At 36.5% G+C, this 115,343-nt stretch carries 91 protein-coding genes and 4 tRNA genes (1 of these 95 running past the window's edge); 20 read left to right on the top strand and 75 right to left on the bottom strand.

Features of this window, described 5'->3' with window-relative positions:
- The 9 genes from lpxD to K3248_RS06595 all read right to left on the bottom strand — a co-directional run.
- Window positions 1–964 carry the 5' portion of a UDP-3-O-(3-hydroxymyristoyl)glucosamine N-acyltransferase gene (lpxD, locus tag K3248_RS06635; RefSeq protein ID WP_220717603.1) on the bottom strand. 83 nt of this gene lie to the left of the window's left edge, so 964 of the gene's 1,047 nt are visible here — the first part of the coding sequence; it begins with the start codon at window positions 962–964; the stop codon falls past the left edge of the window.
- 68 nt (window positions 965–1,032) lie between these two features.
- The gene (gene bamA / locus K3248_RS06630) at window positions 1,033–3,429 is read right to left on the bottom strand and encodes an outer membrane protein assembly factor BamA (RefSeq protein WP_220717602.1); all 2,397 of its coding nucleotides are present in this window, start codon (window positions 3,427–3,429) and stop codon (window positions 1,033–1,035) included.
- A 174-nt stretch (window positions 3,430–3,603) separates the two neighbouring features.
- Window positions 3,604–4,773: an RIP metalloprotease RseP gene (gene rseP, locus K3248_RS06625; RefSeq protein ID WP_220717601.1), complete on the bottom strand. Its 1,170-nt coding sequence runs from the start codon at window positions 4,771–4,773 to the stop codon at window positions 3,604–3,606.
- A 15-nt stretch (window positions 4,774–4,788) separates the two neighbouring features.
- Window positions 4,789–5,604, bottom strand: a complete 816-nt coding sequence (locus K3248_RS06620; protein WP_220717600.1) for a phosphatidate cytidylyltransferase — start codon at window positions 5,602–5,604, stop codon at window positions 4,789–4,791.
- 622 nt (window positions 5,605–6,226) lie between these two features.
- Window positions 6,227–6,787 (bottom strand): ribosome recycling factor, encoded by a 561-nt coding sequence (gene frr / locus K3248_RS06615; RefSeq protein WP_220717599.1) that lies wholly within the window; start codon window positions 6,785–6,787, stop codon window positions 6,227–6,229.
- Between the two features lie 36 nt (window positions 6,788–6,823).
- Window positions 6,824–7,543, bottom strand: coding sequence for a UMP kinase (gene pyrH, locus K3248_RS06610; RefSeq protein ID WP_220717598.1), 720 nt, complete (start codon window positions 7,541–7,543; stop codon window positions 6,824–6,826).
- Between the two features lie 157 nt (window positions 7,544–7,700).
- Window positions 7,701–8,624: a translation elongation factor Ts gene (tsf, locus tag K3248_RS06605; protein ID WP_220717597.1), complete on the bottom strand. Its 924-nt coding sequence runs from the start codon at window positions 8,622–8,624 to the stop codon at window positions 7,701–7,703.
- Between the two features lie 100 nt (window positions 8,625–8,724).
- Window positions 8,725–9,498, bottom strand: a complete 774-nt coding sequence (rpsB, locus tag K3248_RS06600) for a 30S ribosomal protein S2 (RefSeq protein ID WP_220717596.1) — start codon at window positions 9,496–9,498, stop codon at window positions 8,725–8,727.
- A gap of 168 nt (window positions 9,499–9,666) precedes the next feature.
- Window positions 9,667–10,491 carry an EipB family protein gene (locus tag K3248_RS06595; protein ID WP_220717595.1) on the bottom strand — a complete coding sequence of 275 codons (825 nt, stop codon included), beginning with the start codon at window positions 10,489–10,491 and terminating at the stop codon, window positions 9,667–9,669.
- Between the two features lie 142 nt (window positions 10,492–10,633).
- Between K3248_RS06595 and K3248_RS06590 the strand changes: the two genes are divergently transcribed.
- Window positions 10,634–11,095 carry a RidA family protein gene (locus tag K3248_RS06590; RefSeq protein ID WP_220717594.1) on the top strand — a complete coding sequence of 154 codons (462 nt, stop codon included), beginning with the start codon at window positions 10,634–10,636 and terminating at the stop codon, window positions 11,093–11,095.
- A 140-nt stretch (window positions 11,096–11,235) separates the two neighbouring features.
- A complete protein-coding gene (locus K3248_RS06585) occupies window positions 11,236–11,658 on the top strand; it encodes an HIT family protein (RefSeq protein WP_220717593.1) in 423 nt (140 codons plus the stop codon).
- Window positions 11,659–11,665: 7 nt separating this feature from the next.
- Here K3248_RS06585 and clpA read toward each other — a convergent pair whose 3' ends face one another.
- Window positions 11,666–14,017, bottom strand: a complete 2,352-nt coding sequence (gene clpA, locus K3248_RS06580) for an ATP-dependent Clp protease ATP-binding subunit ClpA (RefSeq protein ID WP_220717592.1) — start codon at window positions 14,015–14,017, stop codon at window positions 11,666–11,668.
- Between the two features lie 6 nt (window positions 14,018–14,023).
- Window positions 14,024–14,395 carry an ATP-dependent Clp protease adapter ClpS gene (gene clpS / locus K3248_RS06575; protein WP_220717591.1) on the bottom strand — a complete coding sequence of 124 codons (372 nt, stop codon included), beginning with the start codon at window positions 14,393–14,395 and terminating at the stop codon, window positions 14,024–14,026.
- A 243-nt stretch (window positions 14,396–14,638) separates the two neighbouring features.
- On the opposite strand from clpS, the gene K3248_RS06570 reads away from it, so the two are divergent.
- Together K3248_RS06570 and K3248_RS06565 are read left to right on the top strand one after the other, a co-directional pair.
- Window positions 14,639–15,994 carry an SPOR domain-containing protein gene (locus K3248_RS06570; RefSeq protein WP_220717590.1) on the top strand — a complete coding sequence of 452 codons (1,356 nt, stop codon included), beginning with the start codon at window positions 14,639–14,641 and terminating at the stop codon, window positions 15,992–15,994.
- A 31-nt stretch (window positions 15,995–16,025) separates the two neighbouring features.
- The gene (locus K3248_RS06565; RefSeq protein WP_220717589.1) at window positions 16,026–16,304 is read left to right on the top strand and encodes a hypothetical protein; all 279 of its coding nucleotides are present in this window, start codon (window positions 16,026–16,028) and stop codon (window positions 16,302–16,304) included.
- A gap of 463 nt (window positions 16,305–16,767) precedes the next feature.
- Here K3248_RS06565 and K3248_RS06560 read toward each other — a convergent pair whose 3' ends face one another.
- The 15 genes from K3248_RS06560 to K3248_RS06490 form a co-directional block, all read right to left on the bottom strand.
- Window positions 16,768–18,165 (bottom strand): L-serine ammonia-lyase, encoded by a 1,398-nt coding sequence (locus tag K3248_RS06560; protein ID WP_220717588.1) that lies wholly within the window; start codon window positions 18,163–18,165, stop codon window positions 16,768–16,770.
- A 309-nt stretch (window positions 18,166–18,474) separates the two neighbouring features.
- Window positions 18,475–19,164, bottom strand: a complete 690-nt coding sequence (locus K3248_RS06555; RefSeq protein ID WP_220717587.1) for a nitroreductase — start codon at window positions 19,162–19,164, stop codon at window positions 18,475–18,477.
- Between the two features lie 825 nt (window positions 19,165–19,989).
- Window positions 19,990–24,201: a DNA-directed RNA polymerase subunit beta' gene (gene rpoC, locus K3248_RS06550; protein WP_220717586.1), complete on the bottom strand. Its 4,212-nt coding sequence runs from the start codon at window positions 24,199–24,201 to the stop codon at window positions 19,990–19,992.
- A gap of 171 nt (window positions 24,202–24,372) precedes the next feature.
- Window positions 24,373–28,524, bottom strand: a complete 4,152-nt coding sequence (gene rpoB, locus K3248_RS06545; RefSeq protein WP_220717585.1) for a DNA-directed RNA polymerase subunit beta — start codon at window positions 28,522–28,524, stop codon at window positions 24,373–24,375.
- 286 nt (window positions 28,525–28,810) lie between these two features.
- Complete coding sequence (gene rplL, locus K3248_RS06540) at window positions 28,811–29,182, bottom strand: 50S ribosomal protein L7/L12 (RefSeq protein WP_220717584.1); 372 nt, start codon at window positions 29,180–29,182, stop codon at window positions 28,811–28,813.
- Between the two features lie 100 nt (window positions 29,183–29,282).
- Complete coding sequence (gene rplJ, locus K3248_RS06535; protein WP_220717583.1) at window positions 29,283–29,801, bottom strand: 50S ribosomal protein L10; 519 nt, start codon at window positions 29,799–29,801, stop codon at window positions 29,283–29,285.
- A gap of 349 nt (window positions 29,802–30,150) precedes the next feature.
- Window positions 30,151–30,849 (bottom strand): 50S ribosomal protein L1, encoded by a 699-nt coding sequence (gene rplA, locus K3248_RS06530; RefSeq protein ID WP_220717582.1) that lies wholly within the window; start codon window positions 30,847–30,849, stop codon window positions 30,151–30,153.
- Window positions 30,850–30,853: 4 nt separating this feature from the next.
- Window positions 30,854–31,282, bottom strand: a complete 429-nt coding sequence (rplK, locus tag K3248_RS06525; RefSeq protein WP_220717581.1) for a 50S ribosomal protein L11 — start codon at window positions 31,280–31,282, stop codon at window positions 30,854–30,856.
- Between the two features lie 161 nt (window positions 31,283–31,443).
- Complete coding sequence (gene nusG, locus K3248_RS06520) at window positions 31,444–31,974, bottom strand: transcription termination/antitermination protein NusG (protein ID WP_220717580.1); 531 nt, start codon at window positions 31,972–31,974, stop codon at window positions 31,444–31,446.
- A gap of 20 nt (window positions 31,975–31,994) precedes the next feature.
- Window positions 31,995–32,207: a preprotein translocase subunit SecE gene (secE, locus tag K3248_RS06515; RefSeq protein ID WP_220717579.1), complete on the bottom strand. Its 213-nt coding sequence runs from the start codon at window positions 32,205–32,207 to the stop codon at window positions 31,995–31,997.
- A gap of 200 nt (window positions 32,208–32,407) precedes the next feature.
- Window positions 32,408–32,483 (bottom strand) — tRNA-Trp (locus tag K3248_RS06510).
- 40 nt (window positions 32,484–32,523) lie between these two features.
- Window positions 32,524–33,699 (bottom strand): elongation factor Tu, encoded by a 1,176-nt coding sequence (tuf, locus tag K3248_RS06505; protein WP_220717578.1) that lies wholly within the window; start codon window positions 33,697–33,699, stop codon window positions 32,524–32,526.
- Window positions 33,680–33,817, bottom strand: a complete 138-nt coding sequence (locus K3248_RS06500; RefSeq protein ID WP_220717577.1) for a hypothetical protein — start codon at window positions 33,815–33,817, stop codon at window positions 33,680–33,682. The genes tuf and K3248_RS06500 overlap by 20 nt, the downstream gene beginning before the upstream one ends.
- Before the next feature lie 87 nt (window positions 33,818–33,904).
- A tRNA-Gly gene (locus K3248_RS06495) sits at window positions 33,905–33,978 on the bottom strand.
- 32 nt (window positions 33,979–34,010) lie between these two features.
- Window positions 34,011–34,094, bottom strand: a tRNA-Tyr gene (locus K3248_RS06490).
- Between the two features lie 202 nt (window positions 34,095–34,296).
- On the opposite strand from K3248_RS06490, the gene K3248_RS06485 reads away from it, so the two are divergent.
- Window positions 34,297–35,127: a TrmH family RNA methyltransferase gene (locus tag K3248_RS06485; RefSeq protein WP_220717576.1), complete on the top strand. Its 831-nt coding sequence runs from the start codon at window positions 34,297–34,299 to the stop codon at window positions 35,125–35,127.
- Here the strand turns inward: K3248_RS06485 and K3248_RS06480 are convergent.
- The 6 genes from K3248_RS06480 to K3248_RS06455 form a co-directional block, all read right to left on the bottom strand.
- Window positions 35,117–35,857, bottom strand: coding sequence for a rhomboid family intramembrane serine protease (locus K3248_RS06480; RefSeq protein ID WP_220717575.1), 741 nt, complete (start codon window positions 35,855–35,857; stop codon window positions 35,117–35,119). The two genes, K3248_RS06485 and K3248_RS06480, sit on opposite strands and share 11 nt — an antisense overlap.
- Before the next feature lie 346 nt (window positions 35,858–36,203).
- Window positions 36,204–36,629: a DUF2155 domain-containing protein gene (locus tag K3248_RS06475; protein WP_220717574.1), complete on the bottom strand. Its 426-nt coding sequence runs from the start codon at window positions 36,627–36,629 to the stop codon at window positions 36,204–36,206.
- Window positions 36,630–36,701: 72 nt separating this feature from the next.
- Window positions 36,702–37,100, bottom strand: a complete 399-nt coding sequence (locus K3248_RS06470; protein ID WP_220717573.1) for an NADH:ubiquinone oxidoreductase subunit NDUFA12 — start codon at window positions 37,098–37,100, stop codon at window positions 36,702–36,704.
- 175 nt (window positions 37,101–37,275) lie between these two features.
- A complete protein-coding gene (gene gatB, locus K3248_RS06465) occupies window positions 37,276–38,775 on the bottom strand; it encodes an Asp-tRNA(Asn)/Glu-tRNA(Gln) amidotransferase subunit GatB (protein WP_220717572.1) in 1,500 nt (499 codons plus the stop codon).
- Window positions 38,776–38,903: 128 nt separating this feature from the next.
- A complete protein-coding gene (gene tig, locus K3248_RS06460; protein ID WP_220717571.1) occupies window positions 38,904–40,331 on the bottom strand; it encodes a trigger factor in 1,428 nt (475 codons plus the stop codon).
- Between the two features lie 135 nt (window positions 40,332–40,466).
- Window positions 40,467–40,549, bottom strand: a tRNA-Leu gene (locus tag K3248_RS06455).
- A 166-nt stretch (window positions 40,550–40,715) separates the two neighbouring features.
- Between K3248_RS06455 and trmFO the strand changes: the two genes are divergently transcribed.
- Window positions 40,716–42,110 (top strand): methylenetetrahydrofolate--tRNA-(uracil(54)-C(5))-methyltransferase (FADH(2)-oxidizing) TrmFO, encoded by a 1,395-nt coding sequence (gene trmFO, locus K3248_RS06450; RefSeq protein WP_220717570.1) that lies wholly within the window; start codon window positions 40,716–40,718, stop codon window positions 42,108–42,110.
- 497 nt (window positions 42,111–42,607) lie between these two features.
- Here the strand turns inward: trmFO and K3248_RS06445 are convergent, their stop codons facing one another.
- From K3248_RS06445 to K3248_RS06415, 7 genes are all read right to left on the bottom strand, one after another.
- Window positions 42,608–42,886, bottom strand: coding sequence for an HU family DNA-binding protein (locus K3248_RS06445; RefSeq protein ID WP_220717569.1), 279 nt, complete (start codon window positions 42,884–42,886; stop codon window positions 42,608–42,610).
- 233 nt (window positions 42,887–43,119) lie between these two features.
- A complete protein-coding gene (lon, locus tag K3248_RS06440; protein ID WP_220717568.1) occupies window positions 43,120–45,546 on the bottom strand; it encodes an endopeptidase La in 2,427 nt (808 codons plus the stop codon).
- 184 nt (window positions 45,547–45,730) lie between these two features.
- Window positions 45,731–47,005: an ATP-dependent Clp protease ATP-binding subunit ClpX gene (gene clpX, locus K3248_RS06435; protein ID WP_220717567.1), complete on the bottom strand. Its 1,275-nt coding sequence runs from the start codon at window positions 47,003–47,005 to the stop codon at window positions 45,731–45,733.
- 183 nt (window positions 47,006–47,188) lie between these two features.
- The gene (gene clpP / locus K3248_RS06430; protein ID WP_220717566.1) at window positions 47,189–47,821 is read right to left on the bottom strand and encodes an ATP-dependent Clp endopeptidase proteolytic subunit ClpP; all 633 of its coding nucleotides are present in this window, start codon (window positions 47,819–47,821) and stop codon (window positions 47,189–47,191) included.
- Between the two features lie 823 nt (window positions 47,822–48,644).
- A complete protein-coding gene (trkA, locus tag K3248_RS06425; protein ID WP_220717565.1) occupies window positions 48,645–50,021 on the bottom strand; it encodes a Trk system potassium transporter TrkA in 1,377 nt (458 codons plus the stop codon).
- 5 nt (window positions 50,022–50,026) lie between these two features.
- Entirely contained in the window at window positions 50,027–51,385 is a 1,359-nt protein-coding gene (gene ntrX / locus K3248_RS06420; RefSeq protein ID WP_220717564.1) for a nitrogen assimilation response regulator NtrX, read from the bottom strand.
- 6 nt (window positions 51,386–51,391) lie between these two features.
- Window positions 51,392–53,656, bottom strand: a complete 2,265-nt coding sequence (locus K3248_RS06415) for a sensor histidine kinase NtrY-like (RefSeq protein ID WP_220717563.1) — start codon at window positions 53,654–53,656, stop codon at window positions 51,392–51,394.
- Between the two features lie 178 nt (window positions 53,657–53,834).
- On the opposite strand from K3248_RS06415, the gene rirA reads away from it, so the two are divergent.
- From rirA to K3248_RS06400, 3 genes are read left to right on the top strand one after another with little or no spacing between them, the layout of a single operon-like run.
- On the top strand, window positions 53,835–54,281 hold the full coding sequence (gene rirA / locus K3248_RS06410) for an iron-responsive transcriptional regulator RirA (RefSeq protein ID WP_220717562.1): 447 nt from the start codon (window positions 53,835–53,837) through the stop codon (window positions 54,279–54,281).
- A gap of 25 nt (window positions 54,282–54,306) precedes the next feature.
- A complete protein-coding gene (locus K3248_RS06405; RefSeq protein ID WP_371875518.1) occupies window positions 54,307–55,500 on the top strand; it encodes a bifunctional 2-C-methyl-D-erythritol 4-phosphate cytidylyltransferase/2-C-methyl-D-erythritol 2,4-cyclodiphosphate synthase in 1,194 nt (397 codons plus the stop codon).
- A complete protein-coding gene (locus tag K3248_RS06400; protein WP_220717561.1) occupies window positions 55,497–55,985 on the top strand; it encodes a CinA family protein in 489 nt (162 codons plus the stop codon). Before K3248_RS06405 ends, K3248_RS06400 begins: the two co-directional genes overlap by 4 nt.
- An 84-nt stretch (window positions 55,986–56,069) precedes the next feature.
- Here the strand turns inward: K3248_RS06400 and K3248_RS06395 are convergent, their stop codons facing one another.
- The 15 genes from K3248_RS06395 to tpiA all read right to left on the bottom strand — a co-directional run bounded on the left by K3248_RS06395 (window position 56,070) and on the right by tpiA (window position 71,280).
- Window positions 56,070–56,531, bottom strand: coding sequence for a type II toxin-antitoxin system RatA family toxin (locus K3248_RS06395; protein ID WP_220717560.1), 462 nt, complete (start codon window positions 56,529–56,531; stop codon window positions 56,070–56,072).
- Between the two features lie 2 nt (window positions 56,532–56,533).
- Window positions 56,534–57,496, bottom strand: a complete 963-nt coding sequence (gene lipA / locus K3248_RS06390) for a lipoyl synthase (RefSeq protein WP_220717559.1) — start codon at window positions 57,494–57,496, stop codon at window positions 56,534–56,536.
- Window positions 57,497–57,570: 74 nt separating this feature from the next.
- The gene (gene lpdA, locus K3248_RS06385) at window positions 57,571–59,031 is read right to left on the bottom strand and encodes a dihydrolipoyl dehydrogenase (RefSeq protein WP_220717558.1); all 1,461 of its coding nucleotides are present in this window, start codon (window positions 59,029–59,031) and stop codon (window positions 57,571–57,573) included.
- 224 nt (window positions 59,032–59,255) lie between these two features.
- The gene (locus K3248_RS06380; protein WP_220717557.1) at window positions 59,256–60,602 is read right to left on the bottom strand and encodes a pyruvate dehydrogenase complex dihydrolipoamide acetyltransferase; all 1,347 of its coding nucleotides are present in this window, start codon (window positions 60,600–60,602) and stop codon (window positions 59,256–59,258) included.
- Between the two features lie 14 nt (window positions 60,603–60,616).
- A complete protein-coding gene (locus tag K3248_RS06375; RefSeq protein ID WP_220717556.1) occupies window positions 60,617–61,981 on the bottom strand; it encodes a pyruvate dehydrogenase complex E1 component subunit beta in 1,365 nt (454 codons plus the stop codon).
- Window positions 61,982–61,997: 16 nt separating this feature from the next.
- A complete protein-coding gene (gene pdhA / locus K3248_RS06370; RefSeq protein WP_220717555.1) occupies window positions 61,998–63,038 on the bottom strand; it encodes a pyruvate dehydrogenase (acetyl-transferring) E1 component subunit alpha in 1,041 nt (346 codons plus the stop codon).
- Between the two features lie 141 nt (window positions 63,039–63,179).
- Window positions 63,180–63,497: an FtsB family cell division protein gene (locus tag K3248_RS06365; RefSeq protein WP_220717554.1), complete on the bottom strand. Its 318-nt coding sequence runs from the start codon at window positions 63,495–63,497 to the stop codon at window positions 63,180–63,182.
- 175 nt (window positions 63,498–63,672) lie between these two features.
- The gene (locus K3248_RS06360; RefSeq protein ID WP_220717637.1) at window positions 63,673–64,020 is read right to left on the bottom strand and encodes a TM2 domain-containing protein; all 348 of its coding nucleotides are present in this window, start codon (window positions 64,018–64,020) and stop codon (window positions 63,673–63,675) included.
- 762 nt (window positions 64,021–64,782) lie between these two features.
- Entirely contained in the window at window positions 64,783–65,190 is a 408-nt protein-coding gene (locus K3248_RS06355) for an NINE protein (RefSeq protein WP_220717553.1), read from the bottom strand.
- Between the two features lie 334 nt (window positions 65,191–65,524).
- Entirely contained in the window at window positions 65,525–65,932 is a 408-nt protein-coding gene (locus K3248_RS06350) for an NINE protein (RefSeq protein WP_220717552.1), read from the bottom strand.
- A gap of 103 nt (window positions 65,933–66,035) precedes the next feature.
- Window positions 66,036–67,304, bottom strand: a complete 1,269-nt coding sequence (gene eno / locus K3248_RS06345; RefSeq protein ID WP_220717551.1) for a phosphopyruvate hydratase — start codon at window positions 67,302–67,304, stop codon at window positions 66,036–66,038.
- A 76-nt stretch (window positions 67,305–67,380) separates the two neighbouring features.
- Window positions 67,381–68,217 carry a 3-deoxy-8-phosphooctulonate synthase gene (kdsA, locus tag K3248_RS06340; protein WP_220717550.1) on the bottom strand — a complete coding sequence of 279 codons (837 nt, stop codon included), beginning with the start codon at window positions 68,215–68,217 and terminating at the stop codon, window positions 67,381–67,383.
- 33 nt (window positions 68,218–68,250) lie between these two features.
- The gene (gene pyrG / locus K3248_RS06335; protein WP_220717549.1) at window positions 68,251–69,879 is read right to left on the bottom strand and encodes a CTP synthase; all 1,629 of its coding nucleotides are present in this window, start codon (window positions 69,877–69,879) and stop codon (window positions 68,251–68,253) included.
- Between the two features lie 129 nt (window positions 69,880–70,008).
- Window positions 70,009–70,434 carry a preprotein translocase subunit SecG gene (gene secG / locus K3248_RS06330; protein WP_220717548.1) on the bottom strand — a complete coding sequence of 142 codons (426 nt, stop codon included), beginning with the start codon at window positions 70,432–70,434 and terminating at the stop codon, window positions 70,009–70,011.
- Between the two features lie 81 nt (window positions 70,435–70,515).
- Complete coding sequence (gene tpiA / locus K3248_RS06325; protein ID WP_220717547.1) at window positions 70,516–71,280, bottom strand: triose-phosphate isomerase; 765 nt, start codon at window positions 71,278–71,280, stop codon at window positions 70,516–70,518.
- Between the two features lie 153 nt (window positions 71,281–71,433).
- On the opposite strand from tpiA, the gene K3248_RS06320 reads away from it, so the two are divergent.
- Entirely contained in the window at window positions 71,434–73,320 is a 1,887-nt protein-coding gene (locus K3248_RS06320) for a peptidyl-prolyl cis-trans isomerase (RefSeq protein ID WP_220717546.1), read from the top strand.
- 258 nt (window positions 73,321–73,578) lie between these two features.
- Here K3248_RS06320 and K3248_RS06315 read toward each other — a convergent pair whose 3' ends face one another.
- The 9 genes from K3248_RS06315 to tatA all read right to left on the bottom strand — a co-directional run bounded on the left by K3248_RS06315 (window position 73,579) and on the right by tatA (window position 81,887).
- A complete protein-coding gene (locus K3248_RS06315) occupies window positions 73,579–74,439 on the bottom strand; it encodes a phytoene/squalene synthase family protein (protein ID WP_220717545.1) in 861 nt (286 codons plus the stop codon).
- 801 nt (window positions 74,440–75,240) lie between these two features.
- The gene (locus tag K3248_RS06310; RefSeq protein WP_220717544.1) at window positions 75,241–75,627 is read right to left on the bottom strand and encodes an Mth938-like domain-containing protein; all 387 of its coding nucleotides are present in this window, start codon (window positions 75,625–75,627) and stop codon (window positions 75,241–75,243) included.
- Between the two features lie 506 nt (window positions 75,628–76,133).
- On the bottom strand, window positions 76,134–76,586 hold the full coding sequence (gene yajC / locus K3248_RS06305; protein WP_220717543.1) for a preprotein translocase subunit YajC: 453 nt from the start codon (window positions 76,584–76,586) through the stop codon (window positions 76,134–76,136).
- Between the two features lie 409 nt (window positions 76,587–76,995).
- A complete protein-coding gene (locus K3248_RS06300) occupies window positions 76,996–78,138 on the bottom strand; it encodes a M23 family metallopeptidase (protein WP_220717542.1) in 1,143 nt (380 codons plus the stop codon).
- A gap of 129 nt (window positions 78,139–78,267) precedes the next feature.
- The gene (locus K3248_RS06295) at window positions 78,268–78,927 is read right to left on the bottom strand and encodes a protein-L-isoaspartate(D-aspartate) O-methyltransferase (RefSeq protein WP_220717541.1); all 660 of its coding nucleotides are present in this window, start codon (window positions 78,925–78,927) and stop codon (window positions 78,268–78,270) included.
- A 132-nt stretch (window positions 78,928–79,059) separates the two neighbouring features.
- Window positions 79,060–80,337 carry a serine--tRNA ligase gene (serS, locus tag K3248_RS06290; RefSeq protein WP_220717540.1) on the bottom strand — a complete coding sequence of 426 codons (1,278 nt, stop codon included), beginning with the start codon at window positions 80,335–80,337 and terminating at the stop codon, window positions 79,060–79,062.
- Between the two features lie 59 nt (window positions 80,338–80,396).
- Entirely contained in the window at window positions 80,397–81,179 is a 783-nt protein-coding gene (tatC, locus tag K3248_RS06285; RefSeq protein WP_220717539.1) for a twin-arginine translocase subunit TatC, read from the bottom strand.
- Window positions 81,176–81,517, bottom strand: coding sequence for a Sec-independent protein translocase protein TatB (gene tatB, locus K3248_RS06280; protein WP_220717538.1), 342 nt, complete (start codon window positions 81,515–81,517; stop codon window positions 81,176–81,178). The genes tatC and tatB overlap by 4 nt, the downstream gene beginning before the upstream one ends.
- A 55-nt stretch (window positions 81,518–81,572) precedes the next feature.
- Entirely contained in the window at window positions 81,573–81,887 is a 315-nt protein-coding gene (gene tatA, locus K3248_RS06275) for a twin-arginine translocase TatA/TatE family subunit (protein WP_220717537.1), read from the bottom strand.
- 1,134 nt (window positions 81,888–83,021) lie between these two features.
- Here tatA and K3248_RS06270 point away from each other — a divergent pair.
- The 3 genes from K3248_RS06270 to pgsA all read left to right on the top strand — a co-directional run bounded on the left by K3248_RS06270 (window position 83,022) and on the right by pgsA (window position 86,747).
- Window positions 83,022–83,879, top strand: coding sequence for a 23S rRNA (adenine(2030)-N(6))-methyltransferase RlmJ (locus K3248_RS06270; protein WP_220717536.1), 858 nt, complete (start codon window positions 83,022–83,024; stop codon window positions 83,877–83,879).
- A 228-nt stretch (window positions 83,880–84,107) separates the two neighbouring features.
- Window positions 84,108–86,093, top strand: a complete 1,986-nt coding sequence (gene uvrC, locus K3248_RS06265) for an excinuclease ABC subunit UvrC (protein WP_220717535.1) — start codon at window positions 84,108–84,110, stop codon at window positions 86,091–86,093.
- A gap of 72 nt (window positions 86,094–86,165) precedes the next feature.
- Complete coding sequence (gene pgsA / locus K3248_RS06260) at window positions 86,166–86,747, top strand: CDP-diacylglycerol--glycerol-3-phosphate 3-phosphatidyltransferase (protein ID WP_220717534.1); 582 nt, start codon at window positions 86,166–86,168, stop codon at window positions 86,745–86,747.
- A 106-nt stretch (window positions 86,748–86,853) separates the two neighbouring features.
- Here pgsA and ndk read toward each other — a convergent pair whose 3' ends face one another.
- The 4 genes from ndk to bafA (K3248_RS06240) all read right to left on the bottom strand — a co-directional run bounded on the left by ndk (window position 86,854) and on the right by bafA (K3248_RS06240) (window position 98,897).
- Entirely contained in the window at window positions 86,854–87,276 is a 423-nt protein-coding gene (gene ndk / locus K3248_RS06255) for a nucleoside-diphosphate kinase (RefSeq protein ID WP_220717533.1), read from the bottom strand.
- A 362-nt stretch (window positions 87,277–87,638) separates the two neighbouring features.
- Window positions 87,639–90,215 (bottom strand): BafA family autotransporter, encoded by a 2,577-nt coding sequence (gene bafA, locus K3248_RS06250; RefSeq protein ID WP_220717532.1) that lies wholly within the window; start codon window positions 90,213–90,215, stop codon window positions 87,639–87,641.
- 333 nt (window positions 90,216–90,548) lie between these two features.
- Window positions 90,549–92,903: a BafA family autotransporter gene (gene bafA / locus K3248_RS06245; protein WP_371875516.1), complete on the bottom strand. Its 2,355-nt coding sequence runs from the start codon at window positions 92,901–92,903 to the stop codon at window positions 90,549–90,551.
- A 486-nt stretch (window positions 92,904–93,389) separates the two neighbouring features.
- Complete coding sequence (gene bafA / locus K3248_RS06240; RefSeq protein WP_220717531.1) at window positions 93,390–98,897, bottom strand: BafA family autotransporter; 5,508 nt, start codon at window positions 98,895–98,897, stop codon at window positions 93,390–93,392.
- Window positions 98,898–99,458: 561 nt separating this feature from the next.
- Here bafA (K3248_RS06240) and K3248_RS06235 point away from each other — a divergent pair.
- Entirely contained in the window at window positions 99,459–100,748 is a 1,290-nt protein-coding gene (locus K3248_RS06235) for an MFS transporter (RefSeq protein ID WP_220717530.1), read from the top strand.
- Here the strand turns inward: K3248_RS06235 and K3248_RS08800 are convergent.
- Both K3248_RS08800 and K3248_RS06230 read right to left on the bottom strand, forming a co-directional pair.
- On the bottom strand, window positions 100,745–101,008 hold the full coding sequence (locus tag K3248_RS08800) for a hypothetical protein (RefSeq protein ID WP_246588311.1): 264 nt from the start codon (window positions 101,006–101,008) through the stop codon (window positions 100,745–100,747). The two genes, K3248_RS06235 and K3248_RS08800, sit on opposite strands and share 4 nt — an antisense overlap.
- 166 nt (window positions 101,009–101,174) lie before the next feature.
- Window positions 101,175–101,621 (bottom strand): DNA polymerase III subunit chi, encoded by a 447-nt coding sequence (locus tag K3248_RS06230; protein ID WP_220717529.1) that lies wholly within the window; start codon window positions 101,619–101,621, stop codon window positions 101,175–101,177.
- Between the two features lie 354 nt (window positions 101,622–101,975).
- Between K3248_RS06230 and lptF the strand changes: the two genes are divergently transcribed.
- The 6 genes from lptF to rsmA all read left to right on the top strand — a co-directional run bounded on the left by lptF (window position 101,976) and on the right by rsmA (window position 109,484).
- Complete coding sequence (lptF, locus tag K3248_RS06225) at window positions 101,976–103,166, top strand: LPS export ABC transporter permease LptF (RefSeq protein WP_220717528.1); 1,191 nt, start codon at window positions 101,976–101,978, stop codon at window positions 103,164–103,166.
- Complete coding sequence (lptG, locus tag K3248_RS06220) at window positions 103,163–104,254, top strand: LPS export ABC transporter permease LptG (RefSeq protein WP_220717527.1); 1,092 nt, start codon at window positions 103,163–103,165, stop codon at window positions 104,252–104,254. The genes lptF and lptG overlap by 4 nt, the downstream gene beginning before the upstream one ends.
- Window positions 104,255–106,591 (top strand): LPS-assembly protein LptD, encoded by a 2,337-nt coding sequence (locus K3248_RS06215; protein WP_220717526.1) that lies wholly within the window; start codon window positions 104,255–104,257, stop codon window positions 106,589–106,591.
- 102 nt (window positions 106,592–106,693) lie between these two features.
- Window positions 106,694–107,650: a SurA N-terminal domain-containing protein gene (locus tag K3248_RS06210; protein WP_220717525.1), complete on the top strand. Its 957-nt coding sequence runs from the start codon at window positions 106,694–106,696 to the stop codon at window positions 107,648–107,650.
- Window positions 107,650–108,657 (top strand): 4-hydroxythreonine-4-phosphate dehydrogenase PdxA, encoded by a 1,008-nt coding sequence (gene pdxA / locus K3248_RS06205; protein ID WP_220717524.1) that lies wholly within the window; start codon window positions 107,650–107,652, stop codon window positions 108,655–108,657. The genes K3248_RS06210 and pdxA overlap by 1 nt, the downstream gene beginning before the upstream one ends.
- Window positions 108,654–109,484 (top strand): 16S rRNA (adenine(1518)-N(6)/adenine(1519)-N(6))-dimethyltransferase RsmA, encoded by an 831-nt coding sequence (gene rsmA / locus K3248_RS06200; RefSeq protein WP_220717523.1) that lies wholly within the window; start codon window positions 108,654–108,656, stop codon window positions 109,482–109,484. The genes pdxA and rsmA overlap by 4 nt, the downstream gene beginning before the upstream one ends.
- A gap of 40 nt (window positions 109,485–109,524) precedes the next feature.
- On the opposite strand, the gene gmk is transcribed toward rsmA, so the two are convergent.
- The 6 genes from gmk to fabD all read right to left on the bottom strand — a co-directional run bounded on the left by gmk (window position 109,525) and on the right by fabD (window position 115,019).
- Window positions 109,525–110,193, bottom strand: a complete 669-nt coding sequence (gene gmk / locus K3248_RS06195; protein WP_220717522.1) for a guanylate kinase — start codon at window positions 110,191–110,193, stop codon at window positions 109,525–109,527.
- A gap of 52 nt (window positions 110,194–110,245) precedes the next feature.
- On the bottom strand, window positions 110,246–111,352 hold the full coding sequence (gene mltG / locus K3248_RS06190; RefSeq protein WP_220717521.1) for an endolytic transglycosylase MltG: 1,107 nt from the start codon (window positions 111,350–111,352) through the stop codon (window positions 110,246–110,248).
- Between the two features lie 101 nt (window positions 111,353–111,453).
- Window positions 111,454–112,719, bottom strand: a complete 1,266-nt coding sequence (gene fabF / locus K3248_RS06185; RefSeq protein ID WP_220717520.1) for a beta-ketoacyl-ACP synthase II — start codon at window positions 112,717–112,719, stop codon at window positions 111,454–111,456.
- Window positions 112,720–112,817: 98 nt separating this feature from the next.
- Window positions 112,818–113,054, bottom strand: coding sequence for an acyl carrier protein (locus tag K3248_RS06180; protein ID WP_220717519.1), 237 nt, complete (start codon window positions 113,052–113,054; stop codon window positions 112,818–112,820).
- Window positions 113,055–113,317: 263 nt separating this feature from the next.
- Window positions 113,318–114,055 carry a 3-oxoacyl-[acyl-carrier-protein] reductase gene (gene fabG, locus K3248_RS06175; RefSeq protein ID WP_220717518.1) on the bottom strand — a complete coding sequence of 246 codons (738 nt, stop codon included), beginning with the start codon at window positions 114,053–114,055 and terminating at the stop codon, window positions 113,318–113,320.
- 19 nt (window positions 114,056–114,074) lie between these two features.
- Window positions 114,075–115,019 carry an ACP S-malonyltransferase gene (fabD, locus tag K3248_RS06170; protein WP_220717517.1) on the bottom strand — a complete coding sequence of 315 codons (945 nt, stop codon included), beginning with the start codon at window positions 115,017–115,019 and terminating at the stop codon, window positions 114,075–114,077.
- Window positions 115,020–115,343: the final 324 nt, after the last annotated feature.

Below are 115,343 nucleotides of genomic sequence, written 5' to 3'. Positions count from 1 at the left end.
TTCCTCCCCATTTTTCACCATCCGGAATATTGTTCATAACACCACTACCAGCAGCAATCTGAACACATTTACCTATGACAATATGATCCGATATCCCAACGCTTCCGCCAAGCTGAGACATATCACCTATGGATACACTTCCAGCAATTCCACATTGAGCGGCAATAAGGCAATAGCGACCAATCTTCACATTATGGGCAATCTGTACTAGATTATCAATTTTGCTCCCTTCACCAATAATAGTGTCCTCCAGTGTTCCACGATCAATTGTTGTATTTGCACCGATCTCTACATCATCTTCTATAATAACACGGCCAAGTTGAGGTATTTTTTCAATTCCAGACATACTAGCAACATAACCAAAACCATCTTGCCCAATGCAAACACCAGGATAAAGTTGTACTCTATCACCTATTAAAGAACACTGAATTGTTGCCTTTGGAGCAATATAGCAATCACGTCCAATACAACAATTTTCACCGATCACAGCAGTGGATGAAATAAGAGTCCCTGCACCAATTTCAACATTTTTACCAACAACAGCTCCTGCTTCAATACACACATCATGTGCAAATTTAGCACTTGGATGAATATGCGCATGTGGTGAAATTTCTTTCTTTCCCAACCAAGGCATTGGCTTAACGGAATCAGGAAATAAAATACGACCAATCTGAGCAAAAGCACGCTGCGGTGTAGATGTTACCAAAATTGCCATGGATTCAGGAACTTTAAAAACTATTTCATTCGTACAAAAAACGGCAACAGCAGAACTCCCTAACAGAGCATCAGAAAACTTTTTATGCTCCACAAAAACAAGAGATCCTTCCTTGGCATTCTTAAGTGAAGAAAGAGCATTTATCTCTGTATTAGATAATTCTGGATTAAGAAGTTTTGCACCTGTTAACTCTGCAACATTTGCAACTGTCAATCGCCGAGACGGCGTAAAAAAAAATGTACCCGCCATCAAAACACTTTCTCTTCTATCCTACCTCATTCTCTCCAACAATTTTTTCCTTTTCAAGAAAATTTAAATCAGAATTTTGTAGAAATTCCAAAATTCAATTGCTGTAAGCGATCACCTTCCTGCTTTTTAATTGGCCAAGCATAATCAAAACGCAATGGACCAAATGGTGAATCCCACATTAAACTCACACCTGCAGCAGAGCGCCAAGCGATTTTGGTGTTTGTAACAGCTGCTTCATCCTGAAATGTAGGTTTATAATTATTGCCATAAAGCGTTGCAATATCTGCAAATACAGCACCACGAAATCCTAATCCTTCAGGAACAACAGGTATAGGAAATTGAACTTCAGCAGTCGCATTCATATATGTTGTTCCCCCTAAGAAATAAACCTCACCTTTATTGGAAACCTGACGTGGACCAATTCCATTATATTTAAATCCTCGAATCATATCAGAATTCGCTTTAAACATATCGAAAATGCGAACACCATCTCGACCTATTTCATGAATATAACCACCACCAAAAGAAACTAAACCGACAAGGTCCATCCGTTCAGAAAGAGTCTTGTACATCATCGCTTTACCTGTCGTCTTCAAGAACTTCGCACTCCCGCCAAGCCCTGCATACTCCTGAAGTATATGCGCGTACCACCCATCATGTGGACTTCTCATATCGTCAATCGTATTATAGGTCAAACCATAACTAAGTGATGAACGTTTCCAAGGGCTTTGTTGTGCTGCTTGAACAATTGCACCAGAATATTTTCCATAAACTTCCCTTATGTCATCTTCTTTGCTTAAGTCATACTCTCCACCAAAATCATATTCTTCTTGCACATAAGAATAAGCTAAATTAGCAGATAATCGGTCATTAATAGGCATTCCGAATCGGAGTGATCCACCTGTCTGACGTACATCATATGCCTTATCAGCACGGTAAGTACTACGAAAAATATCTATCCCCGCAGATAAACGATAACCCAAAAAATAAGGATCAACAAAAGATAAATTGTAATTACGCGATTTTTCTTGCCCAGCCCCTAAGCCCAAACGAACATACTGACCACGCCCTCCAAGGTTACGCTCAGTAACAGACATTTCAAGTGACATACCAGGACTTGTACCACCAGTTGTATATCCTCCAGATAAAGAAAGATCGCCTGTTGGGGCTTCAACCACATCGATGATTAATGTTACCTGATCAGGCTGATCCGTCGGAACCATTGAGATATTAACAGCTTTGAAAAAACCTAAGCTTTCTAAACGACGTTTTGCCCGCTGTACTAAGGTTTGATTATAAGCATCCCCTTCATTTAAATCAATCTCACGACGAATAACATAATCACGGGTCTTTTCATTTCCTCGTATTTCAATACGTTGAACATAAGCCCGCGGACCTTGTTCAATGTTATATAAAATTGAAATGGTATGATTTGCTAAATTACGATTTCCTCGAGGCTCAACTTTAGCAAAAGCGTATCCTAAATCAGCTACTTTATTATTAATAATTAAAACAGATTCTTCAATATCCTCTGCACTATAAATATCACCTGATTGGGTTTTAAGCAGCTTTTTCATAGATTGAGCATTGACCCCATCGACATCGCTTTCAACCTGCACATCACTAATTTTATAACGCACCCCCTCATCAAGAATGAAAGAAATTTTATATGTATTACTTGCTACATCAAACACCGCTTTAGAGGAAAGAACACGAAAATCTGCATAACCATGATTATAATAAAAGCGACGAAGAGCTTCTTCATCTGCTGCTAAACGTTCCTCACTATAAACATCACCTCCTAATAATAACGAAAATATTCCTGAAGGTTTTGTTGAAATGACATCACGCAGACGACGGCTCCCAAAAGCATTATTCCCCTTAAAAGTAACGCTGCTAATCTTTGTTTTGCGGCCTTCAGCAATATTAAAGACCACATTTACACGCCCTTTACCAAGATTAATAGTTTGGACCGTAACAGTAACATTATTACGACCAAGCGTCTTATAAGCTTCACGAATCATCTTAATATCTGCGGAAAGTTTAGAAGAATTAAAAGGCTCGTTCGGTTTTAAAGAAATAACTCTTTTAAAATCAGGATCTTTAATAGACTTATTGCCTTGAAACAAAACTTGATTGACAACTTCATATTCTTTCACAAGTACAATCAACCTATCACCGACTTGATTTATTTTCACATCATAAAATAAACCTAATCCGAAAAGCCGCTTCACCGCAACATCTATATCACCACTGGAAAAACTTTTTCCTGTTTTAATGCCCATATTGTCTCTAATTGCCTCAGCACTTACAAACTTATTGCCACGAACCTCGATAGAACGGACAACAGATGCCTGAACTTCTCCAGCCATCATAACTGATACCAAGGCTGTTGTTGGAGCTATCATCCCCATACCCAACACCAACGCAGATGCTGCATTTAAAAATTTCGAATTTGTAGTCATTGGCTTTTTTTACCTTACTCTTATTCCCTGGACACAATGTCTCAAAAAACTAAATGCCATAACACTTATCCACAGCGAGACTTTACACCCCTTAATTACTCATTATAACGTACAATGCCACAACATTTTGTGGACATGGTAAACGACCTCCAATGTTATATTTTCCACTATTACCTAATTTATAAAATGTTTTCCATAATTTAATTGGCTAAACCAACAGAAATAATCATTAAAGAACACAAAAACCATAAATAGCAGAACAAAAAACAAACCTAAGCGAAAAATAATTACCTGAATTTTAGATGATATAGGCTTCCTTGCAAAGACCTCAATGACATGAAATAATAAATGCCCGCCATCAAGTGGTGGAATCGGAAAAAGATTAATTAATCCAACATTAATCGAAAGAAAAGCTATAAGATTTAATAAAGAGACAAAGCCTGTTTCACTCACTTTCCAAGCAATTTGAACAGTTTTAGAAGGGCCACTTATTTGACAATGATCTTCTTTTCCCGCTATTAAACGACCAATAAAAAAAACTGTTTGAGTAACAATAAATGTAATGCGCCTTGATGCTTCCTCTATAGCTTTTACAAAACCATAACGCATATGTTTTACATAGGATGGGTCTAAACGCATAGAATTCTCTGGATCAATAGGAACACCTACACCTATCATTCCACTACGAACACGATTACCAAATCCATCATCTCGCTCAATCACTTGCGGTATAATCACTGTCGTAAATTCTTGTCCTCTGCGTTCCATTTTAAACTCTATAGGATCTCCCCCATGTAAAGTTACATATTCCATTAAATCTTCAAAACTTACAACACGACGACCATCCATTTCAATAAAACGATCCCCTAATTCTAAACCTGATTGAATAGCAGGAGCATCTTTTACCAAAGAGCCAATAACCGGATCAATGACTACACGGCCATAAGTAAAGAAAAAAAATGTTAAAATAATAAAGGTAAAAAGAATATTGAATAAAGGACCCGAAAAAACAGTTGCTGCTCTTTTCCACGCATGTGCACTAGCGTATGAACCATCACCTGTTGAAGATGATTGGAATGACGATATATCCTCTCCATCCCCTCTAAACTTTACATATCCCCCTAAGGGAATAAGTGCTAAACGCCACTGCGTACCATGCTTATCTGTATATCCCACTATTTGTGGTCCAAATCCAAGTGAAAAAACAGATGCCTTAATACCACACCACCGCCCAATGAGATAATGCCCTATTTCATGTACAAAAATAATAACCAGAACGGCAAAAAAAATACCGAAAACTCTTAAAAGTAAGTTGCCAGCAATTATATGGTTTAAAAGCTCCAAAATATCTTCTCCCCATTAAACCATGTAAAAAAGATTAAAAGGTGTATCCATATCAAACATAAACGAACCAATTAAATAAAGAACAAAACCAGCCCCTACTAACCCATCCATACGATCCATAAAACCACCATGTCCAGGCAATAAAGAGCTAGAATCTTTAACAGAGAATTTCCTCTTAAACCATGATTGTCCCAAATCGCTTATTTGTGAAACAATTGATAAAGTAAGAGCAAGTAATGGTATGAAAAAAGTTACTGAATTTATGCCAAAAAAACAAAAAGCAATCAATACACCACCAGCAACTCCAGTAAATGTACCACCAAGCGCCCCAGACCATGTCTTATTAGGAGAAAACTGTGGTGCTAATTTAGGACCGCCAAATGCACGCCCGGTGAAATAGCCAGCGATATCTGTTCCCCATACTATTATAAATAAGAAAATAATAACTCTAAATCCTAATGCATCATGACCTCTTAAAAAGGATAAAGCTACAACTGGAAAAGATGCATATAAAAAACCAAAAAAAACCCACACAGTTTTTTTCAGAGGCCCAATAGCCAAAAATGCTGCCAAAACTATCAAAATATAAAAAATCAACGAAGCAGAAATATTCAATACCAAAAAAGCACTCAAAACTAAATAAAAAATACTCGCTAATATTTTCTGTGAAATATGCCACTTCTCTTTTGTGATAGTAATCCACTCATAAAGAACGAAACCACCAATACTCCATACAAATAAAGAAAAGTAAATTCCTCCACACCATGTCAAGTACAAAGCAATACTGCCCAAAACAAAAGCTGTTAAGATACGATAAACAAGATTAGACAAAATAACATCCAAACAATAAAATTGAAAGCACAGACATAAAAAATACTGCTCGCAAAATACTCTGCTATATAGTATTTATTATATTCATATTTTTACAAACCTTCCTTATAATTTATCATAAATTCTCCAACATACAAAATTTATGTTTATTTGGTAAAAACGATTTTAAAAGCTTATATATCAAACTCAAATCCACAACATGTTGACCACTATTGTATTAATTGTAAAAATAAAAAAGCTGTTATTTACTTCATCAAAATTATACAATCTTAATCTACTATTCTTTCATATGAAAACATTACTTACAAAACTATACTATTAGCCATTTTCTTAAAAGGTGAAAGATAACCACATATACAAAATAATGCGTGGTTTTCTTTATTTTACTAAATCTATTTAATACATAGTATGAATAAGATTAAGGAGCATTGTTCTTTACTTTAAATTCCCCTTTAAATATATTTTGTAAAATATTTCTACCTTTTATTCTATAATAAAGATATATCACGATTTAATGCGATAAATATATCGTTTTGTATTTTATACATTATACACCACTTCTTCTTACCCATAAAGAAGATATGCAGAACACAGGATAATACTTATCGAGTAAAAAATTGTCTTAAACATGCATAATTTCAGATTCTTTCACAGCTAAAATCCTATCAATATCAGCAATCGTTTCATTTGTAAGTTTTTGAACTTTTTCAGATAAGCTATGTGCTTCATCCTGTCCAATTTCACCCTCTTTTTCTAACTTTTTCAAATTATCCATGCCATCTCGACGAACATGACGTGTTGCAACTCGCGCTTGCTCTGCATATTGATGTGCAATTTTTACAAGTTCTTTACGACGTTCTTCATTCAATTCAGGTAAGGGAATACGTAAATTAACACCATCTGTGATAGGATTTAAACCAAGACTAGAATCACGAATAGCACGCTCTACAGCTCCTACCATCGCCTTATCCCATACAGAAACTGAAAGCATTCGTGATTCCGGTACAGAAATATTAGCAACCTGATTGATAGGTACTACAGAACCATAAGCTTCAACTGTCAGCGGTTCTAATAAACTGGCTGAAGCGCGTCCCGTTCGCAAACCACCCAATTCATGTTTAAAAGCTGAGACAGCACCATCCATACGACGCTTTAAATCATCCATAACTGATGTAATATTCATATTTTGTCTCCTTCAATTACATCTTGAAGATTACCTTTATTCTGATACAATTGTAAATCGTCCAGTTCCATTCAAAACCTTAGCTAAACCACCTTTTTCATGAATAGAATATACAATAATAGGTACATTATTTTCGCGAGCTAAAGTGACTGCTGTTGTGTCCATAACAGATAACCCCCATTGCAAAATTTCAATATGTGTCAATTGATCAAAACGCTTCGCTTTAGGATCTATCTTTGGATCTGCAGAATAAATACCATCTACCTGCGTTCCTTTTACAAGAACATCTGCACCAATTTCCGCTGCACGTAGAGTAGCAGCAGAATCCGTCGTAAAAAATGGATTTCCCGTACCACCAGCAAAAATAACTACTTTTCCTTGATTCATATAACTTATCGCTTTACGTTGCGAAAAACTCTCACAAATTTGAGGCATAGCAATCGCAGACAAGACAACTGTTTCAACCCCTAATTTTGTCAAGGATGTTCGTAAAGCCAAAGAATTAATAGCCGTTGCAAGCATTCCCATATGATCACCTGTTACACGATCTCCACCATGTGAAGCAACAGCAACACCACGAAAAATATTGCCACCACCTATAACTATAGCAACTTCTACTCCTATTGCCCGCACTTCAGCAATATCAGCAGCGATACGATCTGCAACAGAAACATCTATTCCAAAGCTTTGCCCTCCCATAAGAGCTTCGCCAGAAACTTTTAAAAGAATACGTTTATACTGAAGTGCTAATGCCATTGATAATCTCCCCAAAAGCACATTTATTTTTTGCTTTTGACATCACTAAGGGCACCACCTTATTATGTGACGCCCTCTCAATAATTACATTTCCCTGTACCATTGATTATGAAATCGATTATATGATTCCAAATTTCTCAACAACAAGCAAAAATAGCTATCCTTTAGCAGCCGCAGCAACCTCTGCTGCAAAATCAGACTCTTCTTTTTCCACACCTTCACCAAGTGCAAAACGAATAAAACCTGTAATTTTTGCTGGTGCACCAATAGATTTTTCAGCATCCTTTAAAGCTGCTTCAACAGTAATATCAGGATTCATAACAAAAGCTTGAGAAAGCAAAACAACCTCCTCAAAAAACTTACGCATACGTCCTTCTACCATTTTCTCAATAATATTCTCAGGCTTGCCCGATTGACGAGCTTGATCCGAAAAAATTGCCTTTTCACGCTCTACAGCACCAGCATCAACATCTTCTGCTGTAAGTGCTAATGGGTTGGTTGCAGCAACATGCATTGCAACTTGCCGACCAAAAGCCGCAGCAGCCTCTTTATTTCCAGTTGTTTCAATAGCAATCAAAACACCAAGTTTTCCAAGCCCTTCTGCCACACTGTTGTGTATATAAGTCGCCACAACACCATCTTTAACAGATAATTTAGCAGAACGACGAAATGTCATATTTTCCCCAATCGTCCCAATAGCATCTTTAATGATTGCCTCAACGGTCTTTTCAGAATCAGGGTAAAAAGAAGCAGCAACGGAATGTACATCACCATTCGTATTCAAAGCTGCTCTTGCTACATTCCGCACAATGTCTTGGAATACTTCATTACGTGCGACAAAATCTGTTTCAGAATTCACCTCAACCAAAACTGCGCTTGTATCTTTTGATGTAACGCCTATTAAGCCCTCAGCAGCCATACGACCAGCCTTTTTATCTGCTTTAGCTATCCCTTTTTTACGAAGCCAATCAACAGCAGCCTCCATATTACCATTGGTATCTGCCAGAGCTGCTTTACAATCCATCATACCAGCGCCTGACAATTCTCGAAGTTCTTTTACTTGTGCAGCAGTAATGCTCATATTTTCCTCTTTGTTTTACAACGGTGAAGGCGTACAAAAAAACATGCACGCTTATAACCTCTTCTTTAGAAAATAAGTACCCTTATAGGCATTTAAAATATTACTCAGAAACAGAAGCCACATTTTCTAAAACGGGCTCTACAGGTGTATCAGCTTGTGCTCCTAAATCAACACCCATTGCACCTTGTTGACGTGCAATACCATCAAGCGCTGCACGAGCAAAAAGATCACAATAAAGAGAAATTGCACGTGAAGCATCATCATTACCAGGAATCGGATACGTGACGTTATCAGGATCACAATTGGTATCAATAATAGCAATAACTGGAATACCTAAACGCTTTGCTTCTTGGAGTGCAATATTTTCTTTATTTGTATCAATGATAAATATAAGATCTGGTATAGATCCCATATCTTTAATACCACCAAGCGCTCGATTAAGCTTTTCACGATCACGCTCAAGATTTAAACGTTCTTTTTTAGTAAAACCTTGCGCTTCAGCTGCAAGAGTTTTATCAAGCTTACGCAAACGATGTATCGAATTAGAAATCGTTTTCCAATTTGTTAGCATACCTCCAAGCCAACGTGCATTCACATAATATTGCGCTGAACGATTCGCAGCATCAGCAATAATGTCAGACGCCTGCCGTTTAGTACCCACAAAGAGAATACGTCCACCACGCGCAACAGTATCTGAAACAAGTTTAAGCGCTTGGTGTAAAAGAGGAACAGTCTGAGCAAGATCAATAATATGAATATTATTACGTTGCCCATAAATGTAGGGAGTCATCTTTGGATTCCAACGGTGTGTCTGGTGACCAAAGTGTACACCCGCTTCTAAAAGCTGCTGCATAGTAAAATCTGGTAGTGACATAATTTATCCTTTCCGGTTTAACCTCCGCGGAATAAGCAGGTAAACCTACTACCGGCGGATGCTCACTCATTGTTGTCGCAAACACCCAAAATCCGCGTGTGGAATAGCGTAAACATACTAATATTTGATTCTTTTTCAAGTTATTTTCTGCTTATTTTCTGCAATCATTTAATGTTTGCATTGTTCAAAACTCTTTCCAACGTTGAGAAATTCAAGAGTGTTCAATTTTGCACGTACTGAAAAAGTACCATAATCTATATGAATATCGCGCATAACACCATTCTCATATAAAAGAAAACTGATACTATAAACTGGTAAACCATCTTTCTTTTCTGCATCATCAAAGTAAGAAATTGTAATGGGCCAATATTCTTCTTCATTCAATTTTCCGATTTTTTCTGTTTCAGCATCAGAAAGATTTATTCTTTTTTCCCCAATGACGACACTTTCTTTTATGACTTTATCTGCTTTATCTGTCCCATCAAATACAGTAACATGGTAAAAATGATCTCCTATTTTTGCACGCCGAATAATATTTTTCAGTTGCATTATTGGAAACTCAGCCATTGCAAGCTTATACTCTTTTTCTTTTGGTTTTTTTAGTTTTACTATAATACCGTCTTGCACACGTTCAGCTACCCCTTCAGCACGATGTGCTATCTCTTGTCCAATTTGATCTGTAACATTAAAATGAAATGTACGGCTATCACCCGTTTCATAACTGGTTGTCTGTTGATCAGTTAACCGCATGGGCATATCTTCAGTTTGAATACGGCTGATAAAACGAAAACGTGTCGTATATCCCTGACATACCGAACCGGTGAGCTCATAAACCATCCGCCCAGACATCCCAGAAATTGTCATATCATGAGAAACACTATCAAGCTGAAAGTCATAAATCGCCCGATGAGGAGCAATAAAAATAGACTCCTCAGCTCTTGCAGCACATAAAAGACCAACATATAAAATTATTATAAATAATAATCTGATCATTCCCAATTTCCAATTCTACCCCCGTTGCATAGCACCATACAACAAAGCAAAAAAGGCTAATTTCTCAATTAACCACACATTTCCTTATGTTTAAAAATAGTTTATGCAATAGAATTATATAGAAAGCTATGGAGTTTAAATTATGGTCGACCCAATTGAAAAACAACTACAAAAACTCGAAATCACTCTTCCTGAAGCAACACAACCTATTGCAAATTACGTAACTGTCTCACAAAGTGGCAATCAACTCTTTGTATCTGGACAACTTCCGCTTATCAACGGAACCCCCATAGTAACTGGTAAAGTTGGTGCAACCGTTAGCACCGAACAAGCAAAAAAAGCAGCTGAAATCTGCGCACTTAATATTCTTGCCCAAATCAAAGAAACCCTTGGGGACTTAAAGAGAATAAAACACATCATAAAGATCACAGCTTTTGTTGCAGTAGATCCTTATTTTACCGATATTCCCCTTGTTGCCAATGGAGCTTCAGATTTACTTGTCAATATTTTCGGCGAAGCTGGAAAACATGCGCGTTCTGCCATTGGTGTTACTTCTCTTCCCCTGAACGTTCCAGTGGAAATAGAAGCTATTGTAGAAATCTAAACCTTCATCAATAATAACTACGTATCTAACTTCTAAAGATGACAACTGAATGCAAAAAACTTTTTGTTTCACATTCTATCACCCTTTGTATTTTCTGTTTAAAATTTAAATTTTGAACCCCCATAAAAGGAAACATTATCATGAAGCAACTCTATGATGACAATAATATTTTTGCTAAATTGATTCGCAATGAAATCCCTTCTGTTCGTGTTTATGAAGATGATGATGTCATTGCATTTATGGATATCATGCCACAAGCACCAGGACACACGCTGGTTATCCCGCGAAAAGGCTCTCGGAATCTTTTAGATGCAAATCCTGAAACATTATGTTCAGTTATCAAAGCTGTCCAAAAAATTGCCAATGCTGTAAAAAAAGCTTTTCAAGCAGATGGTATAACAATCATGCAATTTAATGAAGCAGCCAGTCAACAAACCGTATATCATCTTCACTTTCATATCATACCACGTATGGAAGGAGTAGAGCTTACACGCCATAACAATGTTATAACACCTGCCAATATACTTGAAGAGAACGCAGAAAAAATTCGTGCCGCCCTTTAAAATACTTTCAAGTTGTTGAGCTTTTCTTTCCGACACGTTTTTTTGAAAAATGTGTCGTTTTACTTTTTTTTGAACTAACAGACATATTAGAAGATGAAACTTTTAGCTGTAACCTTTCTTTTTCCCCATTGAGCTTTGATGTTGATACGTAAACCATGCCGCCATTACGTAACTTTCCAAATAGAATTTCATCAGCTAATGGTTTCTTAATATATTCTTGTATAACACGACCTAACGGACGTGCTCCCATCTGGGAATCATATCCTTTATTGGCAAGCCAAGCCATCGCAGTAGGACTTAATTCAAAACAAATTTTCCGATCAGCAAGTTGTACTTCAAGCTGAAAAATAAATTTCTGTATAATATGGTGAATGCTTAACTGAGATAACGGTGCAAACGGAATGATAGCATCTAACCGATTACGAAACTCTGGTGTAAAGATTCGATTGATCGCTTCTACGTCATCACCATCACGATGCACTTTACCAAACCCTATAGCTGGCTTTGCCATATCTGAAGCACCAGCATTGGTTGTCATAATTAAAATAATATTTCGAAAATCAACTTTTTTACCGTTATGATCTGTTAACTTTCCATAATCCATAACTTGTAATAAAATATTAAATAACTCTGGATGTGCTTTCTCAATCTCATCTAGCAATAAAATGGCATGAGGACTCTGATCAACCGCATCTGTAAGAAGCCCTCCTTGATCAAATCCTATATAACCTGGAGGAGCCCCAATTAAGCGCGATACTGTATGCCGCTCCATATATTCTGACATATCAAAACGCAAAAGTTTAACACCTAAAGAGGAGGCAAGCTGTTTTGCAACTTCCGTTTTTCCTACACCTGTGGGGCCTGAAAATAAATAATTTCCTATTGGTTTATCTGATTCTCGTAATCCTGCTCGCGCCAATTTAATGGATGATACCAATGCTGCAATTGCTTGATCTTGTCCATAAACAACATGCTTGAGTTCTCTTTCAAGTTTGCTAAGCACTTTTTGATCATTTCTAGAAACTGTTTTGGGTGGAATCCTTGCCATAGTCGCAACAGTCGCTTCAATTTCTTTAACACCTATACTTTTTTTTCGTTGTTTTTTTGGCAAAAGCTTTTGTGCTGCTCCACTTTCATCAACAACATCAATTGCTTTATCAGGTAATCGACGATCAATCATATAACGTGAGGATAATTCTACAGATGCTTTCATGGCCTCATCGGTATATTTAATTTGATGAAAAGTCTCAAAGTAAGGCTTCAATCCCTGTAAAATTTGAATTGCATCGGTAATGGAAGGCTCATTAATATCAATTTTTTGAAAACGGCGCTCTAAAGCCCTATCTTGTTCAAAAACTTTACGATATTCTCTATAAGTTGTCGAACCAATACATCGAATAGTTCCGGAGGATAATGCAGGTTTCAAAAGATTTGCCGCATCCATATTGCTCCCCAATGTAGCCCCTGCCCCGATCAATGTATGAATTTCATCAATAAATAAAATGGCATTTGGATACTGTTCAAATTCTTTAATAATTTGCTTTAGCCGTTCTTCAAAGTCACCACGATAGCGTGTACCGGCAACAAGCCCCCCCATATCAAGAGAAAATATCGTTACATTTGATAACACTTCAGGTACTTGCCCATCAACAATACGTTTTGCCAACCCTTCAATGATCGCAGTTTTTCCAACTCCAGGATCTCCAACTAACAGTGGATTATTTTTTGATCTTCGGCATAAAACTTGAATCATGCGTGAAACTTCTTTTTCACGACCAATTAATAAATCAATTTTTCCATTGCGCGCTTTACAGTTAAGGTCAACACAATAAGCAGTCAGTGCACTAATTATCTTTTCACCATGATCCGAAACTTGCTGATCTAATTGCTCTTCCAGCCCCTCAAGCAACATAGATAATCCATCATCATGTGTGATACCATGTGAAATAAAACGTACAGCATCATAGCGTGTCATTCCCATCTCTTGAAGAAAATAGGCCGCATGACTTTCTCGTTCAGAAAAAATCGCAACAAGAACATTTGCTCCAGAAACCTCGTCTTTTCCAGCTGATTGGGCATGAATGACAGCACGTTGGATAACCCGCTGAAAAAATGTCGTCGGTTTTGTATCCTCATTCGTTTTAATTTGTGCATCTAATTCTGACTGGATATAATTTGTTAAACGTTCTCGTAACTCTTCTACATCTACTTGACAAGCGCGAATAACTGAATTTGCATCCACATCATCTAATAGAGCAAGAAGCAGATGTTCTAATGTTGCATATTCATGCCGTTCTTGAGTAGCAATCGTTAAAGCGCGATGCAACACTTCTTCCAAACTAGGTGTAAAAGATGGCATAATCCCTCACTTCCATTCCATTACACATTGTAACGGATGTTCATTTTGATGTGCGCATTCCCTCACTTGCATTACTTTCATTTCAGCAACTTCATAACTATAAATTCCACATTCTCCTACCCCAACATGATGAATATTTAACATAATACGCGTTGCTTCTCCGAAACTTTTTTTAAAAAAACTCTGCAAAACAAAAACAACGAAATCCATCGGTGTATAATCATCATTAAGTAAAAATACGCGATAAAGCTTAGGCTTGCGCAATTTGGAACTCATTTTAGGTATTATAGTAGAGTTATATCTCTTTTCATCCCAATTATTGCCCTTTTTATTGTGCATAATAGGGACTATGGGGTTTATTGTGAGCTTCTGTACCATCATCGTTTCCTGTGCAGCACATTCTTTGTTAATCTTAAGTTCTTTTGTAACTATTACAATACCAGTTTGTATAAAAAAGAAGAAAACTTTTTTATATGGTTAGATTAGGTCAAATATGAAAAACCACAAAATAATTTCTGTAAACAAATTAGTAATATCATTAATCTAAATTATATTCATAAGCTTTAGAACAAAGGAGCTTTACAGTATTTAAAAGGCTAATGGAGAAATAGGATACTGCAAGTGTATATTAACTGCTTTAAAATTATACGTTTTTATAAAAAGATAGCAATTTCTTTTGTTGTTTTATCCCTTTCTTATGCTTCCTCTTGGGCATCTACTACTCCTCAAGAAGCATATCCTGATAAGTATGCTGCTATTGTTATAGATGCAAATACAGGAAAAACTTTATTCCAAGCCAATGCATCACTAAAACGTTATCCTGCTTCTTTGACAAAAATGATGACTCTATTCATACTTTTTGAAGCGATGAATATGCGTCGTGTGACACCAAATACACCAATTCCTGTCTCACATTATGCTGCAACACGTCCCCCAACAAAAATTGGCTTTAAAGCTGGCCAAACAATTTCTGTAGAAGCAGCAGCTAAAGCGCTTATTACAAGATCAGCCAATGATGTTGCAAGTGCCATTGCTGAATATCTTGGTGGAAATGAAAAAAAATTTGCGCGAATAATGACAGCTAAAGCTCGTAAACTTGGTATGTTACATACACATTTTGCAAATGCTTCAGGACTTCCAGATGTACATAATTATTCCACTGCACGAGATATGGCTATTTTAGCATTAGCTCTGCGTAAACATTTTCCAAAACAGTACAAACTATTCAAAATAAAAAGTTTTATTTTCCACGGACATACTATTAATAGCCATAATAAACTCGTTAAAATTATGAAAGGCGTTGATGGAATTAAAACAGGCTATACACAAATGTCCGGCTCGAATTTAGCAACCTCCATGCGCCTTGAAGGACGCTCTATTGTTGCTGTTGTTATGGGAGGCAAATCAGCTACCGCACGTGATCAACATATGACAAAATTATTAAACAAATATTTGCCACAAGCGAGCCGTATGAAGAGTCATGAACATTTAATAGCCTCTGCACACTACAGCTTACCTACTGGTGCTAATATTCCCATACCAGCCGTTAAAGCAGATCCAACCGATTTTGATGATGAAATTTCTACTATGTTAACAGCATTTGCAGAAGAACCCAGAGATTCCAATACAGCAATAGCTGCTGTCAACCAAGCGATTATACCAATCCCAAATCCCCAAAAAGATATCTCTGTTCAAACAAATAAAATTCTTACAGCCTCTCTCTCTACAAATACCCAATGGGCCGTTCAAATTGGCTCTCTTCCCAGTAAAGAACAGGCAAAAACTCTTCTTTTAAAAGCAAAGAATACAGCATATTCTTCTTTAAAACATGCCTCTTCACATATGCAACTATTTGAAAAAAGTGGACGCCGTTATTATCGTGCACGCTTTATAGGTTTTCAATCAAAAAAAGCTGCATTCAATGCTTGTTCCACATTAAAGAAAGCAAATTTTAACTGCTATACTGTAGCTTATTAAAAGTTTTTGAATTTTGCGTTAGGATAGTATCATGACAGATAATGCTCTTGCTTCATCTCCTGAAAAAGAAAAATTATTGAAGCAGTTACCCCTCCTCTCACTGCGTTCTTTTCATGATTCTACGGCAAAACTTGCAAACTTAAAATATACTCCTGCGACTTTAGATACCCAATCTCTTGTCAATCTTTTGATTTGCCAAACAACACGAAATCGCCGTCTTCTTATGCCTCCTGTGCGTATTCATTTACGCGTTGCAAGCCAAACCGGTAATGTACCTATTAAAATTCGTCTTGGTGCAACAAATGTCTAATTTTACAAAAATTCTTCTGCGAGTAAAAATATTTATATATTGCCTATAAAACTTTGAAAACTCAATAATAAGTATACATTTTTCTTAAATCTATAAGAATGGTAGTATAACTTTTTATTTAAATTCTTCAATAAATGTCTTTAGCTGTTCTTTTCAAGATACCGTAAATTGTGTATATTATCTCGTTTTGATGATCACATACCCAAGATTGTTATTAGTAACAATTCATAATAATAAATGTGCTTTATCATATATATACTTCCCCTCTTAAATATAAGCGTAAGTAATCTTGTGAAGAAAATCTTCGTCGCTTTCCCCCTTAAACAACAAAAGCATTATACAAAATTGCTTAAATCTTTTTTCTAAAATTATATTTTAAAAATACACAAAATAATTTGAACATATAAATCCTCATCGATAAATACCCCGTAAAGAATTTATCCAGATGAAACATTTTTGTACATTAACAAGATATTGCATTAACTGCTAAACCACCTTGACTTGTTTCCTTATAGCGTTCACTCATATCTTGTCCTGTTTGGCGCATTGTTTCTATACAAGCATCAAGAGAAACAAAATGATCTCCATTACCATACAGAGCAAGAGAAGAAGCCGTTACAGCCTTAACTGCTCCCATTGCATTACGCTCAATACAAGGGACTTGTACAAGACCAGCAACTGGATCACAGGTCATTCCCAAATGGTGCTCAAGTGCAATCTCTGCTGCATTCTCAATTTGAGCCGGTGTCCCCCCTAATGCTGCGGTTAATCCCGCTGCTGCCATTGAAGATGCTGCTCCAACTTCACCTTGACAACCAACTTCTGCGCCAGAAATAGAAGCATTATGTTTAATAACACCACCGATAGCTGCTGCCGTTAATAAAAAATTATGTATTCCTTCTCGATCTGAAGCATCATTAAACTGAAGATAGTAACGCAAAACTGCCGGCACAACACCAGCTGCACCATTTGTTGGTGCTGTAACAACACGACCACCGGCTGCATTCTCCTCATTAACAGCCATAGCATATACAGAAAGCCAATCATTTGCTAAAAGTGGATAATTATGATTTTTCTTTCGATTTTCTAAAAGGGTTTCATGTAGCTTTTTGGCACGCCTCAAAACATGCAACCCACCTGGCAACACACCTTCTTGTGAAAGTCCCCTATCAATACAACTTGTCATAGCTGAAAAAATTTTATCAAGCCCCCTATCAAGAACAGAACGTTCCATCTTAGTTTCTTCATTTATACGCTTCATTTCAGCAATGGAAAGTCCTGATTTTTTTGCCATTGATAACATTTCACGTGCGGAGTTAAAAGGATATGGAACCTTCTCCATTTCTGTTTCTGTCTTAGTATTCATCTGGCTTAATTCATCCTCAGTCACAACAAATCCCCCACCGATAGAATAATAAATCTGCCGCAACAAAATATTTTTATTGGCATCAAGCCCTTCAAATGCCAGCCCATTAGCATGTCCAGGGAGAACTTTCTTTCGCTCAAAGATAAGATCAGTTTTTGAATCAAACAGATAAGCAGGATGTCCCTTTGGTTGCACTTTTTTCTCACGTGTAACCTTTTCTAGTAAGGACTTCATACAATCAGGATCTATCGTAGAAGCCTCCTCTCCTAAAAGCCCTAACATAACCGCCTTATCTGTAGCATGTCCCACTCCTGTAAAAGCCAAAGAGCCATGAAGATAAACACGTATATGAGAAACTTCGCCAACAGATGACTGTGATTTTTTTTGTGCAAGAATCTCTTGCAAAAACATATTAGCAGCTGTCATTGGTCCCATTGTATGTGAACTAGAAGGACCAATACCAATTTTAAAAAGCTCAAAAACAGATAAAAACACGTACCACCTCAAAACTAATTATAGTTCGAGTATACACTTTTTATTGCTTTTGTCCTCTTTAAAATCAAACTGTAAGGTAAACCAAAAAAATGACAGAAATAAATACGAACGTCGCTCGTCTTGCTACCATCCAACACTTTCTTTCTATAGCGCTTTCCATAGGCAACCTTCATAAATTGATAATCATTTTTATTACTATTCCAAACGTAGTAAAATAAATGTTAACATGCAATATTAAAATGGAGATTCTCACTGAAGATTTTTATTTTAATACGCAAAAAACATAAAATTTATCCAATAACGAATATCCTATGGACAAGATGAAATAAAGCGTACAAAATTTTCAACGGATTCACGTTCCGTTTCAAAGTTGTTTTCTGGTGCTTTCACATCACGATAGCCAAGAGCCATTCCGCAAATAATATGCCGATCAGAAGGAACTGATAAAAGTGTACGTATTTGTTGGTGATAATCGGCAAAAGCAGCTTGAGGACATGTATCTAATCCAAACCCACGTGCTGCTAACATAATGGTCTGCATAAACATGCCTAAATCAAGCCAACTTCCTACTTCCATATCATTATCCATTGTGAATAAAAGCCCTACCGGCGCACCAAAAAATAAAAAATTGCGCGCTTGTTGATGAAGCATTTTTTCTTTATCACCTTTCTGAATTCCAAGACTTTTATAAAGATCCAAACCAACTTTTCTACGTCTTGAAAGATAAGGTTCACGCCACTGACGCGGATAATAATGATATTCACGCTCTCCTTTTACACCTGAAAGTACAAGTTGTGAAAGTTCTTGTCCTACCTTTTGTAACACACTACCCGTAAGAACAATCACTTGCCACGGCTGAATATTTGTCCCAGAAGGAGCACGAGCCGCAAGTTTTAAAATTTCTTTAATTGTTTCTTGTCTAACCGGTTGATCAGTAAAAGCGCGAATTGATTTTCGCGATAAAATAGATTGAAAAATATCATTAGGAGAAACTGTCATTTTTTACTTTCTCTTTCAAAGATGAATTTGGATATCATTATATACGCATTCAAAGCCAATATTCTGCGAAAACAGTTTCGCACTCCCTTTATTTCCAGTAAAACTTTGAATAACTTATAGGTTTTATAGCCTATCAATGCCTCTTATTAAAGAATAATACAGCTTTTCTTTATTTATGAATAAGAAACACACCGAAAATGAGAAAATAAACTCTAAAATTAATAGTTAACTCCCAATTCGCTAAACTTTTAAAAGCCTTCGCAATATGTTCTAAATCATACAAAATCTCATCAATATTTTGCTACATCTATCGCAAAATAGGCTGTTTTATAAACTCCTATAATTATTTTCTTAAGCTTTTTATTATCATGAGGTGGTTTACCAGCCACATCATCAACATATCAGATCTTTCTAAGAAAGAAAATTTAACTCTTTTAAAAATTTATTTTAATTTATGATGATGTATTCTTATATCAAAATGTACGCTACTACACTAATGCCTAAGAAATCCTTCTTCTTTATAAGAACACAAAAATCCAAGCAGTTTTTGATTTTTTTGTTAATTAGGCAATTGAATAATATCTCTTTATATTTGCTTATTCTTTTATCAAAAATCTATCTATTTTTTATAAATTTAGTTAATGTTTATTCTCTACTGTCCTGCATTTTTATATAAAAAATATAAATCTTTATACAAGCATTATTTTACAGAAAAAATATTTTATCATAAGTTATGATATCGCTTTAGTTTTTACTGAATATCCTAGTAAAACGTCTGAATGTAACATTCAGACGTTTTTATATGACTTATTCTAAAAATCTAAACTATTCAGCTGCTGCTTCAGTTCTCATATTTGTTAACATAGCCTTAGCCGCTTCATTATTACTAGATTTACGGCGCTCATCAACAATCAAATCATCGCGTACAGCAGCAATACGGCGAATTTGGGCAATCGTCCCCCCTGTACCTGCAGGGATAAGACGACCGACAATAACATTTTCTTTAAGGCCTTGCAAAGTATCAATCTTTCCAGAAACCGCAGCTTCCGTGAGTACCCGTGTTGTTTCCTGAAATGATGCGGCTGAAATAAAGGAAGGTGTTTGAAGAGATGCCTTTGTAATCCCAAGAAGAATAGGATTACCCGATGCTGGTTTTTTTCCTTCGGCAATGAGATTATCATTAATTTCATCTAATTCAATGCGATCAACATTATCACCTGGAATATAACCAGAATCCCCTGATTCAGTAATTTCAACTTTTTGCAACATCTGACGAACAATCACTTCAATATGTTTGTCATTAATGAGAACACCCTGCAAACGATAAACTTCTTGAATTTCATTAACAAGATAAGATGCCAAAGCTTCAACACCCTTAATTGCCAAGATATCATGAGGAGCTGGATTACCATCAAGGATATAATCACCCTTTTCAATTTGATCGCCTTCTTGAAAATGAAATAATTTACCCTTTGGAATTAAATATTCTACAGATTCAAGAGTTTCATCATTGGGCTCAATGATAATACGGCGCTTGTTTTTATAACCACGACCGAAGCGAATTGTACCACTGACTTCGGCAATGATTGCATGATCTTTGGGACGCCGTGCTTCAAAAAGCTCTGCAACACGTGGTAGACCACCCGTAATATCTTTTGTCTTAGCACTTTCCATTGGTAAGCGCGCAATAACATCTCCTGCCTTAACATGAGCACCAGGCTCAACAGAAAGAATGGTTTCTACTGACATCATGTACCGCGCTTCACCTCCCTTATAAAGTTTGGCAATGCTTTCACCTTTTTTATCCGCATGAATAATGATAGCTGGTTTTAAATCGGCACCACGTGGATTAGCACGCCAATCAATTACCAAACGCTTTGTAATACCCGTAGATTCATCAGCTGTTTCAGTAACCGATAAACCATCGATCATATCTTCAAAACCTACATACCCCTCAACTTCAGTCAAAATAGGACGTGTATAAGGATCCCACTCTGCTATACGTTGACCACATTTAACCATATCACCATCATCAACAAAAATATGTGCACCATAACTAACTCGATGCACAACGCGCTCTTTTCCAGACTCATCCTTGATAAGAATAGCCATATTGCGTCCCATAACCACCAACTGCCCTTCAGAATTGCGAACGATATTGCGATTACGGATTTCTACTATACCATCATAGGAAGCTTCTAAATGTGAGGAATCAACAACCTGCGCTGTTCCTCCTAAGTGGAAAGTACGCATAGTAAGCTGTGTTCCTGGTTCACCAATAGACTGAGCAGCAATAACACCAACTGCTTCTCCCTGATTAACAGGTGTTCCACGTGCTAAATCACGACCATAGCATTTGGCACAAACACCAAGGCGTGTTTCGCATGTCAAAGCAGAACGGATTTGCACAGATTGAATTCCAGCTTCTTCAATTTTAGCAACATCAGCCTCTTCAATCATAGCTCCACCTTCAAGAATAACTTCTCCAGAAACTGGATCTAAAATATCAACAAGTGCTGTACGACCAAGAATTCTTTGCCCAAGGGAGGCAACAATTTGCCCTGCATCAACAATTGGCTGCATAGTAAGGCCTTTTGCCGTACCACAATCTACTGCTGAAATAATAGCATCCTGTGCAACATCAACAAGACGCCGTGTAAGATAACCAGAGTTAGCAGTTTTTAATGCAGTATCAGCAAGTCCTTTACGTGCACCATGCGTTGAATTGAAGTATTCATTAACGGTTAGACCTTCTTTAAAATTTGAAATAATTGGTGTCTCAATAATTTCACCTGATGGCTTTGCCATTAATCCACGCATACCAGCTAACTGCTTCATCTGATTGGCTGAACCACGTGCTCCAGAATGCGACATCATATAGATCGAATTCATAGGACGTTGACGGCCTGTTTTAGGATCAAATTCGACAGCTTGAATGCGTTTCATCATTTCATCTGCAACACGATCTGTACATTTTCCCCAAGCATCAACGACCTTATTATATTTTTCACCTTGCGTAATTAAACCATCATTATATTGTTGTTCATATTCTTTAGCCAAGGCCTCTGTTTCTGCAACCAAGCGCGACTTGCTATCAGGGATAACCATATCATCTTTACCAAATGAAATTCCCGCACGACAAGCATAAGAAAAACCAAGTTGCATAATGCGATCACAAAAAATAACCGTCTCTTTTTGTCCGCAATGCCGATAAACTTGATCAATCATTTTAGAAATATTCTTTTTCGTCATTTCCTGATTGACAATATCAAATGGAATATTCGGATTTTTAGGCAAAAGTTCTCCAATAATTAAACGACCAGGAGTCGTATCATAAAGTTTAGAAAACTCTTTTCCATCCTTACCCACATTGTTAACACGACCTTTGATCTTGGTGTGCAAAGTTACAACTTTATTTTCCAGAGCATGATGAAGTTCACCTATATCGGAAAATGCCATCCCTTCACCTGGTTCTTTTTCAGAAATAATCGAAAGATAATAAAGACCAAGAACCATATCCTGTGAAGGAACAATAATGGGTGCACCATTGGCTGGATGAAGGATATTATTGGTTGACATCATCAATACACGTGCTTCAAGCTGTGCTTCTAGAGAAAGAGGAACATGAACCGCCATCTGATCACCATCAAAATCTGCATTAAAGGCGGTACATACCAATGGATGAAGTTGTATAGCTTTTCCCTCGATCAAAACAGGTTCAAAAGCTTGAATTCCCAAACGGTGCAATGTCGGAGCACGATTGAGCAAAACAGGATGTTCACGAATAACTTCATCTAAGATATCCCAAACTTCCGGATGTTCTTTTTCAACAAGCTTTTTTGCTTGTTTTACAGTTGATGAAAAGCCTTTTGCATCAAGCCGTGCATAAATAAATGGCTTAAATAATTCAAGGGCCATCTTTTTAGGCAAACCACATTGATGTAATTTTAACTCAGGACCTGTCACAATAACGGAACGTCCCGAATAATCAACACGTTTTCCAAGTAAATTCTGACGAAAACGCCCTTGCTTACCCTTTAGCATATCTGAAAGAGACTTGAGTGGACGTTTATTTGCTCCGGTAATCACACGCCCACGCCGCCCATTATCAAACAATGCATCAACAGCTTCCTGAACCATACGCTTTTCATTGCGTACAATAATTCCAGGAGCGCGCAACTCAATCAAGCGTTTCAAACGGTTATTACGGTTTATAACACGCCGATACAAATCGTTCAAATCTGACGTTGCAAAACGCCCACCATCAAGTGGAACCAATGGACGCAAATCTGGTGGAATAACCGGAATAGTCTTCATAATCATCCATTCAGGTTTATTGCCTGATTCAAGAAAATTCTCAACAATCTTAAGACGTTTAATCAGCTTTTTTTGCTTTAACTCTGAAGTTGTTTCAGCTAATTCAGAACGCAAATCATTAGCAATTTTTTCTAACTCCATACTCGCTAAAAGCTCATAAATAGCCTCAGCACCAATCATGGCTGTAAACTGATCTTCCCCGAACTCATCAATTGCAAGCATATATTCTTCTTCAGAAAGAAGTTGATGAAGCTTAAGAGATGTCAACCCCGGTTCTGTAACGATATAATTTTCAAAATAGAGAACCCGTTCAATATCCTTTAAAGTTAAGTCTAAAAGTGTAGAAATACGACCCGGTAAGGATTTAAGAAACCAAATGTGGGCAACAGGAGCAGCAAGTTCAATATGCCCCATTCGCTCACGACGTACACGTGAAAGCGTAACTTCTACACCACATTTTTCACAGATAATACCCTTATATTTCATGCGCTTATATTTGCCGCATAAACATTCATAATCTTTGATTGGGCCAAATATACGTGCACAAAAAAGACCATCACGCTCTGGCTTAAATGTCCGGTAATTAATGGTTTCAGGCTTTTTAATTTCACCATATGACCAAGACAAAATCTTCTCAGGGCTCGCAATAGAAATACGAATAGAGTCAAATGTTTGCGTTGGCGCCTGAGGGTTGAAAAGATTCATTACCTCGTGGTTCATGCCGTTCTCCTTCAAAGATTCTTAGAATCTGTTGTAATAACTTATTAATTTTATAATAGACCTTCTTTAAAAACTAGTTCCATTTTTAAAACTGATCTGCACTATGCTAAACATTTCTTTGTTTTAATCTCTCAAGAACATCAAAGCGCACTTTCCAGCGCGCTTCTTGAATTATTGTTCTGCCGTATCAGATAATGCGCGTTGAGCAATTAATTCACGCGCATCATCGAGCTCTACATTAAGAGCAAGCGAGCGCATTTCTTTTACTAATACATTAAAGCTTTCAGGTATACCTGCCTCAAATGTATCGTCACCACGCACAATTGCTTCATAAACTTTTGTTCTACCAGCGACATCATCAGACTTTACTGTTAGCATTTCTTGCAAAGTATATGCCGCACCGTAAGCTTCAAGTGCCCAAACTTCCATTTCACCAAAACGCTGACCACCAAATTGTGCTTTACCACCTAATGGCTGCTGCGTAACAAGCGAATATGGCCCTATTGAACGAGCATGAATCTTATCATCAACAAGGTGATGCAATTTTAACATGTAAATATAACCAACAGTCACCGGACGATCAAAAGGCTCTCCAGTACGACCATCGTAAAGCGTAACCTGTCCTGAACTATCCAATCCCGCATCTTCTAGCATCATATTAATATCAGCTTCATGCGCTCCATCAAAAACCGGAGTTGCAATTGAGACGCCTTTTTTCATCTGTTGCGCTAATTTGTAGAGACTTTCATTATCATACTGACGTACTGGCTCATTATGATCATTATCAGGCATCAAATTTTCTATACGCTGACGCAATGGAAGAATATCTCCAGTCTCCTGATACAACTCTACCAAATCACCAATTTTCTTACCCATACCTGCGCATGCCCAACCAAGATGTGTTTCTAGAATTTGACCAACATTCATACGACTAGGAACACCAAGCGGATTTAACACAATATCAGCATGAGTCCCATCTTCAAGAAACGGCATATCTTCTACGGGAAGAATACGCGAGACAACCCCCTTATTACCGTGACGTCCTGCCATTTTATCACCTGGCTGAATTTTGCGCTTTACAGCCACAAAAACCTTTACCATTTTCATGACACCTGGAGGCATTTCATCGCCCCTTTGGACCTTTTCCACTTTATCCATAAAACGGCGTTGTAAAGCTTCTTTTGATTCATCATATTGTTTACGCAAAGCCTCAACTTCATTTTGAAGCTTTTCATCTTCAAAAGAAAACTGCCACCACTGCGACCTTGGGTAATTTCCCATGATCTTACTGTCGAGCTCTTTACCTTTTACAAAGCCTTTTGGACCTTCTACAGCAACTTTACCTGCCAACATATCGGAAAGACGTGCATAAACACTGCGATCAAGAATCGATTGCTCATCATCACGGTCTTTGGCTAAACGTTCAATTTCTTCACGTTCAATTGCCATTGCACGCTCATCTTTTTCCACACCATGGCGATTAAAAACACGAACCTCAACTACAGTTCCAAAAGTCCCAGGAGGCATTCGCATAGAAGTATCACGAACATCCGAAGCTTTTTCTCCAAAAATTGCACGCAAAAGTTTTTCTTCTGGCGTCATAGGACTTTCACCTTTTGGTGTAATTTTACCAACCAAAATATCACCAGGCTGAACTTCTGCACCAATATAGATAATACCAGCTTCATCCAAATTCCTTAATGCTTCTTCTGCAACATTAGGAATATCACGCGTAATTTCTTCAGGACCAAGTTTTGTATCACGCGCAGCAACTTCAAATTCCTCAATGTGAATCGAAGTAAAAACATCATCGGCAACAATACGCTCGGAAAGCAAAATGGAATCCTCGTAATTGTATCCATTCCAAGGCATAAACGCTACGAGAACATTCCGACCAAGAGCTAAGTCACCAAGATCCGTAGACGGACCATCTGCAATGATATCACCTTTTTCCACTCGATCACCTACATGTACGAGAGGACGCTGATTAATACAAGTTGACTGATTGGAACGCTGAAATTTTTGCAAACGATAAATATCAACACCAGATTTTGAAGGATCTAAATCTTCTGTAGCACGAATAACTATACGCGTTGCATCAACCTGATCAACAATACCAGCACGCTTTGCACCAACAGCCGCTCCCGAATCGCGCGCCACGATTGCTTCCATTCCCGTACCAACAAATGGAGCCTCAGAACGTACCAGCGGAACCGCCTGACGCTGCATATTTGATCCCATCAACGCACGATTTGCATCATCATTTTCCAAAAATGGAATAAGAGCAGCTGCAACTGAAACCAACTGTTTTGGTGAAACATCCATCAAATCAACATGATCACGCGGTGCCATCAAAACCTCGCCTGCATGACGACAAACAACGAATTCTTCTATAAAACGCCCTTCAGCATCCAATGAAGAATTAGCCTGCGCTACATAATGCTTTGATTCTTCCATAGCAGAAAGATAAATAACTTCCGTTGTTACTTTACCATCAACGATTTTACGGTACGGACTTTCAATAAAACCATATTTATTAACTCGCGCAAATGTTGCTAAGGAATTAATCAAACCAATATTAGGACCTTCCGGCGTTTCAATCGGACAAATACGACCATAATGCGTAGGATGTACGTCACGAACTTCAAAACCTGCACGCTCACGGGTTAAACCTCCTGGACCAAGAGCAGAAAGACGGCGCTTATGGGTAATTTCTGACAATGGATTGGTTTGGTCCATAAATTGTGATAATTGTGAAGATCCAAAAAACTCACGAACCGCTGCACTGGCAGGTTTGGCGTTTATTAAATCCTGCGGCATAACCGTATCAATTTCAACTGATGACATCCGCTCTTTTATTGCACGCTCCATACGAAGTAAACCAATACGGTATTGGTTTTCCATCAGCTCTCCAACGGAACGAACGCGACGATTGCCAAGATTATCAATATCATCAATCTCACCACGCCCATCACGCAATTCAACCAACATCTTCACAACAGCAAGAATATCTTCTTGCCGCAGAATACGCACTGTATCTGGGCAATCAAGATCCATACGCAAATTCATCTTAACACGCCCTACAGCTGAAAGATCATAGCGCTCTGGATCAAAAAACAACGAATGGAACATCGCTTCTGCTGTATCCATTGTAGGGGGCTCACCCGGACGCATTACCCGATAGATGTCAAACAATGCATCTTGTCGACTTTCATTTTTATCCACTTTTAAAGTATTGCGGATATATGCCCCAATATTCATGTGATCAATATCAAGGATATTAATTTGATCAGCTTGAACATCAAACAAAGTTTTTAAAATTTTTTCGTCAATTTCATCACCAGCTTCCAAATAAATTTCACCTGTTTCATAATTGACTATATCTTCTGCTAAATAGGATCCTAATAAATCATCCTCACTAACCTTAACTGCTTTCAGACCTTTTTCTGCCAAGGATTTTGCAGTACGAATTGTTAACTTCTTCCCAGCTTCTACAACAACTTCACCACTATCTGCATCTACAAGATCAGAAACAAGCTTTATTCCTTTAAAACGATCAACAGAATAAGGAGTGCGCCACCCATCCCCATCACGTTTATAAGTAACTTTATTATAAAAAGTTGATAAAATATCTGATGCATCCATGCCTAATGCCATCAAAAGACTCGTAACAGGAATCTTACGTCGCCGATCAATACGTGCATAAATGATATCTTTAGCATCAAATTCAATATCAAGCCAAGAACCGCGATAAGGAATAACACGCGCAGCAAATAAAAACTTCCCTGATGAATGTGACTTTCCTTTATCATGATCAAAAAAGACACCAGGAGAACGGTGCATCTGGGAAACAATAACGCGTTCCGTACCATTCACAATAAAGGTACCATTCGTCGTCATTAAGGGCATATCGCCCATATAAACGCCTTGCTCCTTAATATCTTTAATATCTTTTGAGCCAGTATCTTCATCAACATCAAAAACAATTAAACGTAATATTACTTTTAATGGTGCAGCATAAGTTAAATCACGCTGACGGCATTCTTCAACATCAAATTTGGGTGGATCAAATTCATAACCAACAAACTCGAGCATAGCTGTACCGGAAAAATCTGATATAGGAAATACCGATTTAAAAACAGCCTGCAAACCTTCATCTGGGCGCCCTCCTTTTGGTTCCTCTATCATGAGAAATTGATCGTATGACGCTTTTTGCACTTCAATAAGATTCGGCATTTCTGCAACTTCAGGAATCTTACCAAAAAACTTACGTACGCGCTTACGACCATTGAATTGAGACGTCATTGCTAGATTCTGGGCCATCACCGCTCCTTGATCTTTACTCTTCAAGGTGCCTTAAACCTTGAAAGCTTCATGTCATTAACCTGCATTTGCAGACCAGTTTATTTCACACTCATAAATAGGTACCGTCAACTTATCCCACTAACATATATTCTTTCATTACTTAGCTTTATAATAAGGGGACTCGGAGGAAAATCTATCCATTACAATTAACTAATCTATTTAGAAAAGATTTTGATTTATCACCTTCTCTCTTTTTAGAAGCAAAGATATCGGCGAACATAAATGCTCGCCGATAAAACCAAGCTTACTTAAGCTCAACTTTAGCACCAGCAGCTTCAAGTTGAGATTTAATTTTCTCTGCTTCATCTTTAGAAGCACCTTCTTTAATAGGCTTTGGCGCTCCTTCAACCAAATCTTTAGCTTCTTTAAGACCAAGTCCAGTAAGAGCACGCACTTCCTTAATAACATTAATCTTTTGAGCGCCACCTTCAACCAGAATGACATCAAACTCTGTTTTTTCTTCAGCAGCTGGAGCAGCAGCGCCAGCAACAGCAGCAACAGCAACAGGAGCAGCAGCTGAAACGCCCCATTTTTCTTCAAGTAACTTGGAAAGCTCAGCCGCTTCCAAAACAGTTAGATTAGAAAGGTCTTCTACGATCTTCGCTAGATCAGCCATTTTAAATTTCCTTTAATTAAAAGATTTGAACCATTGTTTAGAACTTATTCAAAAACAGAAAAGTCTCAAAACTCTTCCATCAACGTGAATGTAAAAAGCCTTAGGCCGCCTTTTCCTCCCGAGCATATGCACCAATGACACGTGCAACCTGACCAGCAGGTGCATTAACAACCTGTGCGATACGAGTAGCAGGGGTAGAAATCATACCTACAAGCTTTGCCCGCAACTCATTTAATGAAGGCAATGAAGCCAAAGACTTCACAGCATCTACATCTAAACTTGTTGCACCCATCGAACCACCAAGGATAACAAATTTGTCATTGCTTTTCGCAAAATCAACAGCAACTTTTGGTGCTGTAATTGGATCTTCTGAATATGCAATAAGTGTCTGTCCAGTAAACAAGCTCACTATTGATTCAGATTCTGTGCCCTGAAGAGCAATTTTAGCAAGACGGTTTTTGGCGACTTTAACGGCACCACCAGCTTCACCCATTTTCGAACGAAGTTCGTTCATCTGTGAAACTGTCAGACCGGAATAATGAGCAACAATAACAGAACCAGACTTTCGAAAAGCCTCATTCAGCCATGTAACAAATTCGCGTTTTTCCGTTCTATTCACTGTCTCTCTCCATTTAACAGATTTATTTAAAAACAAACCTGTTGGTTACCTTTAATAGCATAAAATACTTATACTACCGATGAGGATCCTGTCCCCTTTTTCACGCATAGCGATCAAAGGTAACCTTGGCTCAAACCCTCTAAGTTTTTTATAACTTACAGTTCTTAACCCCAGTCTCATGTAGGTTTTTTTTGATTAAGATACGCGAAATAGTACCACCTACAATCTCGGACAGGATATTCCGGAAATTTCTTCCGGTATAACCTAAGCTCAATAAAGCTTAGATAACGCAACGCCGATAAAAACCGACATTTTAAACACAATTTTGATCTTCACATACCCCACAAAATTATTCTGAACGAACAGTTACAGGATCAACTTTAATTCCAACACCCATAGTTGAAGAAACTGCAACACGCTTAATATATTCACCTTTTGCACCCTGTGGCTTTGCTTTAATAACAGCACTTGCAAAAGCTTTAATATTTTCTACTATCTTCTCAACCTCGAAAGAAGCCTTACCGATACCAGCATGTACAATACCTGCTTTTTCAACACGAAATTCAACTGCTCCCCCCTTAGAAGCTTTAACAGCACTGGCAACATCAGGTGTCACAGTCCCAACTTTCGGATTTGGCATTAAACTTCTTGGACCAAGAATCTTCCCAAGACGGCCGACAAGAGGCATCATATCTGGCGTTGCAATACAACGATCAAAATCAATTGTCCCACCATTAATTCTTTCAAATAAATCTTCTGCTCCTACAATATCAGCACCAGCAGCTTTTGCTTCTTCAGCTTTATCTCCACGTGCAAAAACGGCAACACGAATATTCCGTCCTGTTCCATTAGGCAAATGCGCAACACCGCGCACCATTTGATCTGCATGCCGAGGATCAACACCTAAATTCATCGAAATTTCAATAGTCTCATCAAACTTAGCAATTGCACGCTCTTTAACCATAAGAACTGCATCATTTAAAGCATAGAGCTCATTAAAATTGATATCTTTGCGGATATTTTTTATTCTTTTCGCTATTTTTCCCATAACATTAGCCCACCACTTCTAAGCCCATAGAGCGAGCTGAACCTTCAACCATACGCATTGCAGCCTCAATATCATTTGCATTAAGATCTTTCATCTTTGCTTCTGCAATTGACCGAATTTTATCACGAGAAATGCTTCCTACCGATACTTTACCAGGCTCTTTCGAACCAGATTTCAAATTTGCTTCCTTTTTTAAGAAAAAGGATACTGGAGGAGTCTTCAAAGAAAACGTAAAAGATTTATCTTGATAATACGTAATTATAACTGGAATCGGCGATCCCTTTTCCATTTCTTGTGTAGCCGCATTAAACGCCTTACAAAACTCCATGATATTAATACCACGCTGACCAAGCGCAGGGCCAATCGGTGGAGAAGGAGTAGCAGCCCCTGCAGGAACCTGCAATTTGAGCTGACCTATACTTTTTTTTGCCATAATAATCTGCCTTTAATTTCACTGATAAACTAACAACATACCTTGATATATTGCCTTTTATCTGCTTGCAGTATAGTGGTTCGGATTCTCAAAGCTGACAAAAGCCATAAATCACCTCCCACCAGTTACTTAAAGTGATTAAAACCACTTCAAAAATTTAATCAGATTTTTTCAACCTGACCAAACTCTAAATCAATAGGCGTAGGACGCCCAAAAATAAGCACTTCAACCTTGAGACGAGAACGCTCTTCCTCAACCTCTTGAACAACTCCATTAAACGAAACAAAAGGACCATCAGCAACGCGAACCTGTTCTCCAACCTCAAACAACACAGAAGACTTTGGAGACTCAACACCTTCCTGAACTTGTTTAAGAATTTGTTCAGCTTCTCTATCAGAAATAGGAACAGGACGCGAATCCGATCCTAAAAAACCTGTTACTTTAGGAGTATTTTTAATGAGATGATAAACATCATCTGTCAAATCAGCACGAACAAGAATATAACCAGGAAAAAATTTCCGCTCAGCATCAACCTTACGCCCACGACGAATTTCAACAACACGCTCTGTCGGGACAAAAATCTTTTCCAACAAGTGGTCAAGCCCTTTTTGCTTTGCTTCCTTCTCGATAGCTTCTGCTACCTTTTTTTCGAAATTTGAATATGCTTGAACAATATACCAACGAGCAGCCACAGTTACATTTCCTTGCACTATCAACTAAAAAGAGACTTTAGGAGATCAATACCCTGCCAAACACCAAAATGCATAATCTGATCTACAACAAAAAAGAAAGCTGAAGCTCCTGCCGTCACAAGCAACACCATAAGAGTGGAGATTACTGTTTCACGACGCGTAGGCCATTTTACTTTCGCTGTTTCTGTATAAACCTGTTTTAAAAAGGTGATTGGATTGATTTTAGACGCCATCAGTCACACTATATTCTTTCTAACTCTATTGCTTATATAAAAAACAAACACGAAAAATGCAAAAGCCAACCTCTTGCCTTATACAGCCTTCTCATTCTTTACTCAATACAGCTTCATAAACAAAAAAACAAGCCCTATATAAAAAAAGGGATGGAGGCAGCTCAAGTTCCACCTCCTTATAGGCTAAAATCTTATCTTTGTGGCAGGGGCAGCAGGGCTTGAACCCGCGACCTGCGGTTTTGGAGACCGCCGCTCTACCAACTGAGCTATACCCCTAACTCTAAAATAAAAGACTCTTCGCCTTCTACAACCATATTCACTCAATGATTTTAGAAACAATACCTGCACCAACAGTACGACCACCTTCGCGAATAGCAAAACGAAGCTTTTCTTCCATTGCTATTGGAACTATCAGTGAAACATCCATTGCAACATTATCACCAGGCATCACCATTTCTGTACCTTCTGGAAGTGTAACAATCCCTGTAACATCCGTTGTACGGAAATAAAATTGAGGACGGTAATTCGTAAAAAACGGCGTATGACGACCACCTTCATCTTTCGTTAAAATATAGGCTTCTGCTTTAAAACGGGTATGAGGCGTAACAGAACCAGGCTTGGCTAAAACCTGTCCACGCTCAATGCCTTCTCTATCAACACCACGAAGAAGTGCACCAATATTATCTCCCGCTTGTCCTTGATCCAAGAGCTTACGGAACATTTCTACACCTGTAACCGTCGTCTTTGAAGTAGGACGAATACCAATTATCTCAATTTCTTCCCCAACTTTAATAACACCACGCTCAACACGACCTGTCACAACTGTTCCACGACCAGAAATTGAAAAAACATCTTCTATCGGCATCAAAAATGGCTGATCAACAGGGCGTTCTGGAGTCGGTATATAATTATCAACCTCACTCATTAAAAGACGAACAGCATCTTCTCCTATGCTTTTATCTTTATCTTCAAGAGCAGCCAACGCTGATCCTTTAACTATTGGTATATCATCTCCTGGAAAATCATATTTTGATAAAAGCTCACGAACTTCAAGCTCAACTAATTCCAAAAGCTCCGCATCATCAACTTGGTCAACCTTATTAAGAAAAACAACAATTGCTGGAACACCAACCTGACGAGCAAGAAGTATATGCTCACGTGTCTGGGGCATTGGACCATCTGCTGCTGAAACAACTAAAATCGCTCCGTCCATCTGCGCTGCTCCCGTGATCATGTTTTTCACATAATCTGCGTGACCAGGACAATCAACGTGGGCATAGTGACGCTTCTCTGTTTCATATTCAACATGCGCTGTAGAAATAGTAATCCCACGCGCACGCTCTTCAGGTGCTGCATCAATTTGGTCATACGCTTTAAATTCACCAAAAAACTTCGTAATTGCTGCTGTTAAAGATGTCTTCCCATGATCAACGTGACCAATCGTTCCAATATTAACATGCGGCTTCGTACGTTCAAATTTGCTCTTTGCCATCGCTACTAATCTCTTGTTTTTCTCTTACTTTGTTAGCGCTTGGAAAATAGGCTTGCAAAATGAATTTCTCATTAGCCAAACCATTAGAATTTAGACAGAAAACTCCGTCCATCACCATAATGCCAAGCCCCTTCTACCACACTCACTTGCCTAATCATCAAAGATTTCTGACACCAACCATTCTTTTAAAACAGATGCTATTCTCTGGAGCGGGTAGCGGGAATCGAACCCGCATATTCAGCTTGGAAGGCTGCTGCTCTACCATTGAGCTATACCCGCACACATACCCCACCCTAAATCTTTCCGATGAATGGTGGAGGGGGTTGGATTCGAACCAACGTAGCATACGCAACGGATTTACAGTCCGCCCCCTTTAACCACTCGGGCACCCCTCCATTACACCGGCAAACTTGCGCGATAAGATATCACTCTCACCAAATCTTCATCTCTTCAATTCCAACTGGTTGCGAGGCGGTTATGACGATTACTATCGTATCTGTCAATAGAATAAATTAATTCTATACAAATTTCCTACTAATGATTTTAAACTATAGATTTTTTATCACCTTTTTATCATTAACATGCTATAAAGAAGATATGGACGAAAAAAGATCAAAAAAACTTGATTATAAGCATCTGCGGCGCCAATCACATAACATGAAAGGCTCCTCTTCTCAATCTGCAATGCGCCTAAAACAAAGGATTCTTCCTGTTAAAAAGAATATAATCCATCTTTATGGAATTCATCCAGTTCATGCAGCTTTAAAAAATCCTAAAAGAGTTTTCTTACACCTTTATACCACACAAAATGCTTTAAATCGATTAAATATACCCGAATCAGACATACCTTGTCCTGTCATAATATGCGCACCTAAACAACTTGATTCGCTTGTTGGAAATGATGCAGTTCATCAAGGTATTGTCTTAGAAACGGAACCTCTTAAGCCATGCCAATTGTCTGAACTCCAAAATACAGATCTTGTCATTGTAATGGATCAAATTACAGATCCACATAATGTTGGAGCTATTATGCGCTCTGCTGTTGCATTTAAAGCTGAAGCACTTATTACCACTTGTCGTCATTCTCCTCAAGAGAGTGGTGTTCTTGCTAAAGCAGCGTCCGGAGCTTTAGAAATGATTCATTATATTACCGTACAAAACCTCGCCAAAGCTATCCAAGAGCTTCATAATACGGGTTTTACCAGCTTTGGACTCGATTCAAAAGGTGATCATCCCTTAGAAGCAGCACTAACAGGAAGTAAAGTTGCTCTTATTTTAGGAGCAGAAGGGAAAGGTTTACGTAAAAAAACACGCGAAACTGTTTGTACTTTAACACGTCTCGATATGCCTGGAAATATAAAATCCTTAAATGTTTCAAATGCAGCAACAATAGCACTTTATGCAGCCCATAAATACCTTAGGTCATAATTTTTTGTTTTTTGCGTGAAATATCAAAAAAACCAATCCCCAAAAAACCTGCAAAAAAGCCACCAATATGTGCTTCCCATGCTATTGAGATAGCATCTCCTGCAAACAAAAAAGAAAAAACTCCTATCATGACATCAACAATTAGCCATACACAAATATAAGTAAGTACTCCCTTTGAACGGAGCGATTTTTTTATAGATAATAAAGGTCCTAAAGGCTTTTCATTCTGCGCGTTAATACCAAAATAAATCTGAGAAAAACCATAACGTGCAATAGCACCCATCATTCCAGACACTGCTCCTGACGCGCCAACAAGTGGTATCATACTATCTTGATGCAAAACAAAATAAGTCAAAACAGAAACAATTGCCGTTAATGCCCAAAAAATCAAAAAACGTAAACTGCCTAAATGTCTTACCAAAGGGGTCCCAAAAACCAAAAGCCAAATCATATTAAAAGCAACATGTTTTAAACTACCATGCATGAATGAGTAACTCATTATAGTATGACAAAACAATAAAGGATTGCTTTTAAATAACGCTGGCGTAAATGAAAAAAACTTAAAGCTTTTAATATAAAGCTGATGAGAAAAAAAATATTGAGAAATTAAATAAATACAAAAACAAAATACAATCAAAATAATTATTATAAATGGGACATTCAATAAAGGCTCTCTTGATTGTTTTGATAAAAAATGAATATTTTTGTATGGGTGCTTAGCATTTTTCATTATATAAAATCTCACACATTTTACGAAATTTATTAGGTCGTGCCAAAAACAAACGAATCGTTTTTATAATAAAAAATTTCTAAACTTAGCACTCCTTTAGCCTCTTCTTAAGTTCCCATATCTCCTTATAAAAAAGCTGCATACTTATGCATCTATCCTTTTAAGAGAACAGATATTGAACATATTATCCATAAAGTTATTGAACTATGCTCATGAAATGGAATACTTTTGATTAAAAAATTCTTCTTGCACAAATAGTTAACACTTACAGTTCTTTTTCATTTCTTTCATTTAAAAGAGCTGAAAAATAAAAACGTAATCCCAAATTATTATTTCATAAAATAAATTATTGCAGGGGAATATTTTGAGAGCTCTGCTTGCAATCTTTGAGCCATACATCATAAATAGGATGCTCCACAGCATTTAAACCAGGACTATCTGCAAACATCCATCCAGTAAAAATACGTCGAACTTTCTTGTCTAATGTGATCTCATTAACCTCAACAAAACCGGTTGTGCGCGCTGGCTCATTCTTAGAGCTCGTATAACATGCACGTGGCGTTACCTGCAAAGCACCATATTGATAAATTTTACCAAGAGAAACTTCAAAACGCGTCGTCCTACCTGTAATTTTATCAAGACCGGCAAAAACAGCAATTCCATTACTAATACGCTCAGCTTGTACTCCAAAATCTAAGGATAAGACGACTATAACTCCTACGAAAAAAATATAAAAAAAACGCCTCAATCCTGACACTAAAAAAAATTTCATTACATTCAATCAATCGCATTTAAAAACTTATTATAAAATAAAAAAAATAAAAATACGCAATATTAAAATATTTTATTTTTTAGGTGACCATGCATTATAATCTTTATGTATACAGGAATGTTCACTGGTATAAATGATAGACCCCTTTGGTCGATAAGCCTCACTTGTTCCTGTCATATTGGCAATATGAGGTTTTTCCCATTCATATGGACGATAATCTTCCTGTGTTGGCGGATTATCATAGCGATGATGAATCCATCCATGCCATCCTGGTGGAATAGTAGAAGGTTCAGAATAATCTCTATAAATTACCCAACGACGCGGATAACCATCCTTATGTCTTCCCCCTTCATAATAAGTATTCCCAAACTGATCTTTCCCTATACGCTTACCTTTACGCCATGTAAAAAAACGTGTACCGACGGTATTACCATTCCACCATGTAAAGATTTGCTTAAAAAAAATTGCCATCTTCTTTCCACTTCCTAAATATGTTAACACAATCAGCCGTTGAAAAAATATTTATGACATTTAAAATGGAAAAATGTATAAATCCAACTATAAATCCACTTGAGAGAATAACTTCATAATCCCTCATGCGCAGGGAAGATATCATATTTATAGACTTTCCTCCACCCTATAAAATTTAATCTATACCAAGTTTTATCTTAACCAATTCATTAACAGTTTGGGGATTTGCTTTACCACCTGTTACCTTCATAACTTGTCCAACAAACCAACCAGCTAGAGCAGGTTTTTGTTTTGCTTGTGCAACTTTATCAGAATTATTGGCAATGATTTCATCAACAGCTTTTTCAATAGCTTTTGTATCCGTTACCTGCTTCATATTACGCTCTTCTACAATTTGACGTGGATCCCCACCTTCATGCCAAATAATTTCAAAGAGATCTTTAGCAATTTTCCCAGAAATCGTTCCTTCTTTAATAAGATCAATAATGCTTCCCAATTGATTTGGTGATATTGGAACCTCATCAATCTCACGATTATCTTTGTTTAGAGCGCCCAAAAGATCATTAATAACCCAATTGGCAACGATTTTTCCATCACGACCACATGCTACTTCTTCAAAATAAGCAGCAATAGCTCTTTCTGTCACAAGAATAGAAGCATCGTACACACTCAGCCCCATCTCCTTAATAAAACGTGCTTTTTTATCATCAGGTAATTCTGGCAACTCCTTTGCCAAAGTATCTACAAACGCTTGATCAAATTCCAATGGTAAAAGATCAGGATCAGGAAAGTAACGGTAATCATGTGCTTCTTCCTTTGAACGCATAGAGCGTGTTTCACCTTTAGCGGCATCAAAAAGCCGTGTTTCTTGATCTATGACACCACCATCTTCTAAAATTGCAATTTGACGACGAGCTTCATACTCAATTGCTTGACCTATAAAACGAATAGAATTAACATTTTTTATTTCACAGCGCGTGCCAAAATTTTCACCAGGACGACGAACGGATACATTCACATCTGCCCGCATAGAGCCTTCATCCATATTACCATCACATGTTCCTAAATAACGAACAATTGTACGCAATTTTGTCATATAGGCTTTGGCTTCCTCTGATGAGCGCATATCTGGCTTAGAAACAATTTCCATCAATGCAACCCCTGAACGGTTCAGGTCCACAAAAGACATTGTTGGATGTTGATCGTGCATTGATTTTCCAGCATCTTGTTCAAGATGTAATCTCTCAATTCCCACTTCAATATCTTCAAACTGGCCATTCGAATCCGGGCCAACAGATATGATAACTTTCCCCTCTCCCACAATTGGGTAGCGAAATTGAGAAATTTGATATCCTTGCGGTAAATCTGGATAAAAATAATTCTTACGATCAAAAACAGATTTTAAATTAATGTGAGCCTTTAGTCCCAACCCTGTTCGCACCGCTTGACGAACACATTCCTGATTAAGAATAGGCAACATTCCTGGCATAGCAGCATCAATGAGAGAGACATGATTATTCGGCTCAGCACCAAATTTTGTTGACGCACCGGAAAAAAGTTTTGAATTCGATATTACTTGTGCATGGACCTCCATGCCAATAATAACTTCCCAATCACCTGTAACGCCAGAAATAAAACGCTTAGAATCAGGCGTACGTGTATCAATGATTCCCATTGCTAATCCACTATCAATATTTTTTTAATATACACTTTGTATAGTTCCTCTAAAACTGCTAAATGCAAGTTTAGAATATAACCCCTCAAAAAGCCCAATTTTATAGGGATTTTATGTTAGTGTAAATATTATCCTTTTTTAGACACTTTCTTCTTAACTGGAACCTTCTCTGTATTTTTTTCTTTTGCTACAGTTTTTTCCTTCATTGTGCTCTTTTCAGTTAATTCTGATTCATCAGATTCTTTCATGAGCTCTTCAACTGTTACTTCTTTATCTGTAACTTTTATTTTTGATAACAAATAATCAATGACTTTTTCTTCAAAAATCGGAGCCCGCAGATTTGCAACAGCTTCTGGTGTATTACGGAAAAAGTCCATAATCTCTTTCTCTTGTCCAGGATACTGACGAACCTGATCAAAAACCGCAGCATTGAGTTCATCATCACTGACTTTAACACCAACTTTCATTCCAATTTCAGAAAGCACCAGCCCCAGACGAACACGACGCTGTGCAAGTACATGATATTCTTCTCGCGCCTGTTCCTCCGTAATTCCCTCATCTTCAAAACTACGTCCAGCCTTTTTTAAATCATCATTAACCTGAGACCATATATTGTTAAATTCAATTTTTAAAAGCCCTTCAGGAATCTCAAAATCATAATCAGAATCTAAAGCATCAAGAATTTGACGTTTAACTTTTTGACGCGTCATTGTCCCATACTGACTTTCAATTTGTCCACGCACAACTTCACGTAAACGATCTAAAGACTCTAAACCAACTTTTTTTGCCGCTTCATCATCGATCTTTAGCTCATCTGGTTTAGAGATACTTTTAACAGTAATATCAAATTCTGCATCGCGCCCTGCCAAATGTGCTGCACTGTAATTATCAGGAAATTTAACAGAAATTGTTTTTTTATCACCTGCTTTTACGCCAACTAATTGCTCCTCAAAACCTGGAATAAATTGTTTTGATCCCAAAATCAGCTGTGCATCATTATCTGCTCCACCCTCAAACGGAACACCGTCAAGTTTTCCAAGATAATCTATCGTAACACGATCTCCTTCTTCAGAAGATTCTTCTTTTTGTGAATAACTACGTGTAGAAGAAAGGATGCGCTCTACTTGATCATCAATTTCTTGTTTAGGAATAGTCGCAACTTCACGAATAATTTCAATATGTTCAAAATCTTTCACTTCAAACTTTGGCAACACTTCATATTTTAAGCTAAAAATAAAATCGGCTTTGCCATCCAAAATCTGTTCATTTTTATCTATATCAATTTGCGGCTGCATTGCTGAGCGTTCATCGCGACCAGCTAAAATAGAGCGAGGCGCATCATTGACAATCTCATTGAGAATTTCTGCCATAAAAGACTTGCCATACATTTTTCGCAAATGCCCAGCTGGTACCTTACCAGGACGAAAACCATTAAGCTTAACCTTACCCTTGGTATCATCCAACCGTTCATTCAGTTTCTTTTCTAAATCTCTCGCCGGAACCACGATCTTAATTTCGCGCTTCAGTCCTTCATTAAGCGTCTCGGTAACCTGCATAAACAACCTTCATTTTTCTTAAGGAGAGGGATAACCCCACTCTGATAATAACTATATTCTAACACTTAAAGTGTTAAATCACCATGAAGCGGAATTCCAGATATATAGAAATCCATCGCCTTCAAGGAACCGCTTTGGTGCGGATGGAGGGACTCGAACCCCCACGGTCTCCCGCCAGAACCTAAATCTGGTGCGTCTACCAATTTCGCCACATCCGCTAAATTATAAACCAGTTAACCTTACATAAGCGGCGTTTCTATACCATTAATTATAGAAAAAAAGCAAACAAATATATTCAAAAAAACAAAGATACATTCTTCTTTATAAATTATAAAAATAAAATATATCCTTTTCATACAGAAAAGCTTCCGCTAAAAGTGTCTTATGTTAAAGACATTCAATATTCCAATCCATATTATCGGTGGTGGTCTTGCTGGCTGTGAAGCAAGCTGGCAAATCGCTCAATCAGGAATTCCCGTTGTTTTGCATGAAATGCGGCCTCAAAAAAAATCGGATGCCCATAAAACTGATATGCTAGCAGAATTGGTCTGTTCAAATTCTTTTCGATCCGATGATACATCAACAAATGCTGTAGGGCTTTTACATGCTGAAATGCGCTTAGCAAAATCACTGATTATGAAGGCTGCCGATGCCAATAAAGTACCAGCTGGAAGCGCTCTTGCCGTTGATCGTGAAGGATTTGCAAAAACTGTTACACAAGCACTTGAAAAACATTCTCTTATAAAGATAGAACGTGAAGAAATTCAAGAATTTCCCAAAGACTGGCAGCATATTATCATTGCAACTGGTCCTCTTACTTCACCAACACTAGCTCAAACAATACAAAACATAACTGGAACAGAATCTCTTTCTTTTTTTGACGCCATTGCTCCTATTATCTATACTGATAGTATCAATATGGATATTTGTTGGTATCAATCTCGCTACGATAAGATCGGCCCTGAAGGAACCGGAAAAGATTATCTTAATTGCCCTCTTAATAAAGAGCAATATGAAGCATTCATCCAAGCATTAAAAAATGCAGAAAAAACAGAATTTCGTGACTTTGAAAAAACGCCTTATTTTGATGGATGTCTACCAATTGAAGTAATGGCTGAGCGTGGACTTGAAACCCTTCGATATGGTCCTATGAAACCCATGGGGTTAACCAATGCGCATTATCCTACAGTTAAACCCTATGCTGTTGTTCAATTACGTCAAGACAATAAGCTTGGAACCCTTTATAATATGGTAGGCTTTCAGACAAAACTGAAATATGGTGAACAGACCCGCATTTTTAGGACAATTCCCGGTCTTGAAAAAGCAGAATTTGCACGTCTTGGTGGCCTTCACCGCAATACATATCTTAACTCACCAACCATTCTTGATCAAACTCTTCGCTTGAAAAAAAGACCTCAATTGCGTTTTGCAGGACAAATTACCGGATGTGAAGGTTATGTGGAATCTTCTGCAATAGGTCTTCTTGCTGGGCGTTTTGCTGCTGCTGAATATCATCATAAAGCTCCTTCTCTTCCCCCATTAACTACAGCATTTGGAGCTCTTTTGAACCATATTACAGGCGGACACATAGTAATAGAAGAAATGGAAAGATACTCCTTTCAACCAATGAATATCAATTTTGGACTTTTTCCCCCTATTGATTCTAATAAGAATTTAGGAAAGCGCTTACCAAGCAAAGAAAAAAAATTAGCGAAAAAGCAAGCACTAACAACTAGAGCTCTCAATGATTGTACGCAATGGCTAAAACAGCAAACATAGCTCCTGTTTATGCTATATATTTTTTATTCTATTTTTTCAACAGAATGCAAAACTCTTATAAGAAAGCACCCCAACTTTTGAAGTAGTGATTACTATAATATACAAAGACTTCTCTATATGTCATTATTATTCAATAATAATAAGTATCTAAAAGCTTTTTTGTAATATAAATAAAAACTTATACTTTCTTGAAAACTTGAATATACTTCAGCTATTTTAATAATAACGTTAAATATTCTCTCGTAATAAGGGAAAGAAAATACATACCAAATCCCTAGATAATAGCTCTTTTACCACTGCCATAGTTTTATATTTATTACACAACAATACCATAGTATATCAGCATAAAAAATGAAAATCCTTTATAATATTACATGAATTTCCAAAACCCAAAACCTCGTTGCAAATACTGGAATAAAAGTATACCGCAAATGCTATATAAAATATTTCTAAAAAACCCGATTTACCTGTAAACGGGTTTTTTAGTATAGCTTGAATTATTTTTTGTTAACGGCTTCTTTAAGGCTTTTCCCTGCAGAAAATTTTGGCACAGAACGCGCTGGAATATTGATTTCAGCACCAGTTGAAGGATTACGCCCCTTTGTTGCAGCACGATGAGAAACTTCAAAAGTACCAAAACCTGGAAGACGAACATCTCCTCCTGAAGCCAACGCCTCTGTAACAGAAGCGATAAAAGCATCAACAACAGAACCCGCTTGCGTTTTTGAAACACCTGCCTTTTCAGCAATGGAACTCACCAACTCACTTTTATTCATGGAACATTTCCTTTCCCTATATTACCACATGACACAACTTAACCGTGTCAGTTAGTTAGTTTATTGAAAACTATAATAAACAGAAGTCTTATTTTTATCCAAAACATTGTTTTTTGGGCAAAAATCACAGTTATTCACGGAATTTTTTATTTTTTTTTCAAAATAAACAAATAAATAACCATTAGAGTACCTTCTGATACTTCAAAAATACAGTTATAAATTGAAATAATGAATCAGTGTGCAATTTGTACTCCTTCATTATCGCTACCTTCTGTTCTCATAGATACAGGCACTGAGGAAGGATCTGCCCACTCAATGGGATCAGGAAAACGAACCAAAGCATGTTTAAGAACTTCACTCACATGATTGACTGGAATAATCTCCATATTATTTTTGACGTCATCAGGAATATCGATTAAATCTTTTGCATTTTCTTCTGGAATAAGTACTTTTTTTATACCACCTCGAAGAGCGGCCAATAACTTTTCCTTTAATCCACCAATCGGTAAAACACGCCCACGTAAAGTAATTTCACCTGTCATTGCAATGTCTTTATGTACCGCTATACCTGTTAGGACTGAAACAATTGCCGTCACCATTGCAATCCCTGCTGATGGGCCATCTTTTGGTGTTGCTCCTTCTGGAACATGAACATGAATATCACGTTTCTCAAAAAGAGGAGGTTCAATACCAAAATCAATAGCACGAAAACGTACATAAGAGGCTGCCGCTGAAATTGATTCTTTCATAATATCGCGTAGATTTCCAGTTACTGTCATTTTCCCTTTACCAGGCATCATAACCCCTTCAATGGTCAATAACTCTCCGCCAACTTCTGTCCAAGCAAGCCCAGTAACCACACCAATGTGATTTTCTCCTTCAATTTGGTTATGGTGGTAACGCTTAACGCCTAGGAAATCATTAATATTATCTTCTGTAATTTTTACAGATTTTTGATGCGTTTTAAGAATTCTTGTCACAGATTTACGTGCGATCTTCATTAACTCACGTTCAAGGTTACGAACACCCGCTTCACGGGTGTAAAATTGAATAATCGACCTTATCGCGCCATCCGAAACGCTAAACTCTTTTTTAGATAAACAATGATCTTTTAATGCTTTTGGTAAAAGATGTTGCTTAACAATCTCCATTTTTTCATGTTCTGTATAACCAGCAATACGAATAATTTCCATCCGATCCATTAGCGGTCCTGGAATATTAAGAGTATTAGCAGTTGTAATAAACATGACATCAGAAAGATCATATTCAACTTCTAAATAATGATCAACAAATGTGCCATTTTGTTCTGGATCAAGCACTTCTAATAAAGCCGATGAAGGATCTCCACGAAAATCTTGTCCCATTTTATCAATTTCATCAAGTAAAAACAGTGGATTAGATTTTTTAGCTTTCTTCATGGACTGAATAATTTTTCCAGGCATAGAACCAATATATGTTCGACGATGTCCACGAATTTCTGCTTCATCCCGAACCCCCCCCAATGAAATACGGACATACTCGCGCCCTGTTGCCTTTGCAATAGAGCGAGCAAGTGACGTTTTACCTACACCTGGAGGGCCTAGTAAACAAATAATGGGGCCCTTTATTTTAGAAGCACGACTTTGCACTGCTAAATACTCAACAATTCGCTCCTTGACTTTTTCAAGACCAAAGTGCTCATTATTCATAACTTTTTCAGCAAAATCTAAATTGTTTTTAATCTTTGATTTTTTACCCCAAGGCATTGCTAATAACCAATCAAGATAGTTACGTACAACCGTTGCCTCTGCAGACATCGGGGACATATTCCGTAATTTTCTCAATTCTGCTCCTGCCTTTTCGCGTGCTTCCTTTGAAAGCTTTGTCTTCGTAATACGCTCTTCTAATTCAGAAAGTTCATCACGACTATCATCACCTGCTCCCAACTCTTTTTGAATAGCCTTCATCTGCTCATTGAGATAGTATTCCCGTTGGTTCTTTTCCATTTGCCGTTTAACATGCGAGCGAATGCGCTTTTCAACCTGTAAAACAGAAATTTCCCCTTCCATGAAAGAAAGAACACGCTCAAGACGATCTCGTACAGGTAATAATTCCAATATTTCCTGTTTTTCTGAAAGTTTAATCATCAAATGAGACGCAATAGTATCAGCAAGTTTAGAAGGATTATCAATCTGCCCAATAGCATTTACAACTTCAGGAGAAATTTTTTTATTAAGTTTTACATAATTTTCAAAATAAGCAATTACCGATCTCGAAAGAGCCTCAATTTCAACATCATTCTCCTTAATTTCCTCTGTAACAGTTGCACAAGCTTGATGATAATTTTCACTTTCAGAAAATTGGCTAATTCTTGCACGTGCAGTCCCTTCCACCAAAACTTTCACCGTTCCATCAGGAAGCTTTAAAAGTTGAAGAATGTTGGCAAAAGTACCAATATCATAAATATCTTCAGATTTGGGATCATCATCAGATGCATTTTTTTGCGTTACCAACAGTATCTGTTTATCAATCGTCATCGTTTCTTCAAGAGCACGAATTGATTTCTCACGGCCCACAAAAAGTGGAACAATCATATGTGGGAAGACAACGATATCACGAAGAGGTAAAACAGCATAAAGCTCCCCTCTTACCTCATTTGTCTTTTCATCGATATATTGCATAATTCTCCTTTCTGGAGCCTATGATCTATCCGCTACACAAGCCCGCCCTTAGAAAGCCTTCATCTTTTCATAATATATGAAGTGGTAACTGCAAACGTATAAATCAAGCATTCTAATTCTAATATCCACTGAAAGCATCCATTCTCAAACAGTGTTCACAACTACCTTTCCATACAACACAACCTCATGCTGATACATTTTCTTTATCTTCTGCACGTTCTGAGTAAATATAAAGAGGACGCGCTTTTCCATCAACGACATCACTCGAAATAACTACTTTTTGAACACCTTCAAGAGCTGGAAGCTCGAACATCGTCTCCAAAAGTATTTTCTCCATAATGGAACGCAAACCACGTGCACCAGTTTTACGCTCAATTGCTTTTTTAGCAATAACCCGTAATGCATCTTCATGAAATGCTAGCTCAACATTTTCCATTTCAAAAAGACGCTGATATTGTTTAACTAAAGCATTTTTGGGTTGTGATAAAATTTGAACAAGAGCATTAACATCTAGGTCCTCTAAAGTCGCTACAATGGGAAGACGACCAATAAACTCTGGTATCAAACCAAACTTTATAAGATCCTCAGGCTCCAAATCACGAAAAATTTCACCAACACAGCGCTCATCAGGTGCTTTAACAGTTGCAGAAAAACCAATAGATGTTTTTTCACCACGCCCAGAAATAATTCGTTCTAAACCAGCAAAAGCACCTCCACAAATGAATAGAATATTTGTTGTATCAACTTGAAGGAACTCTTGCTGAGGATGCTTACGCCCACCTTGTGGAGGAACAGAAGCAATCGTTCCTTCCATAATTTTTAACAATGCTTGCTGAACTCCTTCTCCCGAAACATCCCTTGTAATAGAAGGATTTTCCGCTTTACGGGAAATTTTATCAACTTCATCAATATAGACAATACCACGCTGCGCACGTTCAACATTATAATCAGCAGCTTGAAGAAGTTTTAAAATAATGTTTTCTACATCTTCTCCTACATATCCTGCTTCCGTCAAAGTTGTTGCATCAGCCATCGTAAAAGGAACATCAATAATACGAGCCAATGTTTGTGCTAAATAGGTTTTGCCGCACCCTGTTGGACCAACAAGAAGAATGTTCGATTTTGCCAATTCAATATCATTGCTTTTAGACTGATGAGCAAGCCGCTTATAATGATTATGGACAGCAACAGAAAGAACACGTTTTGCGTGTTGCTGCCCAATAACATAATCATCAAGAACCTTTATAATTTCCTGTGGAGTAGGAACACCATCACGCGCCCGAACCCCAGAAGATTTATTTTCTTCACGGATAATATCCATGCAAAGCTCTACGCATTCATCACAAATAAACACTGTAGGCCCTGCGATGAGCTTACGCACCTCATGCTGACTTTTGCCGCAGAACGAGCAATAGAGAGTATTTTTTGATTCGATCCCGCTATTGCTGATTTTGCTCATTTCTCTTTCCTTTCACCACAATATAGGAAAGCTTCGCTTTTTCAAAGGAGCTTTTCCATAACAAAAACTAAAAGACATATAAAAAATCATACTGCTCTCAATATCTTTAAGTATTTTTCTTTTATTTTTGCGATATTTTTTTAAACTATTTCTTTAAAATAATTGTGTTTTCTATAAAAACTCTTAATCTTTTTCTTCTTTTTCCGTTTCTGCACGATATTGTATAACATCATCAACTAAGCCAAATTTTTTAGCCTCGTCTGCTGTCATAAAATGATCACGATCCAGAGTCCTTTCAATAATCTCATAATCCTGACCTGTATGTTGAACATAAATTTCATTTAAACGCCTTTTCATCTTTATAATGTCTTGTGCATGTCGTTCAATATCTGAAGCTTGACCTTGAAAACCACCAGATGGCTGATGCACCATAATACGTGCATTTGGTAATGTAAAACGATGTCCTTTTGCTCCAGCTGTTAAAAGTAATGATCCCATTGATGCTGCCTGTCCCATACAAAGCGTAGAAACAGGAGGACGAATAAACTGCATAGTATCATAAATTGCCATACCAGATGTTACAACTCCACCTGGAGAATTAATATAAAGACTAATTTCCTTTTTAGGGTTTTCCGCTTCCAAAAAAAGCAACTGTGCACAAACAAGCATCGCCATACCATCTTCAACCGGACCATTAATAAAAATAATCCGCTCTTTTAAAAGGCGGGAAAAAATATCATATGCCCGCTCACCGCGATTGGTCTGCTCAACAACCATAGGAACAAGGCTTAATGCTGTTTTTACTGGATCACTCATATTTTTACTTCCATTTATATAAGAAACATTGGTTATGCATTCAATGCTTGGCTTTTATCCATAGGCTAACACTATTCCTTTATGCAAGCCATAATCAACGTATATTTAGACAGGATTAAAATCCCAACGGTTAAAATAATAATAACAACTTTATTTGAACAAATCATGAACATCAGGCGCATAAAATAATACCTAATGATAAAAGCTTTCTTCCTGAAGTTATTGAATAGTCTTTGCTTCCCTATGAAGATAGAATCCTACAAAATGTTGATCTGAAGGCCTAAATATTTAAAGCTGAACAAAAACTTCTTCAGCTTTTTATCCCATTCAACAATAAAAGTTTTTTTCCTTATGCTTTATAAAAAATATGCCCTCTAGCTAATAACAAAATACTCACACAATGCAACATTACTCTACTAACTGACCAGAAACAATTTCCCTCCTTATAAAGTCATCTTAAAATACCTTTATAAGACAAAAATAAAGCAAATAATCTAATTTCTATAATATTTTTCCTTGTTAAATAAACTTTATTCTCATTCAAGTGAAACTATCTCATCAGATACCTAACCAAACATTCTGCCGATATTTTATCAAAATAATACGCAAAAAATCTATAAATGGAAATTAAAATAATCAATTACCATATGGGAAAAATTGTTTCGGTCTCATGTAGTTAAAAATCTATAAATGATTTTTTTATTTTACACGCAGTCAAAAAGCAGAACATGTTATCTGATTCTAACCATTTAACGAACCAAATTTCCAAACGCATCTAGATTGTTTATTATATCAAAAAATATGAATATCCATAGGCAGTATATCAAAAATATTCCAAACTTACACGAAAAAGTTGTTCAACATCATGAACACGCTCAGCAAGAGCAAAAATGACTATTCGGTCACCAGATAAAATACGTGTATCTGCAGAAAGTTGTATTATAACCTTATTACGATAAATTGCACCAATTCTTAAACCATCTGACAAATTGAGCTCTGATAATGACTTTCCAATTAATGAAGACGTTTGCATGACTTCAGCCTCAATAATTTCTGCTCGACCATTAAATACTGAGTGAACGGCCCGTATACGCCCACGCCGCATTTGTTGTAAAACTCTTGATATCGTAACACTATGTGGATTCAGATATGCATCCACACCAACTGCACGACTAAATTCTTGGTATGCAACATTATTAATTAACACCATATTGGCTTTGCATCCTAGTCTTTTAGCAATAATAGCGCTTAAGAGATTAACCTGATCCTGATTAGTCAATGTAATCATTAAATCAGCCTGCTTAATTCCAGCGTCCTGAAGAATTATTGGATCTAACACATTACCATATAAAACGGTTGTTTTCTCGAGTTGATCAGCAATTGTGAGAGCTCGTTCTCTCTGTGATTCTATAATTTTTAATCTTAATTTATGAAAGCGCTTTTCAATAGCCTGAGCAACATAAAGACCAATGTGACCACCTCCTGCAATAATCATACGATGAGCATCTTGTTCTTTATGGCCAAAAAGCCCTACTGCTCGACGCATTTGATTGCGAGCAGCAACAAGATAGGTCACATCTCCAACACGTAATTGCGTTTCTGAGTGTGCTATTAATAATTCTGAGCCACGTTTAATAGCAGTAACCGTCGTACGAAGGTCTGGAAAAAGTTCTGTTAACTGACGTAAAGGTGTATTAATAACTGGACAATCTTCCATACATTCTAAAGCTAATGCAACAATATCATCATTACAAAAATAAAGAACATCTATTGCACCAGGAAGAGCAATACGCCGCAAAACCATTTCTCCAACTTCAATCTCTGGGGAAATAACCACATCAATAGGAATACTCTCTCTTGCAAAAAGTGTTTTATAGCGTGGTTCTAAATACGATTGGGAGCGAATACGTGCAATTTTTGTTGGAACATTGAACAATGAATGCGCTACCTGACAAGCGACCATATTCACTTCATCAAATAAAGTCACAGCAATCAACATATCAGCTTTATCTGCATCAGCGGCCAAAAGAACCTCAGGTCGCGAACCATGACCAACAAAACCTCTCACATCTAACGTATCGCGAATTTTTTCAATCAATCTTGTTTCAATATCAATAACAGTAACATCATGATTTTCAGCAGCAAGGCGCTCTGCTATTCCATATCCGACTTGTCCTGCTCCACAAATAATAACACGCATAACTTTTAAGAAACTCCAAGTGCTTTAAGTTTACGGTGTAAAGCTGAACGTTCCATACCTATAAATTCAGCTGTACGCGATATATTTCCACCCAAACGTCCAATCTGTGCCTCTAAATATCTCTTTTCAAAGAGTTCTCGTGCTTCACGTAACGGTAAAGCCATTATACTTTCATCTGTATCCATTTGAAGACGTGGTAAAAAATCACTCACTTCCGTAGGAAGAAGTTCTGCTGTGATTGGATCATCACCATCACGTACAAGAATAAGCAAGCGTTCAATATTGTTGCGTAACTGACGTACATTACCTGGCCAAGTGTGTGCTTGCAAAATCGCTATCACCTCATCACTAATTTCACGTGGTTTAATACCAACTTGCTGCGATATTATTTTGACAAAATGACGTACAAGTTCTGGAATATCTTCGCGACGTTCTGAAAGTGGTGGAACAGTAATAGGAACAACCGAAAGACGGTGAAAAAGATCTTCTCTAAAACGCCCATCGGCAATGAGACTTTCAAGATTTTGTGCCGTTGAAGAAATGATACGAACATCCACCTTAACACGTTTTATACCACCAACTCTTTCAAAAGTCTGTCCCGTCAACACCCGAAGAATCTTTCCTTGCGTTTCATGGGGCATATCAGCAACTTCATCAATATATAATATTCCACCATGCGCTTCCTCTAAAGCACCAATTTTGCGCTCTCCTCCCTCCATTTCACTACCAAACAATTCTATTTCCATTCTTTCCAGAGTGATTGTTGCAGCATTTATTATAACAAATGGCCCATTAGAACGCGTTGAAAGCGCATGAATAGCACGTGCAACCATCTCTTTTCCTGCACCTGAGGGACCAGTAATCATAATGCGACTATTAGTTGGTGCTACTTTTTCTATAACTTGACGCAATTGTTTCATAGCGGTTGATGTTCCAAGCAACTCGAATGTTTCACTTGAACGCTTTCGTAACTCTAAAAGTTCACGTTTTAAATTTGAAGTTTCAAGAGTTCGCTCTGCAACCAATACAAGCCTATCAGCTTTAAAAGGCTTTTCAATGAAATCATATGCTCCTCGCTTTATAGCAGAAACAGCTGTTTCAATATTACCATGACCTGAAATCATAACCACCGGAAGAGCAGGATATCGCGTTTTAATTTCATCAAGAAGCGCTATCCCATCAAGACGACTTCCTTGCAACCAAATATCCAAAAAAATAAGTTTAGGAATACGCTCACTAATTTGCGCTAAAGCTTCATCAGAATTACATGCAACACGCGTTTCATAGCCTTCATCATCTAAAATACCAGCAATAAGTTCACGAATATCTGCTTCATCATCAACAATTAAGATATCTGATACCATCTTTACTTATTCCCCTATATTATAATCTGTAGCTTGGATAATATGATCCTGCTTAGTCCTATCTGCTGGAAATATCAAACGGATCATTGCGCCACGACCTTCATAAAAACTCTTTGGTGCATCATGTAATTCCATAGTACCACTATGGTCTTCAATAACTTTACGCACAATAGCTAATCCCAATCCTGTTCCTTTTTCTCGTGTTGTTATATAAGGTTCCAATAACTTTTGCCTTTGCTCTTTAGGAAGTCCTTTACCGTTATCGATAACATCCACAACCACACGTCCTTTTTTACGATAAGAACGAACAAGAATATGACCATAAATATTTTCTTCTCGCATGACCGAATCTATAGACTCGCTTGCATTTTTAATAACATTACAAAAAGCTTGTACAATGAGGCGATTATCAAATGCACCTATAAGTGGTACATTTCCTAAGTCTTGTTCAAAATGAATATCATGACGTGTAACTTCTATCAAGAAACATGCTTCACGAAGTAATCCACGTATATCTAAAACATTCATTTTTGCTTTGGGCATACGCGCAAAAGAAGAAAACTCATCAACCATACGCCCAATATCTCCAACTTGGCGAATAATCGTCTCAATACAGCGCTCAAAAACCTCTTTATCTTGTGTAATAACTTTGTTGTAACGTTTACGAATACGTTCAGCGGATAGCTGGATAGGGGTGAGAGGATTTTTGATTTCGTGTGCAATACGACGTGCAATATCTGCCCAAGCTGATGAACGTTGTGCCTCAACAAGATCTGTAATATCATCAATTGTGAGAACCCAAGATTTTCCCTGTCCATCATCCTCCTCCATAGTAATTTGCACATTACAAACACGTTCTTGCCCCGCAACGCTTAAGGTAACCTGTTCACGATGATTCTTACGATCTAATGAACGTGTAAACTGGAAAACCTTCCAAATTTCAGCACTTAATGATAAAAGATTTTGTCCAATAACTTGTTCAGAACAAATATCAAACATCGTTTCAATAGACCGATTAATAATTGTAATCTCTCCATTATCATCAATTCCAGCAACCCCTGCTGTTACACCAGACAAAACAGCTTCAGAAAAACGTCGCCTTTCATCAATTTGATCGCGAACTGCAATCAACTCATTTCGCCGACTTTTTAGTTCACTGACCATATAATTAAAAGTTTTTGATAACTGCCCAATATCTCCATCTCTCGCACGTACCGGCACAAAAACATCCATATTTCCTAAAGCTACATCATCAGCAGCACCAATGAGGAGACGGATAGGACGCACCAAGCGATCAGCAACAGCAATAGCAGCCCAAATAGCCGATAAGAATAAACTAAAAAAAAGACACAAATAAAGTGTACCAAATGCAATTTGTGTTAGGAGACGATTTTCATTTAAGTCACGGTAACGATTTGTATTAACTTCTGTCAAACGCAAAGCAGATAAAACTTCTTTGTCAACGTCCCGTACCAAATACAAAAATGTATTTGGTATATTCGTAAATTTTAAAATGATACCAAAATAATCATGAATCCCCGGTTGAAAAGAAAAAGGCCTCGCATTGGTTGCACGTTCAATAAGGTGAGAAGGAGGAATAGGCAATTTATCTTCATCACCAAGAGCACTCGATAAAAAAACAGTTCCACTAGAACTTAATAAAAAAGCACCACGCAGATTACGCCCTATGGCATGACGCGTTAATTGCATTCGATATTCCGCTGGACTGCGCTCTAGAAGTTTTTTGTTATCAAGTGCAAAGGCCATAGCATAAGATAAGTTTTTCAAATTTTGAAGCATTTCATCTGCATAAGCATTCGCTAAATCGATAGATGAACCCACAATTTGCCGTGTTGTCGTATCAAACCATCGATCAAGTCCTAAATTGAGTGCTGGTCCTGATACAAGAGCAACTGCAACAGCCGGCATAGTTGCAACAAGCGCAAATAACGAAATAAGACGCACATGAAGACGAGATCCTGCTCGTCTCGACCGCCATGCATGAATAATAGGAATCATCTCGTAAAAAACAATAATTACAAGTCCTAACACCCAAACACTGTTAATCCCTATAAGAATAAGAGTTACAGTTCTACTAGGAACAACAGGCGTTAATCCAATAAGAATGACAAAGGATACAGATGCTGTGAGCAAAGCCAATACGATAATGGAGACACCTAAAAAAATATACACTTTACTTAAACGATACAACTCATCATTATAAGTGTTTTGGTCTATATTTTGGAAATTTGTTACAGATGTTGTATTCATGTTTAGCTTACATTACCTTAATTTCATTTTTTCTATATAATCTCTTGTAACAAAAATTGATGATATTAATACCATATTTACAATAAAACCAATCTAACAAATAAAGAAAGAACTTCTACATTTATTAAAATATCTTTAAAATAGAGTGTGTTCAGTGATACTTTACAGAGGAGATAAGATGCGGTTAACAAAACAAACAAATTATGCGCTCCGGATGCTGATGTATTGTGCAGATAATCAGGGAGGGCTTAGTCGTGTTCCAGAAATTGCTAAAGCATATGCTGTTTCAGAACTTTTTTTATTTAAAATCCTTCAACCACTTGTTGAAGCAGGTTTTATACAAACAGTCCGAGGGCGTAATGGAGGCGTTAAATTAGCCAAACCCGCCGCTGAAATTTCGGTAGCTGATGTTGTAAAAGTAACTGAAGATAACTTTTCCATGGCAGAATGTTTCGATAACGCAGAATCTAATTGCCCATTGATTGATTTTTGTCGTTTAAATACCGCACTTCAAAAAGCATTAAATGCTTTTTTTGATGTTTTATCAATGATATCTCTTGCTGATCTACAACAACCATCCTATCAAAAAAAAATTAAAATGCATAATTATAAAGCTATTAATTAATCATAATTATAAAAGGAAATGAAGCATTTCTATTGCAGCAATCATATTAGCCGCTGGGCGTGGTAAAAGAGCAGGATCTTCACATAAACTTCCAAAACAATATCGTATTTTGGGACAAGAACCCGTTCTTTGTCATAGTGTGCGTTGTTTTTTGCAGCACCCAGCTATCACAACGATTGTTCTGGTGATTCATCCAGAAGACCATCAAATCTGTGAGAAAGCACTCGCTAATTTTAAAGAGCACCTCCTCATCATTGAGGGGGGCAATACACGTCAAATGTCCACCTTATATGGGCTTCGTGCACTTGAGAGCTTTAAACCTCAATATGTACATATTCATGATGGTGCACGTCCCTTTGTTGAAAATCAGCTTCTTGAAAAAATTCATACAACTGTTAATCATCAAGAAGGTGTTCTCCCCGTTCTCGCTATCTCTAACACTCTTAAACGTGTAAATAATGCACACTATGTTGTAGAAACAATTCCACGTACTCATTTTTATAGTGCACAAACTCCGCAGTGTTTTCCCTTTGAACACATCTTAGCGGCCCATGAAAAAGCAAAACATGCTTGCAATAAAGAATTTACTGATGACTCTGCAATTGCTGAATGGTTTGGGATTCCTATGCGTACCATTCCCGGTGATCCTAATAATATAAAAATTACGTGGCAAGAAGATTTTCATACCGCAGATTTATATCTTCAGAAAAAAATGCAAATATTTCCTGATATTCGTACTGGCAATGGTTATGATGTTCATTCTTTTGAGGAAGGAACTTCACTTATATTATGTGGCATAGAAATTCCTTTTCATAAAAAATTAAATGGACACTCTGATGCTGATGTTGCTTTTCATGCATTAACAGATGCTCTTTTAGCTACTCAAGGTGCTGGAGATATTGGCACACATTTTCCTCCCTCTGATCCTCAATGGAAAAATGCATCTTCAGAAATTTTTCTCCGTCATGCTCTTGATATTATTAAGAAAGCAGGTGGGCGTATTGCCAATGTTGATATCACACTGATCGCTGAAGAACCTAGAATTGTTCCCTATCGTCATACAATGATAGAAAATCTTAAGGCTATACTCACAATTTCATCCGACCGAATCTCCATAAAAGCAACTACAAATGAAAAGCTTGGATTTATTGGTCGCGGTGAAGGCATTGCAGCTTTTGCAACAGCAAGCGTCCTTTATCCAGGAGGAATTCCCACATGACATATTTTTTTGAAAAACAAGCACATGAAGTCCTGACAGCTTGCCGTAAAAAAGGTTTACTTCTAGCAACTGTTGAATCTTGTACAGGAGGGCTTATTGCTGCAAATCTTACTAATATTGCAGGATCATCAGATGTACTCGATTGTGGATTTGTTGTTTATTCAAATGAAGCTAAAACACGACTTGTTGGTGTGTGCGCTGAACTTATAAAAACTTATGGGGCCGTTTCGCAAGAGGTTGCTCTTGCAATGGCTGAGGGTGGATTAAAATATTCACAAGCTAGAATTGTAGTCTCTGTAACAGGAATTGCAGGCCCTGGAGGAGCATGTCTTAAAAAACCTATCGGACTTGTGCATTTTGCCATTGCATACAAAGGGCACAAAACTTTGCACCAAGAAATGCGCTTTGGCAAGCACGATCGTAATACTATTCGCCATAGAGCCGTTGAACACGCTTTTAAAATGATCTTAACTTGTCTTCAATAATATTGTTTAGATCTCTATTTGTATATTTATACCATTAGTATAATAATTTACGGATTATTATATATGTCATATAAACAAAATCAATTATGTAACTGGAAAGCCATAAATTTGGTGTGCACGTCTTTCAAAGGCATCTGTAAATTTACGGAAAGCAATATCGAACATTGAGCCCATCACGAATCCAAGCATTTTACTTTTAAACTCATAATCAATAAAAAACTCTACATTACATGCATTACTCTCCTCAACACTATGAAAAATCCAACGATTTTCAAGATACTTGAATGGACCATCAATATATTGAACCTCTATTAGATTTTTCTTCCGCTGAAGAAAGACTTGGGTCGTAAAAGTTTCTCGGATAACCTTATAACCAACTGTCATATCAGCAATCAGTAATGTTTTTTCCTCATATTCTTTGCGAGAACGAACTATTAAAGCCTCGCACATGGGTAAAAACTCAGGATAACGTTCAATATCAGAAACAAGATCAAACATTTCACGAGCACTATGAGCAACCTGCCGATGTGTAGTAAAAGCCGGCATAACTATCTCTGTAAAGCAAATTTTTCATCACGTGCTTTTTGCAAAATTGCGAAATCATCTCCGGCATGATGAGAAGAACGTGTCAAAGGATTGGAAGCCATATGTAAAAAACCTTTCACTTTACCAATCTTGGCAAAGGATTCAAATTCTTCAGGAGGAACAAAACGAATAACCGGATGATGCTTTCGCGTAGGCTGCAAATATTGCCCAATAGTCATAAAATCAACATCTGCAGAACGCAAATCATCCATTAATTGCAGAACCTCATTTCGCTCTTCCCCAAGACCAACCATAATTCCCGATTTTGTGAAAATTGTTGGGTCAAGTTCTTTAACACGCTGTAACAACCGAATAGAATGAAAATAACGTGCCCCTGGACGAACCTTTAAATATTTAGAGGGAACTGTTTCTAAGTTATGATTAAAAACATCCGGCTTAGCAGAAACGACAATTTCTAAAGCTCCATCCTTATGGCGAAAATCAGGTGTAAGAACTTCAATTGTTGTTTTAGGTGCTTTCCGACGAATAGCATAAATAACTTTTGCAAAATGCTCAGCACCACCATCAGCAAGGTCATCACGATCGACAGATGTAATAACAACATGTTTTAATTCCATCTGTGCTACCGCATCCGCTACACGTTCTGGTTCATTTTTATCAACAGCAAGCGGAATACCGGTTGTAACGTTGCAAAACGCACAAGCCCGTGTGCATATTTCACCCAAAATCATAAAACTAGCATGTCGCTGACTCCAACATTCACCTACGTTTGGACAACCTGCTTCTTCGCATACAGTCACTAATTTATGAGCACGTACAATACTATGCGTTTCTTTATATATCGGTGATGTTGGTGCCTTTACACGAATCCAATCCGGTTTTTTTTGAATGCTTGTATCCGGAAGATGCGCTTTTTCAGGATGACGTAAGCGCCTATTTGTAACTCTATCAACAACCGTAACCATTTAAGTCTTTGCCTTATAAATATGAAATACCGATGAAAAATCGTAATATATAAGATTCAAATATAATTTAATCATCAGGCATTTAAAACTTGATCATAAGCATCCAAAACACTTTCTTTCATCATTTCCGATAATGTAGGATGTGGAAAGACAGTATGCATCAATTCTTCCTCGGTTGTTTCAAGATTCATGGCAATGACGAAACCTTGTATCAGTTCTGTTACTTCTGCACCCACCATATGCGCTCCAAGAAGCTGTCCTGTTTTTTTATCAAAAATTGTTTTTACTAATCCTTGATCTTCCCCCAAAGCAATAGCCTTGCCATTGGCTGAAAAAGAATAACGACCAACACGTATATCATATCCTGCTTTTTTTGCTGCCACCTCTGAAAGTCCTACAGAAGCAACTTGCGGTGTGCAATATGTACATCCTGGAATTTTTTTCTTATCAAGCGGATGAACATTTTCCAAACCTGCAAGATGCTCAATGCATATCACACCTTCTTCCTCTGCTTTATGGGCCAACATAGGAACTCCAGATACATCACCAATAGCATAAATACCCTCTACTCCTGTCCAGCTCCATTCATCAGTAACAATAAATCCACGATCTACTTTAATACCCAATGCCTCTAACCCAAGATTCTCAACATTTCCCTGCACCCCAACAGCTGAAATCAAACGATCAGCTGTGATTTTTTCTATTTTTTCATTCACATTAACATGTGCTGTAATAGAATTAGAAGCTTTTTCCACCTTTGTTACTTTAGCTTCTGTAAGAATGCGCATGCCTTTTTTTTCCAACTGTTTACGCGCAAATGTAGAAATTTCAATATCTTCAGCTGGCATGATGTGTGGCATCATTTCAACAACAGTTACTTCAGCTCCCATATCATGATAAAAAGAGGCAAATTCAATGCCAATTGCTCCAGAGCCCATGACTAAAAGCGATTTAGGCATTATCTGAGGAATCATAGCTTCAAAATAAGTCCAAATGTATGTTCCATCCGGCTCAATACCAGGAAGAACACGAGGACGTGCCCCCGTTGCAATAATAATGTACTTTGCTTGATAAGTTCCCTCCCCTAATGTCCCTTTAGGAACTGGATTTTGCGGTTGCATAACGGGTTTGGAGGACGGAGAAACTGTAATTTCTGCGAGTTGGTTTCCTTGTGCTTTCTTAGTGAGCTTTGCTTCACCCCAAATAACATCAATTTTATTTTTTTTCATTAAAAAACCAACACCAGCATTCAAACGTGCTGAAACCGCACGAGAACGTGCTACAATATCTTTGATATTTGCTTCTATTGAACCATTAAGCTTTAGTCCGTAATTTTTCATATGCTCAGCAAAATGCTTTATCTCTGCTGAACGCAAAAGGGCCTTTGTTGGAATACATCCCCAATTCAAACAAATACCGCCCAAATGCTCACGCTCCACAATTGCAGTCTTAAAACCACATTGCGCTGCACGAATTGCAGTTACATATCCACCAGGACCAGATCCAACCACAATTACATCATAAAGATTTGCCACAGTAATCCCTCCATGGATATATACAAAATGAATATGCACCCTTTAAGCTTAAAATAAAAACAAACATGGCAGAATTTTCCTGTACTCTTTACTTAAGCTTTATCTTTATGTTTCTGATTAAATCAGAAGAAACAATAAAATCATGCTTTAAACTTCTTAAATCTGTTGTTACCTTCTTAGCATATGATACACATAGACGTGTACATAAACGATTTTTAAACAGGTCAAATGAGCATCGTTAATGGATTTTCAATCATTTTCTTAAAAGTCCGCGCAAGATCTGCTGCTAATGCACCATCAACAGCACGGTGATCAGCAGAAAGTGTAACCGACATAACTGTTGCAACCACTAATTCACCATTTTTGACAACAGCCCTTTTTTCACCCGTACCAATTGCAAAAATTGTTGCATGTGGTGGATTAAGAATAGCAGAAAAGCTTTTTATACCATACATTCCCATATTTGATACAGCAGTTGTTCCTCCCTGATATTCTTCCATTTTCAGCTTTCTCTCACGTGCACGCTTTACATAATCTTTCATCTCATTAGAAATTATTGACAAAGACTTTTCCTCTGCGTGACGAATAATAGGCGTAATTAATCCATCGGGAATAGAAACAGCAACACCAACATCGCAATATTTGTGATGAATTACCCCACCTTCAAGCCAAGATACATTCGCTTCAGGAACCGCTTTTAAAGAAAGAGCTACAGCTTTAATAATCATATCGTTAACAGAAAGCTTATAAGCTGGCTTAACTCCCTCTTGAGCCTTAACCATTGGAGCAGCAGCGTTTAATTGCGCACGAATCTCCAATAATGCATCAAGCTCACAATCTACTGTTACATAGAAATGCGGTACTTTCTGCTTTGATTCAACTAAACGTTTGGCGATTGTTTTACGCATATTACTATGAGGTGAAAATGTATATTCATTCTCTTTAAAGAGTCTTAGTATCTGTTCGTCAGAAATACTTTCAGCGACCGGTTGTGTTGTTTGTGATACATGAGAAACTTCAAAAATACCGCTACTTATAGCTTTTTCTACATCACGCTTAATAATACGTCCATGGGGACCACTTCCCGAAATCAGTGATAAGTCAAACCCCGCCTGAGCTGCTAATCGCCGTGCTAAAGGAGAAACAAAAAGACGTTTATCCTTTTTATCTTTCTGTATTAATGGTTGCGTTGATGGTGCATGAGATACTTGTGCATCCTCTGAGTTTATCTGCTTTTGATCTTCCGATTCTTTTAGTTTATCTGATTTTCTCATTGCAAAAGAAGAAGAGGTTTCTTCTATAATTTTTGCAGCTTCTGCTAAATCTTCACCTTCTGCTGCTAAAATAGCAATGACACTATTTACTTTAACACCCTGCGTTCCAGCAGGAACAACGATTTTAGCAATCGTTCCTTCATCAACGGCTTCGACTTCCATTGTCGCTTTATCTGTTTCAATTTCAGCAATAACATCACCAGAAGAAACTTTATCTCCTTCTTTAACATTCCATTTTGATAAATTCCCTTCTTCCATCGTAGGAGAAAGCGCAGGCATTGTAATTGTAATGGGCATAGTGCTTTCCTCCGTTATGCTTTATAAGTCACAGCCTTAACGGCTTCAACAATTTCAGCAATGCTAGGCAAAGCCAATTTTTCAAGATTAGCTGCATAAGGCATTGGGACATCTTTGCCAGAAATTGTAGCAACTGGTGCATCAAGATAATCAAAAGCCTGTTGCATAACACGTGTTGCAATCTCAGTCCCAACAGATGATTGTGGATAGCCTTCTTCAACCGTTATCAAACGCCCTGTTTTTTTAACTGACGTCAGAATTGTTGGAAGATCCATTGGACGAATAGTTCGTAAATCTATTAATTCAACATCAATGCCCAATTTTTCAATTTCTGGTAATGCTTGAACGGCATAATGCATTCCAATCCCGCATGCAACAATTGTAACATCTTGTCCAGGTTTATGAATTCGTGCTTTACCAAGAGGCAAAACAAAATCATCTATTTGAGGAACATCAAATTGATGACCATATAAAATTTCATTTTCAAGGAAAATAACAGGATTGTCATCACGAATAGCAGCTTTTAATAAACCCTTTGCATCTGCAGCACTATAAGGCATAACAACCTTAAGCCCAGGAATATGACTATACCACGCAGCATAGCACTGAGAATGCTGTGCACCAACACGTGCAGCTGCACCATTTGGACCACGAAAAACCATAGGAGCAGTCATTTGTCCACCAGACATATAACGTGTTTTTGCTGCAGAATTGATAATTTGATCCATTGCCTGCATCGCAAAATTAAATGTCATAAACTCCACAATGGGACGCAATCCTCCAAAAGCAGCACCAACAGCCAATCCTGCAAACCCATGTTCTGTGATTGGTGTATCAATAACACGACGCACACCAAACTCTTCCAATAAACCTTGGCTTACTTTATAAGCACCTTGATATTCCGCAACTTCTTCCCCCATGAGAAAAACCATTTCATCACGCCGCATCTCTTCTGCCAAAGCTTGATTAAGCGCTTCACGTACCGTCATTGTAACCATTTGCGTTCCTGCTGGAATATCAAAATCAGGAACTTTATCAAAAGTAGGAGATTGTGGTATTGACGAAGGCAAAGATGGCGGTGCTTCCACAGATTTTTGTAAAGAATCGTTTGGTTTCACAATATCCTCCACACGTTCACCTTCTTCTAATAAAACTGCAATAACCGTATTTACTTTTACGCCTTCAGAACCTTCATGCACAAAAATTTTACCAAGTGTTCCTTCATCAACAGCCTCTACTTCCATCATTGCTTTATCAGTTTCAATTTCAGCAATTATATCACCAGAGCTCACTTTATCGCCTTCTTTCTTGAGCCATTTCGACAACTTACCTTCTTCCATTGTCGGTGAAAGAGCTGGCATCAAAATATCAATAGACATACTTGCTCCCCTTGCATCAAACTAAAATATCAGTATAGAGCTCAGAAGCTTCTGGCTCTGGATCACTCTTTGCGAAATCCACCGCATCAGCAATAATCGCGCGAATCTCTTTATCAATAGATTTTAAGTCATCTTCGCTCGCCCAATTTTTTTTAAGAATCCGACTTTTTACTTGATCAATCGGATCATGTTCCTCTTTTATTTTCTGGACTTCTTCTTTTGAACGATATTTTGCTGGATCAGACATAGAGTGACCACGATAGCGATAGGTCTGCATATCAAGAATGATAGGCCCTTTACCCGAACGTGCCCAAGAGATCGCTTCATCAGCACCTCCTTTTACAGATCGAACATCCATACCATCAACAACAATACCTGGAATTTCAAAAGAAAGACCTCTACGGGAAAAGTCAGTCTCTGCAGACGCACGTGCAACAGATGTTCCCATCGCATATTGATTATTTTCAATAATATAAACAACTGGAAGCTTCCAAAGCGAAGCCATATTAAAACTTTCGTAAACTTGTCCCTGATTGGCAGCACCATCACCAAAATAAACCAATGTCACATTATCATTACCAAGATATCGATTCGAAAATGCTAAACCAGAACCAATCGGAACTTGTGCACCAACAATGCCATGTCCACCATAAAAATTCTTCTCTTTAGAAAACATATGCATCGAGCCACCTTTTCCCTTTGAAAAACCACCTTGACGCCCTGTTAATTCTGCCATAACACCACGTGGACTCATTCCAACCGCTAACATATGGCCATGATCACGATAAGACGTAATAACCTGATCACCCTTTTTTGCTGCTTTCAGTGTTCCAATAACAACAGCTTCCTGCCCAATATAAAGATGACAAAATCCACCAATAAGCCCCATGCCATAAAGTTGTCCTGCTTTTTCTTCAAAACGACGGATTAAGAGCATTTCACGATAGGCATCAATTTCTTCTTCTTTTGTAAAGTTGGCTATTGGCGCTTTTTTTGTCATGCTTGATAATGCTGTATGCACTACCGGCGCAGAATTTTTTTTAAGTCGTTCTGCCATATTAAACTCCCTTTTATGATTATTTAGGCATAACCTTTACGAACAAAAGTTACAAGCGTTATCAATCATTTTAAATGATATCATAGAGAATTTTTTCCAAGTATTTTCTAAATTTAAGCGATCTTTCACGCGCTTTTAATATCATTTACAAGGTGTTAAGATTGTCAACTCATTTGACCGAGAAAAATTTAAATTCTTCCGGATATATTCATCCAACATATCCTTTTCAATGTGACCATTGCGTAAAAGAGCAATATGCTTTTCAAAAAATATTCGCTCAGTTTTTACTTTATAAAGTTCCTGTTCTAATTCACTAATATGTTGATTCACTTCACTGCGTGAATATAATCCATATTCACCATGATAAATATGATAACTGAAATAGCTCAAGACTCCCACCGTTATAAGTGGTAGTACAAAGCGTGTTTTTATCGATCTGCGTTTTTGCTTTGTCCACATAAAATAGCACAGTCTTTATAGCATAATACTCTTAAATATCGTACCTAACTATGCATAATTTTAATTAATACCTCATTACCAAATCTACATACGCCAATAATTTATTAGGCTACATTCACCCTCCTCACACTATACCATATTACCTACTTTTGTATCACAATATTTAATTTAGTGTTTACGAATTTTTAACTCTATGTCCATCTTTATCGGTAAAAGATCCTGTCAAAATCATTATAAAATCAATAAATGCCCAAATCGCAGTTATAGGCGTCAAAAAAATTGTTAGAGTTAAAAGAAGCATTACAAGCCCCGTCCCTACTTTACCAACCATAAAGCGGTGAATACCTAATGCCCCTACAAAAAAACTAGCAAATGCTAATAAAATTTGTGAATGTTGTGATTGTCTTTCATTTAAGAGAAGAGTATCTAAAAGTGGAACAACAGATTTAATACTATCCCCTTCACACACAAAATCAACACTATCGCCTATCCTTGGTGTTTTATTTCCTAACCAATCCCGCATCACAAATTGATAGCGAGCACCATCATCACCTGAAACGAGATAATTTCCTTGCTTCTGGTCATAATCTTACCTTTCATCTTTACCACCTAATAAATATGAAATAAATTTGCTCTTTTAATAGTTAATAATATATTGATGATCTCCACGAAATAAACACAAAGCTGTATGTACTCAAATAAATATAATAACGCAGCTTAAAATCCCCCAGTAGTTTTTAATTCCCCCACCACTATTCAGCAATACAAAATACGATAAGCAATTTTTATTGCTATTTTATTTCTATAAAACATGCATAGCTCTTCTTTATACTCTTAATCAACTATGCATATTCTATTTCAATAACTTAATAAAGATACATATTAGATGATATTTACTATTATATATTATTATAAGATAGATATTTACTTGTAACCCAGAAGATTTCGCCACATGTAATTTGTTTTCCGTCTTCGTCGGTAAATTTTCTAGCGGCAATAAATAGAATAAAATTAATGATTCCCCCTCTAACAATCCTACTCTCAAGGAGAAAAATACAAATCGATTTATACGATTCTTTTATTTGGATAATAAGACCGAATAATCTCTACGTACAATACTCTTTAAATATTTTCTAAACAATTCATAACTTTTATAAAAATCGTAATTATCAAATCCTTACAAAAACAATTTATTGTTATTAATTATAAAACCTACCCTTAGCTCTACTCAAAGCATATAAAACCTATTTAACGATTATATTTATAATACCAAATTCAGTATTGATTAACTTCTTATTTCGTCTCCATCTTTATTAGTAAAACGATCTGTTAGGATATATAATAAGTCAATAGTTGACCAAATCGCTGTAACAATTAGCCCCACAACTGTCAAAGAGATAAGAACCATTAAAATACCTGTCCCAATTCTACCAACCATAAAGCGGTGAACTCCGATAAAACCCACAAAACAACAAAAAATTGCCAATTTCAATTTTAATCGTTCTGCCGTTTGATGGCCAAAGAGCGGAAAAACAGATTTAACCGTATCACCTTCACACACGAAATCAACAGCATCACCCACTTTCGGTGTATTTTTTCCTAGCCAATCCCAAGTTTCAAATTGATAGCGCTTACCATCCGCACCTGAAACAAAATATGTCCCCGAATCCTGACCAATAATCATACCTTTCATCTTCAACACCTATAAAACTACTAGCCACACGCCATTTATAAAGAAGAATTCTTATAAAAACGTTTTACCATAATTCCTTAATGTATTTATTTATTTTACTTTATTGATACAATTTGTATTAATTATATAAATAAAGAAGACTAAATAGCTTATCTTCATCATCAGTTACAATACAAAACAAACTTTACAAAGAGATTATTTTTACTTTTTCCACACAAAACGGTACAGTATTTGTATACTCTTAATCAACCATGCACATCCTATTTCAATAACTTAATAAAACTGCATAGTAAAAACAATTCACCATTATATATTTTATTGTAATGTAAAAGCTTTACCAGCGTGTAATTTGCTTTCCATCTTTATCGGTGAACCTTCCTGCAACAATAACTATAAAGTCGACAATTGCCCAAATTCCTGTAATCATCAATCCAACAATCGATAAAGAGAGAATAAGCATTAAAGCACCAGTTTTTACTTTACCAACCATAAAACGGTGAACACCAAATATACCAGAAACCCAACAAATGAGTGCAAGCATCATTTTCGAAGGCTCTGAGTTTGGTTGCAACAATGGGAAAACAGAATTAACGCTATCGCCTTCACACATAAAATCAACGCTATCACCTATCCTTGGTGGATTTTTTCCTAACCAATCCCAAGTTGCAAACTGATAACGCTTACCATCATCACCGGAAACAAGATATGTTCCCTGATCCTGACTAATAATTATTCCTCTCATCTTTACACCTATAAACTCGTTACCCCCTTCTCTTATAATTAAATATACCCTCTTGATAATATTGACTAATCTAATATTTTACCTGCATAGATATTCACTACTATCATCTTGACCAATTACCAGCATAACATGCCTGTGCTCCTAGCATTTCTTCAATGCGAATAAGCTGGTTATACTTTGCCAACCTATCTGAACGTGCAAGTGAACCAGTTTTAATCTGTCCACAATTTGTTGCAACAGCAAGATCTGCAATAAAAGAATCCTCCGTTTCACCTGAACGATGTGATATCACAGTACGATAGCCTGCTTTATGTGCTGTTTCTATAGCATCAAGTGTCTCACTCAAAGTGCCAATCTGATTAACTTTAATGAGAATAGAGTTTGCTACCCCCATTTTGATACCATCACTTAAACGTGCTGAATTTGTTACAAATAAATCATCACCAACAAGCTGACACTTTTGACCAATGGCGTTGGTCAATAGCTTCCAACCGTCCCAATCATCCTCCGCCATACCATCTTCAATTGTAATAATGGGATAAGTTTGAACAAGCTGTGCTAAATAATCTATCTGTTCCTGAGTATCACGACACTTACCCTCACCTTTATAAAAATACGAACTATTTTTATAAAGTTCGGTTGAAGCACAGTCTAAACCAAGAGCAATTTGTTCACCCGGCTTATATCCACAGGCTATTATAGCCTCCATAATAAAATCAATAGTTTGCTCAGCATTTTCAAATTGAGGGGCAAAACCACCTTCATCTCCAACATTGGTATTATAGCCTGCATTTTTTAAACGCTTTTTTAACATATGAAAAACTTCAGCACCATAGCGGATTGCTTCTTTTACTGTAGAAGCACCTACAGGAATAATCATAAACTCCTGAAAATCAATAGAGTTATCAGCGTGGATACCACCATTAATAATATTCATCATAGGCGTTGGAAGAATGTGTGTATGCACACCACCAATATAACGATACAGAGGCAAACTTAAGGAGTCTGCTGCTGCTTTTGCTACTGCCAAAGAAACGCCCAAAAGTGCATTTGCACCAAGACGCGCTTTGTTTGCTGTTCCATCCAAGGTAATCATTGCTTGATCAATAGCAATTTGATTTCTTGCATCTCTCCCACAAAGTTCTTCAAAAATTTCGCCATTTATGGCAGCAACTGCTTTTTCGACACCTTTTCCTTCATAGCGTTTACCACCATCACGAAGCTCAATGGCTTCGTGCGCTCCTGTTGATGCCCCTGAAGGAACAAGAGCGCGTCCAAAAGCTCCATTGTCTAAATGGACATCAACTTCTACCGTTGGATTACCCCGACTATCGAGAACCTCACGCCCAATAATATCAACAATTATAGTCATATGCACTCCTTACCCAACGAAACTCTTGATTTATTTTTAACGCCATAATGAAGCAATACCCTCTATAACTGCATTTTCAATTAATCTTTTTGGATAAATAATCAAACTCCATTAAAGTCTCAAGCAGTCTTTGTAAATGATCAATTTTAATCATATTAGCTCCATCAGAAGGAGCATTATCTGGATCTTGATGTGTTTCTAAAAAAATACCTGCAACTCCGACAGCAACAGCTGCACGCGCTAAAATTTCAACAAATTGACGCTGTCCACCTGATGAATTACCTTGACCACCTGGCTCCTGAACAGAATGGGTCGCATCAAAAATAACAGGAGCTCCAAACGAACGTAAAATAGGCAATGAACGCATATCAGAAATAAGACGGTTATAACCAAATGAAGTGCCCCTCTCACAAAGCATAATATTTGCATTACCACTTTGAGTCACCTTTTTTAAAACATTCTCCATATCCCACGGTGCCAAAAACTGGCCTTTTTTAATATTAATGGCACGTCCTGTTTTGGCTGCAGCAATCAAAAGATCTGTTTGACGACATAAAAAAGCTGGTATTTGTAAAATATCAACTACAGGGGCAACAATTGTGCATTGCTCTTCTGTATGCACATCAGTTAATATCGGACAGCCAAACTCCTTCTTCAAATCTGAAAAAATAACCATTGCTTTTTCAAGACCAATACCACGTGCCGCAGTAAGAGACGTTCTGTTAGCTTTATCGTAACTCGATTTATAAACAAATCCAATACCTACTTGCTCCGCAATTGTCTTAATCTGCCCCGCCATTTCAAAAGCATGATCCCGACTTTCTATCTGACATGGTCCTGCAATTAATGAAAGAGGTGTCTCATTTGAAAAAACAATATTTCCAACTTTTACAATGGCATTTGGCTCTGACATTTTATTCTCCGAAAGTAGAATCCGATTTATAAACTAAACCAATCGACTTTTTTCCACAGTCGCTTCAATAAAAGAAGAAAAAAGTGGATGTGGATCAAAGGGACGTGATTTTAGTTCTGGATGATATTGAACACCGATGAACCATGGATGATCTGCATATTCTATCGTTTCTGGCAAAATGCCATCTGGAGACAGACCCGAAAAAATTAAACCACATTTTTCTAGCACATCTTTATAATCGATATTTACCTCATAACGATGACGATGACGCTCATAAATCCTTGTTACTCCATAAATTTTAGCAATATGACTCTCTTTTTTTAATTCAGCTGCAAAAACACCAAGCCGCATTGATCCACCGAGATTACCATATTGTGTACGTTTCTCAAGGATATCTCCTTTGAACCATTCTGTCATTAAACCGACAACTGGATTTTTTGTTTCGCAAAACTCACTTGAGGAAGCATCCTTAATATTTGCAATATTCCGCGCCGCTTCTATACAAGCCAATTGCATCCCAAAACAAATGCCTAAAAAGGGAATTTTACGCTCCCGCGCAAACTGAATAGCTCGAATTTTACCTTCTGCACCACGCGCACCAAAAGCACCTGGAACCAAAATTCCATGCACTTTTTGTAAATAAGAAGCAGGATCTGCTTTTTCAAAAAGCTCTGCCTCAATCCATTCAATGTTTACTTTCACTTTATTCGCTAAACCACCATGCGTAATCGCTTCGGTAAGAGATTTATAAGCATCTTTCAATCCTGTATATTTACCAACGACAGCAATTGTAACTTCCCCTTCAGGATTATAAAGCCGGTATGTAATATCTTTCCAACGATCCATTTGGGGCTCAGGAGAGTGTTTAATTCCAAAAGCAGAAAGAACTTCTGAATCTAATCCCTCTTTATGATATGCCATAGGAACATCATAAATCGTTGGCATATCCAATGCTTGAATAACTGCAGTTGGACGAACATTACAAAAAAGTGATAATTTGTTTATCTCCGTTTTGGGAACAGCTCGATCTGCACGCACTAACAAAATATCAGGAGCAATACCAATTGATTGTAATTCTTTAACGGAATGTTGTGTTGGCTTGGTTTTTAATTCACCAGACGAAGAAATATAAGGCATTAATGTAAGATGTACATAAACAACATTTTGCCTTGGCAATTCATTATGCAGCTGACGAATCGCCTCAAGAAAAGGCATTGCTTCAATATCACCAACCGTTCCACCTATTTCACATAAAACAAAGTCAAATTCTTCATTTCCTGTAGTAATAAATTTTTTAATTTCATCTGTAACATGAGGAATAACTTGAACCGTCGCCCCTAAGTAATCACCACGTCGTTCTCGCTCGATGATGTTGCGATAAATACGCCCCGTTGTAATATTGTCTTGGCTATTTGCAGAACGTCCCGTAAAACGTTCATAATGACCAAGATCAAGATCTGTTTCTGCACCATCATCGGTCACAAACACCTCACCATGTTGGTAAGGCGACATTGTTCCTGGATCAACATTTAAATAAGGATCAAGTTTGCGAAGCCGTACACGATACCCACGAGCTTGTAATAATGCAGCTAAAGCCGCCGCTGCGATGCCTTTTCCAAGGGAAGAAACCACACCACCAGTAATAAAAACATAACGTGCCATGGGCTTATGGTGATAAGCAATTTATAATGATTTTTCCAGCAAAAAATGCAAAAAGAAACAACTTTTCTTCTATAAAAGAAAAAAGGTGAAAAACCACCTTTTTTAAAATATGAGATTCTCTTGAAAAAATTACTTTGTATCATTATCCGGAACTGGATTTTCAAGAGCTGGTGGAACTGGATTTTCAACTGCAGGAGAAGAACCCTTTAATTGTTCAAGGATAGAAGGTTGAGAATCACTATTTGATGGTAGCACTGATTCTGGAGCATCTTCATTTGTAGCATCTTGTTTTGAATGAATCGGTATACGCTTGAGAATATCAGAACTAGAATTCGATATATTCTCCACTACGGTAAGTCCAATAGAGATGGCAAAAAAACAGCATGCTAAAATAGCTGTTAAACGTGTTAATGGATTTTTAGCCCCACGCGCTCTCATCAACCCTGAACCGCTACTACTTGCACCAAGCCCACCACCTTCTGAAGGCTGAATTAAAATAACGCCAACCAAAGTAATGACAATCAAAAAATGGATAACAATAAGTACTGTTTGCATAAACCCTGCTCTTTAAATAACTTTTTATGGTTCTTTACACATAAATAGCATATAATCCAAGGGAAAACCAAAATTTCTCTATTATAATTTACGATAAATATCGCAAATAGTTAAAAAATCGGTTGCCTTTAAACTTGCTCCACCTATCAAAGCACCATTAACATGAGGGATACTCAAAAGTTCAAATGCGTTAGATGGTTTTACTGATCCACCATAAAGCAAGCGCGTTTTATCTCCTTCATGACCAAAACGAGAACGCATCTCATCACGAATAAAGTCATGAACTTTTGTAACATCTTCTACACTCGCTGTATTGCCTGTTCCTATAGCCCATACAGGCTCATAAGCGATAATAGTATTTTCTGCTGTTGTATCATCTGGCAAAGATTCTGCGAGCTGCTGCGTAAGAACATCGAACACTTTATTACTTTTGCGCTCCTCTAATGTTTCTCCAATACAAACAAGAGCAACAAGACCTACTCGCCATGCTGCTTCTACTTTTGCACAAACGATTTCATCACTTTCTTGATAAATTGTGCGACGTTCTGAATGTCCAATGATAACATGACTTGCTCCTGCTTCTTTAAGCATAAAAGCTGAAACCTCTCCTGTATAAGGACCATAATCATCAAAATGACAGTTTTGTCCTCCTAAAAGGAGATTCTCGCCATCTAATGTATCATAAGCACGTGATAAAAGTGTTGATGGAACACAAATAAGTGCTTCAAATAAACGCCCTAAATCAGAGCTAACACCAGCAGCAATGGCACGCAATTCTCCAAGAGATTCGCTCGTTCCATTCATTTTCCAATTTCCAGCAATAAAAGGCCGAATATTTGGAGACATATTTTTACCTCAAAGATTATTACAACGCTTTTTTTATATTTAGGTATCAAATTATAAAATGAATGCAAGTCTTTAAGCTTGCATCTTGTGCGTCTTTATTGCAAATTCCATAAAAACTTTGATGATAATTCATGTTAAAAATGGAATTGAACGATGCTTGACATCATAAGAAACGCTACAAATTCTTGGATTGCTAGAATTTTTCTTGCTATTTTGCTCTTATGCTTCATTCTTTTATGGGGAATACCACAGTTACACAAAAAAAGTGATCAAAACCTGATTACTTCTGGAAAATCTACTGTCACAATTGATGGCTACCGTCTTGCATTTGCTGATCAAAGTGCACGTTTGGCTCTTGCTTTCCGTCTTGGACGAATGTTCACGCCAGATGAAATACAACAATATAGAATTCCCACTTTTGTTTTTAATCAGTTGCAACAAGATGTACTTCTTGATGAACAAGCACGTAAAATGAAAATTAATCTTTCTAAAAATACTATAGCCCATCTTATTGGGGCTGATACTTTATTTCAAATCAATGGTGTTTTTAATCAAGATTTGTTCCGTAACTATCTTCAGCAACTCCATATTAACGAAAGTGCTTTCCTTGATTATTATATAAAAAAAGAAAAGCGTAATCAGCTTCTTTCAGCTTCACTATCTGGAATAAAAGCGCCAGATCTTTTTTATAAAGCACTCGCTCTTTACCAAGGAGAAACACGTACTGCCGATTATCTCGTTATTGATCTGAAAGAAAAGGAAATGCTTGTTTCCCCCGATCAAGAAACACTGCAAAAATGGTTTGAACAGCACAAAAGTGAATTTCGTGCTCCAGAGTACCGTACTGTTTCTTTCTTATCTATGGAACCTCATCAGATTATAAAACCCACAGATATTTTAATAGATGAAGTAAAAGCTTATTATAACAAAAATGCTTCTCATTTTATAACTCCTGAAAAACGCACCATTGAAGAATTGCGATTCTCTACACGTAAAGCAGCCGATAATGCAGCAAAAAAAATAGCTGATGGATTGAGTTTTGATGAATTGGTTAGAGCTGAAAAAAAGACTCTCAATGATATAAGAAAAGGACCTCTTACAGAAAGTGAACTTCCTAATCATCTAGCATCTGAGATCTTTGACCTCAAACAAGGAGAAGTTAGTGCTGTTATTAATGATTTACAAGGACCTGTTATCATTCGCGTAACAGATATTGTACCTTCTGCTCCTATTCCTTTCGAAAAAGTGGAAGAAAAAATTCGCCAAACACTAGCTCAAAATCGTGCTGCAGATAAGATTCGTAAAAATTATACTGCAATTGAAAATGCACGTTTTGAGGGCGCTACTCTCAAAGAACTTGCTGATCAATATAAATTACCTTTTCATACCATTACCATTGATAAAACAGGAAAAACGCCTGAAGGTACTATACTAACAGACTTACCTCAAAAAGATATTTTTTTAAACTCTATCTATCAATCAAATGAAGGCATTGATCTTGATCCACTCTCTCTGCAAAAAGGGGGATATCTCTGGTATAAAATAGATAAAATTATTCCCTCTCGTGAGAGAACATTTGATACAGTTAAAGAAAAAGTTCTGGCTCAATGGAAAATTCAAGAAACCCAACGTCTTCTTGATGAAAAAGCTAAAAATGCTCTCAAACAACTCTCTGAAGGAGAAAGTTTTAGTTCTCTTGCTCATGCACTTGGTGGCGTAAAACAAACAACCCCAACTCTACAGCGTAAGGATTCTTCTGAAATTTTTGGTGTTGAAGGCATTAAGGTATTATTTTCTAACCCCAAAGGCTATTATGGCATTATAAAAGGTCCAGTCGCAACAAATCGTATCCTTTATCAAATAAAAACCGTAACCATGCCTAAAGATATCACTGCCCATACCCTTTCACAAGATATCCGTACCAACATAGATATGATGATAAGAGAAGATATAAAACTGCAGATGCTACAGGTTGCTAATAAAGAATATCCATTAAAAATTAATAATGCTAATTATAATAAGCTTTTCCCTACTCTTTAATAAAAATGTTACAAATAATTTTAAACATTTATTAGATAGAATTATGATGATCATTTTTTCTATAATTGAAAAAGTTATATTATCTACGAAGATAATATATTCAGTATAATAAATAAATATATCCACTCCCTTGGATATATTTTTACCAGCTTATTGTTGTTTTGAAATAAGGAGAAAAATTAAATTTATCATATTATAGCTTTAATACTTAAAAATTTGCTTGTATTTTGTTTATTCTCTTTGTGAGATACTCTTTGATTATAAGATAGTTGGAAAATTACTGCTTATTGCTGCTTTTGTTATAAACCAATAACGATGAAGTAAGGGTAAGGTTGCACTTTCTTGAAAAACTGCCGCTTTTAACTGTGCTGCTTTTTGTAAAGATGCTGGTATAATTGCCAATGGAAGAAAAGCTGGTCTAAGTGTTTTAGGTAAAATACTCAAATGTGCGTAAAATTTGCTATAATGCTCTTGTGATAATGCTATCATAGCTTCAATAATATGGCATTTTTGTTCATCACTCACACGATTGGATTCTAACTCTTTTCTTTCCACTCCTACAATTTTGAGTATATCATCAGGTAAATAATATTGATACCGTGGTTTCATAAATGATAAAAGACGAAGCACACCACTTAGCCCCTGAGAAATACCACCGTGTTTATAAGAATCTGTACAATCTTGTGCTACATCAGGATCTAATATCTGGCAAGAAAGCTGTAAAATTATCCCTGCTGTTTCGCTACAATATAATTTGAGCTCACTAAGCGTTTTTATTGGATTGTGATAAAGGTCTGAAATCTGTGCATCGCAATACCGTAAAAAAGCTGTCTTTGGTAAATTAAAAAGAGTCATTGCCATAAATAAATCATTCAAAATTGGATTACTTTCACTCTTTTGTATTTCACCTTTTACAATAGAGTCATACCACCAGCGTAATCGTATCTCACCGATTAATGGATCATGCACACTTTCGCGGATACGAGAAACCTCTGCATTAAAAGCATATAATGCACTTAATGCTCTACGTTTTTTTTTAGGTGCGAATAAAACCGATATATAACGATCACGATCTGTAGCACGTAGAATATCAAAACAATAAGGACGAAAACCTGCCATTCTACTATACCTATTCACTTTCTTTTTTATTTATGGTTACTCTTTTGTTTTTCTTGATATTTTAAACATGATACATGAACAAATACAGCAACGAAAATAAGACTTTAAACGTGTCTTTACAACGTATTACAAATCAAGACCTTTTTTCTAGATATTTTTTAGCTACATTAAGTTCTCAAAGTTTTTTAATTTTTAAAGATTAACTTAAGAGCTACCCTATGGCGACTTCGCAGCAGAGCTTCAATAACATCATGAAAGCTGATTTTTCCATTGATAGCTATCATGTTACGGTAATAAAAAACCACAATCATCATAAAAGTGCATAAATATTATGGATATTCTTTATTTTTTTAACGCAATACAATGATTAACAAAATTTTTTAAAATCTTTGTTATATCTTTCATTTACGCTATTCCCCACTTGCTCTCTCATGATTTAAAAAACTAAATTATAAGTCAGTGTATTTCTAACCATTATCCGTTTTTTCTTTGATCCAAGCTTTATCTTGTTTTTTTGCTCTCTACTTAACTTTTACACTTTTTTTAAGTTTTTATCTGTATCCAAATGCACATAAAAACAGCGCATAAATTTAAAAAATGAATATAAGTAAAAAGAAAATCCTAAAATGTTATAGTTGAAAGTATTTTTTACGATAAAAGGTGCCACTATTTCTTTATATAAAGAGAGATTACTGTAAAGGCTTACTCTCGCATTGATCAAAACTCCAAAAACCTAATGATATAAACAACCAAATGATTCTTGATCTCTGAAAAAACATATCAATTTTATGACACAATATATCATTCCACTGCAAATAATAATGCAGCAACTGCACGATCTTCAGCTAATAAAACATTAAATGTACGCACTGCTGCACCTGTGCTCATTGTATCTGATGAAATACGCTTTTCCCATAAAAGCATCCGTAACTCTTCAGGTAATCGTAATAATTCAACTCCAGTACCTATTAACAAAATTTCAATCTCGGATGCTTCTTCTAAAACACGAGAAAGATCTTTTTTCGTAGGAATAGGCTCTGCCATATCAAGACTGTAAATACCTGATGGTACACAAATAATAGACCCCCTATGTGACATATCAGCAAAGCGAAAACCGCCATTTCCATAAGCATCTATGGAAGCACGCCCCGGAAAATGTGCCTCACGAATCTGAATTGCATGACACATAAAATAACTGCCCCTTATTTTCTAAATATCAATTGCATTTTCTTCTTAAAAAACAAAACAATGAAAGAACCATTATTGACATTCATATGTCGATTATAACTCACATAGCGATATTGATGCAAAAGCTTTCATAGAAAAATTACTCCTAATAATATAACAAGCACTTTGTGAAAACGGCTTCAGATCACATGAAAAAAATGTGTAATAAGACATGATACAATATCGATTTTTTTTAAAATATATAATTTTTAGAAATATACCTATACTCCATCACTTAAAAACAAAAAATGAGTTGTTACATGGAGTAATGGCCTTAGTTAAAAGATAATAAGAATTGTTATTATACTTCATAAATGATTTTTTTTAAATAGAGCTAAACAAACAACGCAAATATTCATATTCACTTATCAACTCTAAAATCACTTACGCCATGAAATAGCTTTTATAGAAATACCAGCTATTTTTATGAGATAAGTTTATGAACTACAGAAAACTATAGTTATATTTTAAGATTCCTCTTTCGTTAATTTAGCTTTTTCCTCTTTAGATGTACTCACATTTTCCTTTTTTAGGACCTTCGATTTAGATTTTTCTGAAGTCTTGACTTTCGTATTAAATTTTGCTTTTTCTCCAGAGACTGGTTCCCCTTTAACACGAACATCCGATAATGTTGAACGGATCACACGAATACGTATACCATCTCCAATTTCAATTTCCAGTTCACCACTTTCGCCATAAACTTTCGTAACTTTTCCAATAACACCACCTGCTGTTATAACAGTATCACCACGGCGCACAGCATCAAGCATTTCCTGCCGCTTTTTCATTTGTGCACGCTGTGGGCGAATAAGAAAAAAATACATAATTCCAAAAATTAGAATGAACGGAACAAATGTAATAAGTGAGGTTCCATGGGAAGCACCGCCTGCAACTTGAGCATAAGCGTTCGTAATAAACATTTTTATCTCCTATAGATTAAACTTCAGATATTTTCCACTCTACTAAAATAAGCTTTCAGCTCAAAAAGCTCTCTTCTTAGAGAATCTATTACGCAGAGCGATAACTACACAATGTAATTATAGCTTTATAAAAAGGCAATAAATCTTTAAGAAATAGAAGACAATGAGAAAGAACTTCTAACAAAACCGTTTATTTCTCTTTTCATATAGCATAATCATGAAAGCCCTCACTCATTAGAAAAATAAATGATGCACAACAACTTTTTTACTTTTAATGAGTCTGACTGATTGTTCTCTTCAAAAGAATGAATTTTTTATTGATACACTACTCATTTAGTTAAACATATGCGATTATCTTTCTTAAAGAACGTAAGTAAGGATAGATTATTCAAAATAACGTCTTTAGATATTAGTTTTCTAAATATTTGAGAGGATCAACAGGTAACGAATTTTTACGAACTTCAAAATAAACACGTGGCGTTTTAACATCTCCTGACATACCAGATTTAGCAATTTCAGCACCACGCCTCACCCTTTGTCCTCTATGAACAAAAAGCTGACTATTATAGCCATAAATAGTAATAATACCATTTTCATGCCGGATCATGACAACATTGCCAAGCTCTTTTAATCCATCACTCGCATAGATAACAACACCATTTTCTGCTGCTTTTACTAATGATCCTTCAGGCGCGAAAATATCTATTCCTCGATTAATTGTCATGCCCTTCTTTTGACCAAACTGACTTAATAAACGTCCTTTTACTGGCCAACGCATCTTAGAAATTCCACTAGCTTGCGGAGGTAGACCATTCATCATTGTATCTGAAATATCTGTTTCATAACTCGATGAAGGCCTTTGTGTAGCAGTACTTTGTCCAACATCTGACCTGTGAATCTTTGTAGAAGGTGTGCTTATAGCAGGAGCTTTATAGAAAGGTCGATTCTTTTGATGCTTTATAGAATCTACCGTTTGAGACTGAAGGGAAGATTTTTTTGTTGGTGTTATCCAGCCATTATGTCTAGTATTGGAATGAGAAACTGTAGACTTGCTTGGAAGCATAAGTACTTGACCAATATAAATAAAATTATTCTTTATACCATTTACCGATTTTAGTGCATCAACACTAACTCCTACTTGCCGCGCAATGCTTAACAGTGTATCGCCGCTTTGGACAATGTAAGAGTTTTTCTGAAAAATAGGAGAATTATTCACTTGTGAACGAGAAAGCGTTCCAAGATTGCGTGGTGGAGCTCCCATAGTCCGACCATCAGGAGAAAGAATTCTGCTTTGAGAATTATATGAAGCACTGTTATAGTTTTCTGAATCATTACTTGACTCTACAGGCGGCAATTCAGTGCTTTGTATCATACCACCATATGATAACATTGATGAAGCAACAGGCATAGTTGTCGATACAGCTGATTGTGTAGAAAACGTATTGGTAAAACGTTGCGTGCTAGAACTACATCCTGAAAGAATCGCTATTATGGCTAAAAAAGCTATCTCCCGATAACGCTGGAAAATAATACCCAAAACTTTTAAACACATAGTTTTGCTCACTCACCAATACTCAATTTACCCTATTAAAGCTTTTTAATATTACCTAAGAGTTAAAATAATGTGTTTAATACATAAATATCTGCACAATAAAAAATGGTATCATCTGTATTTTGAAAATCAAAGCACTTCCGCTATACCTTCAATAAAAGGTTGATAACGCACTTGAAACATTTCTAAATATTCAAATCGATTACCAATTTTTGTATAACGCGTTACCGTTTGTACCCCCTCATCTGGTCCTATCGCTTGAATAAGAATTCCGTTTTCTGCTAAAAGTTCTAAAAACTCCTTTGGTTCATCAGTCCGTGATGGCCAAATAAGAATACGGTCAAATGATCCAAAGCCTGTGACTGTACGGCTTCCATCAATCTGCCGTACAATAATATTTTCAAGTCCTAGATTTTGAAATTTCTGCTGTGCCAAATCAATAAGTGTTTTATAACGATCAATAGTTATTACACGGTCACTCAAACATGCCATAAGAGCAGTACAAAAACCAGATCCCGTACCAATTTCTAAAATACGATGTTTTTTTTTCAACGATAATGCAGAAAGAATTAAAAGCTGCTCTTCCAAACGCTCAATATATTCACCACACTCAATTGGAATAACTTTATTATCATAAGCACTATTAAACCAAGGAGCAGAAACAAACTGTTGACGTGGAATTTTTTCAAATGCTGAAAAAAAGCGAACATCATCAATTCCTTTACTGCGCATTTTCAGTACAAGACTGGCCAATTCTTCACGAAATCGTAAAATATCCTTTTGCCCCATAGTATCATTCGATCTCCAATGAAGTAGCAACCTTTATTGTATACATAAATCTTTTTTGAAAAACGGTAAAATTTATATTTGCATGTTATCATCTTCCAGAAACAAATATATATTAACATTCCTTTTGCAAAATTAAGCCGTAATACAACGCATGCCTTTCATATAGGGTTGTAAAACATCTGGAACAACAATTGATCCATCAGCCTTTTGATAATTCTCCAGCACAGCAATAAGGCAACGTCCAATAGCCGTACCAGAACCATTAAGACTATGTACAAAGTGCAATGTTTTATCCCCTTCTTTACGATATCGCGCATTCATACGTCGTCCTTGAAAATCTCCACAAACTGAACAACTAGAAATTTCACGATAACATCCCTGCCCCGGAAGCCAAACTTCAATATCATAAGTTTTGCGTGCAGCAAAACCCATATCACCAGTAGAAAGCACCACCGTACGAAAAGGCAAATTAAGGCGTTTCAATACATCTTCTGCACACTCTGTCATACGTTCTAGTTCCATTAAAGATTGCTCTTCAGTGGTAATAGATACCATTTCTACCTTCCAAAATTGATGTTGACGTAACATACCACGTGTATCACGACCTGCTGCTCCCGCCTCCGAGCGAAAACAGGGTGTTAAAGAAGAAAATCGCAGAGGTAAATCTGACATTTCAAGAATTTCATTGTTTACTAAATTAGTTAACGGCACTTCTGCTGTTGAAATAAGCCATCGGCCATCTGTTGTCCGAAAAAGATCATCAGCAAATTTCGGCAGCTGAGCTGCTCCATAAACAATCTCATCACGAACGAGAAATGGTATAGACACTTCTGTATAACCATGCTCCTCAACATGCACATCAAGCATAAATTGACCCAATGCGCGTTCAAGCCTTGCTAAGGCTCCTGAAAGCACTGTAAAACGGGTTCCAGATAAACGACTAGCTCTTTCAAAATCCATCTGTTTGAGATTTTGTCCAAGATCAAAATGCTCTTTGGGTGTAAAATCAAATGTTGGAGGTGTGCCAAAATGGCGAATAACAACATTATCTCTTTCATCTTTCCCTTTTGGAACATCGTCCAATGGAATGTTGGGAAGTTCTGAAAGAGCTTTCTCAAAACTCTCCGTCAAACATTTTTCTTCCACTATAGCAGAAGAAAGAATGCGTTTAATCTCTTCAACCTCAGTTCTCAACTGTTCAGCCGTTTTTTGGTCGCCTGCAGCTAAAGCCTGTCCTATTTCTTTTGAAACTGCATTGCGACGCTCTTGCGCCGACTGCACTTTAGCAACATACGCCCGACGCTCAAGATCAAGTTTTATTAATCTATTCGCTTGCGGCGCAATACCTCTATTTTCCAGTGCCTTATCTAATTTTTCAGGGTGCTCACGAATCCACTTGATATCAAGCATCAAAACTCCTTATTTACATCGTTTCTATTTTTTCTTATCATACAAGATATAAACTTTTCTTAAGAGACTTTTTTTCTTTTTTCTATACAATAAGCAATTAAAATTGAGATTTCATAAAGAACTATCGTTGGTAAGGCTACCGCAAACATAGTAAAAAAATCCGATGGGGTTACTATCGCTGCTATTATAAAAGAAGTAAGGATAGCCCATTTGCGTTTAGATACCAATGCATGAGAAGTTAAAAGCCCAACTTTTGTTAAAAGACTTGTGACAAGAGGTAGCTGAAAAATCAAACCAAAAATAAGGATAAATGATATCATAAAGCTCAAATAATCAGAAATACGAACTATAAATTCTATTCTTAAATGCACATCAGGAAGAAATTGCTGAGAGAGACTAAACCAAAGCATGATGGGTGCTAATAAAGCATAAACAAATGTTCCTCCAATACAAAATAAAATGGGGCCACCGATGAGAAATGGTAAAAAAGCCATACGCTCATTTTTATAAAGTCCTGGTGCAATAAAGCTATAAAACTGAAAAGCTGTATAGGGAAACGATAAAATAGCTGCCCCAAAAGCAGCAAGCTTCATCTTTGTTAAAAACGTTTCCCACACTTGTGTTGATTGCAAACGAATACTCTCAGGATTTCCACCTGATATTTTCATGGCCCACTGATAAGGCCATATCAAAAAATTTAAGATATAATCTTTAACAAGAAAGCACATAATAAAGGCGATAAAAAAAACGATTAAAGTAGCAATAATTCGCTGTCGCAGTTCAATCAAATGTTCTAAAAGTGGTGCCATACTGGCATCGACTTCCTCTTTTTTAGAACTCATAACGCCTCTTTTTTATCTTTTTCTAATTTATGGTATTTGGTATTTTTATCTAAAGGATCACTCTTATCCCCTAAAACTTCATGAGGAGGCTTTGTAATTTTTCTCAACTCTTGTCTTAGATTATGATCATAAATATCTGATAAGGGCTCATATAAATCATTAAACTCCGCTTCTCTTATTGCCTCATCAAACTGCTGACGTAACTCCTTCGTTGTGGAACGCACATAGACTATTGTTTTTGCTATTGCCTTGAGTATTTTAGGTAAATCTTTTGGTCCGACGACAACGATGAAAATAATTAAGATCACGATAAACTCTGGTCCATCAATCCCTAACATCGCTTATACTCGATTTCCTCATTTAAATAATATATCTCTATAATTATATTTTTAATTATTTTATACGCTGTCTTTTAGCAACAGATGTCTTACCTTTCTTAGAGGAAGAAGAGGCTTTTCTAGGCGCTGATACATGTTTTACCGATAATGGCTGAGAATGTTGAAGCTCACCACCAATTGTTTCAGAAGCATCAGTCATTTCTAGCTTATTCTCGATATTGTCTTCTTCTTCTTCTTTCATATTTTTTTTAAATGCTTTAATCCCCTTAGCAATATCGCTCATTAATTCAGACACCTTACCACGCCCAAAAAGCACAAGGATAATCAGTAGAATAACAATTAAATGCGCTGGTGAAAAAATATTACCCATCACACTCTCACTGCTTTGAAATTTGATTTCATTTGTTTATTGTTCACTCTGTTCGAAATATACAAGATATAATCCTATCCCCTTTATATATTTTCTTTCCCGATAAAGGCTACCACACTTTCTTTGTAAAATAATTGTTTAGCTTCTTTCCACTTTTTCTTAATATATTACACCAAATACAAAAAGTTAAAAATGGTCAATTTCTCAAATAAAGTTAAACAACTGGTAATTTCTTCTCTAAAGAAAGGCCATCTGATCTATTGGATTGCAAAATCTTTATGCAAATATTATATCCATATTTTAATAACTTTTTGTTTTAAAAACAGTGCCCTCTGTACAATCATGAATATTTCTTGCAAAGAATAATATACATAGCCAGCTACAAAATTCTTTCACACACCTGCCTTCTGAAAGGATTTTACAATATCATCAAACATTAAAAACTCTCTTTTTACGTAGAATATTCTCAATAACTCTTCTAGTCGCATTACTGAAATCCTCTCATTAATGACATCATAAACACATATGTCATCATCTTATTCGGTAAATCAGTTGTTTTTTTTAAATATATAAAAGAATATTTTTCCCAAAAAATCAATTAATATATTATATATGATAATATAAATTTTTATATATAATATTTTATTAATATTTAAATTCTATTATTTAATACTATAGATATCAATAAATATTTCTCTTAAAGAAAGACATATTTTATACTGATAAAAATAAAATATTCTTATAAATGTTAAATTTATTATTTATCATTACAAAAAGTATTCTAAAAATTCGTTGGAATATATCTATAAATCATGGAAATATTTTTTCTTCTTTCGCATAATTTCATAGTAACTATGTTAGAGATACAAACTTATCAAAGTCATAGTATTTTTATCCAGAATTTGAAGTATATAAATCTTCAATGCGATTAATATAGAAAATTTTAGTCATTAAGCTTATCCATACTAATTTTATGGCAATAATTATAAAGCTACAACGTCAATATTTTCTCATATATTTATACGCTTTTTGAATCACTTTCTCTCTACAAAAAGATTTTGTTGATGTAAGATCATCATTTTATGTTAATAGAGCAATTATTTAATAAGCAGTTATATATAGTAGAATTAATTCATGAATTATCGGCATATTTATCATGCTGGCAATTTTGCTGATGTCTTTAAACACATTATTGTCACTCGCATTGTAGAATATCTTAAACAAAAGGAAAAAGCTTTTCGCGTGATAGATACGCATGCTGGAATCGGTATATATGATCTCTCTTCTTTAGAGGCATATAAAACTGGAGAGTGGCGCCAAGGTATCCAACGGATTTTATCAGCTCCTATTCCAGAAGATTTAAAAACACTCCTTTCTCCATGGTATAATATTATTGTTTCACTCAATGAGGGAGAAAAAGAAATCCTATTCTATCCCGGTTCTCCTATTGTTATTCGCCACTTATTACGTAAACAAGATCGACTCACTGCAATTGAATTGCATAATGAAGATTATCATATTTTAGCTCAAAATTTTGCCGGTGATTATCAAACAAAAATCTTGCATTTAGATGGTTGGCTTTCGTTAAATGCACATTTGCCTCCAAAGGAAAAACGTGGATTTATCCTCGTTGATCCTCCCTTTGAAAAAACAGGAGAATTTTCTCGCCTCATCCAAGGAGTAATAAAAGCATATCGCCGTTTTCCTAATGGTATCTATGCTTTATGGTATCCTGTTAAATATGACACAGAAATTAAAAACTTTCTTCACGCACTCCATCAAACAAAGATTCCTAAAATTCTACAGCTTGAAATGCGTATTCGAAAAAGTTCAATACCACCTACAATGAATGGAAGTGGTATAATTCTTATCAACCCTCCCTATTTATTAGAAGAAGAAATAAAAAAGCTGAGCCCCTTTCTGATCAATCGTCTTGGACAAGATAAAACAGCACAAATAATGCATAAATGGATACAGAAAGAACATTGTTAAGTTAGAATTTTTTATTTACATTTCGCTCAATGAAAAAAACGCAATAGAGCTGCTTTTAATTATTACTATTATATTTTTATGAATAATAAAAACTGAAAAATCACACGGTTTTATGCCATAATGCGTTTTTATGGGAAAGAGAAACCTTACAACATAAATAATAGTTACTTACATTAAAAAAGAAGAACATTTCATATGGTAAACTCTAAATGTCTCTGGATAAATTGAATGATCCTGAAAAATAATATCACTTATCACAAAAATGAAAGAGAAAACCTTTCTTTTCTCTGTGACATTACGTGGAATAATACAAATCAAGAAAGTCATAAAAAACAATTCAAAGGTGCTAAACTTATACAAGAGTTTGTCAGACATCTTCCACATAAGCCAGGAGTTTATCGGATGATGGATGAAAACGGTGATATTCTCTATATTGGTAAAGCGCGTAATCTTAAAAAGCGTGTTTTAAACTATACACGTGAACAAGGACATAATAACCGTATTACTCGCATGATTCATGCAACCTATCATATGGAATTTATTGTTACACATACAGAAACAGAAGCACTTCTTTTAGAAGCTAATCTTATCAAAAGACTACATCCACGTTTTAATGTATTACTGCGTGATGATAAAAGCTTTCCTTATATTATTATTACTGATGATCATCGAGCACCTGCCCTTTATAAACATCGTGGTGCTCGCACACGCAAAGCTCATTATTTTGGTCCTTTTGCCTCTGCTGATGCTGTTACAAAAACAATTAATGTTTTACAACGCGCTTTTTTGTTACGTACCTGTACCGATTCCGTTTTTGAAAACCGTACACGTCCCTGTTTGCTTTATCAAATTAAGCGCTGTTCTGCCCCCTGTACACACGAAATTAGTGATAGTAATTATAAAGAGCTTGTTAAAGAAGCAAAAAACTTTCTTTCAGGAAAAAATCAATCTGTTAAAAATGGTATGGTTCAAGCGATGCATAAAGCTGCAAAAAATTTAGACTTTGAACAAGCAGCTACCTATCGTGATCGCTTATCAGCCCTCTCTCATATACAAAGCCATCAAGGTATTAATCCTCAAACCATAAAAGAAGCTGATGTTTTTGCAATTGCGCAACAGGGAGGAATGACCTGCATTCAAGTGTTCTTTTTTCGTATGGGACAAAACTGGGGAAATCGAGCCTATTTTCCTAAAGCAGATTCTTCTTTTTCTCGTACTGAAATTTTAGAGAGTTTTCTTGCCCAATTTTATGACGATAAGCTACTTCCAAAGCTTATTCTTATATCTGAAGAAATCAAAGAAAAAGCACTCCTTGCAGAAGCATTTAGCCTCAAAGCAAATCGTAAAATATTTCTTTCTTTACCCCAAAAAGGTGAACGAAAAACTCTTGTTAACCATGCTTATGTCAATGCACATGAAACACTTGAACACAAGCTTGCTGAAACAGCGACATATGCAAAATTACTTCAAGGTGTTGCCGAAAAATTCCAACTTCCCCATCCCCCATATCGTATAGAGATCTATGATAATTCTCATATTATGGGAACAAATGCCATAGGTGCAATGGTTGTTGCTGGTCAAATGGGATTTGTAAAAAATCAATATCGCAAATTCAATATTCGCTCAACCGATATCACACCTGGTGATGATTTTGGTATGATGAAAGAAGTCATTAAACGAAGATTTTCAAGACTTCTCAAGGAACATGATCTGCCCCTTAAAAATCATAATACAAATAGTCAAGATAAGGATTTTTTTCCTATTTGGCCTGACCTTATACTTATCGATGGAGGTGAAGGACAAATAAACAGTGTCCATACAATCCTGTCTGAGTTGAAATTAGACAATCTCATCACGGTCGTTGGAATAGCTAAAGGCGTTGATCGTAAAGCAGGACGTGAACGATTTTTTATAAAAGGAAAAATACCTTTCACACTTCCTCCACGAGATCCTATCCTTTATTTTTTACAACGTTTACGAGATGAAGCACATCGTTTTGCAATTGGAACACACCGAGCAAAGCGTCAAAAAGCAACATTCAAAAATCCGCTTGATGAAATCGAAAATATTGGACCAATACGAAAGCGTTCATTGCTTCATCATTTTGGAAGTGCCAAAGCTATTTCTGGTGCTTCCCTCGAAGATTTAACAAAAGTTACAGGAATTTCTGCAACAATTGCAAAAAAAATTCATAGCCACTTTAATGGAAAATAGTCTTGTTTCATAATTTGTGCCTTGTTAGGTTTAGAAAATCAAAATATTATATAAAATAATTAAAAGAGTTCTATGAAAAATCATACTTTTTCTTTTCCAAATATTTTAACTTATGCGCGGATTGTTGCAGTACCGATGGTTGTTGCGTGCTTTTTTTTAGAAGGGCGACTACAATCAAATGATATCACACGTTGGATTGCTGTTTCCATTTTTATTGTCGCATCCATTACTGACTTTCTTGATGGCTACCTTGCTCGTATTTGGGAACAAACATCTAATATCGGTCGTATGTTAGATCCAATTGCTGACAAACTTCTCGTATCTGCTTGTTTACTATTGCTTGCCGCAGATAGTACCATTGCTGGGTGGACATTATGGGCTGCTATTATCATTCTTTGTCGAGAAATTCTCGTATCAGGATTACGTGAATATTTGGCCGAATTGAAAGTTAGTGTGCCTGTTTCTCGTCTAGCAAAATGGAAAACTTTTGTACAAATGATCGCGATTGTTTTTCTTTTAGCGGGACCAGCTGGTAATAAAATTATGCCTTATTCAGTAGAGTTTGGCATCACAATGCTATGGATTTCCGCTCTCCTCACATTGTGGACGGGGTGGGACTATTTTCGTGCAGGCTTAAAACACGTCATGACATAAAAAAATAGCAAATCTCAATTACTCTTTTCAAGAAATTTATATACACACAAAAAAAAATCCCGAAAAAATATTTTTCAGGATTTTTTGTTTTCTTACATTATTGTTATTAACCAACAATTTCCATTTCAGCAAACCAAAAAGCAATCTCTATTTTTGCGGTTTCAGCACTATCTGAACCATGAACAGAGTTTTCACCAATCGACAAAGCATGTTCTTTACGAATTGTCCCCTCTTGTGCATCCATAGGATTTGTAGCACCCATTACTTCACGGTTTTTAGCTATTGCATTTTCACCTTCTAAAACCTGCACAACTGTCGGACCAGAAGACATAAATTCAACCAATTCATCAAAAAATGGACGCTCTTTATGAACTGCGTAAAAGCTTTCAGCTTCACGCTTACTCATCCATACACGTTTAGATGCAACAACACGCAATCCTCTATCTTCAAGCATTTTTGTAATTTCTCCCGTCAAATTACGACGTGTTGCATCCGGTTTAATCATTGAAAAAGTACGTTCTACAGCCATTTGACCACCTTTATGACATTTATAACATTATCTAGCCGTTCTATAACGGGCAAGAAGCCCTTTGCCAAGTGCTATGAAAAAATCTGCAATAATTTTCAAACATGGACTCTTTATTGTAGAAAGAGTGTCAATAGAAACCACAATTTTTTGCAATTATTATGCTTTATAAAGGATCATACTTTTTTGCCTAAAATAATTAATCTTTTTATACTCTTGTAATGATATTTCAAGAAATAACAATATATTCCATAATATGCCTTTATGAAAAAGTATGCTAAACAATGACATTTTGTACGGAGCACGTATGTCTCTTCTTTGTAACAGATCTAACACACTCTAAAAACCAAAGAATAAAACCGTAACTAAAAACGATAACGCATACCTAAAGCCCCTTGAAAAGACTGCTTCATCTTATGTCCTTTGATATAATGCGCTTCTGCATAAAGCTTTAATTTATCACTGACTAAACTGCTTAAACCAACCCCTAATTTACCTGCATTCCCAGACAGATCTGTCATAAATTGATGATGCTGATTAATCCTTGTGTGATTGTTCTCTTTATGCTCACGCAACCAAGCCCCTGTAATATAAGCGGTAGATGAAGTCTCCATGCAGCATCCAAATTCATACCCTAAAGATAATCCAACCTCACTACGCAAAGACGTGAAAGGATCTATTGAACCTGTCATACCATTCGAAAGTTTGATTTCTTTACCAGAAACTTGCAACCACCTAAGCTGTGTATAAGGTTGTAACCAACCACTTTGCGCCATCTTAAAACGATAACCAACCTCAAATGATGATCCTATAGCATCTTGATCATAATTTCCTTCAATAGCTAAACCATTCGTTGAAACTGCTTTTAGAGTATTTTGATAATGATTATATTTTAAAATACCATCCAAATACCATCCACTCTCATCAAAATAAGTCGCATAAGCGCCAACACTATATGTATTTATACGGCTGGTACCACCGCGTGCATGCGCAATACGGGCTTGATCATAACCACCAAAGCTACCAATAGAAAACTCGCCATGCGCCAATTTATTTAAAATACCAAGACCAAGTAATACACCTGTTTGATCAAGCTTAAAGTCTATATGATCTGCAGAAATACTTTCTTTACTCTTGATTGCATAAGTCCAAAGAGATGTCTTTTTCTTATTTTTATCTAAAAGTCCTCTTCCTGTACGCACAGCTTGCAACTCATTATGAAACATCAAGCCTGGGGTGACGGATAGAGATAACACTGCATCCGTAGAGGGCGTCGTTAAAAAGGTAGAAACGGACATTTCCTTATGCGCTTGTAGAGGAGAGGAATGCTCTTTACGTAGAGGACGTGCAACCATTTGAGCAGCTATCAATGAAGCTTCTGTAGAAACAACAGTTGGTTCATGCCCATCAGAGCGCTGAGAACCATCCGCTAAATGTGATGGCTTAATAACCTGTCCTTCCTCCGAAGTTGAAGTGTTCGAAATATGCTGTGCTTCTTTTAAATGCCTAGGAGGTCGTTCTTTAGGCTTAGGCTGTTTCTTCTTTCTATTACCACGACCTGACGCATCATCTGTACCAGCACTCATATATGAATCTCTTAATAACATAGGTATTTTCTGTTTTTTATTTGTACACTGCGAGGGACTATTCGAATGTTCTGTGTTTCCGGAAGATCTCCCTAAATACCAAATTGTAGCACTTCCACTAGAATCAGCACATCTTTCTCTCTTATACAAAAGATATTGATAGGCTCCACCATCAACAGCAGTAATGTTTTTTCCAGAGAGATCTGCTAGAGTAAAATTAGCACCTTCATTTTGGCTTTTATCAATAATCAAAGGAATTTCAGTAGTGCGACCATTTTTTTGTACAAGAGGTCCTGTAATTTCTGCCCCTGAATCGGCAACACTTATTTTATGATTACCAGCACCATTATCAATCAACAAGTAATCGCTATTATAATTACCCATAACATTTATATTAAAACGAAAATGCAAATTCCCTGAAAGTTCGTCAACATGAAGTGAAATATGACGTGGATCATAAGGAGTAGAAGTAAAAATAACTGTTCCTCCTTCCCCACCTAAATGCTCAATTTCAATCTGAGGTTTTTCATTTTTATTCCTTTCACCAACAAGAAATATTGTTTCATCAGCTCTCCCAGTCACAGAAATATTTTCTTTTGTAATTTGATTTGTAACATCCCCAGCAAATAGATAAAGGCGTCCTTTATCATTAACTTTTACTTCTCCAACAACTTTTTTTACACCAGCATATAACCACGAGCTAGCAAAACCTGTAATCGTTAAACTATCTACAAACCCTTCAGGATACACGACTTGCGTAGCATTCTCTTTCAAAGTCGTAGCAAGAGATTCTCCTAACGCTAAAACGTGTTGCCTACCATTTCCAGATACCTCAGCCTGCATCGCCTTACCACCGCCCTTTCTAAGTCCTGCATAAAGATTTTGTTCTCCATCTTCTCCTACTTTCGTAGACCAAGCTATTGCATCATCGGAGACATTCTGCTGACCTACTGCTCCACCACTACCAGAAACTATAGTATTATAAGTACTGCTTTTTCTATCTACGCTTCTAAGATCAAGGTCTTTCTCTTCATAAATGAACTGTTTACCTCCAAAAACTTTAGTATCTATGGCAGTTCCTCCGCGTGTAACTATTTGCATCCCACCTTTTTGAACAGTCGCCCTCATGGAAGTTCTTCCATTGTCAACAATCTCTACACCTCCATTTTCGATTTCAATATTACTACTGGGTAATATAGTCATAATTAGTGCAGAGCCTTTTGGTACCTTTCCTCCATTCGCTACACTGGACATATTTGTTAATGACTCATTCTTGCTCTCAGCTGCACTTGCAGCTTGTATAAGAGAACTACTGATCATCAATATTGGAAAACTCAATTTGCATTTCTTCTGCATTATCCACACTCCACTCTCAATTCTTTAGAAAAATAACCCGCTGCTACGTAAGTAGCTTCTCTTTGATTATATCATAATGTGTTTTATTTATGCCTAAATACATCTTTTTAGTGTATTATTTCAATAAACACACTAAAAAGTTGTATATTTATGTATTACAAAGATTATTTGTGTTTGCAGCTATATAACAATGCAAATTGTACCCTTATACTCTAGGCACAATTTGCATAATAAAATAAATAGAAAAAATGATAGCGATATAGAGCGTAAGGGAATCCTTAATATCTCTCAACTTTTTAAAATCTTAGCTAAACAATGCATAAAAAAGCATCTTTAAAAATGATAGCGTATCCCCAAAATACCCTGAAGTGATTGTTTCACTTTATGTCCTTTCAGATAATGTGCTTCTGCATAAAGCGTTAGTTTATCGTTGATCAAACTATTTACACCAATGCCTAATTTACCAGCATTGCCTGACAAGTCTGTGATAAATTGATAGCGATTATTAATTATCGTATGATTGTTATTTATATTTTCACGCAACCAAGCGGCCGTAATGTAAGCCGTTAATGAAGTTTCCGCATTCATCATAAATTCATGTCCTGCTGTTAATCCCACTTCACTACGCAATGATGTCGATGGTCTTATATCAGCTGTCATTCCATTGGAAAGCATAATTTTTTTACCATTAACCTGTAAACCTGTTAGCTTGATATAAGGCTGCATCCAAGTGCTTTGCGCAGGCTCAAAACGACAGCCTATTTCAAATGATCCACCAATTGCCCATTGATTATAATTACTTTGAACAATCAAACCATTTGTTGAAATAGCTTTCAAATTATCTCGGTAATAATTATATTTTAAAACACCATCGAGATACCATCCACGACGATCAAAATAAGTTGCATAAGCTCCAAGACTATAAGTATTTAAATTGCTGTTACCGCCTCGTATATGTGCAACACGTGCTTGATCATAACTACCAAAACCACCAATATATAAATCTCCGTGCGTGAGTTCATTTAAGTGATCAACCCCAAACACTAACCCTGTCTGCTCAAGTTTAAAATTTGTATGACCAGTTGCAACACGTTCTCTGCTCTTAATCACATAACTCCATAAATCTGTATCTTTCCTATTTTGCTCTATAAATCCTCTTCCTGTACGAACAATTTCCAGCTCATTGTTAAAAATTAGTGCAGGTGCTACCCCTGTAGAGAGTATTGCATCAACTGAAGGAGTCGTTGACGAATGAGGCGCTAATGGATCTGTTGGATCAGGAAATGGAGATTCTGGTCCACTTATCCGGTTGGCAGATAAAAACCAAACCTCACCATTTTCATCTTTTCTCTGTTTCAAATCATACATATAAGTTCCACCATCAATAGCCTTGATTTGTGCACCAGACAGATCTGTCAAAGTAAAATGCGCTTCACCACTTTGATCAGTAATTAAATCACGCTTATTGGAAAAAGGATCGGTAATTTCAATGCCAGAATCAGCAACACTTATTGTATGATTACCTTTTCCATTCTCAACGAAGAGATAATCACCACGGTTATGGGCAAGAGTGGTATTGAACGCAAAATGTAAACTTCCTGAAAGATTATTAACATAGAGCTGAGAATAATATGGATCGGAACCAGTAAAGGAAAAAATAACACTTCCCTCGCCACTTAATTTCTGAATAAGAGAGCTTTTGCCATCAGACTCATCCGTGATAGAATATAATTTTGTATCTGGTCCGTTTAAAATCACTTCTTCTACTGTAGTATGGTGTTGCTCATTTCCTGCATAAAGATGAAGTTCTCCAGAATGATTTACCAGCGTCTTACCTTCTAACTTTGCCCCAGCATGGACCCATGATTTTGCTTCATTATTAATTTTTAAATTTTTTACAGTTCCATCAGCATATATTTCTTGAAGAGCATTCTCATTTAAAGTCACTCCAATAGCCTTACCTCCAGCTAGAATACGTTGTTTACCACCACTAAAAATTTCTGTATCAAATGCGGATCCACCCCTTTTTGCATTTTGAGACTTCCTTAAAATTTCTTGCAGCCCCCCTTGCATAACTTTTGTGTTCCACACTTCTCCCCCATCATATACTTTTTGTTGGCCTATTGTTTCATCTTGACCATAAATTACAGTATGATACGCACTACTCCCTTTAATCTGTCCTTCCACATCACCTTCTTCGAAAACAAGTTGCTCACCGCCATAGAGTTTTGTTCCTTCTACTTTTCCTCCATTCTCAACACTTTGCTGTCCACCTTTTTTGACAACAGCATTTTGAGAAAAGCCTTGTTTTCCTTTTAAAGCTTGAACAATTTCCGTTCCACCTTGTTCAATCGTGCTATTTTGACTAAGACCTCCTGCATAAACATAAATCTCTCCACCATTTCTCACCGTATTATCGACAGACCTCCCTGGACTATCTATCTCACCATCATTGGAAACATAAGCTTTGGCATCATTATCAAGTACAAAATTTTCTAAAAGCGCTCCATCTTTCAAAAAAATAAGTTCAGGCTTTTTGAATATTGCAATATTTCTTTTTTCTGTATTCTGTTCATCATTGCCAATCCTAGTGCTATCAAATTCCTGTATGGTACTCACCACTCTCTTAGAAGACTTATTCCTAGGAACTTCTTTAAGCTTATCAAAAACATCTGATCCACTAATCATCCTTAAAATGCCGTTATTATGAGATACTCTGAATATGCATTTTTTTGTTCTCATATCCTCATTGTATTGATCATAGACGAGTTTCTCATTTTTATTATAGCTTAAAGATTGACAAAAAAGCTGATCTTCTCCCTTACTCGCGACAGCTGTCTTCACAAAGCAATTGCTTAGTATGAATGCTATTAAAAATTTTTTTTTCCATTTATATTGCAGAACCATATTCTCCCCCCTTGATGTCTGAGCATGACACCAAATGTAGTTAGCTCTACAAAAAATATTTTCAACCTAAGATGATAATAATTCTTCTCAACATTTTATTTATGTTGTAGAATAATTTTCTACTTTCCCCTTATGATTTATCACAAAAAATACATCAGCCCTTCCTCAAAAATGCTGTGCTAAACAATGGCATTTTGTACTGAGCACGTATGTCTCTTCTTTGTAACAGATCTAACACACTCTAAAAACCAAAGAATAAAACCGTAACTAAAAACGATAACGCATACCTAAAGCCCCTTTAAAAGACTGCTTCATCTTATGTCCTTTGATATAATGCGCTTCTGCATAAAGCTTTAATTTATCACTGACTAAACTGCTTAAACCAACTCCTAATTTACCTGCATTCCCAGACAGATCTGTCATAAATTGATGATGCTGATTAATCCTTGTGTGATTGTTCTCTTTATGCTCACGCAACCAAGCCCCTGTAATATAAGCGGTAGATGAAGTCTCCATGCAGCATCCAAATTCATACCCTAAAGATAATCCAACCTCACTACGCAAAGACGTGAAAGGATCTATTGAACCTGTCATACCATTCGAAAGTTTGATTTCTTTACCAGAAACTTGCAACCACCTAAGCTGTGTATAAGGTTGTAACCAACCACTTTGCGCCATCTTAAAACGATAACCAACCTCAAATGATGATCCTATAGCATCTTGATCATAATTTCCTTCAATAGCTAAACCATTCGTTGAAACTGCTTTTAGAGTATTTTGATAATGATTATATTTTAAAATACCATCCAAATACCATCCACTCTCATCAAAATAAGTCGCATAAGCGCCAACACTATATGTATTTATACGGCTGGTACCACCGCGTGCATGCGCAATACGGGCTTGATCATAACCACCAAAGCTACCAATAGAAAACTCGCCATGCGCCAATTTATTTAAAATACCAAGACCAAGTAATACACCTGTTTGATCAAGCTTAAAGTCTATATGATCTGCAGAAATACTTTCTTTACTCTTGATTGCATAAGTCCAAAGAGATGTCTTTTTCTTATTTTTATCTAAAAGTCCTCTTCCTGTACGCACAGCTTGCAACTCATTATGAAACATCAAGCCTGGGGTGACGGATAGAGATAACACTGCATCCGTAGAGGGCGTCGTTAAAAAGGTAGAAACGGATATTTCCTTATGCGCTTGTAGAGGAGAGGAATGCTCTTTACGTAGAGGACGTGCAACCATTTGAGCAGCTGTCAATGAGGCTTCTGTAGAAACAACAGTTGGTTCATGCCCATCAGAGCGCTGAGAACCATCCGCTAAATGTGATTGTTCTATAGATTGTTTTTTCGAAGACACGATAGTTATAGGAGCACAAGCAGAAGATTTTTGACGTAAATTTTGGCAGCTTGCTCTTCGATGTACCAATTTTACACTATATTCTTCTGAAATTGGAAGCGTTGAAAAAATAGAACCTTGTTGTTTTTTGTTTAAATGGCGAGGCACTCTACTCCTAGCTTCACCTTTACGTATAAATGGTACATTATCAATAAAAACTGCTGATAAATACCAAACCTTTCCACCTCTATCTTCATCACTTTTCTGTTTTAAGCCATAAGTGTAGGTTCCACCATCAAGAACTTGAATATTTGCACCAGAAAAACTTTTTAAAGTAAAATTGGCTCCTCCACTTTGGTCAAAAATTAAATCAAGATCCCTTAAAGAAGGTTCAACAATGTCAATACCAGAATCTGTAATATGTACCGTATGACTACCCTTACCCCTTTTAATAGAAAGATAATCACCTTTTTCTTCTGCAAGACTCACATTAAAATGGAAATCTATACTCCCTGAAAGATCATCAATAGAAAGCTGAGAGTAGTGTAAATTATTATTTTCAGAAGATGTAAAAATGGCCTTTCCTACACCGCTTAACTTCTCAATATGTATACTTTTATCATCAAACTCATTAGCGAGAAAATATAATTGTGCCTCTTCTCCATTTAAATCAATATTTTCTACTCTTGTTTTTTGATTTTCATCTCCAGCATCAAGATAAAGACGTCCAAAATCATGGACCGTTATTTCTCCGCCTAAAACCGCTCCAGCAGCTACCCATGAACTCGCCTCACTTTCAATCGTTAGATTTTTTACAAGCCCATCAGTAGAGACTTCTTGAATACCCCCTGCATGTAAAATCACTGTATCCGCTTCACCTCCTGCTAAAATATATTGCATACCACCTGCAAAAACTTCCGTATTGACAGCTAAACCACCGCTCTTTTCTGCAAAACTTTCATCATATGCAAACCATTTAGCAAGAATTTGTACGCCTCCTTCCATAATTTTTGTTTCTACAGCCATTCCATCATCGTACACCCTCTGGTGTCCCAATATTTTATCTTGTCCATGAATAGTCGTACTATAAACAGTGCTTCCTACCAACCCACCATTCACATAACTATCTCCAGAAACAAACTGGTCACCACCATAGATTTCAACTCCGATTGCTGTTCCTCCTCCTTCTACTCTTTGTTGCCCCCCTTCATAAACAATAGTATCCTCTGAAATTCCTTGCTCTCCAACGACCTCGGAACCACCACTCTCAACTGTCGTATTTTTACTGAAACCACCTGATTCAACATACAGTATTCCAGATCCCTGAACCGTATTGTTTATGGACTGTTTAAGAACAGTTTGCTCTTTATCATCAGAAATATAAACTACGTGATCATCACCAAGCAAAGCACTTTGCAGAATTCCTCCTCCTTCAATGATACTGAAATGAATAACATCAGAATTGATACTAAAATTCCGTGTAGACGTAGTATTTTCATCTTTTTTAGGAAATAGACTTGTAGAATCCTCTGTATGGGAAGGAGAATTTAAGAGAGAAGAGGTTGAATCTAATGTAGATAAATACCAGATCTTTTCCCCGTTATGATTTTTTATCTTTAAACCATAGATGTAGACTCCACCGTCGACACTACTCACCTCTTCACCAGAAAGATCTGTTAGAATAAAATGAGCATCTCCACTTTGAATATTAATCAAATCAAGCTCCAAAGCAAAATTTTGCGCTTGCAAAGGGGAATTGGCAATTTCAACACCAGAGTCAATAACGCTTATTTTGTGACTCCCAGAAGCTTTTTTTATAAGGAGATAGTCACCACGCTGCTCTATAAAATTCGTATGCAACAAAAAATGTAAATGACCTGAAAGCTCTTTAATTTCAAGTTGAGAGTAATGGGGATTCAATGCTGTAGAAAGAAAAATAACCTTGCCATGACCACTTAAATTCTCAATCAAAGAGCTATCGCCATCCATATTGGAAGAGATCGAGTACAATTTTGTATCTTTTCCGTTTAGAATAATTTTTTCTACTTCAGTACGCGATCGCTTAGCCCCAGCATAAAGGTAAATACGTCCAGAATCATTAACTGTTGTATTCCCTTCTAAGGTTGCACCATGATGGAGCCATGATGTTGCCTGCTCGTTAATCATTAAGTCCTTCACATATCCACCCAAATCTATGATCTGGAGAGCAGTTCCTTGTAAAGTAACGCCGATAGCTTCCCCCCCTGCTAAAACATATTGCTCTCCATCAGAAAAGACTTCTGTATCAAATGCAGAACTGATAGAATCCTCTTCATTAAGATCTCCTTCTACATAAAGATTTTGTATTCCTCCCTCCTTGATCTTTGTGCTAAAAACTATCCCACCATCGTATACATTTTGGTATCCTACTTCTTCACCTTCACCGGAAATAATAGTGTTATCAGCCCTACTTCTCACTCTCCTACCTTCAATCATAAATTTTCCGGATACAAACTGTTCTCCACCACGAATTTGTGTATCTTCAGCTTTTCCTCCATTCTTAATCTTTTGTTGTCCACCTTTGTTCACAACACTCTCTTGTGCAAGACCATGTGCTTTAATAACCTCAATACCGCCATTATCAATTACCGTATATAGACTTAAACCATCATTATAGACATAAAGCTTTCCACCATCACTAACCCTATTACGAATCGAAATTTCTCCATTGCTTTCCATTTTTTCACTGCGACTGTCAAAGCTAGGATCTACAATAAAAACAACTGTTCCTTTCTCAATTGTCCGTTCTGTGAGAACATCTAGAAATAAATCAGTTGATGGTTTTAAGTGAAAGTCTGAAAATAGAGGAATATTTTTCTCATCAAGAGCATAATTTGCCTCTAAATACCAAATCTTACCAGTCCCCTTCTTTTTTCTCTGTTTTAAACTGTACATATAGGCCCCAGCATCAATAGTTTTGATTTTTTCACCAAAGCCATTTGTTAGAGTAAAATGAGCATTTCCACTGCGATCATTAATTAATTTAAGCTTTTTATGGAAAGAGGATGCCATCTCATTCCCAGAATCGGTTACACTGATTGTGTGAGATCCTGAACTATTTTTTTTAATCAGAAGATAATCACCAAGCTGTTCAGCTAAGTTGATATTGAAATCAAAATGTAACTGCCCTGAAAGATTGTCAACATTAAGTTGAGAATAATACCTATCTGTTTCAGTATAAGTAAAAATAACTCTGCCACTTCCACTTAAATTTCCAACATCAACGTGAGGCTTTTTACCATTATCCTTAGTGGCAATAAGATAAAGCTTCGTGTCTTCTCCATTTAAAATAACATGTTCTACTTCCGTAACAGATTTGCCATTGCCAGCATAAATATAGAGACTACCAAAATCATTAATAGTGGTCTCTTTATCTAATATTGCACCAGCATATAACCATGATTGTGCTTGATGATTAATTGTTACAGTATCCGCATAGCCAATATTATACACTGTCTGAATAGACCTATCATATAAAGTAACTTCGCTAGCATTCCCCCCTGCAAAAATATTCTGCATACCATTTTTAAAAAGTTCGGTATTAAGTGCAAAAGCACCCTCATTTAATGTAAAATCTTCATCTTCTGTATCAATATTTTCTGAAAAATCATCCTGATTAAAGTTCTCCTGACCATCAATATTTTGTATCCCTCCTTGCATAACTTTTGTATCAACAGCCAGCCCACCACTATATACATTCTGTATTCCTGGCATTCCATCTTCAGCAGAAATCTCGCTACTATAAGCGCTACTTTCTTTAAATTGATCTCTTAGTAACCCCTTCCCATAAATAATCTGTTCACCACCATATATTTTTGCTCCCTCTGCATTTGCACCATTCTCAATAATTTGTTTTCCAGCTTTTTTAATAAGGGAATATTCTGAAGTACTCAAATTTCGAACGAACTCCACACCCCCACTCTCAATTACCGTATCCCGACTGACACTGGCTTCATCAATGTAGAGTTTTCCCCTATCTTGAACTATATTATTGATGGAATAAGCTGCATCCTGATAGTTGAAACTCTTTACTTTTTTACCAGAAGTTTCAGAATCATATTTAGTAATATGGACGGCAGTATCATCGCTTATTATTGAACTGGTTAATAATGTAAAGAAAAGGCTTTCTCTTTTCTCTCCCTCCTCTTCAAGTATTTTTTCTACTTCTGTTCTTTCTTTATTCCATATATGTTTTGAATTTTCTCCTTTTGCCTTTAATCCTCTTGCTTTTGATAAAAATTTTTCTGTTTCTTCCAAATGTTCATTTATAACGATTGGTATTAAGAGTTTTTCTCTTGGCGTGGTATCGCCTTGTGCACCTGCTAACATGGTAAAAAAAACACTGCTCATTAATACACAAAAACATACCTTCAATTTGTGTTGCATATCCAGACTCTATAATTTCAAATAGAACACTCTCTATCTTTAAAAAAGTGCATAGATAAAAACACTCCAACACAACCACCCAGTCTCATATTTTTAACAGATCAAACCATCCTATACGAACCTTATATGCCAAACATGACAATGTGTGTTTTTATTATGTACAATCAAAAAGAAATTGACAGACTTTTTACAACTATAAAGTGTTTTTATTGCGTCTATAAAAGATTTTTAAATTCTCTAGAAAGGCTCAAAATCTAAAAATCTCAGACTATTTTTGAAAGAGGTGCAAATCGTGTCTATGTTTAAAATAGAAATATAAAGTGAAAAACTTACATCATTTATAAAATAAATGTCTCGTTTTTATGACGATAAAAGAGTGTTTTTATTGTTTAAATTCAGCCGTATCTACAGTATACTTAAGCATATTTATTATGCTATATTCATCCTTTTAATATACAAGAATCATAATAATATCGACTCGACACTGATTTGAAATTTTTATATTTTTGCAAATTAGTTTCATAGTTTGATTTGTCATACACTGAAAGGGACATTCTATTCATGTCTATAAACTCAGAAATACAGGACATCAGTAAAAGAAATTCTCCTCGACGAATTTTATTTGCAAGCCTTATTGGCCCAACAATTGAATTTTTTGATTTTTATGTCTTTGCAACTGCCGCAGCTCTCATATTTCCCCATTTATTTTTTCCAACACAAAATGATCAGCTTGCTATTTTGCAATCTTTTCTCATCTTTGGGGCAGCCTTTTTTTCACGCCCCTTAGGATCAATTATTTTTGGACATTTTGGAGATAAAATTGGGCGAAAAGCAACACTCATTGCTTCCCTTCTTACTATGGGTTTATCAACCGTTATCATTGGCTTGCTTCCTACTTATGAAACAGTAGGATGGTGGGCACCTTTTTTCTTAACCTTATGCCGTATTGGACAAGGCATGGGATTGGGTGGAGAATGGGGAGGTGCCGTTCTTCTTGCAACAGAAAATGCCCCTCCAGAAAAGCGCGGCTGGTATGCAATGTTCCCTCAATTAGGTGTTCCAATTGGTTTATTCTTATCTATTGTTGTTTATCTAAGTTTGTTATACTTCCTCGAGCATGATGAACTTTTAGCATGGGGATGGCGTATCCCTTTTATTGCTTCAATTGTTTTTATGATTGTAGGATTATGGGTTCGTCTTTCAATCCATGAAACAGTGGAGTTCAAAAAAACGCTTCAGCGTAAAGAACGTGTCCAACTCCCTATAATAGAAGTCTTTTCTAAATGTCCACGAATTCTCTTTCTTGGAACATTTGCTGGTATAGCAACATTCATTTTATTTTATCTTGTTACAGCATATTTATTAAGCTATTCAACAAACTATTTAAAAATACCCTTTGATCAAGCTCTTAAAGTAGAAGCTATTGGTGCTATCTTCTGTGGAGTTTTTACCATCATCACTGGAAAACTTGCTGATCGTATTAAGCGTAGAACTTTGATGATTTTGGTCACAATCATTACTGGCATCTATTCTTTCGCAATTCCTTATTTTTTAAACTCTGGAATTATAGGTGTTTTTGCGATGTCTATCATTGGTTTATCAATTATGGGAATGATATACAGTCCTCTTGGTGCTGTTTTAGCTTCACCATACCCAACAGCAATTCGATATACTGGTTCTTCTATTACCTTTAACTTATCTGGTATTGTAGGCGCATCTCTTGCACCTTATATTGCAGAATATCTGGTACAACATTTTGATACTTCTTATATTGGTTATTATTTGTTTCTTGCCTCTTTTATTTCACTCATTTGCTTTGTAGGATTCACGGAAGATGAAATATCCAATTAGAAAATAATGCAAAAAAATAAAATGAATATTGGCGGCAAAAATGCCGCCAGTTTTATCTTTAATGGTATGGGCTGAGGAATACTCCACCACAATACCCCAGCAAACACTGTGCTAAGAAAAAAAAATAAAATATCTGCAATGTTGCTTATAGAATCTATAGGAAATATTCGTGATAAAATGTGCGTTGTCCCTAGCCATGAAACACACACAAAAGCCAACATTACAGCCCATATAATAAGTAAGATCCGATCAATTATCATCATCGTTTCATCCAAATATTTTGATTTTAGAGTATGTCTTTATTATCCAAGAGATAAAAATACTATAAAAAACAATAACTTTCTTTTATTCCTTTAACATTAGAAATATGGACTTTCTTATTTCTATCAATCTGGTAATCTTATAAAAATACAGATATTGCGTGTATCAAACTTGTTTTTTCCAATTACGATCTTCCATTTGTTGCCAATAAGTCAAATTATGATTTGCCATTTTATATTTTTTCCATTGTGTACGAATAAGATTTAATTGCTCATCATTTTGACCATCAAATATCACTACAAGCCGTTGATAAACATCAATATCTGAACAAATCGCTCCCTCTATAAGAAAGCGTATCTGTGAATTATTTGGATTTTCTTGTCCTGTTGTAAGGAATACAGGCTGGAAATTTGGATATTGATCACACTCAGTTCCATGTCCAATAAAGGATTCATCATCATAAACCCATAAACGCGAATCTATAGCATCACGTCGTTCTTCACTCACACATTGTATTGTTACCTTACCAAAACGTGTCAATGCACGCTCTATAAGTGTTGGTAAAATATCTTCTAATGTGGACTGCATTAAATGATAAAATAAAATGTCCACTCTTTTAACCTTTATCACTCTTTTTTTAAAAAAAGCCAATACTGTTTAGAAAAGCTTTCCTGTTTACAAAATAACAAGGAAATAAGGCATAATTTGAAATATATCCTTATTGCTCTGTATTACCTTTTTTTTTGTGTGTATTAAAGATAGAAAAATAAATCTCTATTTTAAACGCGTATTTTTATTTATTCTCTCACTATCCTATAACTGAGGAGGAGGAATGAAAAAGAATACCACGTAGTGGAATAGATTAAAGTTAACTAAAAAAGATATTTTTTTAATTATGGTTATATTTTAATTGCAGATAGTGTAAAATATGTCCTTAATCTTAACAATAAGGATGTTACCTAATCTATGCGTATTATTGAGTTGTACATCCTGAAACGTGTTTTTATTTTATTCAGTGCTGTCATGATTGCAGCAATCAGTATTAGTTGGACAGTGCAAATCCTTGCACGAATCAATTTTCTTACCACAAGTCAACAAACGCTATTGACTGTCTTACAGTTCTCTCTCTCATTGATTCCTTCTGTTATCTTTCTTGTTATTCCATTTGCCTTAGTAATTGCAATTACAAGTACTCTCTCCACAATGAATCAAGATTCAGAGCTTTCTGTCATCAACGCCTCTGGTTTTCCCCAAAGTACGGTTTGGAAACCAATTCTTCTTCTTGCTTTTTTTGCATCCTGTGTCTCTTTTTCTATAGCCAATTTTGTTGTTCCTCAAGCACGTCTTCATATGCGACAAATGCTCGCCAATGCCCATTTGGATCTTATTAATCTTTTAATCAGTGAAGGTAGCTTCCAAAGACTCACCAATAATCTTTACATAGAAATTGGCGAACAGAACCCTGATGGAACGCTCGGGCGTATTTTCATTGCTGATCAGCGTGATCCTAAAATTGATCTCTTTTATTACGCAAAAAAGGCATCACTTATAAAAAATACAAGTGGCAATTTTTTAATGCTCAATAAAGGGGAGATAGAAAGGATTAATCATGAAAATGATAGCGTTTCAATCGTTCAATTTGCTACATATACCTTTAGTTTGAACGAATTCATCCCTAACGATAAATCCCCTACTCTCTATCCTAAAGATAGACCTCTTTCTTATTTACTACATCCTAATCCAAATGATCCTTACTATCAACGCAAACCACTCCAATATAAAGCTGAATTTCACCGCAGGCTTACAGAATGGCTCTATCCAATTGTTTTTTCACTTATTGCATTAGCCGCTGCAGGAGATGTACGCTCCTATAGACAAGCGCGAGTTTCTGCAAACTTTTCGGCGATTTCTTATTCTTTGTTGGTTTATTGGATAGGATATTTTTTTACCCAAAAAGCAAAAAATAACCTTTCATATATCCCTTTTCTTTATATTACTCCAATAGGAGTGGGTATATTCACGTTTTTTATGCTTTTAACAAATCATAAAATTACTATTCCCACAAAACTCAACAAAATTATTCAAACTATTTTCCAAAAAATTGTCAATAAATTTGGGCATAAAAGACCTCACTCTCCCTCAGATGAGGTATCATGATTGGATGGACGCTTGGACGATATTTTTTTATACGTTATCTCAAAATAACTTGTTATTTTTTTGGGGGGATTTTTGTTTTGGCTCTTTTAATTGATTTTACAGAAAATTCTGGTCGATTATCTTCTCTTCCACACTATACAACAAAAGATGCATTTTTTATCTCCCTTTTGCGCATGCCGTTTATTATGCAACAACTTATTCCCTTTATTGCACTCTTTTCTGCAATGACAATGCTGATCTCGCTTAATCGAAAACTTGAGCTTGTTGTGACTCGTTCTATCGGTATTTCTGCATGGCAATTCCTCCTTCCTGCTTGCTTTGGAGCTTTTCTATTTGGATTATTTTCTATTCTTTTCATTAACCCACTCGCCGCATGGGGATTTTCTTACGCAGAAAAAATGAAGACAGAATGGCGCAATAATAATACGCTTACCTCTCTCCATACTCCTCCTAGCCTATGGTTAACACAACGTACAAACTTAGGCAGAACGACCATTGGTGCCAAATCTATCACCGATCAAGGTCTTTCTCTTCTTGATGCAACCTTTGTACAATATAACGATAATGCAACAGTCAAAAATTGGATTAATACGCAAAAAGCAACATTGACAAATGGTGTTTGGTTATTAAAAAATGGAACAATCTATAGAATAGGGCATCCTCCTGAAAAATTTACCCAGTTCCAAATAAAAACGAATCTAAAGCCCGAGTTTTTAACCGAACGTTTAGTAAAACCAGAGACTATTTCATTTTACCAATTGCCAAAAAAAATTATGATTGCGCGCTCATTTGGCTATTCTGCTAATACTTTTGATATGTATCTACAATCTTTGATTGCATTACCAGCATTACTTGTAGCAATGACTCTTATTGCAGCGACTGTATCTTTAAACTTTACCCGCTTTGGACAATCTAGAAATTTAATTCTTGGTGGCGTAATAGCTGGATTTATACTGTATGTTGTTTCCGTACTTGTTCAGGCTTTTGGTAACGCTGGATATATTCCACCAATAATTGCAGCTTGGATACCCGTTATTATTGCATTATTTTTAGGAATTTCTTTTTTACTTCATAAAGAGGATGGCTAAGTGAAAGCATTAACAAGTAAAAGAATGGTTTTAAAAACATTAAATGCACTCGCTATAAAAAGTCTTATAGGCTTTATCTTAAGTCTTTGTGTTTCCTATTTTGCGTACGCTCAAAATCCGATCAGCCCTCTCTTACTCTCTGCCGATGAACTTATCTACAATCACGATGAAAATACTGTTTCTGCACAAGGAAATGTTCAAATTGAATATGATGGTAATAAGGTTTTTGCCCAAAAAGTCACTTATAATCAAAAAACAGGAAGAATTATAGCACAGGGAAATGTTGAAGTTGTACAAAAAGATGGTAATAAAATTTATTCTAATCAAATTGATATGACTAAAGATTTTGGTGAAGGTTTTGTAAAAGCCTTACGCATTGATACAGCAAGCAATGTTCACTTTGCAGCAGAAAGTGCTACACGCAGTAAAAAACAAATCACAATCTTCGATAATGCCACCTACACAGCCTGTGAACCTTGCTCGTATAAACCAGATAGAGAAGTCTTGTGGAAAATTAAAGCAAGAAAGATTATATGGAATAATACTGTTAAAAAAATTCGTTTCGAAAATAGCCGTTTTGAAGTTTTTGGTGTACCAATTATACAACTTCCAACTTTTGAGATTCCTGATCCAACTGTAAAGCGTTCTAGTGGTCTTCTTGCTCCTCATTTTTTTTACACTGATTATCTTGGCATGGGTATCAAAAATTCTTACTTCTGGAATCTCGCTCCTCATTATGATTTTACACTCTCTTCTACTGTCTATTCGCAACAAGGACTCTTAACTGAAGGTGAATGGCGTCATCGTTTAAAAACGGGTAGTTACAACATTCGCTTTGCTCATATATACCAAATGAATCCGCATAATTTTGACAGTGATACAATTGATGCACAATATAAAAATCGCTATATGCTCGCAACAAAAGGGGATTTTCGTATTAATTCATACTGGACTTATGGATGGGATATTCTCTCACAATCCGATCGACATTTTAGTCGTGCCTATAAGCTTGAAAACTATAGTAATCCTATGCAGCTCTCACAGCTTTATTTAAATGGTTTTGCAAATCAAAATCACTTTGATATGCGTTTTTACCATTTTAAAGTTCAAGATTTAATATTGAATGATCCTCACTATGAACGCCATTCTCGACAAGCATGGGTTCTCCCCCGTATTGATTATTCTTTTACCCCAAATGAATCTGTTTACACTGGAAAACTTACCTTTCACAGCAATCTGCAAGCCATTTATCGTCGTCATACTGACTTCAATTCTATTGACTGGAATGGAAATCCTCTTAATTCTGCTCGGCTTTCTGGTATCGCCGGAAATAGTTTTCGTCTAACAAATGAACTAGAGTGGACAAAGCGTATCAACACATCTAATGGCCTGATATTAACACCTCTTCTCTCTCTACGCGCTGATATTAATACAACAAATACACGTGAAAACTATCTACTCTCAATAATAAACGATTCTTTATCACCTCTTCGTAGCTTTACCTTTCGTGGTATGGCAACTGCTGGTTTAGAATTACGCTACCCCTTTCTTATTACATTTGACAAATCTACACATATTATAGAACCAACAGCACAAATTTTTATACGTAATAATGAACAATATATAGGACAATTCCCGAATGAAGACGCACAAAGCTTTATATTTGACGCAACCACTCTCTTTCAACGTGATAAATTTTCTGGTTATGACCGTGTAGAAGGTGGAACAAGAGCCAACATAGGCCTAAGATATTCTGGAGTTCTTAACAAGGACTGGTCTCTTTATGGTCTTGTAGGACAATCTTTTCACCTTGCAGGAAAAAATTCTTTTGCGGAAAAAGATTTTGTTAATGTAGGTATTCATTCCAGTCTTGAAGCAAAACGTTCAGACTATGTTGCAATGTTTGGTGCAAACCATAAAGATGGTTTTTCTTTAGAAATGCGTGGACGTTTTGATAAAAAAACAGGAAGACTCCATCGTAGTGAAATTGAAGCATCACAAAAATGGAAAAATTTTGAAGCTGCTATACAATATGCCTATATTGCAAGCCAACCGGATTATGAATATCCACAAGAACGCCAAGAAATTTCTTTTCAAACAGGTATGAAACTTACGCATTCTTGGTCTATTAACAGCAACGCTGGTTATGATTTAGTATCTGGTACATTCATCAAACGAGGAATCAGTTTAAACTATATAGATGAATGTTTTGGACTCACATTCGGTTATCAGCAAATAACACATCTGGGGAAAAAAACACCTTTGCAAAATTTTAATTTCTCTCTTTCATTACGTACAATTGCAAATATAGGAAAAAAGATAAATTCAGATTTATAAAGAGAATGTATAGATGATTTAACTTATCATTGTTTTTATGAAAAAAAACGTATATTCTAAGTAATTGATGAGAATTGATTAACAATGCGAAAGCCTATTTACATGAACAAATTTAAAAAGTGTGTTCTTGCTTTACTTTATCTTGCATCTTTGAGTGTAAGCAATCTATTGATAAGTGGATTTTTTATTTCATCGCTTTTCGCACAGACTGTTATTGTTATCACAGTTAATGGTAATCCTATTACAAATTACGATATTCAAAGGCGTGCTTCTTTTCTTAAATTACAACAAAAACAAGGTAATTTGATTGAACAAGCTAAAAATGAACTTATCGATGAAGTGCTTAAAAATAGTGAAATAAAACGTCGTAATATCGAGGTTACCAATGATGAGGTTGAAAAAGCTTTTGACAATTTTGCAACGCAAAACAATATGTCTATTGATCAGCTCGATCAGATTTTGACTCAAAGTGATATTACTGTGCAACACTTTAAAGATTACATCCGTGGACAAATAGGATGGGGACGTCTTGTTAATGCACGCTATCAAGCTGAAGCAGGTATGATTAGCGAACAAGAAGCTGTTCGCAGAATATTAAAAAATGGTGGTATAAAACCTTCAACCAATGAATATACATTACAAAGAATTATTTTTGTCATTCCTGCACAGCGCCGTTCAGAGATCTTTGAAAGACGCTTAAAAGAGGCAAATCGTTTCCGCACACATTTTCAAGGATGTGCAAACAGCCAAAGGCAAGCAAGAGGCCTTTTAGATGTTACTATCCGTCACTTGGGAAAGTTTCTAGAGCCCCAGCTTCCTGTGGAATGGGAACAAGCTGTCCTTGCAACACCTGTTGGAAAAATGACTAAACTGCAAGAGACATCTCATGGAATTGAAGGGCTTGCTATCTGTAAAATAAAAAGAGTTTCTGATGATTATGTTGCTCGACTCATATTTTCTATTCAAGATAATAAGAAAAGAAGTCCGCAAGAACTTGAAAAATTAAGCGAAAAATATTTAGAAGAGTTACGTCGAGTAGCACGTATCCAAAAGATGTAATGACTGCGCTTGTCGTTAGTAGTGGTGACCCCGCAGGGATTGGACCTGAAATAGCTATAAAAGCATGGAGCTTGCGCTTTGTACGTAAAGTGCCATCTTTCGTTCTTATTGCCGACCCAGATGTTATTCGTTCACGTGCTCATTTCTTACAGATTGATGTTAAAATTGAATCTGTTTTAACAAATCATCTTGTGAAAAACTTTCAAACAGCTCTTCCTGTAATACCATTAAAAAACCGACAAACTCATCAACTGGGATCACCTTCAGAAAAAAATGCAGCTGGAATTATTGAAGCAATTAAACGTGGTGTTCAATTAACGCAAAATGGTCATGCAAGTGCACTCGTTACTTGTCCTATTGCAAAAAAAAACCTTTATGATGCTGGCTTTCAATTTCCAGGTCATACTGAATTTTTAGCTAATTTAGCACATCAAACCTCTCAGAAATATTATCATCCAGTTATGATGTTATCCGGCCCTCAATTAAGGACAGTACCAATTACTGTTCATATTCCATTCAAAGAAGTTCCCTCACACCTTACTCGTGACTTAATCATTCAAACGGCATTCATTACTGAAAATGACTTAAGAAAGCGATTTAAAATAACTTCTCCACGTCTAGCTGTTTCTGGTCTTAACCCTCACGCTGGAGAAAACGGAGCTATGGGAAAAGAAGACCTTGAAATTATCACTCCTGCTATTGAATATCTTAAAAAGAAAGGTCTTGATGTTATTGGCCCACTTGCCGCAGATACAATGTTTCATAAATGTGCAAGGAAAACATATGATGCTGCTCTTTGCATGTATCATGATCAAGCGCTTATCCCTGTTAAGACATTAGATTTTAGTAATACTGTTAATGTCACATTAGGACTACCTTTTATTCGGACTTCTCCAGATCACGGAACTGCTTTTGATATTGCTGATAAAGGAATTGCTTCTCCAGAAAGTTTTATTGCTGCTCTTAAACTTGCACATCAACTTGCAGAAAATAGTTTGATATCATGAAAATAGATAATCTCCCGCCTCTACGTGAAGTTATTGATGCATATGGGTTGCAAGCTCAAAAATCCTTGGGACAAAATTTTCTTTTTGATCTGAATTTAACCTCTAAAATTGCTCATCAAGCAGGAAATATAGAAGGAAAACCCGTTATTGAAATTGGCCCTGGCCCTGGAGGTCTTACGCGCGCTTTACTTGCAAAGGGGGCCATTGTCACAGCAATAGAACGCGATGAGCGCTGTATACCAGCTCTTTTAGAGATAGAAAAGCACTATCCACAAAAACTAAAAGTTATTTGTAATGATGCACTCAAACAAGATTTCTCAATACTCTTTGAAAAAAATCCAGAAAAACCACGTATTATTGCAAATCTTCCCTATAACATTGGAACACAACTCTTATTAAATTGGCTTTTGGCTGAACCGTGGCCCCCTTTTTATGCATCAATGACATTAATGTTTCAGCGTGAAGTTGCCAAACGTATTACTGCTCGTCCTCAATCTTCTCACTATGGACGTCTTAGTGTCTTAACAGGTTGGCGCACTACTGCTAAAATTATCTTTGATGTACCTCCTCAAGCCTTCATACCAGCACCCAAAGTAACTTCTTCCGTTGTCCATATTATTCCACGAATACTACCTCTGGCTTGTTCTGCACAAAAATTAAGTCTTGTCACAAAAACTGCTTTTGGACAAAGACGAAAAATGCTTCGTCAAAATCTTAAAACACTTGGAGGAGAAGCGCTTTTAGATAAGGCTGGAATTGATGGGACACGCCGCGCAGAAACACTTTCAATTTCCGAATTTATAACTTTAGCGAATTTAATGAATTAAAAAAAATTTTCTTATTACTTCTTCTAAAAAGATAAAAATATTAATTAACTTTTTCTGTAATAAGTCCGTCAATAAAAGATTTAAGAAACAAACATCGTTCACGCTTTACTGTTTCTGCTAAATAAATCGATTTAATCAGTGAAATCGATTTATTTAAATCCTCATTAATCACCACATAATCATAAGAATGCCAATGCTGTAGCTCTGTTCGAGCATTCTCCAATCGTAAATTAATCACATCTTGACTGTCTTCTGCCCGACGATTCAAACGCGAAATAAGCTCTTTCATGGATGGAGGCAGAATAAAAACAGATACTGTATCTCCTGGCATCTTTTTTTGAAGCTGTTCGGTACCTTGGTAATCAATATCGAATAGCATATCTTGACCAGAACTTAATACACTTTCAACACTCTTACGTAAAGTTCCATAATAATTTCCATGAACTTCTGCCCATTCAATAAATTCATCTTTATCACGCTTATATTCGAACTCTTTTTTTGAAATGAAGTGATAATGAAAGCCATCCACTTCACTAGGACGTTTTTTTCGCGTTGTCATACTTATAGAAAGCTCTAATTTTATATCTTGCAGAAGCAATCGAGAAAGCGTTGACTTACCAGCTCCTGAAGGTGAAGAGAGAATAAATAAAAAACCGCGACGATGCTCTGCTTTTTTAGCACTCCATTCACTTTTAAAGAATATCGTCATACTATTCTACTTTTCTTAAACTTTTCATAATTGTTCTACAATTCCCCAATGACTATTTTTGCTTTAATGCACGCCACTTGCGAACATTCATATTATGCTCCTCCAAAGTTCTAGAAAAAACATGTCCTCCCGAACCATCAGCAACAAAATAGAGTGCATCACTTTTTGGTGGATGTGCTACTGCTTTCAAAGAATCACGACCTGGATTTGCAATGGCTGTTGGTGGCAAACCATTAATTTTATAAGTATTATATGGTGTTTCTTTCTCAAGATCTGAACGATAAATTGCACGATCTTGTGGTTTTCCTCTTCCACCAAAGAGACCATAAATTACTGTTGGATCAGATTGAAGACGCATATGTTTTGCAAGGCGGTTATAAAACACCGCTGCAATTTTCGGTCTCTCTTCTGCAATTCCTGTTTCTTTTTCAACAATAGATGCCAAGATAACAAACTCATTAACCGATTTGATGGGTAAATCAGGTGAGCGTGTATTCCATATAGCATGAACTAATTTTGTTTGCCCTTCACGCAACCTGTTGATAATTTCTTGACGTGTTGTCCCCCGAATAAAACGGACCGTATCCGTCATTAAACTACCTTCTGGAGGTAAAATTTCTGGAAGATTCCCCACCAAAATTTCATTAGCTGCCAATCGATCAAAAACCTGTTGAACTGTCAAACCTTCTGGTACTGTAAATGTATATTCAATGGATTTTCCTTTTACAAGGATATCCATAATATTCTGCATCGAAGCATGCGCTGGAATTAAATATTCACCAGCCTTAAGATGTGTTGTTTTTTGATGATAACTAACGCCATAAACAAAAATATCCGCTGATCGAATGAGTCCTTTTTTTTCAAGCAATAAAGCAATTTCACGAATTCCTGTTCCAGGGTGAATCAGAACAACTTGTTCTTCCTCAGCTGTTCCCTTTCCTTCAAAAATATTTTTGCCAATATAAAGAGGAATACTAATGGCCACAATAATAACCACGATCAACATCAGAAAAAAATGACCGAGAATGACTAATGGATTACGGGCTACAGATGATTTCTTTCGTTTTCTATATACTAACATCTCACTATTATCTGCTAAACGATTCGAAGAAGAATCACTAACGTCCTTTCGTGGTTTTCCATTTTGCACATCGGACATAATTATTAACCTCAATCGCTTTTAGGTAAAATACTATGATTTTTCTCTCAACCCCTATAATAAAGTATAAAAACTCAGAAATACAAAAATAAATAAAAAGCTTATTTCCCTGTGAAACGCTGCATCACCAAAGAAGCATTTGTTCCTCCAAACCCAAAAGAATTAGAAAGAACTGTATCAATCTTTCGTTCTCGAGGTTTATGTGGAACAAGATCAATTTTTGTTTCTATTGATGGATTATCAAGATTAAGTGTTGCTGGTGCTATATTATCCCTTATAGCTAAAATACAAAAAATAGCTTCAGCGGCACCAGCAGCACCAAGTAAATGCCCTACAGATGATTTTGTTGATGACATAGACACTTGCGATGCATAATACCCCAAAACACGCTCAACAGCTGCTAACTCTATAACATCAGCCATAGTTGAAGTTCCATGGGCATTAATGTAATCAAGTTCACTTATATTTACTTTTGCGCGATTAAGAGCAGCCATCATACTACGTTGCGCGCCTTCACCGCTTTCAGAAGGTGCTGTAATATGATAAGCATCACCTGATAAACCATAACCAATAATCTCAGCGTAAATACGAGCACCACGCTTTTTTGCATGTTCAAGCTCTTCCAAAACGACAATTGCTGCTCCCTCCCCCATCACAAATCCATCACGATCCGCATCATACGGACGTGATGCCCGTTCAGGTTCATCATTACGACAAGTAGAAAGAGCTCTACAAGCAGAAAATCCCGCAAGAGATATGCGGTTTATTGGAGATTCGGTTCCTCCAGCCACCATAACATCTGCATCACCAAATGCAACTAAACGTGCTGCATCACCAATTGCATGTGCACCTGTTGAGCAGGCTGTAACAACAGAATGGTTTGGACCGCGCAAACCAAATTGAATGGACACATAGCCAGAAGCAAGATTAATTAAACGCCCTGGAATGAAAAAAGGAGAAACACGTCTTGGCCCTTTATCACGAAGTGTATAACCGGCCTCAACGATCCCCTCAATGCCCCCAATACCCGAACCAATTAAGACACCTGTACACACCTGATCTTCATCATTTTTAGGAAACCACTCAGCATCTGTAAGTGCTTGTTTGGCAGCAGCCATTGCATAAACAATAAATGCATCTACTTTGCGCTGTTCCTTAGGCTCCATATACAAATCAGCATTATAAGTACCATTTGTTCCATCTCCTAATGGAATACGTGCAGCAATCTGACATGGTAAATCAGATACCTCAAACTCAGTAATACGCCGGACCCCACTTTTTCCTTCAAGAAGTCGTTTCCAACTATATTCGACATCACCAGCTAATGGAGATACCAATCCTAAACCAGTAACAACAACACGTCTCATAACTTCTAACCTTGAACCAAGATTTACCCCTCAAAGCTCTTTTTTACAAAAGCCTTTTTTAATATAGGCAAAAGCAACTTATGCCTTTGCCTTTCAAATTATGTAGAGGCTTTATCAATAAACTTCACTGCATCACCAACTGTGAAGATCGTCTCAGCTGCTTCATCTGGGATCTCTATACCAAATTCTTCTTCAAAAGCCATCACCAACTCAACCGTATCAAGGCTATCTGCCCCTAGATCATCGATAAAGCTTGCATTTTCTACAACCTTATCTGCATTTACCCCAAGATGCTCCACTATAATTTTCTTAACGCGCTCTACTGTATCACTCATGTTAAAATCCTCGAATTTATAATTTCCTATAATTTGGTTAGCTATATCGGGTTATCTAATCAAGCAATAGATATATTACTTTTAAAGATTCTAGCAGCGATTTAAAACATCCTGTGGATATCCCCTACAAAATGAATCAATCTGAACATTTCCGACATAAATCGATCACTGTCCCTGTTAAAAAAATAGACACTTCTTTCTATTTCAATCGTTACTATCTAAAATAACATGACTTATAAATCAATGTAGAATCAAGCAAATACTTAGATCATTGCCATTCCACCATTAATATGGAGCGTTTGACCAGTCACATATGCTGCTTCATCGCTCGCTAAATAAAGAGCAGCAAAAGATATGTCTTCCCCCGTTCCCATACGTTTTGTTGGAATCGCAGCCATAATAGTTTCTTTTTGTTTTTCATTAAGTTTATCGGTCATAGCAGATTTAATAAATCCTGGAGCAATACAATTAACTGTAATATTTCGTGAAGCAATTTCTTGCGCTAATGCTTTAGAAAAGCCTATCAAGCCTGCTTTTGCAGCACAATAATTTGTTTGTCCAGGATTTCCGACAACACCAACAATAGATGTTATATTAATAATTCTTCCATAGCGGCGACGCATCATAAAATGCGTCAATTCACGTGTCAAAATAGAAGCAGCTGTCAGATTAACCGCTAAAACATCATCCCAATCTTGATCTTGCATACGAATAAAAAGACCATCCCTAGTTATTCCCGCATTATTCACCAAGATATCAATTCCATCCATTTCTTTTTCCGCTGCTTCTGCTAATTGTTTAATGGATTCACGTTCAGAGAGATTAGCAGGAAAAACAAAAACATCCCTTCCTAAATCGGTAGCTACTTCTTTTAGCTTATCTTCACGTGTTCCATGAAGACCAACAATGGCCCCTTGTGCATGAAAGCAACGTGCAATAGCTTCACCAATTCCTCCAGATGCTCCTGTTATAAGAGCTTTACGACCTGTCAATTTAAACATTTTTTTAACTCCTTATAGATTAAACACCAAGCCCCTTTAGCGCTCCTTCTATATCTTCAGAGGTTTCGATTGTTAATCCCTTTATATCCTTATTAATACGGCGTGCTAAACCTGTTAATACTTTTCCAGATCCAACCTCAAAAAGTGTATCAACCCCATTAGTACCCATCCACTCTATTATTTCACGCCATCGCACCCGTCCCGTCACTTGTTCAATAAGAAGTGTTACAATACGTTCTGGATCACTTTCTGGCGCAACTGAAACATTGGCAATAAGCGGCACAATAGGTATTGCTTTGCTAACAGTCAAAAGTGCATTCTTCATGGCATCAGCAGCAGGCTGCATTAATGCTGAATGGAAAGGTGCAGAAACAGGAAGAAGAATCGCACGTTTAGCACCTTTCTCTGATGCAATCTTTATTGCTGTTTTAACTGCTTTTGCTATACCTGAAATAACAATTTGTCCCCCGCCATTATCATTAGCAATTTGGCATAATCCTTCTTCTGAAACAATTTGACAAATTTCCTCTACATTTTTCTCATTCAAACCAATAAGTGCGGCCATAGCTCCCTCACCAACTGCAACAGCCTCCTGCATGGCATTTCCACGAATACGTAAAAGCTTTGCTGTATCCGTAAGACTAAATGTACCAGCTGCACAAAGCGCAGAATATTCCCCTAAAGAGTGCCCTGCAACAAACTTTACCTTTTCTTTTATATTAAGCCCTAATTGCTCCATCACACGAATAACAGCCATAGATACAGCCATTAATGCTGGTTGAGCATTTTTTGTTAGCATCAAAACATCTGCCGGTCCTTTGAAAATGATATCTGATAGCTTTTCGCCTAAAGCATCATCAACTTCTTCAAAAACCAACCGCGCAGCAACAAATTGTTCTGTAAGCGCTTTGCCCATACCCACAAGCTGGCTTCCTTGACCTGGAAAAATAAAAGCTGGCACCATCATTGACTCCTAAATTGTGCAATTTAATTATCTCTTTTTGATCTTATTCATCAGCACAAATCAAGACAAAGTCTCTTATTTAGAACAGATATCTCTCGTAAAATTATATTTAAGGGTGGAATTTGATGAATATTTCTATAACATATAAGTTATTATTTATATTATCCTTTTTTAAGGTACGGGATATTTAAATAAAAAGTATGGGAATAGGATTTTCGAATATATAGCTAAAAAGCACTTCCTTTTTTGCTAACTGTCTCCAAGAATTTTTTAAATTCTACTAAGTCTTGTGATGAAAAACTCTCTAAACTTCTAACAAACATA

Source organism: Bartonella raoultii (assembly GCF_019659805.1).
Taxonomy (GTDB): Bacteria; Pseudomonadota; Alphaproteobacteria; order Rhizobiales; family Rhizobiaceae; genus Bartonella; species Bartonella raoultii.
This window is presented reverse-complemented; position numbering and strand designations above follow the sequence as displayed.

Bases quoted from the DNA above. Each gene is read 5' to 3' on its own strand.
- bamA (WP_220717602.1), bottom strand. From the start codon at position 3,429: ATGACTACAAATTCGAAATTTTTAAATGCAGCATCTGCGTTGGTGTTG.
- frr (WP_220717599.1), bottom strand. From the start codon at position 6,787: ATGAATATTACATCAGTTATGGATGATTTAAAGCGTCGTATGGATGGT.
- pyrH (WP_220717598.1), bottom strand. From the start codon at position 7,543: ATGGCATTAGCACTTCAGTATAAACGTATTCTTTTAAAAGTTTCTGGC.
- tsf (WP_220717597.1), bottom strand. From the start codon at position 8,624: ATGAGCATTACTGCTGCACAAGTAAAAGAACTTCGAGAATTGTCAGGC.
- rpsB (WP_220717596.1), bottom strand. From the start codon at position 9,498: ATGTCACTACCAGATTTTACTATGCAGCAGCTTTTAGAAGCGGGTGTA.
- K3248_RS06595 (WP_220717595.1), bottom strand. From the start codon at position 10,491: ATGATCAGATTATTATTTATAATAATTTTATATGTTGGTCTTTTATGT.
- K3248_RS06590 (WP_220717594.1), top strand. From the start codon at position 10,634: ATGGTCGACCCAATTGAAAAACAACTACAAAAACTCGAAATCACTCTT.
- K3248_RS06585 (WP_220717593.1), top strand. From the start codon at position 11,236: ATGAAGCAACTCTATGATGACAATAATATTTTTGCTAAATTGATTCGC.
- clpA (WP_220717592.1), bottom strand. From the start codon at position 14,017: ATGCCATCTTTTACACCTAGTTTGGAAGAAGTGTTGCATCGCGCTTTA.
- clpS (WP_220717591.1), bottom strand. From the start codon at position 14,395: ATGGTACAGAAGCTCACAATAAACCCCATAGTCCCTATTATGCACAAT.
- K3248_RS06565 (WP_220717589.1), top strand. From the start codon at position 16,026: ATGACAGATAATGCTCTTGCTTCATCTCCTGAAAAAGAAAAATTATTG.
- K3248_RS06555 (WP_220717587.1), bottom strand. From the start codon at position 19,164: ATGACAGTTTCTCCTAATGATATTTTTCAATCTATTTTATCGCGAAAA.
- rpoC (WP_220717586.1), bottom strand. From the start codon at position 24,201: ATGAACCACGAGGTAATGAATCTTTTCAACCCTCAGGCGCCAACGCAA.
- rpoB (WP_220717585.1), bottom strand. From the start codon at position 28,524: ATGGCCCAGAATCTAGCAATGACGTCTCAATTCAATGGTCGTAAGCGC.
- rplL (WP_220717584.1), bottom strand. From the start codon at position 29,182: ATGGCTGATCTAGCGAAGATCGTAGAAGACCTTTCTAATCTAACTGTT.
- rplA (WP_220717582.1), bottom strand. From the start codon at position 30,849: ATGGGAAAAATAGCGAAAAGAATAAAAAATATCCGCAAAGATATCAAT.
- rplK (WP_220717581.1), bottom strand. From the start codon at position 31,282: ATGGCAAAAAAAAGTATAGGTCAGCTCAAATTGCAGGTTCCTGCAGGG.
- secE (WP_220717579.1), bottom strand. From the start codon at position 32,207: ATGGCGTCTAAAATCAATCCAATCACCTTTTTAAAACAGGTTTATACA.
- tuf (WP_220717578.1), bottom strand. From the start codon at position 33,699: ATGGCAAAGAGCAAATTTGAACGTACGAAGCCGCATGTTAATATTGGA.
- K3248_RS06500 (WP_220717577.1), bottom strand. From the start codon at position 33,817: ATGGTGATGGACGGAGTTTTCTGTCTAAATTCTAATGGTTTGGCTAAT.
- K3248_RS06485 (WP_220717576.1), top strand. From the start codon at position 34,297: ATGGACGAAAAAAGATCAAAAAAACTTGATTATAAGCATCTGCGGCGC.
- K3248_RS06480 (WP_220717575.1), bottom strand. From the start codon at position 35,857: ATGAAAAATGCTAAGCACCCATACAAAAATATTCATTTTTTATCAAAA.
- K3248_RS06475 (WP_220717574.1), bottom strand. From the start codon at position 36,629: ATGAAATTTTTTTTAGTGTCAGGATTGAGGCGTTTTTTTTATATTTTT.
- K3248_RS06470 (WP_220717573.1), bottom strand. From the start codon at position 37,100: ATGGCAATTTTTTTTAAGCAAATCTTTACATGGTGGAATGGTAATACC.
- gatB (WP_220717572.1), bottom strand. From the start codon at position 38,775: ATGGGAATCATTGATACACGTACGCCTGATTCTAAGCGTTTTATTTCT.
- tig (WP_220717571.1), bottom strand. From the start codon at position 40,331: ATGCAGGTTACCGAGACGCTTAATGAAGGACTGAAGCGCGAAATTAAG.
- trmFO (WP_220717570.1), top strand. From the start codon at position 40,716: ATGTTAAAGACATTCAATATTCCAATCCATATTATCGGTGGTGGTCTT.
- K3248_RS06445 (WP_220717569.1), bottom strand. From the start codon at position 42,886: ATGAATAAAAGTGAGTTGGTGAGTTCCATTGCTGAAAAGGCAGGTGTT.
- lon (WP_220717568.1), bottom strand. From the start codon at position 45,546: ATGCAATATATCGATGAAAAGACAAATGAGGTAAGAGGGGAGCTTTAT.
- clpX (WP_220717567.1), bottom strand. From the start codon at position 47,005: ATGAGCAAAATCAGCAATAGCGGGATCGAATCAAAAAATACTCTCTAT.
- clpP (WP_220717566.1), bottom strand. From the start codon at position 47,821: ATGAGTGATCCAGTAAAAACAGCATTAAGCCTTGTTCCTATGGTTGTT.
- trkA (WP_220717565.1), bottom strand. From the start codon at position 50,021: ATGCGTGTTATTATTTGTGGAGCAGGACAAGTCGGATATGGAATAGCA.
- ntrX (WP_220717564.1), bottom strand. From the start codon at position 51,385: ATGGTATCAGATATCTTAATTGTTGATGATGAAGCAGATATTCGTGAA.
- K3248_RS06415 (WP_220717563.1), bottom strand. From the start codon at position 53,656: ATGAATACAACATCTGTAACAAATTTCCAAAATATAGACCAAAACACT.
- rirA (WP_220717562.1), top strand. From the start codon at position 53,835: ATGCGGTTAACAAAACAAACAAATTATGCGCTCCGGATGCTGATGTAT.
- K3248_RS06400 (WP_220717561.1), top strand. From the start codon at position 55,497: ATGACATATTTTTTTGAAAAACAAGCACATGAAGTCCTGACAGCTTGC.
- K3248_RS06395 (WP_220717560.1), bottom strand. From the start codon at position 56,531: ATGCCGGCTTTTACTACACATCGGCAGGTTGCTCATAGTGCTCGTGAA.
- lipA (WP_220717559.1), bottom strand. From the start codon at position 57,496: ATGGTTACGGTTGTTGATAGAGTTACAAATAGGCGCTTACGTCATCCT.
- K3248_RS06380 (WP_220717557.1), bottom strand. From the start codon at position 60,602: ATGCCCATTACAATTACAATGCCTGCGCTTTCTCCTACGATGGAAGAA.
- K3248_RS06375 (WP_220717556.1), bottom strand. From the start codon at position 61,981: ATGTCTATTGATATTTTGATGCCAGCTCTTTCACCGACAATGGAAGAA.
- pdhA (WP_220717555.1), bottom strand. From the start codon at position 63,038: ATGGCAGAACGACTTAAAAAAAATTCTGCGCCGGTAGTGCATACAGCA.
- K3248_RS06365 (WP_220717554.1), bottom strand. From the start codon at position 63,497: ATGTGGACAAAGCAAAAACGCAGATCGATAAAAACACGCTTTGTACTA.
- K3248_RS06360 (WP_220717637.1), bottom strand. From the start codon at position 64,020: ATGCGGGATTGGTTAGGAAATAAAACACCAAGGATAGGCGATAGTGTT.
- K3248_RS06355 (WP_220717553.1), bottom strand. From the start codon at position 65,190: ATGAAAGGTATGATTATTGGTCAGGATTCGGGGACATATTTTGTTTCA.
- K3248_RS06350 (WP_220717552.1), bottom strand. From the start codon at position 65,932: ATGAGAGGAATAATTATTAGTCAGGATCAGGGAACATATCTTGTTTCC.
- eno (WP_220717551.1), bottom strand. From the start codon at position 67,304: ATGACTATAATTGTTGATATTATTGGGCGTGAGGTTCTCGATAGTCGG.
- kdsA (WP_220717550.1), bottom strand. From the start codon at position 68,217: ATGTCAGAGCCAAATGCCATTGTAAAAGTTGGAAATATTGTTTTTTCA.
- pyrG (WP_220717549.1), bottom strand. From the start codon at position 69,879: ATGGCACGTTATGTTTTTATTACTGGTGGTGTGGTTTCTTCCCTTGGA.
- secG (WP_220717548.1), bottom strand. From the start codon at position 70,434: ATGCAAACAGTACTTATTGTTATCCATTTTTTGATTGTCATTACTTTG.
- tpiA (WP_220717547.1), bottom strand. From the start codon at position 71,280: ATGTCTCCAAATATTCGGCCTTTTATTGCTGGAAATTGGAAAATGAAT.
- K3248_RS06320 (WP_220717546.1), top strand. From the start codon at position 71,434: ATGCTTGACATCATAAGAAACGCTACAAATTCTTGGATTGCTAGAATT.
- K3248_RS06315 (WP_220717545.1), bottom strand. From the start codon at position 74,439: ATGGCAGGTTTTCGTCCTTATTGTTTTGATATTCTACGTGCTACAGAT.
- K3248_RS06310 (WP_220717544.1), bottom strand. From the start codon at position 75,627: ATGTGTCATGCAATTCAGATTCGTGAGGCACATTTTCCGGGGCGTGCT.
- yajC (WP_220717543.1), bottom strand. From the start codon at position 76,586: ATGTTTATTACGAACGCTTATGCTCAAGTTGCAGGCGGTGCTTCCCAT.
- K3248_RS06300 (WP_220717542.1), bottom strand. From the start codon at position 78,138: ATGTGTTTAAAAGTTTTGGGTATTATTTTCCAGCGTTATCGGGAGATA.
- K3248_RS06295 (WP_220717541.1), bottom strand. From the start codon at position 78,927: ATGGGGCAAAAGGATATTTTACGATTTCGTGAAGAATTGGCCAGTCTT.
- serS (WP_220717540.1), bottom strand. From the start codon at position 80,337: ATGCTTGATATCAAGTGGATTCGTGAGCACCCTGAAAAATTAGATAAG.
- tatC (WP_220717539.1), bottom strand. From the start codon at position 81,179: ATGAGTTCTAAAAAAGAGGAAGTCGATGCCAGTATGGCACCACTTTTA.
- tatB (WP_220717538.1), bottom strand. From the start codon at position 81,517: ATGTTAGGGATTGATGGACCAGAGTTTATCGTGATCTTAATTATTTTC.
- tatA (WP_220717537.1), bottom strand. From the start codon at position 81,887: ATGGGTAATATTTTTTCACCAGCGCATTTAATTGTTATTCTACTGATT.
- K3248_RS06270 (WP_220717536.1), top strand. From the start codon at position 83,022: ATGAATTATCGGCATATTTATCATGCTGGCAATTTTGCTGATGTCTTT.
- uvrC (WP_220717535.1), top strand. From the start codon at position 84,108: ATGATCCTGAAAAATAATATCACTTATCACAAAAATGAAAGAGAAAAC.
- pgsA (WP_220717534.1), top strand. From the start codon at position 86,166: ATGAAAAATCATACTTTTTCTTTTCCAAATATTTTAACTTATGCGCGG.
- ndk (WP_220717533.1), bottom strand. From the start codon at position 87,276: ATGGCTGTAGAACGTACTTTTTCAATGATTAAACCGGATGCAACACGT.
- bafA (WP_220717532.1), bottom strand. From the start codon at position 90,215: ATGCAGAAGAAATGCAAATTGAGTTTTCCAATATTGATGATCAGTAGT.
- bafA (WP_371875516.1), bottom strand. From the start codon at position 92,903: ATGATTAGTGGATCAGATGTTTTTGATAAGCTTAAAGAAGTTCCTAGG.
- bafA (WP_220717531.1), bottom strand. From the start codon at position 98,897: ATGCAACACAAATTGAAGGTATGTTTTTGTGTATTAATGAGCAGTGTT.
- K3248_RS06235 (WP_220717530.1), top strand. From the start codon at position 99,459: ATGTCTATAAACTCAGAAATACAGGACATCAGTAAAAGAAATTCTCCT.
- K3248_RS08800 (WP_246588311.1), bottom strand. From the start codon at position 101,008: ATGATAATTGATCGGATCTTACTTATTATATGGGCTGTAATGTTGGCT.
- lptF (WP_220717528.1), top strand. From the start codon at position 101,976: ATGCGTATTATTGAGTTGTACATCCTGAAACGTGTTTTTATTTTATTC.
- lptG (WP_220717527.1), top strand. From the start codon at position 103,163: ATGATTGGATGGACGCTTGGACGATATTTTTTTATACGTTATCTCAAA.
- K3248_RS06210 (WP_220717525.1), top strand. From the start codon at position 106,694: ATGAACAAATTTAAAAAGTGTGTTCTTGCTTTACTTTATCTTGCATCT.
- pdxA (WP_220717524.1), top strand. From the start codon at position 107,650: ATGACTGCGCTTGTCGTTAGTAGTGGTGACCCCGCAGGGATTGGACCT.
- rsmA (WP_220717523.1), top strand. From the start codon at position 108,654: ATGAAAATAGATAATCTCCCGCCTCTACGTGAAGTTATTGATGCATAT.
- gmk (WP_220717522.1), bottom strand. From the start codon at position 110,193: ATGACGATATTCTTTAAAAGTGAATGGAGTGCTAAAAAAGCAGAGCAT.
- mltG (WP_220717521.1), bottom strand. From the start codon at position 111,352: ATGTCCGATGTGCAAAATGGAAAACCACGAAAGGACGTTAGTGATTCT.
- fabF (WP_220717520.1), bottom strand. From the start codon at position 112,719: ATGAGACGTGTTGTTGTTACTGGTTTAGGATTGGTATCTCCATTAGCT.
- K3248_RS06180 (WP_220717519.1), bottom strand. From the start codon at position 113,054: ATGAGTGATACAGTAGAGCGCGTTAAGAAAATTATAGTGGAGCATCTT.
- fabG (WP_220717518.1), bottom strand. From the start codon at position 114,055: ATGTTTAAATTGACAGGTCGTAAAGCTCTTATAACAGGAGCATCTGGA.
- fabD (WP_220717517.1), bottom strand. From the start codon at position 115,019: ATGGTGCCAGCTTTTATTTTTCCAGGTCAAGGAAGCCAGCTTGTGGGT.